The following is an 85,696-nucleotide window of genomic DNA, read 5'->3' on the forward strand; positions in this document are numbered from 1 at the left end:
CCATCAACCGCGTCTCGAAGGTGGTCAAGGGCGGACGCCGCTTCAGCTTCACCGCATTGGTCATCGTCGGCGACGGCAACGGGATGGTCGGTGTCGGCTACGGCAAGGCCAAGGAGGTGCCGGCCGCAATCGCCAAGGGCGTCGAAGAGGCGCGCAAGGGCTTCTTCCGGGTGCCGCTGATCGGTGGCACCATCACCCACCCGGTGCAGGGTGAGGCGGCGGCCGGTGTGGTGATGTTGCGCCCGGCCAGCTCCGGTACCGGAGTGATCGCCGGCGGTGCCGCGCGTGCGGTGCTCGAATGTGCCGGCGTGCGCGACATTCTGGCCAAGTCGCTGGGCAGCGACAACGCGATCAACGTGGTGCACGCGACGGTGGCAGCGCTCAAGCTGCTGCAACGGCCCGAGGAAGTGGCCGCTCGGCGCGGGCTGCCGATCGAGGACGTCGCACCGGCCCGCATGTTGAAGGCGCGACGGGAAAGCGAAGCGCTGGCAACGAATGCAGCGCGTGAGGGAACGGCATAGCCATGGCAGACGTGAAAATCACCCAGGTGCGCAGCACCATCGGTGCTCGCTGGAAGCAGCGGGAAAGCCTGCGTACCCTGGGGCTGCGGCGAATTCGCCATTCGGTCGTCCGCGAAGACAATGCTCAGACTCGCGGGCTGATCGCGGTGGTGCGCCACCTCGTCGAGGTAGAACCTGCGGAGGCGAACAAGTGACGATCAAACTTCACGACCTGCGGCCCGCGCCCGGGTCGAAGACCAAACGTACCCGCGTCGGTCGGGGTGAGGGATCCAAAGGCAAGACTGCCGGCCGCGGCACCAAGGGCACCAAGGCCCGCAAGAACGTGCCGGTGACCTTCGAGGGTGGGCAGATGCCGATCCACATGCGGCTGCCCAAGTTGAAGGGTTTCCGTAACCGGTACCGCACCGAATACGAGGTCGTCAATGTCGGCGACATCAATCGGCTGTTCCCGCAAGGCGGTTCAGTCGGTGTCGACGAGCTGGTTGCCAAGGGCGCGGTGCGCAAGAACTCACTGGTGAAGGTGCTCGGCGACGGCAAGCTGACGGTCAAGGCCGACGTCACCGCCCACAAGTTCAGCGGCAGCGCCCGGGAGAAGATCACCGCCGCGGGCGGTTCGGTCACCGAGCTCTGACGCGCGCCTCTGGCGCGCTCTCTGGCGCGAGCGTGCGTGTCCCCGGTCGACACGCCGCACGCAGCACCGGTTTTGCGCACGCTCGCCGCTGCTAAGTCTGCGGCCGAGCGCCCAGCACGTCACGAAACAGCGTCTGGCGCAGCGTAATTTCCCGCGGATCGCTCCACAGGTGAAAACCCAACCGGTTCATCACATATCCGAACCCGATACCGGTGTCCGGGTCGGCGAACCCGAACGAGCCGCCGAGCCCCGGCGTGCCGAACGCCTTGTCGGAGGAGCCGAAGCAGAAGTGTGACACCGGTTTGCAATAGCCCAACGAGAACACCGAGTCGACATGCAGCACCTTGTCGTGGAGCCCGCCGGTGGGAGTGACCGCCGGCTGGGTGAGCGCATCGAGAGCGGTTGCGGCTAAACCGAGTTCGCCGCCGCCGGTCGCCGCGCAACCGTAGGCTTTCGCAACCGAGCGAGCGGTGCCGATTCCGTTGGCGGCCGGTATCTCGACGGTGCGCACGTCTTCGCGGTTGTAGTCGCGCATCGCGTCGACGTCGTGGGGCAGCATAGCGGCTCGGCTGGTGAGGCCGAAGGGATTCAGTAAGCCCAGCGCGACTCGCGGCGGCAGCGTATTGAGGTGCAACAGTGCCTCGGAGCGTCGCCAGCCGTGCAAGTGGGCGACGAGGCCGCGGTCCACCGAGGCGGGCAATCCGATGTGCAGGTCCAGACCAAGCGGAGTGGCGACTTCGTCGGCGAAGAATCGGCCCAACGATCGGCCCGCCGGATCGGCGTGCCGGATCAATTCCGACTCATACCAGCCCAGGGTGATGGCGTGATAGCCGTGCCGCGTTCCCGGCGGCCAGACCGGAGCCTGTGCTGCCAGCACCGCCGACAGCTTTCCCGGATCGGCCAAGTCGGCTAGCCGCAGCGGTGCATCCAGCACGGGTAGCCCAGCTTGATGAGACAGCAGCTGCCGCACGGTTACCTCGGCCTTGCCCGCCTGCGCAAACTCCGGCCAGTAATTGGTGACCTTAGCGTCGTAGTCGAGGAGCCCTCGGGAGGCAGCGACGGCAACCGCAAGGGAGGCAATGCCTTTCGTCGTCGAGAACATGTTGACCATCGTGTCGTGGCGCCACGGTTCCTTGGTGATGCCGTTGCGGTAGCCGCCCCACAGATCGACCACTTTGACGCCGTTGCGGTAGACGGCGACGGCGGCGCCGACCTCGCGGCCGCGGGAGAAATTGGCCCGGAACGCGTCGGCGACCTTGCCGTACCCCTCGTCGACGTTGCCGTCGATCAGGTCGGGGGACACGCTGACTTTGAGAACCATCGGGTGTTTATATCGCGAACTGCCCCCCGGGGACCGGAGATTCGTCATTTCTTCCCTGCGCGAAGGTGCGCAAACCCGGAGAATTGGTCGGCGTGTCGACCGGGGACACGCACGCTCGCGCGGATTAGGCGCGCTTTAGGCGATCTGTGGGATCACCTCAGCGGCAAGGCGTTCCATTTGCTCACGGTCTTGCGCGACGTCGTCGCCGACGGGGTTGAGCAGGAGCATCTGGGCGCCGGCGTCGATCACCTCCCGCAGTCCGCGCGCGACGTCGTCAGGAGTGCCGCAGACCGGGACCGCATCGATGCCGCGCATCTGACCGTAGATACGCCGTAGCCCGGCAAGCACACGTTCGCGGGCCTTGGCGGCGTCGTCGTCGACCATCAGATAGACGCGCTTGCCGATGGTGAACCGCGCGGGATCCCTGCCCTGGCCTGCGAGCTCGCGGTGCACAGTTTCCACTGCCTGGGCGAAGTCGGCTGTGGTCGAGGAACCGGCGCCCAGAAACGCATCGCCATGGCGCACCGCCCGGGCCAGGGCTTTGGGCGCCTGTCCACCGAACCAGATCGGCGGGTGCGGTCGCTGCACGGGTTTCGGCTGGATCAGCAGATCGTCGACCTGACGGAACCGGCCGTGAAACGTCACCCTCGGCTGATCGGACCATGCCGCCTTCATCAACTGCAGACCCTCGGTGAAACTGCGCACGAAGGTCGCCTTCTCCACCCCGAAGGCCGAGAACTGACGAAAGCCCCCGCCGGGTGCGACCCCGACATCCAGCCGCCCGTGGCTGAGCCGATCGACGGCGGTCACGGCCGCGGCCAGTTGCAGTGGGTCGTGCAGCGAGGCAACGAGTACCGCCACGCCCAGCCGCAGTCGCTCGGTGCAGGCCGCCGCGAACGCCAGCAGCTCCAACGGCGCCAGCAGCGGCGCTTGGCCGACAACCTGCTCCAGCGTCCAACCGCCGTCGAACCCGAGCTCCTCGGCGCGCGCAAGGTAGGACCGCACACCCGCCGCATCGAAGCCGGTCGAGTCCAGCTGGGGGATGGAGATCGAAAACCTCATCCTGCTCACCGTAGGCCGCCGCGGTGACCTGGGCTATCGGTACGCTCGACGACATGCTTGGTTTCCTGCCAGACCCGCCCGGCGCTGACGGGGTGCGCGCTCTGGTGCGTCGCGTCGACGCCGCCCGCCACCACGGCATCCCCAACGGGTGCGTACTCGAACTGGACTTGCACGCCGCACCGCCGGAGACGGGCGGCTTCGATCCGCTGGCGATGATCAGTGCCGGTGGTCGGCCACTCGTACTGCGCGAAGCCGTGTCCGCGATTCACCGGGCCGCTGACGACCCTCGGGTCGCCGGGCTGATCGCACGGGTGCAGCTTCCGGCCGCCTCTCCCGGTCCGGTTCAGGAGTTGCGGGACGCCATCGCCGCGTTCACCGCCCTCAAGCCGTCGTTGGCCTGGGCCGAGACCTACCCGGGCACGTTGTCGTATTACCTGGCCTCGGCGTTCGGTGAGGTATGGATGCAGCCGGCGGGCAGCGTCGGCCTGATCGGGTTCGCCACCAACGCCCTGTTTCTGCGTGAGGCCTTGGACAAGCTCGGTATCGAAGCCCAGTACGTCGCCCGCGGCGAATACAAGTCGGCGGCCAACCGCTACACCCAGGACCGATACACCGACGCGCACCGCGAAGCCGACACCCGGCTGTTGGAGAGCCTGCGTGCGCAGGTGTGGCAGGCGGTTTCCGAATCTCGCAAGATCGACCACGGCGCCGTCGATGCACTGGCCGATCGTGCGCCACTGCTGCGCGACGATGCGGTGAGCGCCAACCTCATCGACTGCATCGGCTATCGCGACGAAGCTTACGCGCGGATCGCGGAACTCGTTGGCGCCGAGGGCATTTCGCCGGAGACCGGCGACGCCGACAGCGACAACGCACCGGCACGGCTCTACCTGGCCCGCTATGCCCGTGCGAGCGCCCCGCGGTCGGCTCCGTTGCCGCCGATTCCCGGCCGCCGGCCCAAGCCCACCGTCGCCCTAATCACCGTCGCCGGCATGATCGACAGCGGGCGTGGCGGTCCCCGGGTGTTCCCGTTCGGGACATCCAGCGCCGGCGCTGACACCATCGCGGCGGCGCTGCGCGAAGCCGCCGCCGACGCGTCGGTGTCTGCGATCGTGTTGCGCGTCAATAGCCCGGGCGGCGTGGTCACCGCGTCGGAAGTCATCTGGCGCGAGGTCGCCAAGGCCCGCGGTCGCGGCAAGCCGGTGGTCGCGTCGCTGGGTGCGGTTGCCGCATCCGGCGGCTACTACATCTCGATGGGCGCCGACGCGATCGTGGCGAATCCGGGAACGATCACCGGTTCGATCGGTGTGGTGACCGGAAAGCTTGTCGCCCGAGACCTCAAGGACCGGCTCGGGGTTGGGTCAGATGCGGTGCGCACCAACGCTAATGCCGACGCATGGTCGGTCAATGCGCCGTTCACCCCAGCACAGCATGCCCAGGTCGAAGCGGAAGCGGACCTGATCTACACCGACTTCGTGCAGCGCGTCGCGGAGGGCCGGCACCTGAGCGCCGCGGCGGTGGAGGAGGTGGCCCGGGGCCGGGTCTGGACCGGCGCGGATGCCCTCGAGCGTGGCTTGGTCGACGAGCTCGGCGGATTGCGTACCGCGCTGCGCCGGGCGAAGGTCCTCGCAGGCCTCGACGAAGATGCCGAGATCCGTATCGTCAGCTACCCCGGGTCCTCGTTGTGGGAGTTTCTTCGGCCGCGCCCGTCGTCACAACCGGCCGCCGTGTCGCTGCCGGACGCGGTGAGCGCGTTGATCGGCCAGTCGGTGGTCGGGCTTTTGGATCAGGCCGAGCGGACGCTGACCGGGGCGAGCGTGCTGTGGCTGGGGGAGTCGCGGCTTTAGCCTTCCAGCGTCCCGCTGACGAAAATGATCTCGCCCAGCGGGTCGTCGTCTTCGATTGCGGGAACTTCGAGTCCGTTGCGCACGAACAATTCCGCGCGCGTGACGTCGTTGACTTTCCATCCTTTGCCATGCAGGTATAGGACGACGTGGTTGCGTTCACCGGCGTACACCAACGACGCCATATCGATATCGATGCCTTGTTCACGCAGCGGCGCGGACATTTCCCGAACCCGCTCTGCGTCGAAATCGCGGATGCCCGGCACATATTCGGTGGCGATCGTGCTGCCCGGGGCACTCAGTGCGGTGATGTTGTCGAACAACCGGTCTTGGGCTTCGGGCGGTAGGTAGATCAGCAGTCCTTCGGCGAGCCAGGCCGTCGGGGCGCTGGTATCGAGCCCGGCCTCCTGCAGCGCCGCCGGCCAATCCGAGCGCAGGTCGATGCGAATGGTGCGCCGCGTCGCGGTCGGATCAGCGTCGATGCCGGCCAGCGTGGTGGTTTTGAAATCGATGACCTGTGGCTGATCAATCTCGTAGACCACGGTCTCGGCCGGCCACTGCAACCGGTAGGCGCGCGAGTCAAGTCCGGAGGCCAGGATCACCGCCTGACGCACGCCGGTTTCCACGGCATCCAGAAGGTAGTCGTCGAAGTACTTGGTGCGCAACGCGATTCCGTCGATCATCGCTTGTACGCGGGCCGGTGATGCGTTCTCGATGGCCGACAGATCAAGCTGGCCGTCGATCATCTTGACGAAGAAGTCCAGCCCTACTGCGCGTACCAACGGCTCAGCGAACGGGTCGTTGATCAGCCCGCGGGCATCCTTCGTCGCCATCGCCCGGCCCGCGGCGACCATGGTCGCGGTCGCGCCCACGCTGGAGGCCAGATCCCAGCTGTCGCCATGTGTGCGTGCCATGCGCGTCCTATCCGAGCGTCGCTGAGATATAGCTCATCTTGCCGAAGACAGCCATCAAATCGCCGTCTGGATATTCAAAGCCGTTGTGGTCATACAGTTCCCGGATCGGGTATGGGCTCACCTGCCAACCGTGGTTGGACAGGTAATCCACGACGATGCTGCGTTCGCCCTGATAGAACAGGTCGGCCATGTCAACGTCGAAACCGAGTCGGCGCCACCGTTCGCTGATTCGCTGCGCATGGTCGCCGGAGAAGGCGTCGGGCTCAGGGAAGTGCTCGGTGGCCAGCCGGCTACCCGGCGCGCTGAGCGCGGTGATGTTGTCGAACAACCGGTCCTGGGCCTCCGGGGGTAGATAGGGCAACAGCCCTTCGGCGCTCCACGCGGTCGGTTGGTCGGGGTCAAAACCGCCTTCTTTCAAGGCTGCCGGCCAGTCGTCGCGCAGGTCGATGCCGATCGTGCGGCGCTGCGCCGACGGTGTGGCGCCGAAGTCGGCAAGGGTGCTGGTTTTGAAGTCGATGACCTGCGGTTGGTCGATCTCGTACACCACGGTGCCCGCCGGCCACCGGAGCCGGTAGGCCCTGGTGTCCAGGTCGGAGGCCAGGATCACCGCCTGCCGTACGCCGGCCTCTGTGGCCCTGGTGAAGAAGTCATCGAAAAACCGTGTGCGTACCGCCATTTGCTCTGTTCGCGTTTTTCGGTTGAGCCACGGATCGTCATCGAGGCTGACCTCGCCGTCGATCAGCCGGATGAACGGAGTGAGGCCGACCGCACGGACCAGTGGATCGGCGAACGGATCGTCGAGCAGCGCGTCGGGCCCCTGCGAGGCCAGCGCACGCGAGGCCGCCACCATCGTCGCAGTGGCGCCCACGCTGGAGGCCAGATCCCAGGTGTCGTCATGAGTTCGTGCCATTGGGTCCTCCTAGATTGGGTTGTGCCGAGTCGCTGCGGTCGCAGCTGGGTTCATTGGTGGCGACCCGCTGCGCCCGTCTTCGTCGCGCTTGCGGTCGCCACTAGTTCAACGTGGCACTGACGTAGCGCAGGTCACCGAACGGCATGTCTTCCTCGTCGATCGGCGGAAGACCGTTGGCGGCAAACAGATCCCGGACGCTGTCGCCGGTGATCTGCCAGCCGTGGCCGGATAGGTAGGGTGCGGCTTCGTTGCGGTCGCCGAAATAGACCAGCTCGGTCATGTCGAGGTCGAAACCGTGCTCGCGCCACCGCTGCGAGGCCTTCTGCATCCGTTCTTTCATCTTCTGCTCGTCGGCGGGGTCGGGGTTGGACACGCTTTCGGTGGCGAACCGGCTACCCGGTGCGCTGAGCGCGGTGATGGTGTCCAGCAGCCGGTCTTGTGCTTCCGGAGGCAAATAGCCCAGCAAGCCCTCAGCGCTCCACGCCGTCGGCTTGCTCGGATCGAACCCGGCCGCGCGCAGCGCGGTGGGCCAGTCGTCGCGCAGATCGATGGCCACCGCGCGCCGCTCTGCGGTGGGTTCGGCATCCAGTTGCGCCAGCGTGCCGGACTTGAACTCGATGACCTGGGGCTGGTCCACCTCGTAGACGACCGTCCCGGCCGGCCACGCCAATCGGTAGGCGCGGGCATCCAGCCCGGATGCCAGAATGACCACCTGGCTGATGCCGGACTGCGTTGCGCCCAGAAAGAATTCGTCAAAGAACTTCGTCCGCACCGCCATGTTGTCGGTCATGCGGTGTGCGCCGGCCCGGTCGTCGTCGTCCTGCAGGTCGGCGAGGTTCAGTTGGCCGCTGGCCATCCGGGTGAACAGATCGATACCGACGGCCCGCACCAGCGGTTCCGCGAACGGATCGTTGATCAATGGGGGTTCGGCTCGAGTCGCCACGGCCCGAGCGGCCGCGACCATCGTGGCGGTCGCCCCCACGCTCGAAGCCAGATCCCAGGTGTCTCCCTCAAACCGTGCTGTGCGTGCCATCAGTTGCCCCCTTCATAAATCGTTACTTAGCCAATATAACTTGCTTGGGGATCAGCGGCCACCCGAGGCGCATATCTTGCCGAAACCGATGTTGTGGGCGGCCAGGCGCGCCAGGCTCTAGGCATGGCCTATTCGGTGGTGGGCAAGCGGGTGCTGATTACCGGTGCATCATCGGGCGTGGGCGCGGCGCTGGCCCGGCAACTCGCTGCCGGCGGCGCGGTTGTCGGGCTGGTCGCCCGTCGGCGCGAACGGCTGGAAGCGGTGCTGGCCGGTTGCCGGCGAAATTCGCCGGCTTCACAAATGTGGGTCGCCGACCTGGCCGACACCGCGGCCATCGACCCACTGGTCGTTGCGGCTTGGGATGGCCTCGGCGGCATCGACGTGTTGGTCAACAACGCGGCGATCCCGAAGCGTCGGGCGGTCAGCGAGTTGGAACCGGCTGCGGTGGAGGCGGTCATGGGAGTCAACTTCTTCGCGCCGGTGCGGCTTGCGCTGGCGGTGCTGCCGCGGATGCTGGCCCGCGGGGACGGCGTCATCGTCAACGTGGCCAGCATGGGTGGTCGGCTGGGAATCGTCCACGAGGCCGCCTATTGCGCCAGCAAGTTCGCGCTGTGCGGCTGGAGCGAGGTGATGGCCATCGACCTGCACGGCGCCGGCGTCTCGGTGAAGCTGATCGAGCCCGGGCCCGTCGATACCGAGATCTGGGACCGGCCCGACAACGATGACCCGCTCTACGACGGGCCCAAGGTGCCGGCCGAGGAGGTGGCGGCCGGCATCATCGCGGCACTGGGCAGCGACCGGTTCGAGCACTACCTGCCCGATATGAAGGTCGTCGTCGACGCCAAGAACGTCGATGTGGACGCCTACATCGCCGGTGCGGCCACGATGGCGCGGCGATGAGGGCGCTGGTGTTCGGGGTGGCACCGGAGCCCGGGTTCGACGACGCCCTCGCGCACAGTCCGGTCGCGCTGCGTGAGGTACCGGAACCCCGCTTGCTGCACGACGATTGGGTGATCACCAAGCCCCGGCTGACCGGCGTCTGCGGATCGGACTCCAAGCAGATCCTATTGGATTTCGGCGAAGGCGACGCCGACAACGCAATGTCCGCGTTTTGCTCGTTCCCGCAGGTGATGGGCCACGAGGTGGTGGCCGATGTGGTGACGGTTGGGCCGAAGGCCCGCGGCCTGGAGGTCGGCCAGCGGGTGGTGCTCAATCCGTGGCTGTCCTGCGGGCCGCGCGGAATCGAACCTCCTTGCCCGGCTTGTGAAAACGGCGACTACAGCCTGTGCTGGAGCTTTTGCGACGGCGACATCAAACCCGGTATCCATACCGGGGTGTCGGCCGATGTGACCGGCGGCTACGCCGAGTCGATGGCCGCCCACGATTCGATGTTATTTGCGGTTCCTGAGTCGGTGCGGGATGAGCTGGCCGTGTTCGCCGACCCGTTTTCGGTGTCGCTGCACGCGATTACCCGCCACCCGCCGCCACAGTCCGGCCGGGTCTTGGTGTACGGCGCAGGCTCGCTGGGGTTGTGTGCGGCGGCGGTGCTGCGAGCGCTCTATCCGGATGTGGCCGTCGCGGTGGTGGCGCGCTTCGACGCCCAGGCCGCGTTGGCCCGTCGGTTCGGCGCTGATCTCGTATTAGCGCACGAGCCACGCGTGGCTGTGATCGAGGATCTGGTGTCATGGGGCGGCGGCCGGCTACGGCAACCGCTGCAAGGTTTACCGATGGCCTACCCCGGTGCTGTCGACGTCGTCTACGACACCGTCGGCAAGCCGGAAACGTTCGAAGTCGGGGTCAGGGTGCTGCGGGCGCGCGGCACCTTGGTGAAGGCCGGTGTCCACGCGCCGGGACGGTGGGAGTGGAGTCCGTTGTACTTCAAGGAGATCAACTGGGTGGGTTCAAATGCCTTCGGCGTCGAGGAGGTGAACGGCGTGCGCAAGCACGCGATCGACCACTACCTCGATCTGGTCGTCGACAGCGCAATCGACCTGCGCCCCATGCTGACCCACACTTTTGGATTAAAACAGTGGCGCGACGCCTTCCTTGCGATTGCCAACCAGGGTGACACCGGCGCGGTCAAGGTGGCGTTTGACCAGCGGTGAAAGCCGTCTGCATGTGCTAACATGCATGCATGCGCACCACAGTAGAGATCACCGATGAACAGCATCGCGCGCTCAGTGCCATTGCCCAGCGCCGCGGTGTTCGCGGCTTCTCCGCACTCGTCCAGGAAGCGCTCGATAGCTATCTCTCGAATATGAACGCCGATGAAGTAGACGTTCTGCTAGGACTCGAGGGCGTGCTCACCGAGTCCGACGCGCACAAGGTGCGGTCCCGCATCAGCGACGTGAGAAATACGTGGCGGGCCTCGTAGTCGTTGACACCGATCTCATTATCGACTTTCTGCGCGGGAAGGGTCCTGGGAAGTCGTTGGTCCGCGAGCTGATCGTCGACCATCGCCTCCGGGTCACCGCCGTAACCGCGTTCGAACTGCGCGTCGGCGCGGACTTCTTGGCTCGCCGCGACGACATTCTCCGGCTCGTGCACTCGCGGACGTTTCCGCTCGACTCCCGAAGTGCGCTTCGCGCAGGCGAACTGGCCGCGACGTTGCGAGGTTCCGGCCAGGACATCGGATTGGCCGACTGCTTGCAGGCGGGTATCTGTCTGCATTTCGACATGCCATTCGCTACGCGAAATACCAAGCATTTCAGTCGTGTGGAGGGCTTGCGGTTGTACGACGTCGCGGCCAAGTAGGTCATCGAAGCGTGCCTCTCGGTTTGACGTGGGAGCCTGCGTGTTCACTCTGCCGCCATTCACCTGCCAAGCGGCTCCTGCAGATGCGTGATCCCAGCCAAATCCGTTCACAGTCGTTGCATCTCGCGCTCCATGCACGAGCGCTCGATGAATCCGTGGCGCTTCGGGTAATGCCGACGCGGTGGACGGCCAGATGGTGTCAAGCTGAGCGAGAGTCGGCGCATCGCGGCGATAGCGGTACCGCCCACCTCGGACCACCAGTGAAGAGTGTTCGGCCGCATCGGAACCGCTGCCGCGGTGCCGAAGACCACCTCGTGCTCGCTAATGAAGACCGGCGCTCGGGATACCGCGCCGGGCTGTTGCTTGGTGATCAGCGCAGCGTTGCCGTTAACAATGTTCATGACAGGTCCTTCCGCCGTCGCACCACAAGTCTCGGCGCTGTAGCCACGCCCCACATGCGTAGCGGACTACCTGCCTTTGGGGCCGGGTACTCGGATACTGCGGCGCGACGGGTGATTCAGCCTTCCCGATGGCTCCAGGCGCGTAGCTGTTCGGCGATCTTGTCGAGATCGGGCAGTGCGCCGGTGGCGACCTGGATGACGAATTCGAAGCGGTCATCCTCAGGGGCACGGATCCACTGGTCGTTGATCGCGAGGAAGGTCCGGCACGCTGTCCACGCCGTTCGCTTGTTTCCATCGACCAGCGCGTGGTTTCGCACCAGGGAATGCAGCAGCGCGGCCGCCTTGAGATCCAGATCGGGGTAGGCGTCCTGACCGAACACCGATGCGCGGGGACGTGCCAGGGCTGATGCGAGTAAGCCGTAATCGCGGACTGCGGCGTCGGCGCCGCCGGCCTCGCGCGCGATGTCGAGCAGGTCGCCGAGATCGAGGTACTCGATCATGCGTTTTTGAGACGCTCCAGGACCCCGGCCTCCTCGCGCAGCACCCGTTCCAGCGCCGTCGCAACTTTCGCTTTGTGTGTCCGCCGGGCGATGTATTCGTCGATGGCCGACAGCGCGACCGCCTGCATCGACCGCCCCTCGGCAGCGGCTTGCTTGCGCAGCGCTTCGGTTTGCTCGGCACTGGTGCGCAGCGTCATACCCATAGCCGCATGATACCAAAGTGATACCAGCCGAAGATCCGGCTCGGCTCAGGGCGCGCCGACCGTGCGGATTGATACGCCCGCCCCGGCGAGTCGCGTATGAAACTGCACAGTCGGCGCCGGGAGAGTGGGCGGCTGTTACATCGGATTTGCGCGCAGATAGCTGTAAATCCCGGCGAATCCAGCGTTGACGTCCTCCGGGATGGGCACCGGCCCGCCGAGAGCTCGTGCACCCCAGACGATTTGGGCGGTGCGCTCAACCAGCGCGGTGACGTGCAGTGCCTTGTCCGGACGCGGTGCGACGGCCACCATGCCGTGGTTGGCGATCAGCGCCGCCGCACGCCCCTCCAACGCCTTGACCGCGTTGGCGCCGACGTCGGGTGTTCCGGACGCGGCGTACTCGGTGCAGCGGATATCCCCGCCGCAGTACACCGCGAACTCGTCGATGCAGGCCGGAATCGATTGGTGCGCAACGGCGAACATGGTCGCCCACACCGGATGGCTGTGGATCACGCTGCCGATGTCGTCAAAAGCCTTGAAACAGGCCAAGTGCAGCTTCATTTCCGTCGACGGCGATCGGCCGTCGGCGGCCTGCAACACGCTGCCCTCCGGGTCTACCAGCACCAGATCGTCGAGCGTCATCTCGGCGTAGTCGACCGATGACGGGGTGATGACCAGGTTGCCGTCCTCCCGTCGCGCTGAGATGTTGCCCGCAGTTCCTTCGACCAGGCCGCGCCGCAGCATGTCCTTGGCGGCCGCCAGCACCGCGGCTTCGGGGTTCTCAACGGACCTCATGGCCCTAGCACCTCCGGGTTGACGATATGCACCGGCCTCCGACCGGACAGCAGCGCGTCCAGGTCGTCGGCGACCATCTGCGCCTGTCGCGCTTCAGTGTTCCACGTCGCGCCGCCAATATGGGGCGTGAGCACCACATTCGGCAAGCTCACCAGCGGGTGATCGGTCGGCAGCCATTCGCCGACGAAGTGGTCCAGTCCGGCAGCCCCGACCTTGCCGCCGCGCAGCGCCTCGACGAGAGCATCGGTGTCATGTAGCTGGGCTCGCGCGGTGTTGAGGAACACCACGCCGTCCCGCATCGCGGCGAACTGCTCGGCGCCGATTAGCCGGGTGGTGTCGTCGGTGACGGGCGCGTGCAGCGAGACGATGTCGGCCTCAGCGAGCAGCTCGTCGAGGCTGTGGCCCGCCTCGTCGTTGTACGGGTCATACGCGATCACCCGCATGCCCAATCCGGTCAGCCGCCACTGCACTGCGCGGCCGACCGCCCCGAGGCCGATCAGCCCGGCCGTCAAACCCGCGACTTCGGCCGCCCTGAATCGCTGATACGGAATCGTGCCGTCGCGGAACACTTCTCCAGCGCGTACGTCGGCATCGGCGGCCAGCACATGCCGGGTGGCCGCGAACAGCAGCGTCAGCGTCATCTCGGCGACCGCGTCGGCGTTGCGGCCCGGCGTGTTGAGCACCGGAATCCCTGCCGCGGTGGCGCCGGCGACGTCGACGTTGTTCGGATCGCCGCGGGTGGAGGCGATCGCCTGCAAACCAAGCTCGAACACTGGTCCACTGACCGAATCGCTTTCCACCACAACGATGTCGGCGCTCTCAGCAGAAATTCGGTCGGCCAGCTGCTCGGCGGTGTAAATCCGCAGTGGCCGCTGGTCGATCCATGGGTCGTAGACCACGTCGACCAACCGCCGCAATGTGTCGAACCCATCGCCACGCAGTGGAGCCGTCACCAAAGCACGCTTCACGACTGCCAATGCTGGCGTACGGTGACGCCCGTGTCACGCACAGAGGTCACAATCGGCATCGATATCGGCAGCACCGCCGTCAAAGCCGTGGCCGCCGATGAAAACGGCCGGGTGACTGCGCGGGCACGCATTCCGCACCAGCTTCGCGTGCCCGCCCCCGACCGCCTGGAGCACGACGCCGACGCGGCGTGGCGAGTAGGACCGCTGGCCGCCGTGGACGAACTGGCCCGCCATGACGCCCGCGCGATTGCCGTCTCGGCGATGGTGCCGTCGCTGACCGCGGTCGATGCGGACGGCCGGCCGATCACGCCCGGCCTGCTCTACGGCGACGGCCGCGGCCGCGTGCCGGTCACCGACACCTCGTTCCCGCCGGCGGGGGAGACGGCCGAGTTCCTGCGGTGGACCGCGGCCCAGGCGCCCGAGGCTGCCGGATACTGGCCCGCGCCGGCAGTCGCCAACCACGCTCTGGCCGGCGACGCAGTCGTCGATTTCGCCACGGCCTACACGACCCTTCCGCTGTTCGACGGCACCGGCTGGAACGAGCAGGTATGCGCGGAATGTGGTGCCGGCACCAACCGCATGCCGCGGGTGGACGCCCCGGGCGCGGCGGCGGCGCAGGTGCCCGACACCGACGCGGTACTGGCGGTTGGGGCCATCGACGCACTGTGCGAGCAGCTGGTGGCCGGCGCCGACTCCGACGGCGACGTGCTGGTGCTGTGCGGCACGACGCTGATCGTGTGGACGACGATTCCCGAGTGGCGGCAGGTGCCGGGCCTGTGGACGATCCCGCACACCGCGGCCGGCAAATGCCAGATCGGCGGCCCCAGCAACGCCGGTGGCCTGTTCCTGAACTGGGTGGACCGCATACTCGGCCCGAATGATCCGAAAAACGCTGCGCCGCAGCGAGTTCCGGTGTGGTCGCCATATGTCCGTGGCGAGCGCACGCTTTACCATGATCCGGACCGCCGCGCGGTGCTCGACGGGCTGGACCTCACCCACGATGCCGCGGCGCTGCGACGGGCCGCCTACGAGGCGTCCGGCTTCGTCGTCCGCCAACTCGTCGAACGCAGCGGCGCCCCGACCTCGCGCATCGTGGCGGCCGGCGGCGGCACCCGCGTGCAGCCGTGGATGCAGGCCATCGCCGACGCCACCGGCCTGCCGGTGCAGGTGTCGGCGGTCGCCGAGGGCGCGGCGCTGGGCGCGGCGTTCCTGGCCCGGCTGGCCGTCGGCCTGGAATCGTCGATGACCGACGCCGCGCGATGGGCCAGCGCCGAGTGTGTCGTCGAACCCGATCCAGCGTGGACGAGCGCCACCGACGACCGCTACCACCGTTTTCTGGAGCTGGCCGACCGCCCGTCCAGGGCTATCGAACGGCAGTGACGGCCAGGGTGTTCTGGGTGGGCATCGGCGTGTCGGGCAACTCGAGCCCGGCGTCGGCGAAGAGGTCGGCGCGGCTGCGCGTCGACACCCGCCAGCCGTGCTCGGTCAGATAATCGGTCACCGGGTTGCGTTCGCCGCGGTACACCAGCGAGGACAGGTCGACGTCGAAACCGTGTTTGCCCCAATGCTCGTTCATCGCTTTCGCGCGGTCGTCGAGCATCGGTGGACCGTCGGGGTGATATTCGGTGGCCAGCCGACTGCGCGGCGCGCTGAGCGCGGTCACGGTGTCGAACAGCCGGTCCTGCGCTTCCGGCGGAAGGTACAACAGCAGGCCTTCGGCGCTCCAAGCGGTCGGCTTGCTTTCGTCGAACCCATTGCGGCGCAACGCTGCCGGCCAGTCTTCCCGCAGATCGATGGGCACAGTTCGGCGCTCAGCGGTAGGGCGGGCGCCCAGTTTCGACAACGTCGACGTTTTGAACTCGACTACCTCGGGCTGGTCTATTTCATAGACGACGGTGCCCTCCGACCAGCTCAGCCGGTAGGCACGCGAGTCCAGGCCGGCGGCCAGAATGACGGCCTGCTGAATTCCTGCGGCGCCGGCGTCGGTGAAGAAGTCGTCGAAGAAGCGGGTGCGCACCGCCATCACATGGGTGAGCCGCTGCAGATTGAACTCCGCGTCCTCGTCGGCGCCGGGAACCTCGATCTCACCGTCGAGCAGCCGGGCGAAGAAGTCGACGCCCACTGCCCGCACCAGCGGGTCGGCGAACGGGTCATCGATCAACGGCTCGGGCTCTCTGCTGGCCAATGCGCGCGCGGCGGCGACCATCGTCGCCGTCGCACCCACGCTCGACGCCAGATCCCAGCTGTCACTTTCGCTGCGTGTCATGGGCACATCCTAGATATTTAGCCAATGTAATGAGCCACCGAAACTGTACGCCTGCTTGCGGGCGTTCGCTGCCTGCGCTGTTACTCTCGTAGACTGCTTGACGCGCATATTCTGGCCTGCGGGTCGGCGCGTAATACAGGACAACCCGTTGCTGGCCAGACCAGCCCATCGGCATGCCGCGACCAGAGCCCGGCTGCGCAGGAGGAAGAGTGCTTTCGGCTTTCATCTCATCGCTGCGAACAGTCGACCTGAGACGGAAGATCCTGTTCACGATCGGCGTCATCGTTCTCTACCGGGTCGGCGCATCGCTGCCGTCTCCCGGCGTGAACTACCCGAACGTGCAGAAGTGCATTGCGCAGGTCAGCGGCGGGGAAGCGGCGCAGATCTACTCGCTGATCAACCTGTTCTCCGGCGGCGCACTGTTGCAGCTGACGGTGTTCGCCGTCGGGGTGATGCCCTACATCACCGCGAGCATCATCGTGCAGCTGCTCACTGTGGTCATCCCACGGTTCGAAGAACTGCGCAAGGAAGGCCAGTCCGGCCAGGCCAAGATGACGCAGTACACCCGCTATCTCGCGATCGCGTTGGCCGTCCTGCAGGCCACCAGCATCGTGGCGCTGGCAGCCAACGGCGGACTGCTGCAGGGCTGCAGCCTGGACATCATCGACGACCAGAGCATCTTCACCCTGGTCGTCATCGTGCTGGTGATGACCGGCGGTGCGGCGTTGGTGATGTGGATGGGCGAGGTGATCACCGAACGCGGTATCGGCAACGGCATGTCGCTGCTGATCTTCGTCGGCATCGCCGCCCGGATTCCCGCCGAGGGCAAGTCGATCCTGGACAGCCGCGGCGGGGTGATCTTCACGGCGGTGTGCCTGGCCGCACTGATCATCATCGTCGGCGTGGTGTTCGTCGAGCAGGGCCAGCGCCGCATCCCGGTGCAATACGCCAAGCGCATGGTGGGCCGGCGGATGTACGGCGGCACGTCGACATATCTGCCGCTCAAGGTCAACCAGGCCGGCGTTATCCCGGTCATCTTCGCGTCGTCGCTGATCTACATCCCGCATCTGATCACCCAGCTGGTCCGCAGCGGCGCCGGCGGCGCGGGAAACAGCTGGTGGGACAAGTTCGTCGGCAACTACCTCACCGACCCGGCGAGCCCGGTCTACATCGCCATCTATTTCGGGCTGATCATCTTCTTCACCTATTTCTACGTGTCGATCACGTTCAACCCCGACGAACGTGCCGACGAGATGAAGAAGTTCGGTGGCTTCATCCCCGGTATCCGGCCCGGCCGGCCGACCGCTGACTACCTGCGCTTTGTGCTGAGCCGCATCACATTGCCGGGTTCGATCTACCTCGGTGTGATCTCAGTTCTGCCGAACGTGTTCCTGCAGATCGGCAATACCGGACAGGTACAGAACCTGCCGTTCGGCGGCACCGCGGTGCTGATCATGATCGGCGTCGGTTTGGACACCGTCAAACAGATCGAGAGCCAGCTCATGCAGCGCAATTACGAAGGGTTCCTGAAGTGAGAGTGGTTTTGCTCGGACCGCCCGGCGCGGGCAAGGGCACCCAGGCCGTCAAGCTGGCCGACAAGTTCGGGGTCCCGCAAATCTCGACCGGCGACCTGTTCCGCCGCAATATCAGCGAGGGCACCAAACTCGGGTTGGAAGCCAAGCGCTATCTCGACGCCGGTGACTTGGTGCCCTCTGAGCTGACCAACGCGCTGGTCGAAGACCGGATCGACCAGCCCGACGCGGCCTCCGGGTTCATCTTGGACGGTTACCCCCGCTCGGTGGAGCAGGCCAGGGCACTGCACGAGATGCTCGAACGGCGAGGAAGCCCGCTCGATGCGGTGCTGGAATTCCGGGTGTCCGAAGAGGTGCTGCTCGAGCGGCTCGAGGGACGCGGCCGAGCCGACGACACCGCGGAAATCATCCATAACCGGATGAAGGTTTATCGCGACGAGACGGCGCCATTGCTGGACTACTACCAGCATGAGCACGAACTGAAAACCGTCGACGCCGTCGGCACTGTCGACGAAGTGTTCGCTCGAGCCTTGCAGGCGCTGGGCAAATAACTGTGATCGGCGGACTGCGAAGTCGCAAGGTCGTGCCGCAGCGCAGCTCCGGTGAACTCGACGCGATGGCCGCCGCGGGCGCCGTAGTGGCTGCCGCGCTGGGCGCAGTGCGGGAGGCCGCCGCACCCGGGGTGTCGACTTTGAACCTCGACGAGATCGCCGAATCAGTGATCCGCGACGCCGGCGCCACACCGTCGTTCCTGGGCTATCACGGGTATCCGGCGTCGATCTGCTCGTCGGTCAACGACCGGGTGGTACACGGCATCCCGTCCGCCACCGAGACCCTGGCCGCCGGCGACCTGGTGTCCATCGACTGCGGCGCCATCCTGGACGGTTGGCACGGCGACGCGGCGATCACCTTCGGAGTCGGGCAGCTCATCCCCGCCGACGAATTGCTGTCCCAGGCGACCAGGGAGTCGATGCAAGCCGGAATCGCGTCCATGGTTGCCGGCAATCGGCTCACCGACGTCTCGCACGCCATCGAAAGCGCCACCCGCGCCGCCGAGGCCCGTTATGGCCGCGCGTTCGGCATCGTCGAGGGCTACGGCGGTCACGGCATCGGTCGGCAAATGCACATGGACCCCTTCCTGCCCAACGAAGGCGCCCCGGGACGCGGACCGCTGCTGGCTGTCGGATCGGTACTGGCCATCGAGCCGATGCTCACACTGGGCACCCGCAAAACCAAGGTGCTCGACGACGAGTGGACGGTCACTACCGCCGACGGCTCGCGTGCTGCACACTGGGAGCACACGGTCGCGGTGACCGAGGACGGGCCCCGCATCCTGACCCTCGGCTAACCGGGACCGGTGCACCGGGTGTGAGTTTCGACAGGTATCCGAATCGACGCGGCGCAGGACCGGAGTGCCGGTTCTCCGTCCAAACCTCAAGCGGTGGAACCTATTTGGGCTATGCCGCGTCTGCACTTTACCAGTGCTGCGCGAGTAGGAGGTTTCAGAGGCGTCCTCTGCTGATGGTCTACCTTTCAGCGGGCACGCCGTTCTTCGGGCCGGGGCGATCAGCAATGCCAGGTTCACCCGTCCGGGACACCCACGGCCTGGGCGGTAGCGGCGTCTAACAACGCGCGCACGGTGGTGTAGATCTGCTCAGCGGCATCGTCGATGGCGCTCATCGGTTGCAGCAGATGGCTGAGCGTTAAGCGGACGTCGACTTCGACGATCGAGTTCAGCTGCCGGTCGATCACATCCGGAAGGTCGTAGAACTCCCGGACCGCCGCCGCGATCGCATCCATGGCACCGCGCCAGATCGGTCGCCGTCCGGCCGTCAACAGCGGAGTCAGGCCGGTTTCCCCGTTGCGCGCGCGGGCCAGGGTCGCTTTGGTCAGGGCGTCGTCGGTGCCGGCACGCAGGGTGAAAGCTGCGCCGGCCGCAAGGCCAGCCGCCACGTCATCGGGGTGGGCCCGCATAGCCGAAACGACCCCGGTGATGAATCGATGGGTCTCCCGTTCGACCAAGGCCTCGCCCAGTGCCTGCTTGACGCCGATCTCCTTGTACAGCACTTGCCGGCTGATGCCGACCGTGGCAGCGATGCGCGACATGTTTACTGCCGGCCAGCCCTCCGCGCAGATCAGCGCGTAAGCCGCATCTAAGACTCGGTCGCGCAGCAACTGGCGGACCTCGACCTGAAAGTTCGGTGCGTCCGGCATATTTTGTAGGTTACGACAGTTCGGGCAGAAATGTCACTATTGACACAATAGTCGCTTACATGTATACAATGCGTACAACGTTGGCTAAGTTGTATTCGGAGTCGGTCGTGAGAACTAATCGAGATGATTCATCGGTGAGCTCCACGTGCGCTGCCAGCGAGAACACAGTGGGTGCGATGCGGAGGGGGTTCACCACGACGGTATTCATCGGTGCTGGACCTCTGGATCCGGCGCGCAGCGCCTGGGAATCGTTGGGCCCGGGCGCGATGAAATGTTCACAGGCCGAGTCGGCTTCGCGCACCGCGGTCGACGTCAACCTGGACCGGGGCCAGATCCGGCATGCGGTAGCCCAGTTGCCCGACCGGCACCGCGCGATGCTGTACCGGTCCTACTACCTCAGACGAACCACGACGCAGATCGCCGCCGATCTCAGGACCGATGACAACGTTGTCAAGGACGAACTACACCACGCACTGCACGCGTTGCGAATGAACCTGCCGAGCGTGGGCGACAAGCCCCGGCGGTAGCCCTCGGCTAAGCGGGCTAGTGCCCGGGTGTGAACCACACGAGGGCCGCAGTCGTGTTAGCACCGGAAGGTTGTCGATGGACATTCCGGAAACTGGCCCGGTGCGGGTGCTCTATGCAGAGCATGCCGCGGCTTTGTGGCGCTACGCATTCCGTCTCACCGGTGACCAGATCCGCGCCCAGGACGTCGTGCACGAGGCCCTGTCACGGGCGCAGCGGCATCCCGAGGTTCTCGACGATGCCGAGCGGTCGGCACGTGCCTGGCTGTTCAGCCAGGCCCGAAACGTGGTCGGCGACGACCGCCACTGTGCCGGGCTGGCGTCATCGGACCGTTCCGGTGCGCTGCAGCGGGCGCGCAACCCGACGCTGGACCGGATGCTGGTCGGCGACGCGATGGCAGAACTGCCCATCGAGCATCGGATCATGCTTCGCCGCTCGTACTACCAGGGCTGGACCACCGGAGAAATCGCCGCCGATCTCGGTATTGCCGAGGGTACGGTGAAGTTGCAGCTGCACCATGCTCTGCGAACCCTGCGGCAAGCCCTGCTGGAAATGGGAGTGGCGCAATGACCGCCTTCGACTGCGCCAAATACGCCACGTGGGACGCCGCGTACGTGCTGGGCTCGCTTTCCGGTGCCGACCGCCGCGAATTCGAGACACATATGGACAGTTGCCCATCGTGCCAGCAAGCGGTCGCCGAGTTGTCCGGCATGCCCGATCTGCTGGCACTGCTCGACGGCAACGAGGTAGCTGCGATCGAAACGGGCGACGTCGGATGGGATGTGCCGCGGTTGGTCCCAGTGTCGGCGCTGGCGACACCGGAGCGACGGTTGCAAGCCGTCCCAGATCGCGGGGTGCCGCCGGAAACGGTCTTTCCGGTCTTTCGCGCCGGCAACTACGCGCCCGTACATGACGAGCTGACCGCTTTCGATCTGCCGGTCGAGGGGGCCATTCCCGCCGAGTTGGACGGCTGGTATCTGCGCAACGGTCCAAACCCACGGGTGGACGCCGGCCACTGGTGTGTCGGGGACGGCATGGTCCACGGTGTTCGGCTGAAAAACGGTCGGGCAGCGTGGTACCGCAACCGTTGGCTGCGCACCGAGAGTTTCGAAAGTCCCGTCCCGCTGTACAACCCTGACGGCTCTCGGAACCTGCACTCGAGCGTTGCCAACACCCATGTTGTTCGCCATGCCGGCAAAACGCTTGCGCTGATGGAATTCTCGTTACCCTACGAGATCAGCAACGATCTCAAAACGTTGGGAGCCTACGACTTCGGCGGCAAGTTGGCCGATTCGATGACCGCCCATCCCAAGATCTGCCCCGTCACCGGCGAATTGCACTTCTTCGGATCCGGCAACATCCTGGAGCCGCATGTCACCTACCACCGCGCGAATGCCGACGGTCAGCTGGTTGTCAACCGCCCCATCGACGTTCCCGCGCTGACCCTGATGCACGACTTCGCACTGACCGCTGGGCACGTTGTGTTCATGGACCTGCCGCTCGTGTTCGACCTGCGCCTGGCGCTCGCCCAACAAGACGAATTGGACCTTCCCTACCGGTGGGACGACAACCACCCGGCCCGGCTGGGAGTGCTGCGCCGCGACGATCCCTACGGTCCGATGCGCTGGTTCGAGATTGAGCCGTGCTACGTGTTCCACATCGCCAATGCCTACGACAGCGCCAACACAATTGTGCTGGAGGTTGTCTGCTACCCCGAAATGTGGCGCGACAACAGCGAATTCGGAACCGATGCGGCATTGTGGCGCTGGACTCTCGACCTGGACACCGGGTCCGTCGCGGCGACCCAGCTCGACGACCGCGGAGTCGAGTTCCCGCGCGTCGACGATCGGCTGGTCGGCGCAGCCGCTCGGTACTCGGTCGCCGTCGGCGGCGGCGCCCTGGTGCGCTACGACCTCGAACGTGACAGTGCCTCCGAACACCGATTCGCCGCCAACGGCCAGCTCGGTGCACCCAGCGAGGCGGTGTTCGCACCGGCCACCGACCACACTGACGAATCGGCCGGCTGGTACCTGACCTACGTATACGACCCGATACGCGACAGCAGCGACCTAGTCATCATCGATGCTTCCGACTTCGACGGCGAACCCGCTGCGCGCGTACACCTGCCGCGCCGGGTGCCGCACGGGTTCCACGGCAACTGGCTGCCCGCCTGAGCGGGGCTGTGCGGGACCCGCGCCTTGAAGTGAACCGAAGCGCCGCCTATCACGTGTTGTTATCAGAGGGTTTGGGAGGTGATCGAGTGCCCCATGTTGCTGGCAGGCCGGCACCCGAAACCACCTTGATGAGGGCCCTTTACGACGAGCACGCGGCGGCGTTGTGGCGGTACGCGCTGCGGTTGTGCGGCGACCGGAACCGAGCCGAAGACGTTGTTCAGGAGACGCTGTTGCGGGCCTGGCAGCATCCCGAGGTGTTAGACGACACCGACGGGACTCACCGGTCGGCGCGTGCGTGGCTGTTCACGGTCGCCCGCAACATGATTATCGACGAGAGCCGAAGCGCCCGGTTCCGCAAGGAAGTTGGCTCGTTGGACACGGCTCCCGAGCGGGCAGGCCCGGATGACGTGACTGCGGCACTGGACCGGATGCTGATCGCCGACGCGATGACGCAGTTGTCGCCGGAGCACCGCGCGGTGATTCATCGGTCGTATTACAAGGGTTGGACCACCGCGCAGATCGCCGCAGATCTGGAGATTGCCGAAGGCACCGTGAAGTCGCGGCTGCACTACGCCGTTCGGGCGCTGCGGCTTACACTGCAAGAGTTGGGGGTGACACGATGACGGCGCTACAACCACCGGGAGCGCCCGGCGGACGACCACCCGGCCACGGCAGCCACGAATACGCGATGTGGGACGCGGCTTACGTCCTGGGGGCACTATCGGCCGCCGACCGGCGCGAGTTCGAGGCGCATATCAGCGGCTGCCCTTCATGTCGCGAAGCCGTCGGTGAATTGGGCGGCATACCGGCCTTGTTGTCGCAACTCGATGGCGATCAAATGGCCGCGATCGCCTCGGATGACGATGCACCGGAGACGCCGCAGCTGCGACCCGAAGTCCTGACATCGCTACTGGCCGCGGTTCGCTGGCGGCGGCGCCGTTCGCACGTGATGACCTGGGCCGCTGCGGCTGCCGCCGCGGTGGTACTGGCGATCGGTGTCTTTGTTGGGGTTGCGGGTCATTCCCCGACACCTTCGCCACCGCAGGCCAGTGTGTCGGCGCTGCCGATGGCGCAGGTTGGGACGACCGCGCTGACCTCGACGGTGTCGGTCAGCAGCGAGCGCTGGGGAACCTTCATCGATCTGCAGTGTGTCTGCCTGGCACCGGTGAATGCCCGCCACGACAGGCTGGCGATGGTCGTGGTGGGTCGCGACGGCAGCCGCACCCAGTTGGCCACCTGGGTGGCCGAACCCGGGCATACTGCGACTCCGGCCGGCAGCATCTCGACCGCGGTTGACCAGATCGCCGCAGTGCAGGTGGTGTCTGCCGACAACGGCCAGGTGCTGCTGCAGCGCGCGCTGTGAATTCCGGCGGCTACCCGGCGCCCATCCAGCTGTGGAATCGGCCATCCGGGTCGTAGATCGAGCGCACCTTATCCAGCCGCGTCATGTTCGCGTCGGTGATGAATTTCGCCGGTCGCCGCGCGAGGTTCTCGTCGGCGAGTGCGATGCCGGTGGCCAAGTGCGACATCGCCGCCATGTTGGAACTCGCCCAGTCGCAGTACTGTTCGTCGTCAGCCGGATCCGGCCAGGCAGTGTAGAGCGCGAGGTAGATCTCGTCCTCGAGGCCGTAGACCATGTCGGCACGATCAGGGGACGGCTGCCATCCCGTGAAGACGAATTGTGAGGGGTGCGGTGGCATCGTTTCGATGATCTTGCGGATACCCGGCAGCAGCTCTTCGGCGGTCGCCGAAGTGAACATGCTGTCCGCGATATAGCGGTGGCCCGCAGGGTAATTGGTCATCACCGCGGCGTACCAATTGGCCAAGGTTGTGGGAGCATACGGCAGGCTGACGATCGCCCGATCGGCGACCGGGCAGCTGCCCAGCGGAGCAAGGGCTTTCATCGCCCCTTCGTCCGAATCGGCGAACACCGGTGCGGCGATGGTGACGCCGGGGCGATCGAGTCCGGTCTCCGGAAAACTGCGGCAGGTGACCATTTGCAGTTCGACGCGGTCGTCGAGCTCGGCACACATCGAGCGCGCCCACGTGAACACCTCGTCGGCAACATCGATGGGATACATGTACAGGCAGGTGCCCCAAACCGGCGGCCGTCGGTGAATGCGCAAGCTGAAGGAGGTGACCACGCCGAAAAAGCCTGGCCCCGAGCCGCGGGCGGCCCAATACAGGTCCGGGTGGTTCTCGGGATCGCAATAGATCTGCTCGCCGTCGGCGGTGACCACCTCCAGCCCGAGCACGCTCTCGCAGGCCGGTCCGACCACCTTGCTGTTCCAGCCGTACCCGCCCTGCAGCAGAAAGCCACCGAGGCCGATGCCTTCGCAGTGTCCGGCCGGGAAGAAAAGCCCTACGGCGTCGAGCTCGAGCGCCAAGTCGCTCGCGGCCTTGCCGGGTCCGACGCGCGCGACCATCGCATCCGCGTCGACGACGCAGTGATCCAGGCGACTGACATTCAGCAATAGGCCGCCGTCGCGCAAATGACTGGCCGTCCAGCTGCGCCCGCCCGAACATACGCCGACCCGGTGGCCGTTGGCACGCGCATAGCGGATCGCTTCGACCACGTCGTCGCTGTCATTGGCCAGTACGACCGCATCGGGAAAGCGTTCCGGCACTAGGCCGTTCCATACGGTGTCGCGGCGGACTGGTTCGTATCCGTCCATGCCGCGCAAGAAGATCTGCACGCGTGTTTCCTTTCACCGAGCTGCGGCAGCGCAATGTTCAGCGCGGCTGCCGAGATAGGTCGCGACCTCGCCGGCCACCGGCGTGGCGCCTCGACGGATCGCGCGCAGCGGACCGCTGGGTGGAATGCCGTACCCGATGGCGAACAATCCGTCACCGAGGTGGCAGGCGAACCCGCCACGCGGATCGCCCCGCCCGTCCAGGACACCCAGGTGCCCGACCAACGCTTCGAGGTTGGTGGAAAACCCAGTGGCGGCAATGATTACCTGCGGCGACAGCGACGTGCCGTCGGTGAGGATCACGTCGCCGGTTGCAATTCGCTGCACCGCAGCTACCACCGCAACGCGCCCGGCACGCACGACATCGACCAGCTCGTCGGCGAGGGTGGGTATGCGCCCGGACAGCTCGACCGTCGCCTTCAGCCCAAGCGGGGGTTGGTGGAATCCATAGTCCGCCAGGTCACCAAACAGTAAGCGGTTGAGGCGTGCGATCAGCGGGTCGATTATGCGCGCCGGCACCGGAGCGAACAATTCCAGGAAGATATCCGACGGCAGACCGCCGATCGACCGGCGCACCAGGTGCGGTGGGGTTCGCACGGCGAGCCAGATGTTGCCGGCGCCGCCGCGGGCGAGCTGGACTGCGATGTCGGCGGCCGAGTTGCCGGCGCCGACTACCAGGACATCGCGTCCCCGGAACGGGCACGCGTTGCGGAAGTCCGCTGAGTGAACGAGTTCGCCGGTGAAGTCGGCGACGCCCGGCCACGGCGGGACCGCAGGCGTGCAGTACCGGCCGGTGGCGAGAATAGCGGCGGCTGCGCGGATTTCACCCCGTGATGTGTCGATAAGCCAACCGTTTGGAGCCCGGTCGATGCGGTGGACCGAACACCCGAGTGCAAGCGTGATGTTCTGTGTTCGCACGTATCGGTCGAAGTAGCGGACCATGTCTTCCTTCGTCGGCCAACGACCTGCGCTCAGCGGGAGCCGTTGCCCGGGAAGATGTGACAAGAAGCCGTTCGTGTTGAGGCGGAAGTTGTCGTAGCGCGCATGCCAGGACGCCGCGGGCGTCGCCGCGCGGTCGATGACCAGAGCCTCGATCCGATGCCGACGGCCAAGCTCACGAGCGACGGCGAGGCCTGCTGGCCCCGCACCGATGACAACGACTTCGTGAGTAGTGAACAACTGGCGCATGACCCCCTATCCACGGGTCCCCCTGCGGTAACACGGTCCAGATCCCTGTGCGGTTCACGCAGCCGGCGTTGATTGAACTTCTTGTCGTCGTCAAGCGTGTTGGCAGTAGGAGGTGTGCGTTGACGGACGAACCGCTTTGCGTTGTGGTTGTCGGTGGCGGTGTGGCCGGCGTTGCCATCGCCCGCGGATTGTTGCGCGACGGGCATGATGTCACGCTCTTCGAGCAGCGGCCGCAACTGACGGCCGGTGGTGGGGCGGTGACCATCTGGTCGAATGGCGCGACAGTGTTGCGTCAGCTGGGCGTCGATATGGACGGGACCGGTCAGCTGCTGTCGGCGGTGCGGGTCTTGACATCCACTGGTCGCCCGGTGGCGACTTTGGACTTGACCGCGATTCAGGACCGGCTCGGGGCACCCATCCGGATGGTGGCACGTCGGGTGCTACTGGAACGGTTGCTGAAAGGGGTTCCGGCCGAACGCATCCGGTGTGACTCTCGCGCGGTCGCCGTGGTCAGGACAGCTGGCGGAGCGGTGGTCGAATTCGACGACGGCGGCCACGCCGAAGCAGATGTGGTGATCGGCGCCGACGGTTTGCACTCGATGGTTCGAAGGACGTTGGGCGCGCGGCCCGCAACACCCACCGGGTGGTGCAGCTGGCAGGGGCTGGTCACCCTTAACGACATACCCGATAAGCACACCGCGCTGATGATGATCGGTGAACACGGAAACCTCGGGCTGTGGCCGGCTGGGGGGTGCGATCTGCAGTGGTGGTTCGACCTGCCGTGGTCGCCGGGTTTCGTTCGACCGAGTCGTCCGATCGAGGAAATCCGCTCTCACTTCAGTGGGTGGTCCGGATTCGTCGACCGTGTCCTGGAGACACTGACCGATGCGGACCTCGCTCCGTCCCCGTTTCCGCATTATCGACACCCGATTCCCCGCCGCGGTGACGGCGCGGTGACGTTGCTCGGCGACGCCGCGCATACGATGCCGCCCACCCTGGCGCAGGGAACCAATCAGGCGCTGCTCGACACCATGGTGTTGTGCAAGGCCCTCTCGGACGTCGGGAGCCGTGATCTCTGCGCCGCGTTGCGCTGGTATGAGAACACCAGGCGACCCAAGGTCAAGGCCGTGTCCTGGGTGACCACGCAGCAGGTGTCGCGCAGCGAGCCGATGCTGCGGCCGGCGGCGTTGATCTCCGATCGGTTCATGACCTGGGCACTGACAACGTTTCTGGGGTGGGCAAGTCACCGCCGGATTGCCGCGCAGATCAGCAGAGAACGTGCAGTCGACACGCTGAGCGTCGAACTGTCGAGGTGATGTGATGTCCGCGACGGCACTGCCCGCCGAGTTGGCTCGCGCCGTCGAATGGCTGCGCCACCACCTGTATCGGGTCCATCAACGCCTGACACCCGCGCCCGCAGCGATGATGGAAATGATCATCGCGACCTGGACATCGCAAGCGATCACAGTGGCGGCCCAACTCGGTGTCGCCGATGAGCTGGCCAACGGGCCGCTGCCGGTCGAGGAATTGGCCGCCCGCGTGGGCGCGGACGCGGACGCGCTGCGTCGGCTGCTGCGGGCGTTGATCGGCCGGGGCATCTTCCGGCACCGCCGCGACGGCCGCTATGAGCTGAATGCGCTTGCGGCGACGCTGCGTTCCGACGCAGCGGTGTCGATGATGTGGGCGGCGCGGTTCTACGGCTCACCCGAGCAGCGCGAACGGTGGACGCTGCTAGTGGATTCGATCCGGACCGGCAACGCGGTTGTCCCGGCCCTGCACGGCAAGGAGAGCTTCGACTACTTCGCCGAGCACCACGAGCACGCCGAACTCTTCAACCAGACCATGACGAGTGTTTCGCAGCTTACGGATGTGCCCGTCGTCGCCGCTTACGACTTCGGTGCCTTTCCCACGATCGTCGATGTGGGCGGCGGGCGCGGAACGTTGCTGGCCGCCATCCTGGCGGCGGCGCCGGCGTCGCACGGTGTCCTGTACGACCTGCCCGGCGTCGTCGCGAGCGCCGAGGACCTGTTGCGCGGACGCGATGTCGTCGCACGGGTGCAGATCGTGGCGGGGTCGTTTTTCGACGATGTTCCGGGCGGAGCTGACGCCTACGTGCTCAAAAATATCATCCACGACTGGCCCGACGAGAAGGCGGTGCAGATCCTGCGCAACGTTCGCGAGGCGGCGGGGCAGCGGGCCACGGTACTGCTGATCGAACTGGTGATCCCCGACCACGATCGTGACTTCCCAGGAAAATGGGTGGATCTGGAGATGCTGCTGAATATGGGCGCCCGCGAACGCACCGCGGCCGAGTACCGAGACCTACTCGGCCAGGCCGGGTTGCGGACGACCCGGGTGGTGCAAACCGCGTCACCGCTGTCCGTGGTGGAGGCCAGACCCGGCTGAACCGCGAAGCGATGAACTCAAAGCGCCCGCGAGTCGTCTATCAGATATGCCTAGCACGTACCGGGTGGTCGACCACATCGTCGGGCAGCTCGCGGCCATCGGAGTCGGCCACATCTTCGGTGTGGATGGCGCCAACATCGAAGACCTCTACGACGCCGCATACTTTCGGTCGGACATCACGGCGGTGCTGGCCAAGCACGAGTTCTCGGCGTCGACGATGGCAGACGGGTACAGCCGCAGCGGGGCCGGCTTGGGGGTGGTGGCGGCCACTTCGGGCGGTGGTGCGCTCAACCTCGTTCCCGGACTTGGAGAATCGCTGGCCAGTCGAGTCCCGGTACTGGCATTGGTGGGTCAGCCGGCCACGACGATGGACGGGCAGGGCAGCTTTCAGGACACAAGCGGCCGCAACGCCTCGTTGGATGCCGACCGGTTGTTTTCGTCAGTGTCGCTGTTCTGCCGAAGGGTACTTACATCCGGCGACATCGTTTCTGCGTTGCCGGCGGCGCTGGCGGCAGCCCGCACGGGCGGGCCGGCGGTATTGTTGCTGCCCAAGGACATTCAGCAAGGCACGATCGGCATCAACGGCCACCGCTGTGATCTTGAACGGCCGCGCTCCATTGGCGATCCGCATCCGATCGTGCGGGCAGTGCATCAGGCGATCGGGCCGGTCACGATCATCGCCGGTGAACAGGTGGCCCGCGACGATGCGCGAAGCGAACTGGCGGCTCTCCGGGCCGTGCTGCGCGCGCGGGTGGCGTGTGTGCCCGACGCCAAGGATGTCGCCGGGACACCGGGTTTCGGGTCATCGTCGACGCTCGGAGTGACCGGTGTCATGGGCCACCCCGGGGTGGCCGAGGCGATCGCCCGCAGCGCACTGTGCCTGGTAGTGGGCACCCGGCTGCCGGTGACCGCGCGCGCCGGACTCGACGATGCGCTGGCCGGAGTGCGCACGGTGTCGATCGGGTCCGCACCGCCGTACTTTCCCTGCACCCACGTGCACACCGACGATCTGCGGGCCTCGTTGCGACTCCTGACCAGCGCGTTGACTGGGCGTGCGCGACCGATCGGTATCCGCGTGCCTGATGCGGTGTCGCGCAAGGAACTTTGCCCCCCGTCGTTCGACGGGCCGGGTGTGCGCTACCGCGATGCAATGATCGCGCTCGATCGGGCGCTGCCCGACGGGGTGGACATCGTCGTCGATGCCGGCAACACCGGCGCGGCCGCCATCCACTATCTGCCGACGCGGCGCGAAGGCCGATTCATGGTCGCGCTTGGTATGGGCGGCATGGGCTACAGCTTCGGTGCGGGCATCGGCATGGCATTCGCCCGTGGCCGGCGGGTGGTGGTCGTCGCCGGGGACGGCGCCTTCTTCATGCACGGCACCGAAATACACACGGCGGTGCAATACCGGCTACCGGTGACGTTCGTGTTGTGCAACAACAACGCCCACGCCATGTGCGTAACCCGCGAACAGTTGTTCTATGACGATCGATACAGCTACAACCGATTTGCGCCAAGCAATCTCGGAGCCGGTCTGGCGGCGATGTTTCCCGGACTGGCGTCTGTCGACGTCACCGACGCCGACGCGTTCTCGTCGGCGGTGAGCATGGCACTGGATGTCGACGGGCCCTCGGTGGTCAGCGTCGAGTGCGCAGCCGATGAAATCCCCCCGTTCGCACCATTCCTGGCGCAGCCGACAACCAGTTTTTCGGCGGCTCAGCTGCATTCAACCACGAAGGAGAGCCGCACCCATGTCGCTGTCAGCGCGTGATGATATTGCCGAATCCATCGAGGGAGTGGTGCGCATCGAGAGCGCGCCGTTAGAGCAGACCGCACCGATCTTCATGGCGAAGATGCGGTCGGTGTATCCGCACGACGAGGTCTTCGGTCAGTACTGCACGGTCAACGACTACGTCGACTGCCCACCCGACGAGCTGTTCGCGTGGTTGGCCGACACCCGAAGCCTCGAGGAGTGGACCTATACCCTGCGCGACTTCACCCCGACCGATGAGCCTGGGCTCTGGCTGGCCTACGACCGGTTACTTCCAGACACCAAGATCTACACCCGAACGGTGGCCAACGCCGATGCCCGTACCGTCGATTACCACTGCGCCTGGGACCAAAGTAGGCACCTGTGGATGATCTATCTGATGCGGGTGCTGGACGCGGAGGTGGTGCTCGACAAGCCCGGATCGGTTGTGCTGTGGACCAATTGCCGCCATCCGTTCTATGACCACAACCCACATCCGGAAGCCGTTCCGCCAGGCCGCACGGGCTGGGTGGGCGACTTCTGGGACTTGTTCGGCGCCGGCCATGGCTTGGAGCTGAACAACCTCAAGTCGATCGCCGAATATCGTCACCGCAATGGTCTTCCGGTCATTCCGGCCTGGATGAGATGAGCGCCTCATGAGCCCACCCGCCGTCAGCTTGGCCGATGTTTCCAGCTATCTGCCCGGATCGCCGATCGGCGCGGATTACTACGCTGGATTCGCCGAATCCGACGCCCTGCGCGACAATCTCATGTTTCGTGCCCCCAAGTTTCGCCACCACGTCGCGCCCGACGAGACCGCGATCGACATGGTCGAACGGGCCTGTGCCGGGCTGACAGAACGGCACGGGCGGGAGGCCGTCGAAAGCGTCGACGTGCTGATCACCCATACCCAGCTGCCGGACATGCCGTTTTACGGCGCAGGCGGCGGCATCGCGCACCGATTGGGCATGCGACCGTCATGTGTACTTGACTTGCACAACGGCGGGTGCGCAGCGTTCGTGTTGGCACTGAAGGTGGCTCGTCAACTGTTGGCCACCGGCGAAGGACGAACGGCGCTCATCGCGATCGCGCAGAACGCTGCTGGCCAGGTGTTCGACCAGCCCGGGGTGCGTGGTAAGGCGCAGGCGTCGGTTCCCGGCGACGGCGCCGCGGTCGGCCTGGTCACGGTATCGGACCAGTCGCCCATCCTCGATGCGGAGTGCCGCACCTACGGCGAATACGCCGGCGACATGACTTACACGATTGACCCGCCACGCAAGTACTGGCAGCCCGGATCTGGCGAAGGCTGCATCGGTTTCACCGACAGCAAGATCGCCAAGGTGCTCGCCCGCGGGAACCGCCAGGTTCCGGAAGTGGCATTGGCCGTGTGTGACCGAATCAGCCTGGCGTCCACGGACATCGACCTCCTCGTCACCAACCAACCCAATCGGGTATTCCTGCGGAACTGGCGCGAAGCACTCGAGGTGCCCGAGTCGAGACACCTCGATACCTTCGATGAGTGCGGCAACCTGTTCGGTGCCGCGATCCCGGTGAACCTTGATCGCGCGATCAGTGGCGGCCAGGTCGCGGTCGGCGACGTGGTGCTGATGGCGGCCTTCGCGCATGCGGGTGATTTCGCGGGCGCCGCCGCGGTCCGATGGGGCGGACGCGGCTGATGGCGCTGCTGACGAATCCGGTGGGGGCAGACGTCCTCGCGGCGTTGCCATCGGCGGTAGACCCATTAGCGTTGTCGCTCAACGAGAGTCCGTTTCCGCCGCTGCGTGCGGTGCGGGCCGCTCTGCGGAAGTCGATCGATGCCGCCAACCGCTATCCGGAGTTTCTGCCTGAGCAATTGCGCCGCCAGATCGCCAGTCACATCGGCGCGAACGAGGATCAGGTGGTGCTCGGCTCCGGAGCGACTGGGGTGGCGGTGCAGGTTCTGCAAACGCTGACTAGTCCGGGCGACACGATTGCCATGGCTGCGCCGACGTTCGAAGGTTATCCACTATTCGCGCAGATAGCCCGACTGATACCTGAGATCGTCCCACTCGATGAGTATGGCCATCACGACCTCGATGCGTTGGCAGACGCCGCTGCGACGGCTCGGGTGGTCGTGTTGTGTCGCCCGCACAACCCGACCGGCACTGTGGAGCCCCCGGTCGAGGTCTTGCAGTTTCTTCGCCGGGTACCACGCAAGACAATCGTGTTGCTCGACGAGGCCTACATCGAATTCGTTGCTGCAGAGCATCGGATCAGCGCGTCGGCGTTGGTCGGCCGCTTTCCCAATGTGGTGGTGCTGCGCACGTTCTCCAAGGCCTATGGCCTGGCCGGGCTGCGCATCGGTTACGGCGTCGGGTCGCCGAGCCTGACCCGGATGCTGTGGAGCAAGCAGTTGCCGTTCGGCCTCGCCATTACCTGTCTGCTGGCGGTCGCCGCGTCCTACGGGGCTGAAGATCAATTGCGCAAACGGATCCAGTCGATCACCGCCGAACGTCATTACCTGCAACGGCGGTTAAGGGAGATGGGTGTGGATACCACTGACTCGCACGCGAATTTCATCTACATCCCGGCGGCAGGTCGTCGCTGGCACGAGATGTTGGCGGGCAGCGGGTTGCGGGCCCGCCACTACGCCGACGGCGGCGTGCGGATCACCGTCGGTAACCGCGCGTCGAGCCTGGCGGTGTTGTCGGTGGTGGGAAAGTCGCTCTGCTGACCCGACCGCGCGCCGAAGTGCGGTAAGAAGGGGCGTGGCCGCCTCCGACAACCGTGACCCGATCGCCGCGGCGCGGACCAACTGGGAGCGCGCCGGATGGGGCGACGTGGCCCAGGGCATGGTCGCGGTGACCTCGGTGATGCGGGCCCACCAGATCCTGCTTGCCCGGGTCGAGACCGCCTTACGCCCCTATGACTTGAGCTTTTCCCGATTCGAGTTGCTGCGTCTGTTGGCGTTCACCCGCACCGGGGCGCTGCCGATCACCAAGGCTTCCGACCGGCTGCAGGTCCACGTCACGAGCGTCACCCATGCGATCCGGCGGCTGGAAGCCAACGGGCTGGTGCAGCGGATACCGCATCCCACCGACGGGCGGACAACCTTGGTGCAGATCACCGACTTGGGCCGCTCGACGGTCGAAGACGCCACCGTCACGCTCAACAAGCAGGTGTTTGTCGACATCGGAATGTCGGACGCCGACTCGCAGGCGTTGGTGTCGTCGATCGAGACGTTGCGGCACAACGCCGGCGACTTTTGAGGCGCCACTTTGGCGTTGCACCCTTTGCGCGCGGGCGTGCGCTATTCCGGGTTTTATTGCGGCGTGTCGACCGGGGACGCGCACGCTCGCGCAGGAGAGGGCTTACGGGATTAGTGACGGCAACGGAATTGTCGCGGTAACCGCTGTTCCGGTGCCGGGCCGCGACCGGATGTTCAGCTGCCCGCCGACCAGCTCGGCCCGTTCGGACATCGACAGCACCCCGTAGCCGCCCATCTCGTCGCCGCCCAGCGGATTCTCGAAGGTGTCGAAACCGACTCCGTCGTCCACGATTTCCAGCCGAGCGATGTCGTCGTCCACCGCGAAGCGCACCCGGGCCATTGTGGCGTTGGCGTGTTTGACGATGTTTTGCAAGCCTTCCTGGGCGATGCGGTACAGCGCGAGCTCGATGTGCTCGGGCAGCCGGGTGTCGGAGAGGTCGAGCTCCAGATCCATGTGCGGCATCGACCGGGCCAGGCTGGCCAGGCCGCCGGCCAGGCCGAGATCGTCGAGAACGGGCGGACGCAGTCCGCTGATCGCCGCGCGCGCTTCCTGCAGGGTCAGCCTGACGAGTTCGCGGGCTGCGTCGAGTTGTTCGGAGGCTTCTTTCGGGTCGTCGCCGAGCGCCCGGGCCGCGGCGTCGAGCCGGTAGGACAGCGTGATCACCCGCTGCGAGATCCCGTCGTGGATGTCGCCGGCCAGTCGGCGGCGCTCGATTTCCTGTGCCTCGATCACCTGCTCGACGAACAGCTCGTGGGAGCGTTCGCGGGCCACCAACCGACGATGCAAGCGGGCCTGATGCATCGCGCCGGCGATCAGCCTGCCGATGACCCGCAACAGCTCGACGTCACCGTCGCTGAATTCGCGCCGCGCCACGGTGTGCACGTTGAGCACGCCGACCAGGCCGCCGGGATCGGTTTCCATCGGCACCGACACCATCGAGGTGAAGTCGCGACCCCGCAGCGACTGGATCGGCAGATACCGCGGGTCGGATTCCTTGTCGTGGGTGATCACGACAGGTTCGCGGTGGCTGGCCACCCAGCCGGAAACCCCGGACCCCAACGGCAGCCGGATCTTTCCCACTTGGCCGTCGAACGGCGGTGTTGCGCCGGCCAGGGTCAGTGAGCGCTCGCTGTCGTCGAGGACGTGTACGAAGCACACGTCGGTGCCGGTGGCAGCGGTGATCATCCGCGCCGCCGCCGCGGCCAGTGGTTCCACGCCGGGCCCGCTGGAGGCCGCCTGGATGAGTTCGCGCAGCAGCGCGAGTTCACGGTCGGCGTCGACGAGGTCGCGCACCGCGTTGGATGGCCGGATACCCTCGGTCACTGGTAAATACCCTCGCGCAGCGCGGTGGCCACGGCGCTGGTCCTGTCGGTGACACCGAGCTTGCGATAGATCGAACGCAGATGGCTCTTCACGGTTTCCTCGCCGATGACGAGCTTGTTGGCGATCCCCCGGTTGGACAGCCCGCTGACCATGTACGCCAGGATCTCACTCTCCCGCTGGGTGAGGCCCTGGCGGGCACCCGGCCAGAACTCGTCCCGCTGCAGCCGTGCGGCGGTGTCGGCCGCCCGGGCTGCCAGGCCTGGGTCGATCACCGTCTCGCCCCGGTGGGCCAACTCGAGCTGGTGCACCAGGTCGTCACTGCTGATGCTCTTAAGCAAGTAGCCGCTGGCACCCACCCGCAGCGCCTCGAACAGATACTGCTCGTCGTCGTAGACCGAGAGCATCACCACCCTGCGGTCCGGGTCGCGTTCCCGCAGCGCCAGGCAGAGGTCCAGCCCGCTTTCGCCGCGCATCCGCACGTCACACAGCACGATGTCGGGATCGGTGTCGGCGATCACGGCCAGCGCCTGCTCGGCGTTGATCGCCTGCCCGACCACTTCGATCCGGTCGAAGAACGCGGTGAGCATGGCCCGCAGCCCTTCGATCACCATCTCGTGGTCGTCGACGAGGACCAGGCGCACGGGGGGCATAGCAAGACAATAAGGCCGCCCGTGGCGATTACCCCGTCCAGATTCCCCTGTATCCCCCCGCCCAGATCCCCCCTATGGGGGAGGACACACGGGCCGGTTTCCGACAAAGTGCTTGTCATGCCGATCACAACGGAGCTCGCTCGATGGACCAGTCCCGGCCGTCCGTTCTGGTGGGACCACGTGGTGCAACGCGATGCCGAGGTGTACCCCCTGCAAGCGGTGATCTTCGATACCGATGCTCTGGCCGACTCCGACGGTGAGCCGCGTTCCGGACTGGTCGACCTGGTGCTGAGCCTGTTCGTCACTGGCATCTGGGTCGCGGTGGTCGGCGCCGGGTCACGCGACTGGGTGCAGAACCGAGTGCGGGAACTGATCGGGGACGGCATGACCGAGACGGTGATCAGCGCCGATGACTTAACCGGTCCCGCCGGTGACGCCGAGCTCTACCGGCTGGCGCAGTGGGAGCTGGGCATTGTGGCCGGCGAGGCGCTGGTGATAGCCGGGTCCGAGGCCGGCGCGCGGACGGCCGCGGCGATCGGTTTGCCGGCGATCTTCACCGGTGAGGCCGGCTACGACGGGCTGCTGGCCAGCGGGTGCCGGGAGGTGCAGGCGCAGCGGGTGGTGGCCCGGTTCAGCTGCCGCGAAGCTGGTTGATCACCGCGCTGAAGTCCTCAGCGCCGTGTCTGGCGGCGAAGTCGCGATAAATTTCCGCCGCGTGACTGCCCAACGGCGCGGATGAACCGGTCGAGGCCACCGCATCCATCGCCAGGCCCAGGTCCTTATTCATCAACGCGGTCGCGAAGCCCGGCTTGAAGTCGTGGTTGGCCGGAGAGGTCGGCACCGGGCCGGGCACCGGACAGTTGGTGTGCACGGCCCAGCAGTTGCCGGTCGCGCCGGTGATCACGTCGAACAGCGACTGGGCTGACAGCCCGAGTTTCTCGGCCAAGACGAACGCCTCGCCGATCGCGATCTGCTGTACGGCCAACACCATGTTGTTGCAGACTTTGGCGGCTTGGCCCGCGCCGGCTGCGCCGCAGTGAATGATCTTGCGCGCCATGGGTTCCAAAATGGGATGCGCCTGTTGCAGGGCGTCCTCGTCGCCACCGACCATGAAGGCCAGCGTGCCGGCGACGGCACCCGCCTCGCCGCCGGAGACCGGCGCGTCGAGCTGGGTGACGCCGTGCGAGCCGGCCAGCGCGTGCACCTCGCGCGCGTCGTCGACGGAGATCGTGGAGCTGTCGATGAACAGCGCGCCCGGTTTAGCGGCAGGCAGGATGTCTCCGTAGCAGCGTTTGACCGCATCGCCATGGGGAAGCATGGTGATGACGGCGTCAGCCTCGGCCACCGCGGCCGCGGCGCTGTCGAACACCGCGACGCCCTTGCCGGCGGCGGTCGTGCACGCAGCGGTCACCGGGTCGAAGCCCCGCACGGTATGGCCGGCGGCAACGAGATTCGCCGACATCGGTCCGCCCATGTGGCCCAGCCCCAGAAACGCGATTGTCGACAACTTCCCGCCCTTCTATGCGCCGGCGCGGACCCGTGCGGCTTCTGCCCGGCCGATGACCACCCGCATGATCTCGTTGGTGCCCTCCAGGATGCGGTGCACCCGCAGATCGCGGACGATCTTTTCCAGACCATACTCGCGTAGATAGCCGTAGCCGCCGTGCAACTGCAGCGCCTTGTCCGCCACGTCGAAGCACGCGTCGGTCACATACCGCTTAGCCATCGCGCACAACTCGACTTTGTCTTCGGCATCGTTGTCCAGCGCAGTAGCCGCGCGCCACAACAGCATTCGCGAGGTCTCCAGTGCGGTGGCCATATCGGCCAAGGTAAACCGGATCGTCGGCTCGTCGAGCAGGACATTGCCGAATGCCTCGCGATGCGCAAGGTAAGCGGCCGCCTTGTCGAATGCGGCCTGCGCCCCGCCGAGTGAACAAGCGGCGATGTTGATCCGGCCGCCGTTGAGCCCTTTCATCGCGACGCCGAAACCGGTGCCTTCGCCCTCGGCGCCGCCCAGCATGGCGTCGGCGGGCACCCGCACCCCTTCCAGCACCACCTGTGCCGTCGGCTGCGCGTTCCAGCCCATCTTCTCCTCGTGGGCACCGAAACTCAGCCCGGCGGTGCCCTTCTCGACGATAAAAGCCGAGATGCCGCGGGGGCCATCGCCGCCCGTGCGTGCCATCACCACGTACACGTCGGAGGCGCCCGCCCCCGAGATGAACTGCTTGACGCCGTCAAGCACGTAATCGCCGCCCTGCTTGACAGCACGGGTGCGCAATGCGCTGGCGTCCGAGCCGGCATTGGGTTCGGTCAGGCAGTAGCTGGCGACGACCTCCATCACTGCCAACCGCGGCACCCAGGTCTTGCGCTGTTCGGCGGTGCCGAAGGTGTCGATCATCCAGGCGCACATGTTGTGAATGGACAGGAACGCTGCCGTCGTCGGGTCGGCGATGGCGAGCTGCTCGAAGATCCGCACCCCGTCGAGCCGGCGCAGCGCGCTGCCGCCCACGTCGTCGCGGCAGTAGATCGCCGCCATGCCGAGTTGTGCCGCCTCACGCAACTCGTCGACCGGGAAGTGCTGGCTTGCATCCCATTCCAGGGCGTACGGCGCCAAGCGCTTGCCGGCGAATGCGGCTGCTGTTTCGGTGATCACCCGCTCGTCGTCGTTGAGTTCGAAGAATGGCATTCTGCAGCTACTTCATTGTGGGGATGACGAATTCGGCACCGTCCTTGATGCCGGATGGCCAGCGTGAGGTGACGGTCTTGACCTTGGTGTAGAACTGGATCGACGCCGGCCCGTGCTGGTTGAGGTCGCCGAAGCCGGAGCGTTTCCAACCGCCGAAGCTGTGGTAGGCCACCGGAACCGGGATCGGCACGTTGACGCCAACCATGCCAACTTGCACCCGGGAGGTGAAGTCGCGGGCGGTGTCGCCGTCGCGGGTGAAAATCGCCACTCCGTTGCCGTATTCGTGTTCGGTGGGCAGCCGCAAAGCCTCTTCGTAGTCGTGGGCGCGCACGATGCACAACACCGGCCCGAAGATCTCGTCGGTGTAGATCGACATGTCCGCGGTGACGTGATCGAACAGTGTGGGGCCGATGAAAAACCCGGCCTCGAGGTTGGCGTCACCGAATGCCAGGTCATCGCTGGCGCGCTCACGCCCGTCGACGACGAGGTCGGCGCCGGCGGCCACGCCCTGGCCGATGTAGTCGCGCACCCGGTTGAGAGCGGCGCCCGTGACCAGCGGGCCGTAGTCGGCTTTGGGGTCAAGGCTGTGCCCGACCCGCAGGTTGTTGATGCGCTCAACCAGCCTGGCGCGCAGTCGATCGGCGGTCTGTTCGCCGACCGGCACCGCGACGCTGATGGCCATGCACCGCTCACCGGCGCTGCCGTACCCGGCGCCGATCAGCGCGTCGACTACCTGGTCCAGGTCGGCGTCGGGCATCACGATCATGTGGTTTTTCGCCCCACCGAAGCATTGCGCACGCTTGCCGGTACCCGTCGCCGTGGCATAGATGTACTGGGCGATGTCCGAGCTGCCGACAAACCCGACCGCGGTGATATCGGGGTGGGTCAAGATGGCGTCGACGGCTTCTTTGTCGCCGTGCACCACCTGAAACACCCCGGGCGGCAGGCCGGCCTCGACGAACAACTCGGCCAGGCGTACCGGCACCGAGGGATCGCGCTCAGAAGGCTTGAGAACAAAGGCATTCCCGCACGCCAGCGCTGGACCCGCTTTCCAGAGCGGGATCATCGCCGGGAAGTTGAACGGGGTGATGCCGGCCACCACGCCCAACGGCTGGCGCAATGAGTACACGTCGATGCCCGGACCGGCACCCTCGCTGTATTCACCCTTGAGCAGATGCGGGATGCCGATGGAAAACTCGATCACCTCGATACCCCGCTGAATGTCGCCGCGGGAATCGGCCAGTGTCTTGCCGTGCTCCAACGACAGCAGCTCGGCCAGTTCGTCGACATTCTGGTTCACCAACTCGATGAACCGCATCATCACCCGGGCGCGCCGTTGCGGGTTCCAGGCCGCCCAGTCACGCTGTGCCCGGGCCGCCGATGCGACCGCCGCATCGACGTCGGCTTTGCCCCCCATCGGCACCAGCGACTGCACTTGGCCGGTGTTGGGGTCGAATACCTCAGCGGTACGACCGGACTGCCCGGCGCAGCGTTGGCCATCGATGAAATGCGAAATTTGAGCGGTCATGGCAGCCCTCGGCTATAAGGAGAAGAACGAGTGGATACTAGGACATCCTAGTAATAGTCCGGGGTGCGTCGCAAGCAGGGACAAACACCGACCTCAGTAGATTCGGCTCCGTGACCTCTGATGCCGCCGACCGAGTCGTCGAGTTGTACGAGCGTCATGCGGGCGCCTGGTCGCGGGATCGTGGCGAGTGCGTACCCGAAACGCGGTGGCTTGATCGTTTCCTGGCGCTGCTGCCACCTGATGCCGCTGTGCTTGATGTCGGATGCGGATCCGGCGTGCCGGCTCGATACCTGATCGAGCAGGGCTGTCGGGTGACGGGCGTGGATTCGTCTACCACCATGATCGCGATGTGCAGGAATCGCTTCCCCGAACAGAATTGGCATGTCGCCGACATGCGGACGTTGGCCCTGGAGTGCACATTCCACGGAATGCTTGCCTGGGATAGCTTTTTTCACCTGCCGCCAGCTGATCAACGCCATATGTTTTCGGTCGTCATGCGGCACGCAGCGCCCGGGGGCGCGCTGATGTTCACCAGCGGTCCAGCCCATGGCGAGCGGATTGGCAGCTATGGTGGCGAGCCGCTGTATCACGCAAGCCTCGACGGTGCCGAATATCGCGCCCTGCTCGATTCATATGGGTTCCGGGTAGTAGCTCACACAGTCGAAGACCCGACCTGCGGACTCCATACCATCTGGCTTGCACTGCTTGAATAGGTGCATGGCTGCGATCACTCGGCGGACGGTACTGGCTGGTGCTGGGACGGCAGCGGGCGCTGCCGCGTTGGGATTCGGCGGATACGAGTTGTTGCGGCGCAAGCCAGGACGAGCGAATCGTCGATGGCCGGTGGCAACAAACCCAACATTCTGGTGATCGTCGTCGACCAGATGCGCACGCCACAGTGGTTTCCGCAGCGCCGGCAACTCAACGCCATGCTGCCCAATATCGGTCGATTGCAGAGCAGCAGCATTTCTTTCGAGTCGCACTACACCGCATCGAACATGTGCACTCCGTCGCGCGGAGTGATGACCACCGGCCTGTACTCGCATCAAACCGGATGCTTGTTCACCGGGGAGGGGCCGAGCGAGTCGACGCTTGCCCCCCGGTTTCCGACCTGGGGCACCATGCTGCGTCAGCAAGGCTATGCGACGTGGTGGTGGGGCAAGTGGCATCTGGGACATGCGGGTGATTCGACGCCGGAAGGGCTCGAGGAGCACGGCTTTTCCGGCGGAACCTTCCCCTCGCCGAACGGTTCGCCCAACCAGGGACTGCAGAAAGACCCAGGCATCGTCGACCAGTTCTGCCAATGGTTCGACGCCAACGCCGGCACCGGCCCGTGGTGTACGACGGTCTCGCTGGTCAACCCGCACGACATCTGCTGGTGGCCGAAAAACCCATTGCCCGAGGATGTCTCGCATTGGTTCGACGCCGCGCCGGTGAACTTCGAAACACCCGAGGACTTGCGTCGCCGCGGCAAGCCGCAACTGCAGATCGACTACCTCAACTTCATGTCGCCGCTGCTGACGGGGATGCTGTCGTATTCGGGGCCGGATGCTGCACGCCAGTGGGCCCGCTGCCTGGACATGTACCTGTGGCTGCAACAACAAGTGGACGCTCAGATCGGGCGCGTGCTGGACAAGCTGGCGTCACGCCGCGACATCGACCGCAACACCGTCGTCGTCTTCACGTCCGACCACGGCGAATACGGCGGCTCGCATGGCTTGCGCGGCAAGGGCGCAGCGGCGTACGACGAGTCAATCCGGGTACCGCTCTACATTCGTGACCCGCACGGGCACCTCACACCCAGACCCGGCGACACCCGGACCCAGCTCACCTCCAGCGTCGACTTGACCGCGCTGCTGCTGACCATCGGATATGGCGGCGACGGGTGGCGCGCCGAACCTCGCTACTCCTACCTGGCGGGGCGCGCGGATCTGGCCGCCATCGCACGAAACGCAGCCGCGAAGGGGCGGCCATGGATCGCGCACGTTACTGACGATATGTCGGTCGAGGAGATGACAACCTTGTTGAAGTCGCCGGACATCCGTGCGGTATTCGGCGGGGGCGAGTTGCCGACCGACATTCCGACGTCCGCGCCGAATCACATTGTGGCCGTGCGAACCCATTACGCCAAGCTGAGCATGTACTCGTACTGGAAGTCCGGCGGCATGGAAATCGACACGTCCCGACAGATCGAGCGTGAACTCTACAACTACTCAACGCCGTTGGGCCGTCAGGAGATCGACAACCAGGCCGGCCGCAACGGCAAGCAAGCGGCGTTGCAGGCTTTGATCGACCACGAGGTGCTACCCGAAGTGCGGGCTCCGCTGCCGGACTTCCTCAACGACGCGCAGGAACAGGGTCTTGCCGATATGCGTCAGCTTGTCTCCCGGCGCGGAGGCTGAAAGCCGCGGGCCCGCAGCAAGGCGGGTCCTACGAATTGGCCCGCAACGTGTCGACGAAGGCGCGGGTCGCCTCCCAGGTGGGTAGCAGTCCGGCGGCGCTGACTTCCGCGAGGGTGGGAGCCGCGGCGTCGCGCTCGGACATTAGCAATTCGCTGCCGCCGGGCCAGTCGATTCCCAGCGCTGGATCGGTGGGGCAGACGGTGTGTTCACGCTGCGGGCTGTACTCCGACGAGCACAGGTACATCACTGTCGAGTTGTCCTGCAACGCAAGGAATCCGTGCGCAAGACCCTCCGAGATGTAGATCGTTTTGCGATCGCGGTCATCGAGTAGCACCGAATCCCACCGGCCGAAGGTCGGTGAGCCCACCCGGATGTCGACGACGACGTCGAACACCGATCCGGACACGCACGTCACATACTTGGCCTGGCTCGGGGGCAGCTGGGCGAAATGCAGGCCGCGCAACACGCCTGCTGACGAGACGGAACAGTTGGCCTGCTGAAGGTTGAAGTGGTGGCCGGTGAACGATGTGAAATCCCGGTCGGTCAGCCACTCGAAGAAGAATCCCCGGGAGTCGGAGTGTAGTTGCGGAGTGATCTCCCAAGCACCCGGGATGTCGAGTTCACGAATTTCCATGTCACTGACCGCGCTGGTCGTAGCTGGCCTCGACAGCGTCTTTCAACGGCCCCCACCAGGATTCGTTGGCACGATACCAGTCGATGGTGGCGCGCAGACCATCCTTGAAGTCAGTATGCTTTGGCGCCCAGCATAATTCGTCATGCAGCTGAGAAGGGTCGATGGCGTAGCGCAGATCGTGGCCGACACGGTCTGTCACGTGGTCGAAGTCGTCGGGATCGCGGCCCATCATCTGCAATATCGTTCGCAGCACCGACAGGTTGTCGCGTTCGCCCTCCGCACCGATCAGATAGGTCCGTCCCGGCTGGCCGGCTTCGAGGATCCGCCGGACCGCGGCGTTGTGGTCGTCGACGTGAATCCAGTCCCGCACGTTGGCGCCGCGGCCGTACAGCTTGGGGCGTCGTCCGGTCAACAGGTTGGTGATTTGGCGCGGAATGAATTTCTCCACGTGTTGATACGGCCCGTAATTGTTCGAGCAGTTCGAGATCGTCGCGCGCACACCGTAAGAGCGCACCCAGGCAAGCACCAGCATGTCACCGGCAGCCTTGGTCGACGAGTAGGGGCTCGACGGGTTGTAGGGCGTGGATTCGGTGAACCGTCGTGGGTCGTCGAGTGCGAGGTCGCCGTAGACCTCGTCAGTCGAGACGTGGTGCAGCCGCACCCCATGGCGCCGGACCGCTTCGAGAATGGTGTACGTGCCGATCACGTTGGTGTGCAGGAACGGTTCTGGATCGGCCAGCGCGTTGTCGACATGGGTTTCAGCGGCGAAATGCACGACCGCATCGGACTCGGCCACCAACCGCGAAACCAGCTCGGTGTCGGTGATGTCACCTTCCACCAGCCGGATGTCGTTGTCGACGGGCGCCAGCGATTCTCGGCTGCCGGCGTAGGTGAGGGCGTCGAGCACGGTGACCACGTCCTCGGCGTTTTCCCGTACCGCGGCGTGCACGAAATTGGCGCCGATGAAGCCGGCGCCACCGGTCACCAGTAGCCGCATGTCGCAACCCTAACCGAGCAACAACCGCATGGTGCGCAGCCGGTACGGCCCGATACCTAGGCGTGCGAAGTCAAGCCAAGTGCTGCGGCGAGTTCGGTGAGCGCGTCGAGCAGCTTCTCGGGCCGCGTCAGCACCTGGACCGTGACGTGGTCGGCGCCGGCCTGCAGATGCTCGTCGAGCCTTGCGGCGATGTCGTCGGGGGAACCGTGGGCGACCAACGCATCGATTAGTTTGTCGCTGCCGGGCTCGCGCACGTCTTTCTCGGTAAATCCCAACCGGTGCCAGTTGTTCACGTAGTTGCTCAATCCGAGGTAAAAGCCGACGCTTTTGCGGCCGATCCGGCGGGCCTCCTCGGCGTCAGCGGTCCACACCACCTTGTGTTCGGGCGCCAAAAACACCGCGTTGCCCATCAGTTCGCGGGCCTGTGCCGTGTGCTCCGGCGTGGTCAGATACGGGTGAGCGCCGGCGCTTCGCTGCGCCGCCAGGGCGAGCACCTTCGGACCCAGCGCCGCGATCACCCGCCGACTGGTAGGCACCGTTGCGCCGTCGAGTTCGTCGAGATAACTCACCAGTGCCTCGTAGGGCTTGCGGTACTGCTCGGTGTTTTCCGGGTGCCCCACCCCGATGCCGAGCAAAAACCGTCCCGGGTAAGCCTTTTCGATGCGCTGGTAAGACTCGGCGACGGCCGCTGCCGGCGACGACCAGATATTGATGATCCCGGTGGCCAGTTGCAGCGAGGTGGTCTGCGCGAGCGCGGGTTCCACCCACGACAAGTCGGCATCCGGTGATCCACCGATCCACACCGCGCCATAGCCCAGCGATTCGATCTCCTTGGCCAGGTCGGGGGAGATGCTGCGGGTGCCCAACCACACGCCGTAGCGGCCCAGGTCGGGTTTGAGGGAAACGGCCTCGGTCATCTGCGTCCTTATCAGGTGTCTTTCCGCCGCGCTCAGGTGGGGTTCAGCTCTAGCGCGCCGGCCAGTTCGGTCAACGCCGCCACCAGCTTGTCAGGTCGGGCCAGCACTTGGATAGCGACGTGGTCAGCGCCGGCGGCGACGTGCTCGTTGATTCGTGCCGCGACCGTCTCGGCGGAGCCGTAGGCGACCAGGGCATCGACCAGGCGGTCACTGCCCGGGCGGGTGATGTCGTCGTCGGTGAACCCGATCCGTTTCCAACTGTTCAGGTAGTTGGCCAGGTTGAGGTAGATGTCGAGGGCCTTGCGGCCGACGGCCCGAGCGCTATCGGCATCCGTGGTCAGTACCACTTTGTGCTCGGGTGCCAGCAGCGCCGACGGGCCGAGCAACTCGCGGGCCTGTGCCGTGTGTTCGGGGGTGGTCAGGTAGGGGTGCGCCCCGGCGCTGCGCTCTGCGGAGAGTTTCAAGACCCGCGGGCCCAGCGCGGCCACCACCCGGCGCTCGGCCGGCACGCCGTAGTCGTCGAGGCGGTCCAGGTATTCCACCAGCGCGTCGTAGGGCTTGCGGTATTCGCTGATCGCTTCGGGGTGGCCGACACCGATACCCAGCAGAAACCGGCCCGGGTAGGCCTTGTCGATGCGGTGAAACGACTCGGCCACCGGCTTGGCCGGCGCCGACCAGATATTGACGATGCCGGTGGCCACCTGCAGGGCGGTGGTCTGCTCGAGGATGGGCTCCACCCATTCCAGCTCGGCCGGCGGTGAGCCACCCACCCAGACGGCGCCGTAGCCCAGCGCTTCGATCTCCCTGGCTTGCTGTGGGGTGACGCCGCGGCCGAAGGATCCGAAACGACCGAGGTTGGGCTTGGTTGTTGCTGCTGCGTCCGTCATGGTGGCTCCAACCTGCGGTCCGAGGTCGCTATTCCGGCTGACAGTGCGGCCCAGCCCGGCCCACGGAGGACGGCCGGATTTCTCTCGCGGCGATTTTGGCCAGGCCGAATGAGCGAGTATCGTGGAGCAACGGTGCGTCATCCGCGCCGGCTTTTTTTCGTGCCCAGTCCTAGGAATTTCCCGGAATTTTCCTAACACCGGCTCACGTTTCAAGTCGAGCGAATGCTGCGCTGATTCGGGCGCACACCCGGACGAAACCAATGACGAGGATCTCTGGAAGGTTATGGCCAAGAAGGACGGTGCCATCGAGGTCGAGGGCCGCGTGGTCGAGCCCCTGCCGAATGCGATGTTTCGCATTGAGCTGGAAAACGGCCACAAGGTGCTCGCCCACATCAGCGGCAAGATGCGGCAGCACTACATCCGCATCCTGCCCGAGGACCGGGTGGTAGTGGAGCTGTCTCCCTACGACCTGTCTCGGGGCCGCATCGTGTACCGATACAAGTAATAAGCCCGACCCCCTATCAGCGAGAAGACAGAACAGGATCGAAACAGCCGTGAAGGTGAACCCGAGCGTCAAGCCGATCTGCGACAAGTGCAGGGTGATCCGCCGGCACGGGCGGGTCATGGTGATCTGCTCCGATCCGCGCCACAAGCAGCGCCAGGGCTGAGCAAGCCCAGCCCGATAAACAACTGAATGCAGACCTCCCAGCACCAGTGAGCGGATAGGCCGCTCATCCACGCCCGGAACGGAGGCCGGGCCCCGGAGCAGTCAGCCGGGAACGGGCTGGGACCAGACCTCCGCGAAGAAAAGAGGAACGCCACTTATGGCACGTCTAGTGGGCGTCGACCTCCCGCGCGATAAGCGCATGGAGGTCGCGCTGACCTATATCTATGGCATCGGCCGCACCCGGTCGAATGAGATCCTGGCCGCCACCGGCATCGACAAGGATCTGCGCAGCAAGGACCTGACTGACGATCAGTTGGCCCACCTGCGTGACTACATCGAAGGCAATCTGCGGGTCGAGGGTGATCTGCGCCGCGAGGTGCAGGCCGACATTCGCCGCAAGATCGAGATCGGCTGCTACCAAGGCCTGCGACACCGCCGCGGTCTCCCGGTGCGTGGCCAGCGGACCAAGACCAACGCGCGCACCCGCAAGGGGCCTAAGCGCACCATCGCAGGCAAGAAGAAGGCCAGGTAATCAGCCATGCCACCAGCCAAGAAGGCAGCGTCCGCCCCCAAGAAGGGGCAGAAGACCCGTCGCCGGGAGAAGAAGAACGTCCCGCACGGCGCCGCGCACATCAAGAGCACCTTCAACAACACGATCGTGACGATCACCGATCCGCAGGGCAACGTGATCGCCTGGGCGTCGTCGGGTCACGTCGGCTTCAAGGGGTCGCGCAAGTCGACGCCGTTCGCTGCGCAGCTGGCCGCCGAGAACGCCGCGCGCAAAGCCCAGGAGCACGGCGTGAAGAAGGTCGACGTGTTCGTGAAGGGGCCCGGTTCGGGTCGCGAGACCGCCATCCGGTCGTTGCAAGCAGCGGGTCTGGAGGTCGGTGCGATCTCCGACGTCACCCCGCAGCCGCACAACGGTGTCCGTCCGCCCAAGCGGCGCCGGGTCTAGGAGGAGAAACAACCCATGGCTCGTTACACCGGACCCGCCACCCGCAAGTCGCGCCGGTTAGGCGTCGACCTGGTCGGTGGTGACCAGGCATTCGAGAAGCGTCCCTACCCGCCCGGCCAGCACGGCCGCGCGCGGATCAAAGAAAGCGAATACCGGCTGCAGCTGCAGGAGAAGCAGAAGGCCCGCTTCACCTACGGCGTGATGGAAAGGCAGTTCCGCCGTTACTACGCCGAGGCGGTTCGCCGCGGCGGCAAAACCGGTGAGGAACTGCTGCGCATCCTGGAAAGCCGGCTCGACAACGTGATCTACCGCGCCGGGCTGGCGCGGACCCGTCGGATGGCCCGCCAGCTGGTCAGCCACGGCCACTTCACTGTCAACGGCGTCAAGGTGAACATCCCCAGCTACCAGGTGTCGCAGTACGACATCATCGACGTCAAGGACAAGTCGCTGAACACGTTGCCGTTCCAGATCGCGCGGGAAACCGCCGGCGACCGTCCGATCCCCAGCTGGATGCAGGTGGTCGGGGAACGTCAAAAGATCCTGATCCACCAACTGCCGGAGCGGGCGCAGATCGACGTCCCGCTCACCGAGCAGCTGATCGTCGAGTTCTACTCGAAGTAACGGACTTTCGAGCCGGCCGGCTCGAAAACCCTAACGGCATCAAATAGCGGGTGCCGAGAAGGAGAAGAAAACAGATGCTGATCTCACAGCGTCCCACCCTGTCCGAAGAGACCGTCAGCGACAACCGTTCGCAGTTCGTCATCGAGCCGCTGGAGCCGGGTTTCGGCTACACGCTGGGCAACTCGCTGCGCCGCACGCTGCTGTCGTCGATCCCCGGCGCGGCGGTCACCAGCATCCGCATCGACGGCGTGCTGCACGAGTTCACCACCGTGCCCGGTGTCAAGGAAGACGTCACCGACATCATCTTGAACCTCAAGAGCCTGGTGGTGTCTTCGGAGGAAGACGAGCCGGTGACGATGTATCTGCGCAAGCAGGGTCCGGGTGAGGTCACGGCGGGGGACATCGTGCCGCCGGCCGGCGTCACCGTGCACAACCCGGATATGCAGATCGCGACGCTCAACGACAAAGGCAAACTCGAGGTGGAGCTCGTCGTCGAGCGTGGCCGCGGCTACGTGCCGGCGGTGCAAAATAAGGCGTCCGGTGCTGAAATCGGCCGTATTCCAGTCGATTCCATCTACTCGCCGGTACTCAAGGTCACCTACAAGGTGGATGCCACCCGTGTCGAGCAGCGCACCGACTTCGACAAGCTGATCCTGGACGTGGAGACCAAGAACTCGATCACTCCGCGCGACGCGTTGGCGTCGGCCGGTAAGACCCTGGTGGAGTTGTTCGGCCTGGCACGTGAGCTCAACGTCGAGGCCGAGGGCATCGAGATCGGGCCGTCGCCGGCCGAAGCCGACCACATCGCCTCGTTCGCGCTGCCGATCGACGATCTGGATCTGACCGTGCGGTCCTACAACTGCCTCAAGCGCGAAGGTGTGCACACCGTCGGCGAGCTGGTGTCGCGCACCGAGTCGGATCTGCTCGACATTCGCAACTTCGGTCAAAAGTCCATCGACGAGGTCAAGGTCAAGCTGCACCAGCTAGGCCTTTCGCTCAAGGACAGTCCGGCCAGCTTCGACCCGTCGGAGGTCGCCGGCTACGACGTCGCCACCGGGACCTGGTCCAGCGACGCCACCTACGACGACCAGGACTACGCCGAAACCGAACAGCTCTGATAGCCGGACTCAAGACAGGAGCGTCCAATGCCTAAGCCCACGAAGGGGCCTCGTCTCGGCGGGTCGTCGTCGCACCAGAAGGCGATTCTGGCCAACCTGGCCACGGCGCTGTTCGAGCATGGCCGGATCAAGACCACCGAGCCCAAGGCGCGGGCACTACGGCCATACGCCGAGAAGCTGATCACCCACGCCAAGAAGGGCACGCTGCACAATCGGCGCGAGGTGCTCAAGAAGATCCGCGACAAGGACGTGGTGCACACCTTGTTCGCCGAGATCGGACCGTTCTTTGCCGACCGCAACGGCGGATACACCCGCATCATCAAAGTCGAGGCGCGCAAGGGTGATAACGCTCCGATGGCGGTGATCGAGCTGGTGCAGGAGAAGACGGTGACTTCGGAGGCCAACCGGGCCCGCCGGGCAGCCGGATCCAAAGCGGCGCCCGCGGTTGCCGCGGCCGCGCCGCAGGCCGCCGTCGAACCGGAGGCGGCGGTGGGGCCGGAGGCTGAGGAGGTGGCTGACGCCGAAGCCGGCGAAGCTACCGACACCGGCGCCACCGAGGAGGCCACCGACGCTGTGGCTGACGAGGAAGCCAAGGCTGACGCCGACGAATCCTGACAATGCTGTGAGCGGGCCCGCCATCGATGCCGGTGGCGGGCACGTTCGTCTTCGGCTCGATATCGCCTACGACGGAACGGAATTCGCGGGCTGGGCGGTGCAGGCGGGCCAGCGCACGGTCGCGGGTGTTCTCGACGAGGCGCTGTCGACGGTGTTCCGCACGTCGGTGCGGTTGCGCGCGGCCGGACGCACCGACACCGGCGTGCACGCCACCGGGCAGGTGGCCCATGCCGATGTCCCCGTCGATGCGCTACCCAACGCCTATCCGCGTTCGTCGCGGCCCGCTGAACCGGAATTTCTGCCGCTGCTGCGGCGTCTCGGGCGGCTGATACCCGCGGACGTCCGTATCCGCCGAATCATCCGCGCACCTGTGGCTTTCGATGCCCGCTTCTCGGCGCTACGCCGCCATTACATTTATCGGTTGTCGACTGCGCCCTACGGGGTGGAGCCGCACCAGGCTCGTTACGTGACGGGGTGGCCGCGGGCGCTGGATGTGGAGGCGATGGCGGCGGCGTCGCGGGAGCTGTTGGGATTGAACGACTTCGCCGCGTTCTGTCGTCACCGTGACGGCGCCACCACTATTCGGGATCTGCAGCGGCTGGACTGGTCGCGCGATGGTGAACTGGTCACCGCCCACGTCACCGCTGACGCGTTCTGCTGGTCGATGGTGCGCTCGTTGGTCGGGGCGCTGTTGGCTGTCGGCGAACATCGCCGCAGCGCCGCATGGTGTCGTGATCTGCTCACGGTTACCCAGCGGTCCAGCGACTTCGCGGCCGCGCCGGCGCGGGGATTGACGTTGGCCGGAGTGGATTACCCGCCGGACGACCAGTTGGCGGCGCGGTCATTGGTGACCCGCGAGCTCCGATCGCGTGACTGACGTTTGCGGCTAGCGCAACCGGTCTGCGACGAAATTCGCGGCCTGATCGACCATGCCCGCCTTGATGTAGGCGGGAGCCATGTGCTCAGGCCAGTTGGTTCGCCAGGTGTTTGGGTCGGCCGGATTGCAGATCGGATCGGCGCCGTGACACAACTCGATGGTCCGGTCGTTGTAGATCGGATTGAAGGCGGTGATCGGCCCGACCCATTGGCTTCCGTTGCCGAATAGCGCAATTGCGGCGATGTGTTCGTCGGTGCCCGCCGGCAGCGGACTGCTGAACCCGAAAATAGCGGTGGGAACAGCGAGTACGACATCGGTGACCGCGGCGCCCAGCGAGTAGCCGCCGAGCACGAGCCGAGTGTCGGGGCAGTTGTCAGCCATGTACTGAACGTGCCCGCTCATATCGTTGGCGCCCCGTTGCACATCGGTGTTGGCTGCGTAGTTGACAGCGTAGAGGCCGATGTTCTTGTCCGGCACCTTCGACCGCAGCGCGCTGAGCAATGCGGTGCCGATCTGGCCGGCGCCCGGCGGCTCCAACCGGCCACGGGCGAACACCAGTTGGGCATCCGAGCAGGAGGCTGCCGTGGCCGCCGGTGCGGGTGCAGTTACCAGCGCGGCCGCGGCGAGCAACACCGCAACGGCGAGCGGCCGTGGATCCACCGAGAGAATGCGCACGACACGATATTAGCCGTTCTAATTGATGTGCACGCCGTATTGCATGTGCGGCTGCCCTACCAGGAGTTTGGCGGCGATGAACGTCGCGGCCTGGGTGGTGTAGGTGGGCACGTAGCCGTCCGTGTGGTCGCCCCACTCGTTACCCGGACCGGCGTGACAGATCGGGTCACCGGGGTTGCACAGGTCGATGGTCTTCGATCCGAGCAGCGCGCTCTGGCTGGACAGCGGGCTGCCCGACCGGCCGACGATATTGCCGAAGGTGGCCACCGCCGCAATGTTGTCGGTGTATTGGGCGGGCAACGGACTGCCCCACGAAACACCGCCCACGGGAACTCCGGCGACGATGTCGATCACCGATGCACCCTGCGAGTATCCGCCCAGCACGATCTTGGTGTCGGGGCACTCTTGAGCGACCTTCTTGACCCGCGAAATGGTGTCGTTGGCGCCGTCGCCTCCGCCCAGCTGGAGTTTGCCGGCCGGATAGTTGACGCCGTAGGTGTCGATGTTCATCCCGGTCTGTTGGCGCAGCGAGCCGACCAGGGCGTCACCTACGCGTCCCAGGCCGCGTGGCTCGCCGGTGCCGCGGGCGAAGATCACCTCGGCATCGGGGCAGTCGGTGGCTGCGGCCGAGGGGATATTGGCGGGGAACACGCTTGGTGCGAGCACCATTGCGCCGGCGGCCAGTACCGCGGCGCTCAGGCTCGTGCCGCGACGGTAGCGGGACGCCAGCAGACTCATCCGGTGGTAGTGCACGTGGAGATATTACCGTTAGCTTGCCAAATCTTCATTTCGGCGAATTCCGGCTGTGGATCAACGGGCGCGGCAACACCGCTCGGCGGCCTATCGTGACGCCGACCCCGGGGGGACGCATGGCATCACGAGCAGCTACCCGATTGCATGTCAGCGGGTACCGGTTTCTGCGGCGTCGCCTCGAATGCGCGCTGCTGGGCAGAGATATCCGCATCGCCGACGAACCGTTCCGTACCCCGACGCAGGCCTTGGCGACTGGGGCTGTGCTGGCGGCCGTGGTGGCTACCTTGTGCGTGGGGCTTGCCGTGCTGCGCCCGCAGCCATCGTTGGGCGACGGGCCGATTCTGATGGGCCAACAGTCCGGAGCGCTGTATGTCCGGGTGGGCGACATTGTGCATCCGGTGCTGAACCTGGCATCGGCGCGGTTGATCACGGCAACCGCCGGCAATCCGCAGCCGATACCGGAGTCGGTATTGAGCCACACCAAACGCGGCCCGGTGATGGGTATTCCCGGTGCTCCGCAATTCCTGGCCCCGCCGCTACCGGCCGACCAAACACCCTGGACGGTCTGCGATGACCACGACGGCACCACGATCATCGTCGGCTCCGCGCAGACGTCCGCACAACGCCTTTCGGCGGCCCAGACCGTGCTGGTCACCGCGGACGCCGGGGCATCAACGTATCTGCTCTACGACGGGCGTCGAGCGGTTGTCGACATCGCCGATCCCGCCGTCGTACGCGCTCTGCGGTTGGAGAACGTTGCGCCACAGACCGTTTCGCGTGCATTGCTGAATGCCATACCGGAGGCACCGGCAATTGCCGTGCCACCTATTCTCCGCGCCGGCCAACCCGGTCCGGTAGCCGGATTCGCGGTCGGCAGTGTGCTGCGCATAACGCATGCCGGCGGTGACGAGTTATATGTCGTGCTTAGCAGCGGAATTCAGCGCATCGGGCAGGTTGCCGCGGATCTATTGCGGCTCACCGATGCGCACGGCACCCGCACCGCCATCTCGGTGGCACCCGACCTCATCCGCGGCATCGTGACCGTGCACGAGTTGCCGGTGGCCACCTTTCCCGGGCACGCTTCGACGCCGGTGGATGCCGGCGCGACGCTGTGTGTGAGGTGGGCCAACGCGGCATCGGGTGGCGCCGAAATCTCCTTCGTTAGCGGCGGCCTGCCCGTGCCGGTGGGTGAAGCGCCGGTGATCTTGTCGCAAGCGGACGGAACCGGTCCCGCGGTCGACGCCGTGTACCTTCCGCCTGGTCGCAGCGCCTATGTCCGTTCCACTGCGCTGTCCGGCGGCAACGCCGAATCCGGCACCCGCTATTTGGTAACCGATACCGGGGTGCGGTTCGCTGTCCATGACGTCGATGCCGAACGTGACCTTGGCCTGCCGCCGACGGTGATCGCGGCGCCGTGGCCGGTGTTGGCCACCCTGCCGCCAGGTCCCGAACTGAGTAGGACAAACGCGTCAGTAGCCCGAGACACCGTCGGTGCGGGACGTGGCGGCAGCCGAACGGGCACGCCGTAGCCGGGCCGACAGCGCGCCGGCGGTCAGCGCTGCGGTCAACACTGCCAGACAGACCGCTGTCCCGGCGTACGCGGTGTCTCGGGGGCGACGATCGGGCGGCGGAGGCGGGGCCGGCGGCGGGATGACCACTGGTGAGTCGTGGGGCCGGGGCGCGGGGTATGCCGGTGCATCGGTGCTGACGGCGGCGCCGACGTCGATGAGCCCATTGCCCACGAGTGGATCCCATCCGCCTGGCGGATGATGAGCGGTACCTTCGATGCGTTGCATGACTTGCCTGGCCGTGAGTGTTGGAAACCGGGAGCGGACCAGCGCGGCCAGGCCGCTAACCACCGGCGCGGCGTAGCTGGTGCCGGCCAAGACCGCGGAATCGCCTTGGTCGCCAAGCGAATTCATTGTTGCATCGCCAAACGGGCTGAGCGAGGTCACCGACTCGCCGGGTGCGGCCACATCGACCCACGGTCCGGCGAGCGTAAACGAGGATGGCTCACCGTGTGCATTGACCGAACCCACCGTCAGGACATAGTCGTCGTACCACGCCGGGCTCACTACGACCGTCGCGGTGTCCCAAGTGGTTTCGGCTCGTGGCGCCGGACACTGCCCGGAGCCACCGGTGTTGCCGGCAGCGGTGACCACAACGGCGTTCTTGACGTCGACCGCGTAGGCCAGCGCGGCGCCCAGCGCGCGGTCGTCGAGCGCTGATGAGGCCAGGACGCAGGCGACCGACGAGATGTTGATCACCGACGCGCCGAGGTCGGCTGCGGTGCGGACGGCTTTCGCCATGGTGTCCACGTCACCGAATCCGGTGCTCGACGGATCGCTGACTGCTCCGAATTTGCTGCTGGACTGCCGGATGCTGATCAGTGTGACGTCGGGGGCGACGCCGCTGAAACCATCGGTATGTTTGGGATCGGGTGCGGCAGCGACGATCCCGGCGACGGCGGTGCCGTGCCCGTCGCAATCCTGCAGGCCGTCGCCAGTGAAGACATAGTCACCCCCGGACACCGTTTCCGGCAATCGCGGATGCGGCGAAACACCTGTGTCGATGACTGCGACCCGTTGGCCCGACCCGCGGCTGAGTTGCCAGGCCTGCGTCACACCAAGGCCGGCAAGCTGCCCGGCGGCGCGGCCTGCGGCCGGCTCCATCGACGGTACCGCGCACATCTCACGCTGTACGGTGGGTTGCGGCGGCGCCGGCTGCGCCGGTTCGGGCAGCCGGTTGTTGTCGATCGGCGGCGGCGCTACCGCTTCCGCGACCGGCGTGGCGCACGACCACACCGCGAGCAGCACCAGGGCTGCGACGGCGCGCAGCGCGCTCGCGGGAGCTGTCACAGGCTGAGACCGCGTGCAACGGTGTAGAAGCCGCAGATCCAACAGGCCAGCGGCGCAATGGTTGCCAGCACCAGGCACTCCAGCAGCGCAAAGGTTCGCTGCGCGACCGGAGAGAAGGTGACCGCGGGAACGACGAAACCCAGGCCCAGCGCGACCGCTGCGAGCGCCGGTGTCGCCGCAGCAATCCATACGATGTGAACCGCACACGTGGTTGCCGCGACGACGAATGCGACGCTGAACGCTGCTGATCCAGTCACAACGAGCACCACGGTTCGCGGTATGCCACGTTGTGAACGTGCCCGTGCCAGCAGCGCCACCCCGGTCAGCGCCGCGAACGCCACCCCTAACATCCGTGGTCGTGCGGTAATTGCAGCGCCGGCAGATCCGAACGCCGCTGAGGTCGCGAATGCGGCGACCAGGCTGGTCAGCCAGGCGTCCGCCCGAAACGCTTTGGTACGCAGGTCTCCCGGGTCGGGTACCGGCTCAGTGGCGGGCTCTGCGGGTAGCCGCGGTGATAATCCGGCCAACATGATCGATAGTCGCGGGGATGCCTCGAGGAGAGCCAGCGATATCACCACGACAGCCGCACCGACCACCTGCGGCGGCGCGGCCGTGGCCACGACCAGCAACGCGGTGAAAGCGGCAACGCTCGTCGTGCCGGAGATCGCCGTCAATGTGATGGCGCCGCAGCTGCTTCCGTGCATCGCTATTACGGCTGTGACGGCCGCCGCCGCCGCGGCGAGCAACGCTTTCGCGGCGCTGATTCCGCCGGGGACCGCCAGCGCGCCGGCGAGTGCGACGAACCCGGTGGCCAATAGGCTCAGCGTCAGGCCGGCAACGGCGTCGTCGAATCCGCGATGCGCCAGCACGGCCGCCAGCAGCGCGCCGCAGCCGGCAGCAGCCGCAACGGCGGTCGCGGCGCCGACATGGCGGGCATCGGTGGTAACCAGCACCGCTCGGATCAGCATCAACGCACCGAGACTGGCCAGCCAGATTGCTGTCAGTGCACCGGCGAGCCGGGTCGCCCGCGGGGTCCATGGCCGCGCATGCTCGACCAGTGTGGCCGACACCGCTTCCGCGGTGTCGTCATCAAAGCAGGGCGGCGCCAACACAATTGACGAGCTGAACAGGGCCAGCACGGCTCCATCGCGGATCTGATGCTGCGCCAGAGACTTCGACGCGTCCAGTGCGGCCTGGCCGGGAACAGCGAGTTGGTACCGAAGCGCCCCCGGTTCACGGTAATGAGCACGCCCAACACTCAGGATGTCCACGATCGAGGGGATCAACACTGCGAGAGCCACACCGCCCGGCAGCACCAGGTCGACGCTGACGTCGTCGGCGTATACCGAGACGCGGCGCGGTTGTGAGTCAGCCACCCCGATCTCCCTCGAGTGAATGCGGACCTTGATTGCGGCACGTTAGTCAGCCGCGCGACGGTGCGTGTGCACTGATCCACAGCTGACTTGTCGGTGGCTGCGGCACTGCTTACCGTTGCCCATCGCAATTCGGTAGGGGAGGGCCGAGGTGGAGCAGCACGAGAGTAGTTCTGCGACCCAGGGGTTCGTGCCCGGATCACGTCTGCCGTCGCCTACCGTCGAAACCGGGGACATCGCGGTTGCCGCGCCGCCGCAGGTACCCCCGGCCGGGCAGGCCAAGCCGGTGACTCGACTGCTGCCGGTCGTGATCGCGGGCGCCACGGCGGCGATGATGGCGATGTTCGTCTTCTCCCGGTCGGGCGCGGCGCGCAATCCGATGTTCATGGCGCTTCCGCTGATGATGGTGATCTCGGCGGTCATCACGGCGATCACCGGGGGGGACCGGGGGCGCGCGGACATGGGCCGTGACCGCGCCGACTACCTGGCCTATCTCGGCGAACTGCGCCGCGCGGTCACCAAGACTGCTGTCGCACAACGCGCATCGCTCGACTGGCGACATCCCCACCCCGATTCGCTGTGGTCCCTGGTGGGTGGCTCCCGAATGTGGGAACGGCGGCCGACAAACTGCGATTACTGCGAAGTGCGGATCGGCACCGGCACACAGCGACTTGCCACCGGCTTGTCGCCGCCGCAACTCGAGCCGGCGCACACCTCGGATCCGGTCACCATGACGGCGCTGCTGCGGTTTCTGCGCACCCACGCCACAATTGCCGACGCGCCCGTCACGATCGCGCTCCAGAGCCGGTCCACGGTGACCATCGCCGGCAACCAGGCACACGCACGCGGACTAGTCCGTGCCATGATCTGCCAGCTCGCCGTACTGCACAGTCCGGGCCGACTACTGATCGCCGGCGCAATCGGTGACGGCAACCGACAGCATTGGGACTGGCTGAAGTGGTTGCCGCACAACCATCATCCCAACGCCCGGGATGACAATGGCCCCGTGCGAATGGTGTATCCGACGGTGGCCGCCGTCGAGAATTCGATCGGCGGCCTGCTGTTGCAGGACACGCTAGCTCCGCAGTTAGTGGTGGTCGTCGACGGCACGATACTGGAGGTCCGCAGCGGCTGCGGTGCGGCGGCTGCCCCCAGCAGGCTGCAGGTGGCCGGCGAAACCTTGTCCCTCGACGGCCAGATGCTCGGCCGCCCGGACCGGATGGATCTGGCCGCTGCGACGACATGCGCCCGCAGACTGGCTGCCTATCACGCCGAGCAATCGGACGGGGATTCCACGCCCGCCGGCCGGCCGCGATGGCAGGACCTGTTGGGCGTCGACGATCTGACCGGCTTTTCGCCGCAACCGTTCTGGGATAGCCAGTGTCCGGCTGACCTGCTTCGTATCCCGATCGGCACGACTGACGTCGGTGCGACAGTGGAACTCGACATCAAGGAGGCCGCGCAGAACGGAACGGGGCCACATGGGCTCTGCATCGGGGCCACCGGATCCGGAAAGTCGGAGTTGCTGCGATGCGTCGTGCTGGGCATGATCGCCCGGCACTCGCCAGAGGTGCTCAACTTGGTCCTCGTCGACTTCAAAGGCGGCGCGACCTTCCTCGATCTGGAACGCGCGCCGCATGTCGCAGCGGTGATCACCAACTTGTCGGATGAGGCACCGCTGGTCGTGCGCATGCGAGACGCCCTGACCGGCGAGGTGAACCGCCGCCAGGAATTACTCAGAACCGCAGGCAATGTGGAGAGCATCGTCGCATACCGGCACGCACGGCGGGGCAACGCGCAATTGCCGCCGCTGCCCGCGCTGTTCATCGTCGTCGACGAGTTCTCCGAGCTGCTGAGCCAACAGCCGGACTTCGCCGACGTCTTTGTGTCGATCGGACGGCTCGGCCGCTCGCTGGGCATGCATTTGCTGCTGGCCAGTCAGCGGCTTGACGAGGGCAGACTACGTGGACTGGACTCACACCTGTCTTACCGGATCTGCCTGAAGACGCTGTCGGCCAATGAATCACGGATGGTCTTGGGAACTTCCGAGGCCTACGACCTGGTAGGCGCCCCAGGGGCAGGTTATCTGCGCACTGCGACGGGCGAGCTGACCCGTTTTCAGAGCGCATACGTCTCCGGGCCCTGCCCACTCAAATCCCGGCCCGCTGCGCCCGCCTTTCCCGCCCCGCCCGCGGCGCAGCCGCAGGTTCGACGCTTCACGACCGCGCCGATCGGACCGGTCACGCAATGCCGCACTGCGGACAACGATGTCGCCGAGCGCACCATTCTGCAGACGGTGGTGGACCGAGTATCCGGGCATGGGCCGCCGGCGCATGAGGTGTGGCTGCCGCCGTTGGGCGAGGCTCCAGCGCTGGATACGCTGCTGCACGATGCGGCAGCGCGTGAGCTCCTCGTTCCAATCGGTATCGTGGACCGTCCATTTGAGCAGCGCCGTACACCATTGACCGTCGAGTTATCCGGAGCCGCAGGCAATGTCGCGGTGATCGGGGCGCCGCAATCCGGCAAGTCGACAGTGCTGCGCACCTTGATCACCGCTCTGGCTGTCACCCACGACCCGAGCCTGGTGCAGTTCTATTGTCTGGACTTCGGCGGTGGTGCGCTGACATCGGTGCGGTCGCTGCCGCACGTAGGATCGGTCGCCGGCCGGGCGGAAGCCGACCTGGTGGTTCGCATGGTCGCCGAACTGGAGTCACTCGTCGCCTCCCGGGAGGCGTTGTTCCGTGGCCACGGGATCGAGTCGATCTCGCAGTATCGCCGGCTCAAAGCTCGCCGTGACCCGGTGTGCGATCGGTTCGGCGACGTGTTTCTGGTCATCGACGGCTGGACAGCGCTGCGCCACGATTTCGACCAGCTCGAGCCGTCGATCAGCACCCTTGCAGCTCACGGTCTTTCGCTGGGTGTGCATGTGGTGGTGGCTGCGTCGCGCTGGGCGGAGCTTCGGCCGGCGCTGCGGGATCAGATCGGCACCCGCATCGAGTTGCGGCTCAGCGATCCGGCTGATTCCGAACTGGACCGCCGACGCGCCCAACAGGTGCCCGAGGGGAAACCCGGCCGGGGGCTTTCCCGTGAGGGTCTGCACATGGTGATCGCGATACCCCGCCTCGACGGCGTCGCCTCCAATAACGGGCTGGCGGCGGCGAGCGTACAGGCGGCGGAGACGGTGCGGCGCCGCTACCCGGCAGAATCCGCCCCACCGATACCGCTACTACCGATGCGCGTCGAGCACCACGATGTCGTCGAGTTGATCGGCGATGACCCGTCGACAACTATCGTGATTGGCCTTGAGGAACGGCAATTACGTCCGGCCACAGTTGATTTCGACCAACATCCGCATATGCTGATTTTGGGTGACGGTGGGTGCGGGAAGACGGCCACATTGCGTACCTTGTGTCGCGAAGTTGTGCGGACCGCGACCGCCGCCCACGCGCAGCTGTTCATCGTCGACTTCCGGCGCACGCTGCTCGGCGTGATCGAGTCTGAACATCTTGGTGGCTACGCGGTGTCGCGGGCTGCCCTTGACGTGCTGCTGCCGGAACTTGTCGACCTGCTACACAGTCGGTTGCCCCCACCGCAAGTCACCCAGGCACAGCTGCGTGCCAAGTCCTGGTGGTCCGGACCGAACACCTATGTCGTGGTGGACGATTACGATCTGGTCGCCACAGCGGCCGGCAATCCGTTGGCACCGATCCTTGAATACCTCCCGCACGCCGGGGACGTGGGTCTGCGTTTGGTGGTGGCCCGGCGCAGCGGCGGGGCCACGCGTGCCATGTTCGATCCGTTGCTGGCCGGGTTACGTGACTTCGGTTACACCGGCCTGATGATGAGCGCACACCCCGATGAGGGCCCGCTGATCGGCTCACTCCGGCCGATGCCATTGCCGCCCGGACGCGGGACCCTGATCACCCGGACCGCCAGAGATCTGGTGCAGGTGGCCTGGAGCTCACTGCCGTGAGCACACACATCGTCGAGGCAGGCCCAATAGCGATCCGTCATTTATGTTGTCGTACAACGGCAGATGGCGATACCGAGATCGCGAGGGCCGCGCTGGAGAGTATTGACGAACCGGTGGCTCTGGTCGCAGACCGTCCAGTGTCGGTGGAGTCTTTATGGCGCACAGCGCTGCAGCCACTGGGCCCCGCAGGGCGGGACGTGATCGTCGTTCACCCATCGTGGTGGTCGCCTGCACGCGTCGAGTTGGTCAGCGCCGCCGCCCACAACCTGGCCGACGACGTCGCGATGCGTCCGCGGTCGTGGTTGCTGGCCCAAAAGCCGCCGGCAGCATCACCGCCCGCGACGGTGACTGTCGAGATCGCGGAACACATGGTGGTTATTACCGGACCGGTGGTCGGTGCACAACCTCGCCGCGGCGAGCCGCAGCGGGTGGCCGACGCCGTCGCGCGCCTCGTCGCGGGGATGACCGCGAACCATGGTGCGACACTGGTGATCGACGCACCAGACGCGGTGGGTGGCGCCGGTGTGCTGGCGGGGATGATCGCCGATCGATTGCGCCAGAGCAGCGGTATGACGGTATTGCGCGTCGACGACGTCGAGTTTCGGCGACTCGCCGAGGCTGCCGTCGCCGACCAGGCCACTTCGGCTCAGCCGTCGCCGGGACGTGGCGGCCATCGTCGTCATCGGTGGGTCATGCTGGTCATGCTGGTGATCGCGGCGGCACTTTGCTTCATGGCGGTCGGCCGTCGCGAAACACCGGCTCCCGTCGGGATGGCGACGACGTTCCTGGTGGAAGGCCGGGTGGCGATAGAGGTTCCGGCGGCATGGACGACGCAGCGGATCCTCGCCGGACCTGGATCGGCGCGGGTGCAGATCACCTCCCCGTCGGATCCGAATGTGGCGTTGCACCTCACTCAATCTCCCGTCGCCGCGGAGACACTGGCCGATGCTGCCGAAGTGCTGAAGCGCGCGATCGACGCCGAGGCGCCGGGTGTCTTCGTCGACTTCAACCCGTCGGGGTCCACCGCCGGCCGGGCTGCGGTGACCTACCGCGAGGTGCGCGTCGGGCACGACATCCGCTGGACCGTCCTACTCGATAGGGCTGTGCGGATCAGCATCGGATGTCAAAGCCGACCGGTTGACGACGACGCCGTGCGCGACGCGTGTGAGCTGGCGGTCCGGTCCGCCCGCACGCTGAGTTGAATTCGGCGGAACCCAACACGGCTCGTCGCAGTCCTACTTGTGTGACCAACACCCTGCGCACCGACTTCGATTTGATGCGTTCCATTGCGGCGACCACTGATGCCCGCAACGAGGAGCTCCGGGCGATGCTGCACACGTTCATCTCCCGCATCGGCAGCGTGCCGCCGTCGGTGTGGGGCGGGGCCGCGGCCACCCGTTTCAGAGAAGTGGTGGATCGCTGGAATGCCGAGTCGATCAAACTGCATCATGCGTTGCACGGCATCGCGGAGACCATCCGCTACAACGAGTCCGCGCTGCGCGAAGCGGCCGACCATCACGCACACCACATCGTCGCCGCCGGCGGGAAGCTGTGACCATGGACCCGGTGCTGTCGTACGACTTCGGCGAGATCGAGTGTTCGGTTCGTCAGGAGATCCATGCCGTCTCCGCTCGGTTCAACGCCGCCTTGGAGGAGTTGCGGTCTCAGGTTGCGCCGTTGCAGGAAATGTGGACCCGCCAGGCTGCCGCGGCGTATCGGGCTGAGCAGCTCAAATGGCATCAGGCGGCCACGGCGCTCAACGAAATCCTGGTCGATTTGGGAAATGCGGTGCGTGACGGCGCCGACGACGTCGCCGGTGCCGATCACCGAGCGGCCGCCATTTGGGCGCGGTAGCGCCTTAAGGCTCTGCGGGGGTCCCGGCGGAGGGAGAGGCCGTCGGGGCCCCCGCAGTCATGGACCGAATCGAGAAGGGCAGGGGACCGTGTCTCACGGCTTTCGCTGGCGCCATAGCCATTTCAGTGCCGGTATCGCATGCGGTATGACGAGAACGACATGCTGAAGGTGGCCAACTCTAGTCCGAGCACGGAATTCAACGCCATCAACACGCCACTGATTGCCCAGATCACGGCGAGCAGGACCTGACTAAACCGCGACGTCATGAGCTGATTCCAGTAATGAATCCGTCGAACTTAGGGATAATTTTTCTGGTGACGCGGATGTGCCCGATACTCCATAGATTGATTGCGCCGCAGCGGCCAGCGCTTTGCCGTGTAGTAAGTGATCAGGTAAATGACTGTAAAGGTACCTGCGGTTATTAAACTCACTAAAGTGAATTGTATGTACTGACCGCGTGCAATACGATAACCCCAGCTACCATCACCCAGCCCAGCTCCGACGGCAAGAAAGAAGAGAAATACGGCTACTGCTCCGGAGACCCAGTCCTCACCCCGACTCTCGATAAAGATATAGAGATTTATCGTACATATTACTGAGAGGCCTACCAGCATCCACCATAATTTTGATGCGGTGAGTATGCCGCTGTAGGCGTCTGGTGCTGGATCATATTCTGGATCGGTACTTTCCCCCGCGGACGTGTCTTCGGAATCCGGCTGACTGTCCTGGACAGTGAGCGCGTAGATTTTGCCGCGAATTTTGATGTAAGGCGTGTAGGCATAGGCCGCGACTATCATCGCGCCCAAGATGATTACAACAAGCCACATGCCGTCCTTCCAATTTGGGTACGCCATGATGAAGCCGGATGGCGCCGCCACGGAGGCGCAACTCCAGTAGATGCGCCGATGAGAACCCTGGCTCAATTTGAAGAATAGCTGAACGAACTGTATGGCGAAACATAAAATGACGACAATAAAAAAGAAGTTCTTCATGCTCTAATGTCCTAACATCCAGTCCACCGCCTTTTGCCCACCCCATCCACCTGCTATGGCGCCAAGGAACCCAACAATGAGCGTCCCTTCAGGTCCGACAGTTGATCCCCAGAGCGCACCGGCTCCCCATCCGGCCAGCATCGAACCAGCAGTACTTCCGCCCAATTTCGCGGCCGCCTCGCCCGCGGGTTCCCCATGCCGCCAGTCGTAAATTGCGACTGCGGCATCCATTGCAGTGCCAGCGAAGCCGAGCTTGGTACCTAAGCCTTTCAGAATTTGAGCATCAGCTTCGGAAAATACTGGTGCCCCACCCCAGTGCCTGCCGGTGCGAAGAGCGTCGGCGTCGGCTTTGAGGCCCTCCCCGAACGCGCCGACCGTGGCGGCAAGACCCTTTGTCCCTTCTCTGACGAGTTCGCTAGGAACTGCGCCGTGCTGGATCGCGTCAGCTATCTCGGTGGCCCCAGCATGTGACATCCCTCGGGCCTCGAGTTCGCTCGTGAGTTTCCCGAGCACCATCTGTCGCCCCTGGGCTTCCCACTGATCCATGAGCGTGGTCGCCTCGTCGGGTGTCATAAATTGCGGATGTCCGGCGACCTGACCCTGCTCTAAAGCTTGCTGCAGTTTGAGTCGCGCCTGCGCGCGGGTGCGGGCGTCGCCCCCGAGAACGGTGTCGGTCGGTAGCGGTCCGACGACCTTGGATGTGTTGTAGTCGTCGAGACGTTCCCCGGCCACGCGCCGGGCTTGGGCAACTTGGTGAGGGTCAAAACCGGGCCCAAAGCGGCCAGTCGGGTCGGTGACGGCAGCGTAGTCCTTGAGCCGCTGCGATGCTGCCGCTTCCTGGTCGGTCATGTTGCCGGGCTGGCCCGCGTTGTTTGCGATGTAGTGAGTTCTGCCTTCGGCTTTGGCCTTATCCACCATGGCCTGGTCACGGGCCCGTTGACCGGACTTGTCATATTTCGCCGCGGCGTCGGCGGCGGCGTCGCCGGGCAGCGCGTCCAGGTTGTCCAGTGACTCAGGCACGTAGCCCGCGCCCGACATCGCCGTCTGGGCGGCATGCAAATCTGTGACATAGTCCCTGCGGGCCGAGTTCACTTGGCCCAACGCCGATTTGACCGTGCCAACGGCCTGGTCATGCAGCCCGCCGGTGTCCTGATCGTTGGCCTTCGCAGCCGTCATCTGGTTGTCGATCTCTTCCAGCGCGGAATCGGCTTGCCCAAGCGCGGCGTCGCTTTGGCGCTGCGCGGTGGCCAGCGAGGCGGCGACTTGCTCCAAGCTGGCCGCGATCCGCGGCAGTGCGTCTTTATGACCGGTCAGCGCAACGGTGGCCTGCTGGACTTCGGCCGACTCGTTGATCGGGTGCTCGCCCTGGTTACGGATGTAGCCCGCGGTGAATTTCTCCTTGGCCTTTGTGAAGTCGTCATCGGCTTCTTTGACTCGATTGCCGGCTTGGTGAAATGCATCGGCAAGCTTGTTGATCGCTCCGGCGTCGCCGGATTGCAGCTCGTCATCGAGTTTCCACGGATTACCGCCGGCGGCGGCGCACAACTCGCCAATATCGACATTGGTCAGAAAGGGCGGTGCCCCCACGGCGGGCCTACTCGAATTGGTCGCCGGCTGATCCGATGTCGTCAGCCGCCGACTCGTCAGTTGTCGCGAACGACTGCGCGGCCGTGGTCGCCTTGGCGGATACCCCACTCAACGTCGCGTGATGGCCGTGCAGCTGCGCTTGATGCTGTTGGTGGGTGTTGCTGGTGCTGCTGTGAAACTGCTGCGCCTCAGCGAAATCACCGAAAATTCCCGCCGCCACTTCTGCGCCGGCTAGATGCGCTGCCGCTTCCCGCGCGGAATCGGCCGCGTACTGACAGAAATCACCGCCTGCCGTCAGGTGTTCGGTGTTCACCTCGATTTTCTTCGCGGCCACGATTACCAGGCTAACAGCGTGTTCCCACACCCAGTGACACAAAATGAGCTGAGCCGGCGTTTTGACCTGCGCGGATGCCCACCGGTAAGCTCCACCGTTGGCGTACGGTTACGCCGGGGCTCGGGTCAATGTCGGTCGCCGAGAGATCCCCTTCCGTTAACGCCTGACCGGCGCCCGGGACACCGGGATCCAACCCGAGAGAGGTTAAGCGCTGTGCCTACATACGCGCCTAAGGCGGGTGACACCACGCGAGCGTGGTACGTCATCGACGCCACGGACGTGGTGCTCGGCCGCCTTGCCGTCGCGGCAGCCAACCTGCTGCGTGGCAAGCACAAGCCGACATTCACCCCCAACGTCGACGGTGGCGACTTTGTGATCATCGTCAACGCCGACAAGGTCGCCATCAGCGGCGACAAACTGCAGAACAAGCTGGCCTACCGCCACTCGGGTTACCCCGGCGGTCTGCGCAAGCGCACCACCGGTGAGCTGATGCAGCGCCACCCGGACCGGGTCGTGGAGAAGGCGATCATCGGCATGATCCCCAAGAACAAACTCGGCCGCCAGATCAAGCGCAAGCTGCGCGTCTACGCCGGACCTGAGCACCCGCACACCGCCCAGCAGCCGGTTCCGTTCGAGATCAAGCAGGTGACGCAATGACTGAAGCGGTAGAGACCGAAACGACCGAAGCCCCGGCTGCCGAGGCCGCGGACGCCTCGGCCCCGCGCTCGGATTCCTTCGTGATCGAGCGTCCGATCCAGACCGTCGGCCGCCGCAAGGAGGCCGTGGTGCGGGTGCGCCTGGTGCCCGGCACCGGCAAGTTCGACCTCGACGGCCGCAGCCTGGAGGCCTACTTCCCCAACAAGGTGCATCAGCAGCTCATCAAGGCACCGCTGGTTACTGTCGACCGGCTGGAAAGCTTCGACATCTACGCCCACCTCGACGGTGGCGGCCCGTCCGGGCAGGCCGGCGCGCTGCGGCTGGCGATCGCCCGGGCATTGATCCTGGTCACGCCCGAGGACCGGCCCGCGCTGAAGAAGGCCGGCTTCCTCACCCGTGACCCACGGGCCACCGAGCGCAAGAAGTACGGGTTGAAGAAGGCCCGCAAGGCGCCGCAGTACAGCAAGCGCTGATCGGCGACCACTTTCTGGGCCGCGAGCGTGCGCAAAAACGGCCCCTCGCTGGCGTGTCGGGCCGGGGACACGCACGCTCGCGGCGGATAAAGGATGGCTATGGGTCGACTGTTCGGCACCGACGGTGTGCGCGGGGTCGCCAACCGTGAGTTGACCGCCGAACTCGCGCTGGCACTGAGCGCCGCGGCGGCGCGGCAACTGGCTGGCCCAGGCGGCGACCGCCGCCGGGTCGCCGTCGTGGGCCGCGATCCGCGCGCCAGCGGCGAGATGCTGGAAGCCGCCGTCATCGCCGGCCTGACCAGCGAGGGCGTCGACGCGCTACGGGTCGGCGTGCTGCCGACGCCGGCGGTGGCCTACTTGACCGGCGCGTACGACGCCGATTTCGGCGTGATGATCTCGGCCTCGCACAACCCGATGCCCGACAACGGGATCAAGATCTTCGGGCCGGGCGGGCACAAACTCGACGACGCCGCCGAGGACCGGATCGAGGAGGCGGTGGCGGCCGGACCGGGGCTGCGCGTGGTCGGCGCGGAAATCGGCCGGGTCGTCGACGCCGAGGACGCCCTGGACCGCTACCTACGCCAGGTGAGCAAGGCCAGCACCGTCCGACTCGACGGGCTGACCGTCGTCGTCGACTGCGCCCACGGGGCGGCGTCGGTTGCGGCGCCGCGTGCCTACCGCGCGGCCGGTGCCCAGGTCATCGCGATCAACGCCGAACCCGACGGGCTCAACATCAACGACGGCTGCGGGTCCACCCACCTGGATGTGCTGCGGTCGGCGGTGCTCGCCCATGGCGCCGACCTGGGCCTGGCCCACGACGGCGACGCCGACCGGTGCCTGGCGGTGGACGCCACCGGCCACGTCATCGACGGCGACCACATCATGGTGGTGCTGGCCCTGGCGATGCAGGAGGCCGGCGAACTGACTGGCAACACCCTGGTGGCCACCGTGATGAGCAACCTCGGCCTACACCTGGCGATGCGCTCGGCCGGCGTCACTGTGCGCACCACCGGGGTGGGCGACCGCTACGTGCTGGAAGAGTTGCGCGCTGGCGACTTCCGGCTCGGCGGCGAACAATCCGGCCACATCGTGCTGCCGGCGCTGGCCACCACCGGCGACGGCATCCTGACCGGGCTGCGGCTGATGTCACGGATGGCGCAAACCGGCTCAGCATTAGCTGAGCTCGCCTCGACGATGCGCACCTTGCCGCAGGTGCTGATCAACGTCGAGGTTGTCGACAAGACCACTGCCGCTGCGGCGCCCGCGGTGCAAACCGCGGTCCAACAAGCCGAGGCCGAGCTCGGCGACACCGGGCGAATCCTGTTGCGCCCCTCCGGAACCGAACAACTGATCCGCGTCATGGTGGAAGCCGACGACGAGGACACCGCGCGCCGACTCGCCACCAGCATCGCGGATTTGGTGCGCGCTCAGAACTGACCGGGAACCCGGGCCCGGCGCCAGGCGTCCTAACGGGTATGCGCCAAACCTTCGTCGACGTCAGCGCGGTGTGCGCGGTCGCCAACCGGTTCGATGCCACCGCAGAACTCATCCATGGCGCAGCGCGTTATCGGTTGTCGCGGCTGGCTTTCGACGGCGCCACCGCCGGCCGAGCACATGTCGTCAGCGGTGACGCCCTGCACACGGCGCTCTACCGGCTGACCGATGCGCTGGCGCAATGGGCCAGGGCGTCGGCTGAAATCGCTTCGGCGCTGCGCGCCGGCGCCGGCCGGTACGCCGACGCGGACCGGCACGGCGCGGTCCGGATCGGCTAGATGCGCGCCAGCGACGATGCAGAGCGAAGCGATGAGGAGGAGCGGCGCAGGTGGCGGAGCCGACCGGTGGGACGTCGCGGCGCGATTAGCCGAGGGTGCACCAGCCGTCGAGCACACCCAAACGTATGTGGACGCATGCCGGGCAGTGGGATACCAGCATCCCGATCTCACCGCGCACGGCTCGCAAACCCGCGACTGGTATGAGGCCGAAGCCGGCTTGGAGCTTCGGACGCTCGACAATGATTGCGCCGCGCTGTGGGCCGCGCTCAGCGCGACCGAGGAGGCGCTGGCAACACAGGCGGCGCAGATCGCGGAGCTCGACGCGGCCTGGCGCGGGCCGGGAGCCGACTCGGCGACACAGTTTTTGGATCGGCACTGCGAAGCCGCCGCCGAGGTGGTTGCCGCGGTGCGCAGGGCGTCGCAGGAATGCAGCGCGCTCCGCGACAACTTGTGGCACGTGGTTGACGGCAAAGTCGCGAAGGCCATTGCCGTCGACGACCGCAGCTGTGCGGAGCAGGCCGTCTGGCTGGCCGCTGCGCACACCGTCGCGACCGGCGCAGGGGAGCGATCAGTCGCCGAGGACATTATTCGCCAGCAGGTAGTCCCTTACGTGGACAATGACATTCGTGGCGACTGGCTTACTGCGATGCGCTCGGCCACCGAGTCGGTGACGACATCGTATGACGCCGCCCTCGACGCGCTGGCGGCTGCGCCGGAGGTGCGGTTCGACCTCCCGAGCGACCTCGGGCCGCGACCGCAGCTCGATGAGGCGCTGAGCCCGACCAGCGGGCCGTTGCCCACACCGGAAACGCCTCCGGCGGTCAACACCACGCCCGCAGCCGTATCGACGCCGCTGCCCCCGCCGGCCCCAACGGCTCCGCTTCCGGCGGACATGCTCGACGCTTTGCCGCCCGAATCACCGCTACCCGAGGCTGCATTAGGAGATGCCGCCGGAATGCCAGCCGGCGCAGGCAATTTGGGTGGACTCGCTGGTCTTGCCGCCAGTATCGGCGGGGTGGTCGGCCAGATCATCGACGGTATCGCTGGCCTGGTGGGCTCCCTGGGCGACGGGCTCGGCGATCCGCCGATGTCCGATGAGTTGCCGTTTGGCGATGAGCTGGACGACGACGATACCCTCGACGAAGCGGCCGATGATCGGGCCGACGATGAACAACCGCCGGCACCGGCCGAGGCCGTCGAAGACGACGACGACACCGAGACTCCAGGTGAAAATCCGCGCACGACAGAGCAAGTCGGCGACAAACCGCATGACAGTGCACCACCGCCGGTCAATGCCGCACCGGACGCACCGCCCGTCGCGCCGACGCCACCGGAGGAACCCGCGCCCGACGACCCCACTCCGTGCCAAATCGCCGCCGACGAACTGCCCCAGGCAGGGCAATAGCTAGGGCAGCAGGGCCTTCAGTTCCTCGACATACTGCACCGCTTCGGACCGGTCGGTGGTCACCGGCGTGGCCAACAGCGTCGTCACACCCGCTTCGGCAAACGCCGCCACCCGCTCGGCGACGAACCCACGCGGCCCGATCAACGAAATCTGGCGCACCAATTCGTCGGGCACCGCGGCGATGGCCTCGGTCTTGCGGCCGGACAGATACAACTCCTGGATCCGGTTGGCCACCTCACCGAACCCATACCGGGTTGCCAGGTTGTGGTAGAAATTGCGCCCCTTGGCACCCATGCCGCCGATGTAAAGTCCGAGCTGCGGCTTGACCCACGCCAGCCGGTCCTCGACGTCGTCGCCGATGGCCAGCGACGTTCCCACCATCACGTCCAGCGGGCCCAGCGACGGATCACGTTTGGCCCGACCGGCTTCCAGCGCTTCGCCCCACACCGACTGCGCCTTCTCCGGATAGAAGAACACCGGCTGCCAGCCCTCGGCGATCTCGGCGGTCAGCTCGACGTTCTTGGGCCCCAACGCCGCGATCGTGATCGGAATCCGTTCGCGTACCGGGTGGTTGATGATGTGCAGGGCCTTGCCCAGACCGGTTCCCCGCTCGGCGGGCAGCGGGACCTGATAGTGCTTGCCGGTGTAGGTGACCCGGTCGCGTCGCCACACCTGGCGACAGATGTCGACCACTTCTCGGGTGCGGCCCAGCGGGGCGTCGAACGGCACACCGTGAAAACCCTCGACGACCTGCGGCCCGGACGTGCCGATGCCCAGCCGGAACCGGCCATCGGACACGAAGTCCAAACCGGCGGCGGTCATCGCCAGCAGCGACGGGGTGCGCGTATAGATCGGAAACACCCCCGACGCCAATTCGATGGTCGAGGTCTTGGCGGCCAGATACCCCAACTGACTGACCGCGTCGTACGAATATGCCTCGGCCACCACGGCGACGTCGATGCCGGCTTTTTCGAGTGCTACGACACGGTCGGCCGCTTCGTGAAATCCGCCCGAGTAGTCGAGCATGATGCCGATTTGCATTGACGACACATACCACGCGGGCCGGACGCCGCAGTGAGGTGCTCAGTGCTTGAGCAGCGCGACGAACTTTTCCTCGGGGGTCACCGGCGTCAGGGCATCGTCCACCGCCACGGTCCTGGGCAGCTGCACCTCGGGGTCGGCGAAGTCGCGATAGGCCTTGTCGCCTGCGAGCGCATAACGCAGGTACCCGGTCAGCAGCGCACGGACTGCCTGTTGCGTCTTGCGGTGCCCGCCCGGCAGCCCGACCACCGCCGATAGCCGCCGCCCTTCGGCCAGCCCGCCGGGCTGAGCTTTGCCGACGATTCGCAGGGCCGCTGCATCCCAGGCCTGTGAAATCGCAAGGGCGTTGGAGCGCAACGTTTTCGCGTCCCCCGGCGCGCTGTACACCACACCGGGAACCTGCAACGTCGCGGCGGGTTGCTCGGCAGGTGGTGCGGTGACCGACGGGAAAATCGCCGCAACGGCTTTGGGTTTGGTCGGCATCCCGGCGGCTGCGAACACTGCGGCCGAACCGCCGAAGCCGTGACCGACCAGGCCCAGTTTGGTCGGATGCACGCTGATCTTGCCCGGGCCGAGGCGGACGCCCGCGGCGATGTCGAGTGCGGTACCCAGGTCGAACGCCAGGTTCAGGGCTGAGGGGGCCAGTCCCCGTTCGGTGTCGGGGGCGGCCGCGACGATGCCCCATGACGCCAGATGCTCCAGCAATTTCGAGTAGCGCTCGACGCCGGCAAGCCAGTCGTGACCAAAGGCGATCGCGGGCAGGTTCAGTCCCGCCTCCGGCGTGTACACCACGCCGGGCAGACCGGCAAAGGCCAGGTCGCCGCGCAATACGCGGTGCGGTCCACGCCGGGTCAATGCGGCGAAAAGCTTCCTCATGCTGGCCACGCGTTGACGGTAGCGCACTGCGGCGATACGCAAGTCTGACTATCAGCGTCATGATTCCGGGCCGCAGGCCGCCGCCGCGGAGTGATACTCCCAACATGGCGGCACGAGACCAGAGCGTCGACGACGCGCTGCGCGACAGTCATCGGGAGCTGGAACGGTTTTTCGACCTGTCCACGGACCTGTTGGTGATTGCCGACCGGCACCGGTTGATCCGGGTGAACCCGGCCTTCAGCCGAATCTTCGGCTACGCGCCCGGTACCACGGTGAAGGCGACCGATTTTGCCGCGCCCGAGGACCGCGAGGATGTGGCCGCAGCCATCAAAGAGCTTTTCCGCGCGGGCGTGCCGATGGGCTTCGAAAGCCGGGTGGTCTGCCCCGACGGCAGCCGGCGCTGGTTCGAATGGAATGTGGTGCCGCAGCACGGGCTGATTTGCTGCCTTGGCCGTGACGTCACCGAGCGCCGCCGCGAACAGGAGCAGTTGCGTCATCTCGCAACCCAACAGGCCGCGTTGCGGCGGGTGGCGACACTGGTGGCGAGCGGGGTCAGCCCTCAAGAGGTGTTCGGCGCAGTGGCCGAGGAGATGGGCCGATGCCTGGAGGTGCCTTATGCCGAGGTGCTCCGCTATGAGGACGACGGTAGGGCGATCGTTGTCGTCGCCTGCTACGCCGAAGCCGGCGCGCATGGCCTTGCCATCGGGGAGCGGCTGCCCTTGGAGGGCCAGAACGTGGCCGGAGAGGTGTTCCGCACCGGCCGCGCCTACCGAATGGAAAGTATCGACAACGCCGACGGGCCGCTCGTGGCGCGGATGCGGGAATTGGGCATGCATTCGCGGGTGGGCGCACCGATCATCGTCGACGAACGGGTGTGGGGCCTGGCGTTGGTCGGCTCGTCGCGGCCTGAGTCGCTGCCGGCCAACAGCGAGCAGCGCATCGCCGAATTCGCCGAGTTGATCGCGACCGCCATCGCCGCGGCCACCACCCGCGCCGAGCTGGTGGCGTCGCGGGCCCGGATTGTTGCCGCCGCCGACGATGCACGGCGCCGCATCGAACGCGACCTGCACGACGGTGCCCAACAACGGCTGGTCTCCCTGGGTCTGCGGCTGCGGATGGCAGAGGAATTGGTGCCGGCCGATCTGACCGACGTCAGAAATGAGCTGTCCGATGCGGTCGCCGGTTTGAACGAAGTGTTCACCGACTTGCAGCAGCTCTCCCGCGGCATCCATCCGGGCATTCTCGCCAAAGGGGGACTTGCCGCCGCACTGCGCAACCTTGCACGACGATCCGCCGTTCCGATCACCCTCGACGTGGAGATCGACCGGCGGTTGCCGGAGCCCGCCGAGGTCGCCGCCTATTACGTGGTGGCCGAAGCGCTGACCAACGCCGACAAGCACGCTCAAGCATCCGAAGTCACGGTCGCCGCGCACGTCGACGACACGAATTTGTATTTGTCGATTGGCGACGACGGCGTCGGTGGCGCGGATGCCGGCAACGGATCCGGCCTGATTGGGCTGAAAGACCGCGTCGAGGCGGTCAGCGGACAGTTCAAGGTCGAATCCCGGCCCGGTAAGGGGACGTCGCTGGACGTCACGATTCCCGTCGACGGCGCCTAGCCCTACAGCGGATAGAGCTCAGGCAGATTGACGACGATCGCCTCCTGGGTGCTGCGGGCAATCACCACCACGGCCGGCTCGTCGGGTTTCGGATTCTCTTCGCGGTGCGGCAGATACGGCGGGATGAAGACGTAGTCGCCGGGACTGGTCGAGATGCGGACCTCATGGTTGCCGTCATGAAAGACGAAGTCGGGGTGGCCGCTGCGGACAAAGATCGCCGTTTCGGATTCGCCGTGGTGATGATTGTCCGACGCCATCTGCGGCCGCACGTGTGTCTCGCCCATCCACAGCTTCTCGGCACCGACGGCACGGCCGGTGATTGCGGCGAACCGCTGCATCCCCGCGCTTTGCGCGGTATCGCTGTCGAGTTCCGACGATTTGATGTGGTGCACGCGATTGCGCACCATCTGCTCGTGCGGCTGCAAGTCCGGATGAAACCCGTCGTGCGGCATGGGATTCTCCTTCCGGCAACGGATGTCGATACTACCTACGCCGTGACCTCCAGCAGCCCGATCCGCCACAGCGCCGCGTAGGCCTGGCGCAGCGGAATGGTCAACACCCGGGCCGCGGCGTCCACAAGCGGGTCGCTGCCGGCGGCGATCGGCTGCTTTGGTGCAACCGCTGCGGTCATCATCAGCTCGTCGTACAGAACAGCAGTCATGGGTGCCTCCTGGGAAGTTCGCGCCGAGATTTGCCTTGCCCAGAATCGCGTGGCGGGCATCGGGAATCATCGAAGCTCGCATCCAATGCCGTTACCGGGTAGCCCGACCAGGCGAAGTGGTGCCAGCGCCATGGGCGGCGCGGTATTCCTGCTAGCAGGTAGGCCGATATTGCAGGTCGCCGCAGGCGGTAATGGTTGCCAGCCTAGACGACATCTGCGGGCCTACGCCCGAGTCTTGATGGTGTCACCACGTCGGCATCACGAAGGGACTCAACCGAAATGGACCACGACAATTTCACCCAACTGCGCTTGGTCGCCGGATCGTATCCGGCCGGGTCAGGCAAAGGGTGCGCGATGAACGCCATCTCCTACATCAACGGCGACACCGAGATCACCGACTTTCCGGACTGCTCGGCGCGGCCGCTGGCTGCGTTCGTCCAGTGGTGCAACGACCTGCTCGCCGGTCCCGGCGGCTTCCTGTCCCGCGAAGACGGCGCCGTCGCGCTCGACCTCGGCTGGCAGACGGTGGGGACTGCGGAGGTTGCCGACACCGTGATCCACGCGTGGGTGGCCGAACTGCTGGAAAATCCCGTCTGGGGCGTCATCCGCTACGCGGAAGACGATGCCGCCCAAGCGATTGCGGACATCGCCGCGTTGCACCGCAAAGTCGCATCCGGCGATACGCCACCGGTGGCCGCCTGGGGTGCGGCGCATCGCGCCGCCTATGCAGCGTCCCGTGCGACAAAGCGGATGCTCAACGCGGCCGAACTCTATGCCCTGCGGGCGGCCTACCAATCGACGGCAGCACTCGACACCGAGCACCGGACGACACTGGACGCGGTGACCGGCAATGCTTTGCGCGCCCACTCGGTGGTCGTCGGGAGCACGGATTGCAGTCACGCTGTCGACCTCGCTCGCTGCGCGATCCGGTCCTGGCGCGCGCTGGCCGGGCTGGCCGGCGACGTCCGCTACCGCGTGCGGCTGTCGGCGTAGCGGCGATCGCAAGCGCGGCGTGTCCGGGCGCGGCGGGTCGCCGCCATTGGTCTAGCGGCAGACGGATTCCGGCAGCCCGCCCCCGCCAGCGTCCCGCTTTGGTGCAAGATGTGTCCCAACGCAACGGTCACCGTTTTCCGAAGGGCACACGCTGAGCGCCGACACCACTACTCCCGAGACGCCGTCGCCGCTGCGTGCGGTGGTGGCCGACGACGAAACACTGCTGCGCGAAGGCCTGACCAGCCTGCTGGACCGGTCGGGGTTCACGGTGGTGGGCCAGGCGGGCGACGCCACCGAACTGCTCGCGCAAGCGCGCAGCCATGCCCCCGATGTGGTCGTCGTCGATATCCGGATGCCGCCGACCCATACCACCGAGGGTCTGGACGCAGCCCGAACGATCCGCGAAGAGCTGCCCGGCACCGGGATCATGGTGCTGTCTGCTCACGTCGACGTCGAGCATGCAATGGAGTTGTTGGCCGGCGGCGGCGGGATCGGCTATCTGCTCAAAAGCCGGGTCACCGACGTCGCCGATTTCGTGGACACCCTGCGCCGGATCGCCAACGGCGCCTCGGTGGTCGACCCGGCTCTGGTGCAGGAGCTGGTATCGGGCCGGCGACGCGACGACCCGCTGTCGGTGCTGTCGCCGCGCGAAGTCGAGGTGCTGGAGTTGATGGCCGAGGGCCGCTCGAACGCGGGCATCGCGCGGCGGCTCTGGGTGACCGAAGGCACCGTCGAAAAGCATGTCCGCAGCATCCTGACCAAACTGGATCTGGCCGAAACAGACGACGACCACCGCCGGGTGCGTGCGGTCATCACGTTCCTGGACGCCAGATAACCCCCTCGATTAGCTGGCGATGCCCAGGACTTCTCGGATCGCGGCACCGGACACGACGGATTTCGGCAAGAAAGCCACCGCCGGACTCGTCGAGATCAACTCCGCAAAGTCCTCCTCCGCATGGGTAGAGATCAAAATCACCCGAGGGGCGGCGTCGGCGCCGCCCCGATGCAGTTGTTCAGCCAGGTCGAATCCGCTCTCCCCGTCCAGCTCGATATCGACCAGGGTGACGTCAGGGCGCAAGTTCTGGACGCATTGCACCCCGGCCGACGACGACTGCGCCACCCCCACGACGTCGATGTTCTGCCGCTCGAGCAGTCGAGCCGCCGCATCAAGGAAGTCGCGGTTGTTGTCCACAATCACGCAGCGCAATACCCCACCCGTTGCCACCCGTCCAGTGTCGCGGCGGAGGTGGGTCGAGCGCATACCTGCTAGCTGGAAACTATTGCCCGCCACGAATGTCTCACCGGTGATACAGTGGGCTGGTGGCGTCCGTAACCGTCCGCGAACTACGCAACAAGGGCGGAGAAGTGCTGGACCGCGTCGAGCGAGGTGAACGTGTGGTGGTAACCCGAGACGGGCGCCCGATCGCCGAGCTTCGCCCGCTGCCCCGTCGCAGCGCCCGACCTGAGGAACTGATTGAGCGCTGGAAGCGGTTACCGCCCGTTGACCCCGAAGCGCTGCGACGAGACATCGACTCCCTCATCGATCCGTCGCTGTGAGCGGCAAGCCAGCTGCGAGAGGCTTGCTCGACACCTCGGTGGTGATCCTGCTGGGCCGAATTACCGATCCGTCGGCGCTGCCGGAGGAAGCGGTTATCAGCGCCATAACACTGGCGGAATTATCGCTCGGACCGCACGTGGCCCAGACCGAGGAAGAACGCGCGGCACGACAAGCCCGTCTACAGCAGGCCGAATCCGATTTCGACGTATTACCTTTCGATGGCGCAGCAGCTCGGGCATTCGCCGTAGTGGCGGCGTCACTGCGCGCCTCGGGACGAAAGCCGGCGGCGCGCGCCTACGACGTTTTAATTGCCGCCACTGCGATCGCCCATGGTCTGCCGCTGTACACGTGTAATCCCGTTGATTTCGGCGCAATCCCGCAACTAGACCCACGCGTTGTGCCGCATCCGGAGCATCCCTGACCTGCTGGATTCGACGCTGGTGACCCCCACTGCACTACCCTGATTGGCTATGTGCGGAATCGTCGGCTACGTCGGGCAGCAGCCTGCCTGCGAGGTCGTCGTCGAAGCGCTGCGCCGGATGGAGTATCGCGGTTACGACTCGGCCGGGATTGCCCTAATTGACGGGGTCGGCAAACTCACCGTCCGTCGGCGAGCGGGCCGGCTGGCCAATCTGGAGCAGTCCCTGCACGAGACCGATTCCGCGGCGCTGGCCGGCACCACCGGTCTGGGGCATACCCGCTGGGCCACCCACGGCCGCCCCACCGACCGCAACGCACACCCGCACCGCGACGCGGCCGGCAAAATCGCCGTCGTCCACAACGGCATCATCGAGAACTTCGCGACCTTGCGCCACGAGTTGGAGGCCGCGGGTGTGGAGTTCGCCAGCGACACCGACAGTGAAGTCGCCGTCCACCTGGTGGCACAGGCATACCAAAATGGACCGACTGCCGGTGATTTCACTGCCTCGGTGCTGGCAGTCGTGCGCCGACTGGAAGGGCACTTCACCCTGGTCTTTGCCAACGCCGACGAGCCCGGCACCATCGTCGCCGCCCGTCGCTCCACGCCGCTGGTGGTCGGCATCGGCGACCGCGAGATGTTCCTCGGGTCCGACGTCGCCGCATTCATCCCGCATACCCGCGAGGCGGTCGAGCTGGGTCAGGACCAGGCCGTGGTGATCACCGCCGATGGCTACCGGATCACCGACTTCGACGGCAATGACGACGCCGCGAGCGCTCGGCGTTTCCACATCGACTGGGATCTGGCCGCCGCCGAGAAGGGCGGCTACGAGTACTTCATGCTCAAGGAGATCGCCGAACAGCCCGTCGCGGTGGCCGACACGCTGCTCGGGCATTTCGTCGACGGCCGGATTGTGCTCGACGAGCAGCGGCTCTCCGACCAGGAGCTCCGCGAGGTCGACAAGGTGTTCGTGGTCGCCTGCGGCACCGCCTACCACTCCGGGCTGCTGGCCAAATATGCGATCGAGCACTGGACTCGGCTACCCGTCGAGGTGGAGCTGGCCAGTGAGTTCCGCTATCGCGACCCGGTGCTGGACCGCAGCACGCTGGTGGTGGCGATCTCGCAGTCAGGCGAGACCGCCGACACCCTCGAGGCGGTCCGGCACGCCAAGGAGCAGAAGGCCAAGGTGCTGGCGATCTGCAACACCAACGGCAGCCAGATTCCGCGCGAATGCGATGCGGTGCTCTACACGCGCGCCGGACCGGAGATCGGCGTGGCGTCGACCAAGACGTTCCTGGCGCAGATCGCGGCGAACTACCTCGTCGGCCTGGCGCTGGCGCAGGCCCGCGGCACCAAATATCCCGACGAGGTCGAGCGCGAATACCACGAACTGGAAGCCATGCCGGACCTGGTGGCCCGCGTGCTCACCGGCATCAGGCCGGTCGCCGACTTGGCCTACCGGTTCGCCCAGTCGTCGACGGTGTTGTTCCTCGGTCGCCACGTCGGTTACCCGGTGGCGCTGGAAGGTGCGCTGAAACTCAAGGAATTGGCCTACATGCACGCCGAGGGTTTTGCCGCCGGCGAGCTCAAGCACGGCCCGATCGCGCTGATCGAGGACGACATGCCGGTGATCGTCGTGATGCCGTCGCCTAAGAACTCGGCCATGCTGCACGCCAAACTGCTGTCCAATATCCGCGAGATCCAGACCCGTGGCGCGGTGACCATCGTGATCGCCGAGGAGGGCGACGACACGGTCCGTCCCTACGCCGACCACTTGATCGAAATCCCCGCGGTGTCAAGGCTTTACCAACCGCTGCTGTCGACGATCCCGCTGCAGGTATTCGCCGCGTCGGTGGCCCGCGCCCGCGGCTACGACGTCGACAAGCCCCGTAACCTGGCCAAGTCGGTCACCGTCGAATAGCAAATTTCGCGAAACAGAAGCTACGGTCGCGATTCGGTCCGGATCGCAGCCCTAGTTTCTGACTGGCGTGCGATCGTGGATGCGTGGCGACGGCATCGAGATTGAGAACGTGGCTGGCGGCTGTATATCAGCGAAGGGTTGCTCTACCTGGCGATCGAGCAGCATCTGGAATCCGAGCGGCTGGTGCACGCCCGTGATATCGGGGTCAGCTACTTCCTGGTCGGGGTGATCGCGGTGCTGGCGTATCACATTGCCCGGCCGTGGCGGTGGGGCTACTTGGCGATCTTGCTCATCGTCTTCATCGTGCCGTTGGTCGTCCATGTGAACTTCACGGCGATCGGGCATTTCGCGGCGATCGTCATCGGTCTCTGCTTTTATCCGATGGCGAAAGGCCGTGGCCGCCCCTCGATTGGCCCGGCGAAGCTCACGGATGCCGGGCGGTGACGCCGCCGTCGACGACGACGTGGGTGCCGGTGATGAACGACGCCCGCGGCGACATCAAGAACGCCACTGCTTGCGCCACCTCGGCGGGCTCACCGATCCGGCCCAGCGGCGCAGCCGCAACGAAGCCGGCGCGAACCTCCTCGACGTCGAGGGCGATCTGCAGCATCGGGGTGTGGATGAAGCCGGGGCACACCGCGTTGACCCGGATGCCGGCCAGGCCCAGCTGGGCGGCCATCGACCGGGTCAAGCCCAGCAGGCCGGCCTTGGACGCGCAGTAGGCCGGGATGAACGGGTTGGCGGCCAACCCCTCGATGCTGGAGATTCCCACCACTGCCGGCGAGCGGCCTTCGCGCGCAGACTGTTCCAGCTGCGGCAGCAGTAACTGCACCAGCATCGCCTGGGCGCGCAGATTCACGTCCAGGATGGCGTCCCAGGAGTCGCCGGTGTAGGCGCCGACCGGCTCGGCGAGCACCCGCCCGGCGGCATGCACCAGGCCGTCGACGCCACCGAGCGCTTCGGCGGCGGCGGCGACTGCGTCGGGTAACGCGGTGTCGTCACTGACGTCGACCAGGAAGCCCGGCATGTCCAGCTCCGCGGCGACCTCCTGCACCGCCGGGGCGATGTCCCACAGCGCCACCCGCCGGCCCTCGGCAATCAGCGCCTCGGCGCTCGCCCGTCCGATGCCCGACGCGCCGCCGGTGACGATTACTCCGCTCACTGGGCTCCTTTCCGTACGTCGAATTGTGACCAGTCGGGTTCACGGACCGCGGTCCAGTACTCGTTGAGTCGCCACGGGCTGACGGTGTGAATCTCCCCGTCGGTGTTTTTGAAGTAGGAGTGCTTGACCGCGGGGTGTGACCACACCATTTGTTTGATCTCGGCCTGGGTCCGTTGATGCCACGCGGTAGCAGCCTCGGCGGTCGGCTCAACGGAATGAACGCTGCCCCTGACTAGTTCCTCGAGGCAGCTGTTGATGTAGCGCATCTGCAGTTCGGAGTTGAAGATCAAGCTGCCGCCGTGCGCCAGATGCGCGCCTGGGCCGTAGAGCAGAAAGAAGTTGGGGAACCCCGGGACGGTGATTCCCAGATAGGCGTACGGACGTCGGCCCCACACGGCGTGCAGGTCGGCTCCGTCGCGGCCGGTGATCGTTATCGGCCACAGCACATCTGTGTGCCGAAACCCCGTGGCGTAGACGATGACATCCACCTCGTGGTTGACGCCGTCGTCGGTCAGGACGCCGCCGGGAGTGATCCGCCGGATCGGGGTGCGCACCAGCTCGACGTTGTCGCGGCGCACCGTTGCCAGCCAGGTGCCGTTGTCCTGCAGCGTTCGCTTGCCGGTGGCCGGGTAATCCGGCAACACCTTGGCTAGCAAATCCTCTTCTGCCCCAACCTGATTGGTGATCCAGTCGGTGAACATCAACCGCGCGGCGGCGTTGATCTCGCTGACTGCATAATCCTGATCGGAGTAATCCGGGTCGACACGTGCAGCGTCGAGTCCTTTGTCGGCGCCGGGCCACAACACCAGGAAGCGATACCAGCGACCGTAGAACGGCAGGTGGTCCATCGCCCAGCGCACTCCGTCGCCGACGCACTCGTGATACATCGGGTTGGGGAACATCCACTGGGCGCTGCGTTGAAAGACCGTCAGATGCTCGACGTCCTCGGCGATGGCCGGCGCGATCTGAAATCCGCTGGCGCCCGCGCCGATCAGCGCCACCCGCTTGCCGGTCAGGTCCACCGAGTGGTCCCAGGCCGCCGAGTGAAACGACGGCCCGCAGAAGGTGTCCGCTCCGGCGAAGGCCGGGACATGGGGCCGGTTGAGCTGACCGACCGCAGTGATGACGGCGCGGGCCCGCAAGGTAGTGATTTCGCCGTCGTGAGACCGGGCGGTCAGCGTCCACATCCCGTCGTCGTCGTTCCATTCGGCCGCAGTCACCTCGGTCTGCCACCGAACGTGCTGACCCAGGCTGTATTTGTCGATCAGCTTGGTGAAATATGCCTGCAACTCGGGTTGCTCGGCGAAGAAGTGCGTCCAGTCGTTACTGGGTTCGAAGCTGTAACAGTAGAAGTGGTTGGCCACGTCAACACGAGCCCCGGGATAGGTGTTTTCCCACCAGGTTCCACCCGGACCGGCATTCTTCTCCACGATCGTGAACGGAATGTTGGCCTGGCGCAGCCGGATTCCGGCCAGGACGCCGGATTCGCCGCAGCCAATGACCACGACGGGCAGCTCCCGGGTGCGGTCGGGATCCAGCGGCGCCGGGCGGCGTGGATCGATTCCGCCGAGGTCCATCTCCTCCAGCAGCAGCTCGACGTAGTCGTCGGGCACGGTTTCGCAGGCCGCCCAGTCCATCATCTCTTTGACGAGGTCGCGGGGCAGCGGCGCGGGCTCGGGGCAGCCGCGGTCGCGGTAGTCGATGATCACCGGCAGCGCCGCCGCGCGGGCGCGGGCTTTGTCGTCCTCGGACATGAATCCCTGGACTTCGTTGAGAAAGATCCCGGCGGGCTTGAACTCGCGGATGAAGTGCGGCTCGCCGGTGATGTGCACCAGCGAGAGCAGCAATGTCGGGATGCTCACCTGTTCCAGGGCGGCGGCGATACCAGCTGGGGAGGTGGTAAAGGGCCGGCCGGTATAGCGGCTGCGCATCAAGACAGGTCCTTCCGTCCGCCTATTACGCTACGCATAGTTGCGTAATCGCTGGATACCCTACGCGGACGGTTATGACGGAGCAAGGGTGCAGTCCCGCCTTGCCGGACTAATTCACCGAAATTGATTTCGCGGGCGTTAGTTTCATGCTCAAATCCGAGTCATTGTGTCGGCGAGGGGATCTGATTGTGCAAAACGAGTCGGTCGAGCGGTCGGGGGTCGGCTTAACGGACACCGGGTTTGGGCGTTCGTGAAAGTCGCTATCGCCGGACTCATCGTGGCGGTCCTGGGCGCTTATGTCGCGTCGGTCCTGCTCTACGCCAATGGCGGCATGGGGCATCGCCAGACCAACGGCGCGCTCCCGGGCGACGCGACCGTCGCGAACTTCAATGTGGAAGACATCCAATCGAACAACACGGTTCTCGTCGCCAACCTCACCATTTCGCCGGGGTCGGCGCTGCTGGATCCGCACACCCACCGGCTGGCCGACGAGCTCAGTGTCGCAGTCACCTCAGTGGCCCAACCGACCACGCGCACATGGTCAAAAGACGTACTTCCCGGTGTCTTTCCCGTTCCGTTGACACTCAGCGGCCAGGCGGAAGACTGGCCCTTCGATAGCTACCATTCCGGCCCGATCACCGTCGAGCTGTTTCGCGGTGCTGCGAAAGTTCCGGAGCCCGCGATGGTGACCTTCACCAATCGCCTTCCCGGCTGGCGAGTCGACGCGGGGCTTGCTGCCCAGAGCGAGGTGTTCGCCCCGCATCGGGTGGAGTTGCGGCGATCCACGAGTACGGCAGCGTTCGCCATTGTCATCGTCACCGTTCTCGTGGTGATTGCCGCGCAAGCGCTGTTCGTTGCGGTTCAAACGTTGCGCAACCGCCGTCCGTTTCAGCCGCCCATGACGACGTGGTACGCCGCGATGCTGTTCGCGGTGGTACCGCTGAGAAACGCGCTGCCGGGTTCGCCGCCATTCGGCAGCTGGATCGACGTCACCGTCGTGCTCTGGGTGATCGTGTTGTTGGTCGTCGCGATGCTGCTCTACATCGCGTGTTGGTGGCACCATCTGAGGCCACATGTCGCCGGCGACTTTGGCGACTGAGCCCAGCGCATCCCGGCGCGGCATGCAATCCTGGGATTGATGCGGCACTACTACTCCGTTGACGCGATTCGCGAAGCCGAAGCGCCGCTATTGGCCACCCTGCCCGACGGCGCCTTGATGCGCCGGGCGGCCTACGGGCTGGCCACCGAGATCCTCCGCGAGCTGACCGCCCGCAGCGGCGAAGTGGCGGGTCGGCGGGTGTGCGCGGTCGTCGGCTCCGGCGACAACGGCGGCGACGCGCTGTGGGCGGCGACGTTTCTGCGTCGCCGGGGCGCGGCCGCCGACGCCATCCTCCTCAACCCCGAACGCGCCCACCGCCGGGCGCTCGCGGCGTTCCGGAAGGCCGGCGGGCGCGTCGTCGACTCCATCGCCGGCACGACCGATCTGGTCATCGACGGCGTGGTGGGTATTTCCGGGTCCGGGCCGCTGCGACCGGCGGCAGCCGAGCTTTTCGCCGCCGCCGGCGCGATCCCGGTGGTGGCCGTCGACATCCCCAGCGGCATCGACGTGGCCACCGGAGCGATCACCGGCCCCGCCGTACACGCCGCGTTGACCGTGACCTTCGGCGGCCTCAAACCCGTGCATGCACTGGCGGACTGCGGCCGCGTCCGGTTGGTCGACATCGGTCTGGAGCTCCCCGACACCGATGTGCGCGGGTTCGAGGCCCCCGATGTGGTGACGCGCTGGCCGGTGCCCGGACCCGACGACGACAAGTACACCCAGGGCGTGACCGGCGTCCTGGCGGGTTCGTCGACCTATCCGGGTGCGGCCGTGCTGTGCACGGGCGCGGCGGTGGCCGCCACCTCCGGCATGGTCCGCTACGCGGGCAGCGCGCACGCCGAGGTGCTCGCGCACTGGCCCGAAGTCATCGCCTCGCCCACCCCCGCTACGGCCGGGCGCGTGCAGTCCTGGGTCGTCGGGCCGGGTCTGGGCACCGAGGACACCGGCGCCGCCGCGCTGTGGTTTGCGTTGGACACCGACCTGCCGGTGATCGTCGACGCCGATGCGCTGACCATCCTGGCCGCGCACCCCGAGCTCGTCAGCTCCCGACGGGCGCCCACCGTCCTCACCCCGCACGCCGGTGAATTCGCCCGGCTGGCCGGCGCCCCGCCGGGCGAGGACCGCATCGGCGCCACCCGCAAGCTCGCCGACGCGTTCGGCGCGACGGTGCTGCTCAAGGGCAACGTCACCGTCGTCGCCGAACCCGAGGGCCCGGTCTACCTGAGCCCGGCGGGCCAGTCCTGGGCGGCCACCGCCGGATCCGGTGACGTGCTGTCCGGAATGATCGGCGCGCTGCTGGCGGCCGGTCTGCCGGCGGGCGAGGCGGCCGCGTCGGCAGCCTTCGTGCATGCCCGCGCCGCGGCGCTGTCGGCCGGCGATCCTGGGCCCGGCGACGCACCCACGTCGGCGTCGCGCATCCTCGGCCACATCCGCACCGCCCTGGCCGGTCTGTAGCCCGCACCAACGAAAGGATTCGCCGTGCCCCACCCCTCAGTTCCCGCGCATTCAGTGAGCCCGGCCTACACCGGCCGGCTGTTCACCGCACCAGTGCCCGCGTTGCGGATGCCCGACGAGGCGATGGATCCCGAAGCCGCCTACCGCTTCATCCACGACGAGTTGATGCTCGACGGCAGCTCGCGGCTGAATCTGGCCACGTTCGTCACCACCTGGATGGATCCCGAGGCCGGGAAGCTGATGGCCGAGACGTTCGACAAGAACATGATCGACAAGGACGAATATCCCGCGACCGCGGCCATCGAGCAGCGCTGCGTGTGCATGGTCGCCGATTTGTTCCATGCCGAGGGGCTGCGCGACGACGACCCGTCCACCGCGATCGGCGTATCGACCATCGGCTCGTCGGAGGCCGTGATGCTGGGTGGGCTGGCGCTGAAGTGGCGCTGGCGCCAGAAGGTCGGCGCGGACTGGAAGGGCCGCACCCCCAACCTGGTGATGGGCTCCAACGTGCAGGTGGTCTGGGAGAAGTTCTGCCGCTACTTCGACGTCGAGCCCCGGTACTTGCCGATGGAAGAAGGCCGCTACGTCATCACCCCCGAGCAGGTGGTGGAGGCCGTCGACGAGGACACCATCGGCGTGGTGGCCATCTTGGGCACCACCTACACCGGTGAGCTCGAACCGGTCGCGGAGATTTGTGCGGCCCTGGACAAGCTGGCCGCCGGCGGCGGGGTCGACGTTCCGGTGCACGTCGACGCGGCCAGCGGCGGCTTTGTGGTGCCGTTCCTGCACCCCGGCCTGAAGTGGGACTTTCGGCTGCCGCGGGTGGTGTCGATTAATGTCAGCGGCCACAAATACGGCCTGACCTATCCGGGCATCGGGTTCGTGGTGTGGCGCAGCCGCGAACACCTGCCCGAGGACCTGGTGTTCCGGGTCAACTACCTGGGCGGCGACATGCCGACTTTCACGCTGAATTTCTCCCGGCCGGGCAACCAGGTGGTCGGCCAGTACTACAACTTCCTGCGGCTGGGCCGGGAAGGCTATACCCAAGTGATGCAGTCGCTGTCGCAGACGGCGCGCTGGCTGGGCCAGCAGCTCAAGGCGGGCGAGCATTTCGAGCTGATCTCCGACGGATCGGCCATCCCGGTGGTGGCCGCCCGGCTGCGCGGAGACCGCGGCTACACCGAGTTCGACGTCTCCCACGAACTGCGCACCTTCGGCTGGCAGGTGCCGGCCTACACCATGCCGGACAACGCCACCGACGTCTCGGTGCTGCGCATCGTGGTACGCGAAGGGCTCTCCGCCGATCTGGCGCGAGCATTGTATGACGACACCGCCACCGCACTGAGCCACCTGGACAAGCTCAAGCCGGGCGGGCACTTCGACGAGCAGCACTTCGCCCACTGAGGTTGGCGATCGGCCGCTCCTTCCTCGCCGAGTGTGCGGTTTCATACGCGACACCAACGTAAGAAGTTTTTGTCAATAGGTTGGGGCTCACGGTGGCTCCTCTCTGGAAGGCCATTCCTCGCTGG

The 85,696-nt window shown here is 66.1% G+C and carries 91 protein-coding genes and 2 pseudogenes (1 of these 93 running past the window's edge); 55 read left to right on the plus strand and 38 right to left on the minus strand.

The window, feature by feature from the left end:
• The 3 genes in view from rpsE to rplO are tightly spaced (at most 2 nt apart) and all read left to right on the plus strand, a layout consistent with a single transcriptional unit that may run on beyond the window.
• A protein-coding gene (gene rpsE / locus AC5Y42_RS03140) for a 30S ribosomal protein S5 (protein ID WP_499895659.1) crosses the window boundary here: on the plus strand, nucleotides 1–521 show its 3' portion. Its footprint begins 160 nt before the window's first position; 521 of the gene's 681 nt are visible here — the last part of the coding sequence; its start codon lies beyond the left edge, outside the window; the stop codon is at nucleotides 519–521.
• 2 nt (nucleotides 522–523) lie between these two features.
• Entirely contained in the window at nucleotides 524–715 is a 192-nt protein-coding gene (rpmD, locus tag AC5Y42_RS03145) for a 50S ribosomal protein L30 (RefSeq protein WP_499895661.1), read from the plus strand.
• A complete protein-coding gene (rplO, locus tag AC5Y42_RS03150; protein WP_499895662.1) occupies nucleotides 712–1,152 on the plus strand; it encodes a 50S ribosomal protein L15 in 441 nt (146 codons plus the stop codon). Before rpmD ends, rplO begins: the two co-directional genes overlap by 4 nt.
• Nucleotides 1,153–1,243: 91 nt before the next feature.
• Here rplO and AC5Y42_RS03155 read toward each other — a convergent pair whose 3' ends face one another.
• Complete coding sequence (locus tag AC5Y42_RS03155; RefSeq protein WP_499895663.1) at nucleotides 1,244–2,473, minus strand: serine hydrolase domain-containing protein; 1,230 nt, start codon at nucleotides 2,471–2,473, stop codon at nucleotides 1,244–1,246.
• A gap of 135 nt (nucleotides 2,474–2,608) precedes the next feature.
• Nucleotides 2,609–3,535 carry an LLM class flavin-dependent oxidoreductase gene (locus tag AC5Y42_RS03160; RefSeq protein ID WP_499895664.1) on the minus strand — a complete coding sequence of 309 codons (927 nt, stop codon included), beginning with the start codon at nucleotides 3,533–3,535 and terminating at the stop codon, nucleotides 2,609–2,611.
• 53 nt (nucleotides 3,536–3,588) lie between these two features.
• Between AC5Y42_RS03160 and sppA the strand changes: the two genes are divergently transcribed.
• Nucleotides 3,589–5,382: a signal peptide peptidase SppA gene (gene sppA, locus AC5Y42_RS03165; RefSeq protein ID WP_499895666.1), complete on the plus strand. Its 1,794-nt coding sequence runs from the start codon at nucleotides 3,589–3,591 to the stop codon at nucleotides 5,380–5,382.
• On the opposite strand, the gene AC5Y42_RS03170 is transcribed toward sppA, so the two are convergent.
• From AC5Y42_RS03170 to AC5Y42_RS03180, 3 genes are all read right to left on the minus strand, one after another.
• Nucleotides 5,379–6,293 (minus strand): class I SAM-dependent methyltransferase, encoded by a 915-nt coding sequence (locus AC5Y42_RS03170; protein WP_499895667.1) that lies wholly within the window; start codon nucleotides 6,291–6,293, stop codon nucleotides 5,379–5,381. The genes sppA and AC5Y42_RS03170 overlap by 4 nt on opposite strands.
• Before the next feature lie 7 nt (nucleotides 6,294–6,300).
• The gene (locus AC5Y42_RS03175) at nucleotides 6,301–7,203 is read right to left on the minus strand and encodes a class I SAM-dependent methyltransferase (RefSeq protein ID WP_499895668.1); all 903 of its coding nucleotides are present in this window, start codon (nucleotides 7,201–7,203) and stop codon (nucleotides 6,301–6,303) included.
• A 100-nt stretch (nucleotides 7,204–7,303) separates the two neighbouring features.
• On the minus strand, nucleotides 7,304–8,236 hold the full coding sequence (locus tag AC5Y42_RS03180; RefSeq protein WP_499895670.1) for a class I SAM-dependent methyltransferase: 933 nt from the start codon (nucleotides 8,234–8,236) through the stop codon (nucleotides 7,304–7,306).
• Nucleotides 8,237–8,359: 123 nt separating this feature from the next.
• On the opposite strand from AC5Y42_RS03180, the gene AC5Y42_RS03185 reads away from it, so the two are divergent.
• Genes AC5Y42_RS03185 through AC5Y42_RS03200 form a run of 4 tightly spaced genes read left to right on the plus strand, consistent with a single transcriptional unit; the run spans nucleotide 8,360 to nucleotide 10,990 of the window.
• Complete coding sequence (locus AC5Y42_RS03185; RefSeq protein ID WP_499895672.1) at nucleotides 8,360–9,136, plus strand: SDR family NAD(P)-dependent oxidoreductase; 777 nt, start codon at nucleotides 8,360–8,362, stop codon at nucleotides 9,134–9,136.
• Nucleotides 9,133–10,341: a zinc-dependent alcohol dehydrogenase gene (locus AC5Y42_RS03190; protein ID WP_499895674.1), complete on the plus strand. Its 1,209-nt coding sequence runs from the start codon at nucleotides 9,133–9,135 to the stop codon at nucleotides 10,339–10,341. Before AC5Y42_RS03185 ends, AC5Y42_RS03190 begins: the two co-directional genes overlap by 4 nt.
• 29 nt (nucleotides 10,342–10,370) lie before the next feature.
• The gene (locus tag AC5Y42_RS03195) at nucleotides 10,371–10,610 is read left to right on the plus strand and encodes a hypothetical protein (protein ID WP_499895675.1); all 240 of its coding nucleotides are present in this window, start codon (nucleotides 10,371–10,373) and stop codon (nucleotides 10,608–10,610) included.
• Nucleotides 10,595–10,990, plus strand: a complete 396-nt coding sequence (locus AC5Y42_RS03200; protein WP_499895677.1) for a type II toxin-antitoxin system VapC family toxin — start codon at nucleotides 10,595–10,597, stop codon at nucleotides 10,988–10,990. The genes AC5Y42_RS03195 and AC5Y42_RS03200 overlap by 16 nt, the downstream gene beginning before the upstream one ends.
• Before the next feature lie 107 nt (nucleotides 10,991–11,097).
• Here the strand turns inward: AC5Y42_RS03200 and AC5Y42_RS03205 are convergent, their stop codons facing one another.
• The 5 genes from AC5Y42_RS03205 to AC5Y42_RS03225 all read right to left on the minus strand — a co-directional run bounded on the left by AC5Y42_RS03205 (nucleotide 11,098) and on the right by AC5Y42_RS03225 (nucleotide 13,863).
• Nucleotides 11,098–11,391 carry a hypothetical protein gene (locus tag AC5Y42_RS03205; RefSeq protein WP_499895678.1) on the minus strand — a complete coding sequence of 98 codons (294 nt, stop codon included), beginning with the start codon at nucleotides 11,389–11,391 and terminating at the stop codon, nucleotides 11,098–11,100.
• A gap of 116 nt (nucleotides 11,392–11,507) precedes the next feature.
• Entirely contained in the window at nucleotides 11,508–11,891 is a 384-nt protein-coding gene (locus AC5Y42_RS03210; RefSeq protein ID WP_499895680.1) for a type II toxin-antitoxin system death-on-curing family toxin, read from the minus strand.
• Nucleotides 11,888–12,094 carry a CopG family transcriptional regulator gene (locus AC5Y42_RS03215; RefSeq protein ID WP_499895681.1) on the minus strand — a complete coding sequence of 69 codons (207 nt, stop codon included), beginning with the start codon at nucleotides 12,092–12,094 and terminating at the stop codon, nucleotides 11,888–11,890. The genes AC5Y42_RS03210 and AC5Y42_RS03215 overlap by 4 nt, the downstream gene beginning before the upstream one ends.
• 135 nt (nucleotides 12,095–12,229) lie before the next feature.
• A complete protein-coding gene (locus AC5Y42_RS03220; protein ID WP_499895683.1) occupies nucleotides 12,230–12,886 on the minus strand; it encodes an L-fuculose-phosphate aldolase in 657 nt (218 codons plus the stop codon).
• Nucleotides 12,883–13,863 carry an NAD(P)-dependent oxidoreductase gene (locus tag AC5Y42_RS03225; protein ID WP_499895684.1) on the minus strand — a complete coding sequence of 327 codons (981 nt, stop codon included), beginning with the start codon at nucleotides 13,861–13,863 and terminating at the stop codon, nucleotides 12,883–12,885. The genes AC5Y42_RS03220 and AC5Y42_RS03225 overlap by 4 nt, the downstream gene beginning before the upstream one ends.
• A gap of 21 nt (nucleotides 13,864–13,884) precedes the next feature.
• Between AC5Y42_RS03225 and AC5Y42_RS03230 the strand changes: the two genes are divergently transcribed.
• On the plus strand, nucleotides 13,885–15,234 hold the full coding sequence (locus AC5Y42_RS03230) for a xylulokinase (RefSeq protein ID WP_499895686.1): 1,350 nt from the start codon (nucleotides 13,885–13,887) through the stop codon (nucleotides 15,232–15,234).
• Here AC5Y42_RS03230 and AC5Y42_RS03235 read toward each other — a convergent pair.
• Nucleotides 15,218–16,120, minus strand: a complete 903-nt coding sequence (locus tag AC5Y42_RS03235; RefSeq protein WP_499895688.1) for a class I SAM-dependent methyltransferase — start codon at nucleotides 16,118–16,120, stop codon at nucleotides 15,218–15,220. The genes AC5Y42_RS03230 and AC5Y42_RS03235 overlap by 17 nt on opposite strands.
• 209 nt (nucleotides 16,121–16,329) lie before the next feature.
• On the opposite strand from AC5Y42_RS03235, the gene secY reads away from it, so the two are divergent.
• From secY to map, 3 genes are read left to right on the plus strand one after another with little or no spacing between them, the layout of a single operon-like run.
• Entirely contained in the window at nucleotides 16,330–17,655 is a 1,326-nt protein-coding gene (gene secY, locus AC5Y42_RS03240) for a preprotein translocase subunit SecY (RefSeq protein WP_499895689.1), read from the plus strand.
• Nucleotides 17,652–18,203 carry an adenylate kinase gene (locus tag AC5Y42_RS03245; protein ID WP_499895691.1) on the plus strand — a complete coding sequence of 184 codons (552 nt, stop codon included), beginning with the start codon at nucleotides 17,652–17,654 and terminating at the stop codon, nucleotides 18,201–18,203. The genes secY and AC5Y42_RS03245 overlap by 4 nt, the downstream gene beginning before the upstream one ends.
• The gene (gene map / locus AC5Y42_RS03250) at nucleotides 18,200–19,000 is read left to right on the plus strand and encodes a type I methionyl aminopeptidase (protein WP_499895860.1); all 801 of its coding nucleotides are present in this window, start codon (nucleotides 18,200–18,202) and stop codon (nucleotides 18,998–19,000) included. Before AC5Y42_RS03245 ends, map begins: the two co-directional genes overlap by 4 nt.
• Before the next feature lie 233 nt (nucleotides 19,001–19,233).
• Here map and AC5Y42_RS03255 read toward each other — a convergent pair whose 3' ends face one another.
• Complete coding sequence (locus AC5Y42_RS03255; RefSeq protein ID WP_499895693.1) at nucleotides 19,234–19,866, minus strand: TetR/AcrR family transcriptional regulator; 633 nt, start codon at nucleotides 19,864–19,866, stop codon at nucleotides 19,234–19,236.
• 176 nt (nucleotides 19,867–20,042) lie between these two features.
• Between AC5Y42_RS03255 and AC5Y42_RS03260 the strand changes: the two genes are divergently transcribed.
• From AC5Y42_RS03260 to AC5Y42_RS03280, 5 genes are all read left to right on the plus strand, one after another.
• Nucleotides 20,043–20,393, plus strand: coding sequence for a sigma-70 family RNA polymerase sigma factor (locus AC5Y42_RS03260; protein ID WP_499895695.1), 351 nt, complete (start codon nucleotides 20,043–20,045; stop codon nucleotides 20,391–20,393).
• 76 nt (nucleotides 20,394–20,469) lie between these two features.
• Nucleotides 20,470–20,961, plus strand: a complete 492-nt coding sequence (locus AC5Y42_RS03265; RefSeq protein WP_499895697.1) for a sigma-70 family RNA polymerase sigma factor — start codon at nucleotides 20,470–20,472, stop codon at nucleotides 20,959–20,961.
• Nucleotides 20,958–22,565 (plus strand): carotenoid oxygenase family protein, encoded by a 1,608-nt coding sequence (locus AC5Y42_RS03270; RefSeq protein WP_499895699.1) that lies wholly within the window; start codon nucleotides 20,958–20,960, stop codon nucleotides 22,563–22,565. Before AC5Y42_RS03265 ends, AC5Y42_RS03270 begins: the two co-directional genes overlap by 4 nt.
• Nucleotides 22,566–22,693: 128 nt before the next feature.
• Nucleotides 22,694–23,188: a sigma-70 family RNA polymerase sigma factor gene (locus AC5Y42_RS03275; protein WP_499895862.1), complete on the plus strand. Its 495-nt coding sequence runs from the start codon at nucleotides 22,694–22,696 to the stop codon at nucleotides 23,186–23,188.
• Entirely contained in the window at nucleotides 23,185–23,928 is a 744-nt protein-coding gene (locus AC5Y42_RS03280) for an anti-sigma factor family protein (protein ID WP_499895701.1), read from the plus strand. The genes AC5Y42_RS03275 and AC5Y42_RS03280 overlap by 4 nt, the downstream gene beginning before the upstream one ends.
• 10 nt (nucleotides 23,929–23,938) lie before the next feature.
• Here AC5Y42_RS03280 and AC5Y42_RS03285 read toward each other — a convergent pair whose 3' ends face one another.
• Nucleotides 23,939–25,240: an FAD-binding oxidoreductase gene (locus tag AC5Y42_RS03285; protein ID WP_499895863.1), complete on the minus strand. Its 1,302-nt coding sequence runs from the start codon at nucleotides 25,238–25,240 to the stop codon at nucleotides 23,939–23,941.
• Between the two features lie 33 nt (nucleotides 25,241–25,273).
• On the minus strand, nucleotides 25,274–26,446 hold the full coding sequence (locus tag AC5Y42_RS03290) for a flavin-containing monooxygenase (RefSeq protein ID WP_499895702.1): 1,173 nt from the start codon (nucleotides 26,444–26,446) through the stop codon (nucleotides 25,274–25,276).
• A 119-nt stretch (nucleotides 26,447–26,565) separates the two neighbouring features.
• Between AC5Y42_RS03290 and AC5Y42_RS03295 the strand changes: the two genes are divergently transcribed.
• From AC5Y42_RS03295 to AC5Y42_RS03325, 7 genes are read left to right on the plus strand one after another with little or no spacing between them, the layout of a single operon-like run.
• The gene (locus AC5Y42_RS03295) at nucleotides 26,566–27,762 is read left to right on the plus strand and encodes an FAD-dependent oxidoreductase (RefSeq protein WP_499895704.1); all 1,197 of its coding nucleotides are present in this window, start codon (nucleotides 26,566–26,568) and stop codon (nucleotides 27,760–27,762) included.
• A gap of 4 nt (nucleotides 27,763–27,766) precedes the next feature.
• Nucleotides 27,767–28,852, plus strand: a complete 1,086-nt coding sequence (locus AC5Y42_RS03300) for a methyltransferase (RefSeq protein ID WP_499895706.1) — start codon at nucleotides 27,767–27,769, stop codon at nucleotides 28,850–28,852.
• Nucleotides 28,853–28,898: 46 nt separating this feature from the next.
• Entirely contained in the window at nucleotides 28,899–30,623 is a 1,725-nt protein-coding gene (locus AC5Y42_RS03305) for a thiamine pyrophosphate-binding protein (protein ID WP_499895708.1), read from the plus strand.
• The gene (locus AC5Y42_RS03310; protein ID WP_499895710.1) at nucleotides 30,604–31,251 is read left to right on the plus strand and encodes an SRPBCC family protein; all 648 of its coding nucleotides are present in this window, start codon (nucleotides 30,604–30,606) and stop codon (nucleotides 31,249–31,251) included. The genes AC5Y42_RS03305 and AC5Y42_RS03310 overlap by 20 nt, the downstream gene beginning before the upstream one ends.
• A gap of 7 nt (nucleotides 31,252–31,258) precedes the next feature.
• Nucleotides 31,259–32,278, plus strand: coding sequence for a 3-oxoacyl-ACP synthase III family protein (locus AC5Y42_RS03315; RefSeq protein WP_499895712.1), 1,020 nt, complete (start codon nucleotides 31,259–31,261; stop codon nucleotides 32,276–32,278).
• On the plus strand, nucleotides 32,278–33,315 hold the full coding sequence (locus AC5Y42_RS03320; RefSeq protein WP_499895714.1) for a pyridoxal phosphate-dependent aminotransferase: 1,038 nt from the start codon (nucleotides 32,278–32,280) through the stop codon (nucleotides 33,313–33,315). The genes AC5Y42_RS03315 and AC5Y42_RS03320 overlap by 1 nt, the downstream gene beginning before the upstream one ends.
• 34 nt (nucleotides 33,316–33,349) lie before the next feature.
• A complete protein-coding gene (locus AC5Y42_RS03325; protein ID WP_499888238.1) occupies nucleotides 33,350–33,850 on the plus strand; it encodes a MarR family transcriptional regulator in 501 nt (166 codons plus the stop codon).
• Nucleotides 33,851–33,952: 102 nt separating this feature from the next.
• Here the strand turns inward: AC5Y42_RS03325 and AC5Y42_RS03330 are convergent, their stop codons facing one another.
• Nucleotides 33,953–35,173, minus strand: a complete 1,221-nt coding sequence (locus AC5Y42_RS03330) for a GAF domain-containing sensor histidine kinase (RefSeq protein WP_499895716.1) — start codon at nucleotides 35,171–35,173, stop codon at nucleotides 33,953–33,955.
• Entirely contained in the window at nucleotides 35,170–35,823 is a 654-nt protein-coding gene (locus AC5Y42_RS03335; RefSeq protein WP_499895718.1) for a response regulator, read from the minus strand. Before AC5Y42_RS03335 ends, AC5Y42_RS03330 begins: the two co-directional genes overlap by 4 nt.
• Before the next feature lie 117 nt (nucleotides 35,824–35,940).
• Between AC5Y42_RS03335 and AC5Y42_RS03340 the strand changes: the two genes are divergently transcribed.
• Entirely contained in the window at nucleotides 35,941–36,477 is a 537-nt protein-coding gene (locus AC5Y42_RS03340) for an HAD family hydrolase (protein ID WP_499895720.1), read from the plus strand.
• Here the strand turns inward: AC5Y42_RS03340 and mmsB are convergent.
• Genes mmsB through AC5Y42_RS03355 form a run of 3 tightly spaced genes read right to left on the minus strand, consistent with a single transcriptional unit; the run spans nucleotide 36,455 to nucleotide 40,037 of the window.
• Nucleotides 36,455–37,330: a 3-hydroxyisobutyrate dehydrogenase gene (mmsB, locus tag AC5Y42_RS03345; protein ID WP_499895722.1), complete on the minus strand. Its 876-nt coding sequence runs from the start codon at nucleotides 37,328–37,330 to the stop codon at nucleotides 36,455–36,457. The genes AC5Y42_RS03340 and mmsB overlap by 23 nt on opposite strands.
• A gap of 12 nt (nucleotides 37,331–37,342) precedes the next feature.
• Complete coding sequence (locus tag AC5Y42_RS03350; RefSeq protein ID WP_499895724.1) at nucleotides 37,343–38,509, minus strand: acyl-CoA dehydrogenase family protein; 1,167 nt, start codon at nucleotides 38,507–38,509, stop codon at nucleotides 37,343–37,345.
• 7 nt (nucleotides 38,510–38,516) lie between these two features.
• Nucleotides 38,517–40,037, minus strand: a complete 1,521-nt coding sequence (locus tag AC5Y42_RS03355; RefSeq protein ID WP_499895726.1) for a CoA-acylating methylmalonate-semialdehyde dehydrogenase — start codon at nucleotides 40,035–40,037, stop codon at nucleotides 38,517–38,519.
• 110 nt (nucleotides 40,038–40,147) lie between these two features.
• Between AC5Y42_RS03355 and AC5Y42_RS03360 the strand changes: the two genes are divergently transcribed.
• A complete protein-coding gene (locus AC5Y42_RS03360; protein ID WP_499895728.1) occupies nucleotides 40,148–40,750 on the plus strand; it encodes a class I SAM-dependent methyltransferase in 603 nt (200 codons plus the stop codon).
• A 4-nt stretch (nucleotides 40,751–40,754) separates the two neighbouring features.
• Nucleotides 40,755–42,439: pseudogene (locus AC5Y42_RS03365) on the plus strand (sulfatase-like hydrolase/transferase).
• A 28-nt stretch (nucleotides 42,440–42,467) separates the two neighbouring features.
• On the opposite strand, the gene rfbC reads toward AC5Y42_RS03365, so the two are convergent.
• Genes rfbC through AC5Y42_RS03385 form a run of 4 tightly spaced genes read right to left on the minus strand, consistent with a single transcriptional unit; the run spans nucleotide 42,468 to nucleotide 45,874 of the window.
• Nucleotides 42,468–43,073 (minus strand): dTDP-4-dehydrorhamnose 3,5-epimerase, encoded by a 606-nt coding sequence (gene rfbC / locus AC5Y42_RS03370; RefSeq protein WP_499895730.1) that lies wholly within the window; start codon nucleotides 43,071–43,073, stop codon nucleotides 42,468–42,470.
• A gap of 1 nt (nucleotide 43,074) precedes the next feature.
• On the minus strand, nucleotides 43,075–44,070 hold the full coding sequence (gene rfbB / locus AC5Y42_RS03375) for a dTDP-glucose 4,6-dehydratase (protein WP_499895731.1): 996 nt from the start codon (nucleotides 44,068–44,070) through the stop codon (nucleotides 43,075–43,077).
• A gap of 56 nt (nucleotides 44,071–44,126) precedes the next feature.
• On the minus strand, nucleotides 44,127–44,987 hold the full coding sequence (locus tag AC5Y42_RS03380; protein WP_499895732.1) for an LLM class F420-dependent oxidoreductase: 861 nt from the start codon (nucleotides 44,985–44,987) through the stop codon (nucleotides 44,127–44,129).
• Between the two features lie 32 nt (nucleotides 44,988–45,019).
• A complete protein-coding gene (locus tag AC5Y42_RS03385; protein ID WP_499895734.1) occupies nucleotides 45,020–45,874 on the minus strand; it encodes an LLM class F420-dependent oxidoreductase in 855 nt (284 codons plus the stop codon).
• A gap of 283 nt (nucleotides 45,875–46,157) precedes the next feature.
• Between AC5Y42_RS03385 and infA the strand changes: the two genes are divergently transcribed.
• The 8 genes from infA to truA all read left to right on the plus strand — a co-directional run bounded on the left by infA (nucleotide 46,158) and on the right by truA (nucleotide 50,727).
• On the plus strand, nucleotides 46,158–46,379 hold the full coding sequence (gene infA, locus AC5Y42_RS03390; protein ID WP_003418601.1) for a translation initiation factor IF-1: 222 nt from the start codon (nucleotides 46,158–46,160) through the stop codon (nucleotides 46,377–46,379).
• A gap of 49 nt (nucleotides 46,380–46,428) precedes the next feature.
• On the plus strand, nucleotides 46,429–46,542 hold the full coding sequence (gene rpmJ, locus AC5Y42_RS03395) for a 50S ribosomal protein L36 (RefSeq protein ID WP_003879483.1): 114 nt from the start codon (nucleotides 46,429–46,431) through the stop codon (nucleotides 46,540–46,542).
• Nucleotides 46,543–46,698: 156 nt separating this feature from the next.
• A complete protein-coding gene (rpsM, locus tag AC5Y42_RS03400; RefSeq protein ID WP_065013436.1) occupies nucleotides 46,699–47,073 on the plus strand; it encodes a 30S ribosomal protein S13 in 375 nt (124 codons plus the stop codon).
• Between the two features lie 6 nt (nucleotides 47,074–47,079).
• Nucleotides 47,080–47,496 carry a 30S ribosomal protein S11 gene (rpsK, locus tag AC5Y42_RS03405; protein ID WP_008260256.1) on the plus strand — a complete coding sequence of 139 codons (417 nt, stop codon included), beginning with the start codon at nucleotides 47,080–47,082 and terminating at the stop codon, nucleotides 47,494–47,496.
• Between the two features lie 15 nt (nucleotides 47,497–47,511).
• The gene (gene rpsD / locus AC5Y42_RS03410; protein WP_499895736.1) at nucleotides 47,512–48,117 is read left to right on the plus strand and encodes a 30S ribosomal protein S4; all 606 of its coding nucleotides are present in this window, start codon (nucleotides 47,512–47,514) and stop codon (nucleotides 48,115–48,117) included.
• Between the two features lie 74 nt (nucleotides 48,118–48,191).
• Nucleotides 48,192–49,235: a DNA-directed RNA polymerase subunit alpha gene (locus AC5Y42_RS03415; protein WP_499895738.1), complete on the plus strand. Its 1,044-nt coding sequence runs from the start codon at nucleotides 48,192–48,194 to the stop codon at nucleotides 49,233–49,235.
• A 27-nt stretch (nucleotides 49,236–49,262) separates the two neighbouring features.
• Complete coding sequence (rplQ, locus tag AC5Y42_RS03420; RefSeq protein ID WP_499895740.1) at nucleotides 49,263–49,850, plus strand: 50S ribosomal protein L17; 588 nt, start codon at nucleotides 49,263–49,265, stop codon at nucleotides 49,848–49,850.
• 7 nt (nucleotides 49,851–49,857) lie between these two features.
• Complete coding sequence (truA, locus tag AC5Y42_RS03425; RefSeq protein ID WP_499895742.1) at nucleotides 49,858–50,727, plus strand: tRNA pseudouridine(38-40) synthase TruA; 870 nt, start codon at nucleotides 49,858–49,860, stop codon at nucleotides 50,725–50,727.
• 9 nt (nucleotides 50,728–50,736) lie between these two features.
• Here truA and AC5Y42_RS03430 read toward each other — a convergent pair whose 3' ends face one another.
• Both AC5Y42_RS03430 and AC5Y42_RS03435 read right to left on the minus strand, forming a co-directional pair.
• The gene (locus tag AC5Y42_RS03430) at nucleotides 50,737–51,402 is read right to left on the minus strand and encodes a cutinase family protein (protein WP_499895744.1); all 666 of its coding nucleotides are present in this window, start codon (nucleotides 51,400–51,402) and stop codon (nucleotides 50,737–50,739) included.
• A gap of 18 nt (nucleotides 51,403–51,420) precedes the next feature.
• On the minus strand, nucleotides 51,421–52,140 hold the full coding sequence (locus AC5Y42_RS03435; RefSeq protein WP_499895746.1) for a cutinase family protein: 720 nt from the start codon (nucleotides 52,138–52,140) through the stop codon (nucleotides 51,421–51,423).
• Nucleotides 52,141–52,271: 131 nt separating this feature from the next.
• Between AC5Y42_RS03435 and eccB the strand changes: the two genes are divergently transcribed.
• Nucleotides 52,272–53,684 carry a type VII secretion protein EccB gene (gene eccB / locus AC5Y42_RS03440; RefSeq protein ID WP_499895748.1) on the plus strand — a complete coding sequence of 471 codons (1,413 nt, stop codon included), beginning with the start codon at nucleotides 52,272–52,274 and terminating at the stop codon, nucleotides 53,682–53,684.
• Here the strand turns inward: eccB and mycP are convergent.
• Both mycP and eccD read right to left on the minus strand, forming a co-directional pair.
• Nucleotides 53,625–55,013, minus strand: coding sequence for a type VII secretion-associated serine protease mycosin (mycP, locus tag AC5Y42_RS03445; protein WP_499895750.1), 1,389 nt, complete (start codon nucleotides 55,011–55,013; stop codon nucleotides 53,625–53,627). The two genes, eccB and mycP, sit on opposite strands and share 60 nt — an antisense overlap.
• Nucleotides 55,010–56,389, minus strand: a complete 1,380-nt coding sequence (gene eccD / locus AC5Y42_RS03450) for a type VII secretion integral membrane protein EccD (RefSeq protein ID WP_499895752.1) — start codon at nucleotides 56,387–56,389, stop codon at nucleotides 55,010–55,012. The genes mycP and eccD overlap by 4 nt, the downstream gene beginning before the upstream one ends.
• 202 nt (nucleotides 56,390–56,591) lie before the next feature.
• On the opposite strand from eccD, the gene eccCa reads away from it, so the two are divergent.
• Genes eccCa through AC5Y42_RS03470 form a run of 4 tightly spaced genes read left to right on the plus strand, consistent with a single transcriptional unit; the run spans nucleotide 56,592 to nucleotide 62,213 of the window.
• Entirely contained in the window at nucleotides 56,592–60,359 is a 3,768-nt protein-coding gene (gene eccCa / locus AC5Y42_RS03455) for a type VII secretion protein EccCa (RefSeq protein ID WP_499895864.1), read from the plus strand.
• Nucleotides 60,356–61,561, plus strand: coding sequence for a type VII secretion-associated protein (locus AC5Y42_RS03460; protein WP_499895753.1), 1,206 nt, complete (start codon nucleotides 60,356–60,358; stop codon nucleotides 61,559–61,561). Before eccCa ends, AC5Y42_RS03460 begins: the two co-directional genes overlap by 4 nt.
• A gap of 53 nt (nucleotides 61,562–61,614) precedes the next feature.
• A complete protein-coding gene (locus AC5Y42_RS03465; RefSeq protein ID WP_499895865.1) occupies nucleotides 61,615–61,914 on the plus strand; it encodes a WXG100 family type VII secretion target in 300 nt (99 codons plus the stop codon).
• On the plus strand, nucleotides 61,911–62,213 hold the full coding sequence (locus AC5Y42_RS03470) for a WXG100 family type VII secretion target (protein WP_499895755.1): 303 nt from the start codon (nucleotides 61,911–61,913) through the stop codon (nucleotides 62,211–62,213). Before AC5Y42_RS03465 ends, AC5Y42_RS03470 begins: the two co-directional genes overlap by 4 nt.
• Nucleotides 62,214–62,335: 122 nt before the next feature.
• Here AC5Y42_RS03470 and AC5Y42_RS03475 read toward each other — a convergent pair whose 3' ends face one another.
• Genes AC5Y42_RS03475 through AC5Y42_RS03490 form a run of 4 tightly spaced genes read right to left on the minus strand, consistent with a single transcriptional unit; the run spans nucleotide 62,336 to nucleotide 65,126 of the window.
• Nucleotides 62,336–62,479, minus strand: coding sequence for a hypothetical protein (locus AC5Y42_RS03475; RefSeq protein WP_499895757.1), 144 nt, complete (start codon nucleotides 62,477–62,479; stop codon nucleotides 62,336–62,338).
• A 30-nt stretch (nucleotides 62,480–62,509) separates the two neighbouring features.
• Nucleotides 62,510–63,205, minus strand: coding sequence for a hypothetical protein (locus AC5Y42_RS03480; protein WP_499895758.1), 696 nt, complete (start codon nucleotides 63,203–63,205; stop codon nucleotides 62,510–62,512).
• A gap of 3 nt (nucleotides 63,206–63,208) precedes the next feature.
• The gene (locus AC5Y42_RS03485; RefSeq protein WP_499895760.1) at nucleotides 63,209–64,792 is read right to left on the minus strand and encodes a putative alpha/beta hydrolase; all 1,584 of its coding nucleotides are present in this window, start codon (nucleotides 64,790–64,792) and stop codon (nucleotides 63,209–63,211) included.
• 7 nt (nucleotides 64,793–64,799) lie between these two features.
• Nucleotides 64,800–65,126, minus strand: a complete 327-nt coding sequence (locus AC5Y42_RS03490; RefSeq protein ID WP_499895761.1) for a DUF2563 family protein — start codon at nucleotides 65,124–65,126, stop codon at nucleotides 64,800–64,802.
• 213 nt (nucleotides 65,127–65,339) lie between these two features.
• Between AC5Y42_RS03490 and rplM the strand changes: the two genes are divergently transcribed.
• From rplM to AC5Y42_RS03515, 5 genes are all read left to right on the plus strand, one after another.
• The gene (gene rplM / locus AC5Y42_RS03495; protein ID WP_499895763.1) at nucleotides 65,340–65,783 is read left to right on the plus strand and encodes a 50S ribosomal protein L13; all 444 of its coding nucleotides are present in this window, start codon (nucleotides 65,340–65,342) and stop codon (nucleotides 65,781–65,783) included.
• Nucleotides 65,780–66,256, plus strand: a complete 477-nt coding sequence (gene rpsI, locus AC5Y42_RS03500) for a 30S ribosomal protein S9 (RefSeq protein WP_499895764.1) — start codon at nucleotides 65,780–65,782, stop codon at nucleotides 66,254–66,256. The genes rplM and rpsI overlap by 4 nt, the downstream gene beginning before the upstream one ends.
• Before the next feature lie 99 nt (nucleotides 66,257–66,355).
• Nucleotides 66,356–67,693: a phosphoglucosamine mutase gene (glmM, locus tag AC5Y42_RS03505; protein ID WP_499895765.1), complete on the plus strand. Its 1,338-nt coding sequence runs from the start codon at nucleotides 66,356–66,358 to the stop codon at nucleotides 67,691–67,693.
• A gap of 38 nt (nucleotides 67,694–67,731) precedes the next feature.
• Entirely contained in the window at nucleotides 67,732–68,028 is a 297-nt protein-coding gene (locus tag AC5Y42_RS03510; protein ID WP_499895767.1) for a type VII secretion target, read from the plus strand.
• Nucleotides 68,029–68,059: 31 nt separating this feature from the next.
• Entirely contained in the window at nucleotides 68,060–69,433 is a 1,374-nt protein-coding gene (locus tag AC5Y42_RS03515; RefSeq protein ID WP_499895769.1) for a hypothetical protein, read from the plus strand.
• Here the strand turns inward: AC5Y42_RS03515 and AC5Y42_RS03520 are convergent, their stop codons facing one another.
• Together AC5Y42_RS03520 and AC5Y42_RS03525 are read right to left on the minus strand one after the other, a co-directional pair.
• The gene (locus AC5Y42_RS03520) at nucleotides 69,434–70,474 is read right to left on the minus strand and encodes an LLM class F420-dependent oxidoreductase (RefSeq protein WP_499895770.1); all 1,041 of its coding nucleotides are present in this window, start codon (nucleotides 70,472–70,474) and stop codon (nucleotides 69,434–69,436) included. It abuts the gene before it with no gap.
• A gap of 42 nt (nucleotides 70,475–70,516) precedes the next feature.
• Entirely contained in the window at nucleotides 70,517–71,359 is an 843-nt protein-coding gene (locus AC5Y42_RS03525; RefSeq protein WP_499895771.1) for a dienelactone hydrolase family protein, read from the minus strand.
• 95 nt (nucleotides 71,360–71,454) lie between these two features.
• Between AC5Y42_RS03525 and AC5Y42_RS03530 the strand changes: the two genes are divergently transcribed.
• A complete protein-coding gene (locus tag AC5Y42_RS03530) occupies nucleotides 71,455–72,969 on the plus strand; it encodes a GAF domain-containing sensor histidine kinase (protein WP_499895773.1) in 1,515 nt (504 codons plus the stop codon).
• A gap of 2 nt (nucleotides 72,970–72,971) precedes the next feature.
• Here the strand turns inward: AC5Y42_RS03530 and AC5Y42_RS03535 are convergent, their stop codons facing one another.
• Nucleotides 72,972–73,421: a cupin domain-containing protein gene (locus AC5Y42_RS03535; RefSeq protein ID WP_499888183.1), complete on the minus strand. Its 450-nt coding sequence runs from the start codon at nucleotides 73,419–73,421 to the stop codon at nucleotides 72,972–72,974.
• Nucleotides 73,422–73,456: 35 nt separating this feature from the next.
• Entirely contained in the window at nucleotides 73,457–73,630 is a 174-nt protein-coding gene (locus tag AC5Y42_RS03540; RefSeq protein ID WP_499895775.1) for an Rv1535 family protein, read from the minus strand.
• A 279-nt stretch (nucleotides 73,631–73,909) separates the two neighbouring features.
• Here AC5Y42_RS03540 and AC5Y42_RS03545 point away from each other — a divergent pair, with 279 nt between their 5' ends.
• Nucleotides 73,910–74,623 (plus strand): hypothetical protein, encoded by a 714-nt coding sequence (locus AC5Y42_RS03545; protein ID WP_499895776.1) that lies wholly within the window; start codon nucleotides 73,910–73,912, stop codon nucleotides 74,621–74,623.
• A 202-nt stretch (nucleotides 74,624–74,825) separates the two neighbouring features.
• On the plus strand, nucleotides 74,826–75,458 hold the full coding sequence (locus tag AC5Y42_RS03550) for a response regulator transcription factor (protein WP_499895777.1): 633 nt from the start codon (nucleotides 74,826–74,828) through the stop codon (nucleotides 75,456–75,458).
• Between the two features lie 9 nt (nucleotides 75,459–75,467).
• Here AC5Y42_RS03550 and AC5Y42_RS03555 read toward each other — a convergent pair whose 3' ends face one another.
• The gene (locus AC5Y42_RS03555) at nucleotides 75,468–75,848 is read right to left on the minus strand and encodes a LytR/AlgR family response regulator transcription factor (RefSeq protein ID WP_499895779.1); all 381 of its coding nucleotides are present in this window, start codon (nucleotides 75,846–75,848) and stop codon (nucleotides 75,468–75,470) included.
• A 95-nt stretch (nucleotides 75,849–75,943) separates the two neighbouring features.
• Between AC5Y42_RS03555 and AC5Y42_RS03560 the strand changes: the two genes are divergently transcribed.
• From AC5Y42_RS03560 to AC5Y42_RS03575, 4 genes and pseudogenes are all read left to right on the plus strand, one after another.
• The gene (locus tag AC5Y42_RS03560; protein ID WP_499895780.1) at nucleotides 75,944–76,180 is read left to right on the plus strand and encodes a type II toxin-antitoxin system Phd/YefM family antitoxin; all 237 of its coding nucleotides are present in this window, start codon (nucleotides 75,944–75,946) and stop codon (nucleotides 76,178–76,180) included.
• Entirely contained in the window at nucleotides 76,177–76,602 is a 426-nt protein-coding gene (locus AC5Y42_RS03565) for a type II toxin-antitoxin system VapC family toxin (protein WP_499895782.1), read from the plus strand. The genes AC5Y42_RS03560 and AC5Y42_RS03565 overlap by 4 nt, the downstream gene beginning before the upstream one ends.
• Before the next feature lie 49 nt (nucleotides 76,603–76,651).
• Nucleotides 76,652–78,520 (plus strand): glutamine--fructose-6-phosphate transaminase (isomerizing), encoded by a 1,869-nt coding sequence (glmS, locus tag AC5Y42_RS03570; protein ID WP_499895783.1) that lies wholly within the window; start codon nucleotides 76,652–76,654, stop codon nucleotides 78,518–78,520.
• 123 nt (nucleotides 78,521–78,643) lie between these two features.
• A pseudogene (locus AC5Y42_RS03575) lies at nucleotides 78,644–78,964 on the plus strand (rhomboid-like protein); the annotation flags it as partial.
• Here the strand turns inward: AC5Y42_RS03575 and AC5Y42_RS03580 are convergent.
• Nucleotides 78,945–79,682 carry an SDR family NAD(P)-dependent oxidoreductase gene (locus AC5Y42_RS03580; RefSeq protein ID WP_499895784.1) on the minus strand — a complete coding sequence of 246 codons (738 nt, stop codon included), beginning with the start codon at nucleotides 79,680–79,682 and terminating at the stop codon, nucleotides 78,945–78,947. The pseudogene AC5Y42_RS03575 and the gene AC5Y42_RS03580 sit on opposite strands and share 20 nt — an antisense overlap.
• Nucleotides 79,679–81,613 carry a flavin-containing monooxygenase gene (locus tag AC5Y42_RS03585; protein ID WP_499895786.1) on the minus strand — a complete coding sequence of 645 codons (1,935 nt, stop codon included), beginning with the start codon at nucleotides 81,611–81,613 and terminating at the stop codon, nucleotides 79,679–79,681. Before AC5Y42_RS03585 ends, AC5Y42_RS03580 begins: the two co-directional genes overlap by 4 nt.
• Nucleotides 81,614–81,863: 250 nt before the next feature.
• Here AC5Y42_RS03585 and AC5Y42_RS03590 point away from each other — a divergent pair, with 250 nt between their 5' ends.
• The 3 genes from AC5Y42_RS03590 to gad are packed head-to-tail and all read left to right on the plus strand — an operon-like array spanning nucleotide 81,864 to nucleotide 85,571.
• A complete protein-coding gene (locus AC5Y42_RS03590; RefSeq protein WP_499895788.1) occupies nucleotides 81,864–82,712 on the plus strand; it encodes a DUF4436 domain-containing protein in 849 nt (282 codons plus the stop codon).
• Nucleotides 82,713–82,751: 39 nt separating this feature from the next.
• The gene (locus AC5Y42_RS03595; protein WP_499895790.1) at nucleotides 82,752–84,167 is read left to right on the plus strand and encodes an NAD(P)H-hydrate dehydratase; all 1,416 of its coding nucleotides are present in this window, start codon (nucleotides 82,752–82,754) and stop codon (nucleotides 84,165–84,167) included.
• A gap of 24 nt (nucleotides 84,168–84,191) precedes the next feature.
• Nucleotides 84,192–85,571 (plus strand): glutamate decarboxylase, encoded by a 1,380-nt coding sequence (gad, locus tag AC5Y42_RS03600; protein ID WP_499895791.1) that lies wholly within the window; start codon nucleotides 84,192–84,194, stop codon nucleotides 85,569–85,571.
• Nucleotides 85,572–85,696 lie beyond the last annotated feature (125 nt).

This window comes from Mycobacterium sp. NGS48, assembly GCF_059812585.1.

Bases quoted from the DNA above. Each gene is read 5' to 3' on its own strand.
- rfbC (WP_499895730.1), bottom strand. From the start codon at position 43,073: ATGGAAATTCGTGAACTCGACATCCCGGGTGCTTGGGAGATCACTCCG.
- AC5Y42_RS03515 (WP_499895769.1), top strand. From the start codon at position 68,060: ATGAGGAGGAGCGGCGCAGGTGGCGGAGCCGACCGGTGGGACGTCGCG.
- AC5Y42_RS03535 (WP_499888183.1), bottom strand. From the start codon at position 73,421: ATGCCGCACGACGGGTTTCATCCGGACTTGCAGCCGCACGAGCAGATG.
- rplQ (WP_499895740.1), top strand. From the start codon at position 49,263: ATGCCTAAGCCCACGAAGGGGCCTCGTCTCGGCGGGTCGTCGTCGCAC.
- AC5Y42_RS03385 (WP_499895734.1), bottom strand. From the start codon at position 45,874: ATGACGGACGCAGCAGCAACAACCAAGCCCAACCTCGGTCGTTTCGGA.
- rpmD (WP_499895661.1), top strand. From the start codon at position 524: ATGGCAGACGTGAAAATCACCCAGGTGCGCAGCACCATCGGTGCTCGC.
- AC5Y42_RS03210 (WP_499895680.1), bottom strand. From the start codon at position 11,891: ATGATCGAGTACCTCGATCTCGGCGACCTGCTCGACATCGCGCGCGAG.
- AC5Y42_RS03275 (WP_499895862.1), top strand. From the start codon at position 22,694: ATGAGGGCCCTTTACGACGAGCACGCGGCGGCGTTGTGGCGGTACGCG.
- AC5Y42_RS03305 (WP_499895708.1), top strand. From the start codon at position 28,899: ATGCCTAGCACGTACCGGGTGGTCGACCACATCGTCGGGCAGCTCGCG.
- AC5Y42_RS03350 (WP_499895724.1), bottom strand. From the start codon at position 38,509: ATGCCATTCTTCGAACTCAACGACGACGAGCGGGTGATCACCGAAACA.
- AC5Y42_RS03175 (WP_499895668.1), bottom strand. From the start codon at position 7,203: ATGGCACGAACTCATGACGACACCTGGGATCTGGCCTCCAGCGTGGGC.
- AC5Y42_RS03380 (WP_499895732.1), bottom strand. From the start codon at position 44,987: ATGACCGAGGCCGTTTCCCTCAAACCCGACCTGGGCCGCTACGGCGTG.
- AC5Y42_RS03300 (WP_499895706.1), top strand. From the start codon at position 27,767: ATGTCCGCGACGGCACTGCCCGCCGAGTTGGCTCGCGCCGTCGAATGG.
- AC5Y42_RS03280 (WP_499895701.1), top strand. From the start codon at position 23,185: ATGACGGCGCTACAACCACCGGGAGCGCCCGGCGGACGACCACCCGGC.
- rpsD (WP_499895736.1), top strand. From the start codon at position 47,512: ATGGCTCGTTACACCGGACCCGCCACCCGCAAGTCGCGCCGGTTAGGC.
- AC5Y42_RS03255 (WP_499895693.1), bottom strand. From the start codon at position 19,866: ATGCCGGACGCACCGAACTTTCAGGTCGAGGTCCGCCAGTTGCTGCGC.
- AC5Y42_RS03285 (WP_499895863.1), bottom strand. From the start codon at position 25,240: ATGGACGGATACGAACCAGTCCGCCGCGACACCGTATGGAACGGCCTA.
- glmS (WP_499895783.1), top strand. From the start codon at position 76,652: ATGTGCGGAATCGTCGGCTACGTCGGGCAGCAGCCTGCCTGCGAGGTC.
- rfbB (WP_499895731.1), bottom strand. From the start codon at position 44,070: ATGCGGCTACTGGTGACCGGTGGCGCCGGCTTCATCGGCGCCAATTTC.
- AC5Y42_RS03310 (WP_499895710.1), top strand. From the start codon at position 30,604: ATGTCGCTGTCAGCGCGTGATGATATTGCCGAATCCATCGAGGGAGTG.
- rpsK (WP_008260256.1), top strand. From the start codon at position 47,080: ATGCCACCAGCCAAGAAGGCAGCGTCCGCCCCCAAGAAGGGGCAGAAG.
- AC5Y42_RS03220 (WP_499895683.1), bottom strand. From the start codon at position 12,886: ATGAGGTCCGTTGAGAACCCCGAAGCCGCGGTGCTGGCGGCCGCCAAG.
- AC5Y42_RS03180 (WP_499895670.1), bottom strand. From the start codon at position 8,236: ATGGCACGCACAGCACGGTTTGAGGGAGACACCTGGGATCTGGCTTCG.
- AC5Y42_RS03540 (WP_499895775.1), bottom strand. From the start codon at position 73,630: ATGACTGCTGTTCTGTACGACGAGCTGATGATGACCGCAGCGGTTGCA.
- AC5Y42_RS03335 (WP_499895718.1), bottom strand. From the start codon at position 35,823: ATGCCCCCCGTGCGCCTGGTCCTCGTCGACGACCACGAGATGGTGATC.
- AC5Y42_RS03290 (WP_499895702.1), bottom strand. From the start codon at position 26,446: ATGCGCCAGTTGTTCACTACTCACGAAGTCGTTGTCATCGGTGCGGGG.
- AC5Y42_RS03260 (WP_499895695.1), top strand. From the start codon at position 20,043: ATGCGGAGGGGGTTCACCACGACGGTATTCATCGGTGCTGGACCTCTG.
- AC5Y42_RS03355 (WP_499895726.1), bottom strand. From the start codon at position 40,037: ATGACCGCTCAAATTTCGCATTTCATCGATGGCCAACGCTGCGCCGGG.
- AC5Y42_RS03545 (WP_499895776.1), top strand. From the start codon at position 73,910: ATGGACCACGACAATTTCACCCAACTGCGCTTGGTCGCCGGATCGTAT.
- AC5Y42_RS03160 (WP_499895664.1), bottom strand. From the start codon at position 3,535: ATGAGGTTTTCGATCTCCATCCCCCAGCTGGACTCGACCGGCTTCGAT.
- AC5Y42_RS03205 (WP_499895678.1), bottom strand. From the start codon at position 11,391: ATGAACATTGTTAACGGCAACGCTGCGCTGATCACCAAGCAACAGCCC.
- AC5Y42_RS03520 (WP_499895770.1), bottom strand. From the start codon at position 70,474: ATGCAAATCGGCATCATGCTCGACTACTCGGGCGGATTTCACGAAGCG.
- AC5Y42_RS03595 (WP_499895790.1), top strand. From the start codon at position 82,752: ATGCGGCACTACTACTCCGTTGACGCGATTCGCGAAGCCGAAGCGCCG.
- AC5Y42_RS03530 (WP_499895773.1), top strand. From the start codon at position 71,455: ATGGCGGCACGAGACCAGAGCGTCGACGACGCGCTGCGCGACAGTCAT.
- AC5Y42_RS03215 (WP_499895681.1), bottom strand. From the start codon at position 12,094: ATGGGTATGACGCTGCGCACCAGTGCCGAGCAAACCGAAGCGCTGCGC.
- AC5Y42_RS03185 (WP_499895672.1), top strand. From the start codon at position 8,360: ATGGCCTATTCGGTGGTGGGCAAGCGGGTGCTGATTACCGGTGCATCA.
- rpsI (WP_499895764.1), top strand. From the start codon at position 65,780: ATGACTGAAGCGGTAGAGACCGAAACGACCGAAGCCCCGGCTGCCGAG.
- AC5Y42_RS03315 (WP_499895712.1), top strand. From the start codon at position 31,259: ATGAGCCCACCCGCCGTCAGCTTGGCCGATGTTTCCAGCTATCTGCCC.
- AC5Y42_RS03510 (WP_499895767.1), top strand. From the start codon at position 67,732: ATGCGCCAAACCTTCGTCGACGTCAGCGCGGTGTGCGCGGTCGCCAAC.
- glmM (WP_499895765.1), top strand. From the start codon at position 66,356: ATGGGTCGACTGTTCGGCACCGACGGTGTGCGCGGGGTCGCCAACCGT.
- AC5Y42_RS03435 (WP_499895746.1), bottom strand. From the start codon at position 52,140: ATGAGTCTGCTGGCGTCCCGCTACCGTCGCGGCACGAGCCTGAGCGCC.
- infA (WP_003418601.1), top strand. From the start codon at position 46,158: ATGGCCAAGAAGGACGGTGCCATCGAGGTCGAGGGCCGCGTGGTCGAG.
- AC5Y42_RS03170 (WP_499895667.1), bottom strand. From the start codon at position 6,293: ATGGCACGCACACATGGCGACAGCTGGGATCTGGCCTCCAGCGTGGGC.
- AC5Y42_RS03190 (WP_499895674.1), top strand. From the start codon at position 9,133: ATGAGGGCGCTGGTGTTCGGGGTGGCACCGGAGCCCGGGTTCGACGAC.
- rpsM (WP_065013436.1), top strand. From the start codon at position 46,699: ATGGCACGTCTAGTGGGCGTCGACCTCCCGCGCGATAAGCGCATGGAG.
- AC5Y42_RS03415 (WP_499895738.1), top strand. From the start codon at position 48,192: ATGCTGATCTCACAGCGTCCCACCCTGTCCGAAGAGACCGTCAGCGAC.
- eccB (WP_499895748.1), top strand. From the start codon at position 52,272: ATGGCATCACGAGCAGCTACCCGATTGCATGTCAGCGGGTACCGGTTT.
- AC5Y42_RS03480 (WP_499895758.1), bottom strand. From the start codon at position 63,205: ATGAAGAACTTCTTTTTTATTGTCGTCATTTTATGTTTCGCCATACAG.
- AC5Y42_RS03585 (WP_499895786.1), bottom strand. From the start codon at position 81,613: ATGCGCAGCCGCTATACCGGCCGGCCCTTTACCACCTCCCCAGCTGGT.
- AC5Y42_RS03475 (WP_499895757.1), bottom strand. From the start codon at position 62,479: ATGACGTCGCGGTTTAGTCAGGTCCTGCTCGCCGTGATCTGGGCAATC.
- sppA (WP_499895666.1), top strand. From the start codon at position 3,589: ATGCTTGGTTTCCTGCCAGACCCGCCCGGCGCTGACGGGGTGCGCGCT.
- AC5Y42_RS03235 (WP_499895688.1), bottom strand. From the start codon at position 16,120: ATGACACGCAGCGAAAGTGACAGCTGGGATCTGGCGTCGAGCGTGGGT.
- AC5Y42_RS03320 (WP_499895714.1), top strand. From the start codon at position 32,278: ATGGCGCTGCTGACGAATCCGGTGGGGGCAGACGTCCTCGCGGCGTTG.
- AC5Y42_RS03340 (WP_499895720.1), top strand. From the start codon at position 35,941: ATGCCGATCACAACGGAGCTCGCTCGATGGACCAGTCCCGGCCGTCCG.
- AC5Y42_RS03155 (WP_499895663.1), bottom strand. From the start codon at position 2,473: ATGGTTCTCAAAGTCAGCGTGTCCCCCGACCTGATCGACGGCAACGTC.
- AC5Y42_RS03270 (WP_499895699.1), top strand. From the start codon at position 20,958: ATGACCGCCTTCGACTGCGCCAAATACGCCACGTGGGACGCCGCGTAC.
- AC5Y42_RS03265 (WP_499895697.1), top strand. From the start codon at position 20,470: ATGGACATTCCGGAAACTGGCCCGGTGCGGGTGCTCTATGCAGAGCAT.
- AC5Y42_RS03195 (WP_499895675.1), top strand. From the start codon at position 10,371: ATGCGCACCACAGTAGAGATCACCGATGAACAGCATCGCGCGCTCAGT.